This window comes from Haliea salexigens DSM 19537, from assembly GCF_000423125.1.
GTDB lineage: Bacteria > Pseudomonadota > Gammaproteobacteria > Pseudomonadales > Halieaceae > Haliea > Haliea salexigens.
In genome coordinates, this window is sequence record NZ_AUHJ01000013.1 from 1 (window position 1) to 112494 (window position 112494).

110 protein-coding genes and 1 tRNA gene (1 of these 111 only partly in view) are annotated in these 112494 nt (G+C 62.2%); 61 read left to right on the forward strand and 50 right to left on the reverse strand.

All coding sequences use genetic code 11. The features are described 5' to 3' along the window. The 3 genes from G533_RS0114310 to G533_RS0114320 all read left to right on the forward strand — a co-directional run. Window positions 1-240 (forward strand): ATP-binding protein (locus G533_RS0114310; protein WP_035528336.1); only part of this gene is annotated, 240 nt, incomplete at its 5' end. A gap of 116 nt (window positions 241-356) precedes the next feature. After that, window positions 357-686, forward strand: coding sequence for a helix-turn-helix domain-containing protein (locus G533_RS25375; protein WP_084639019.1), 330 nt, complete (start codon window positions 357-359; stop codon window positions 684-686). Beyond that, entirely contained in the window at window positions 683-1594 is a 912-nt protein-coding gene (locus tag G533_RS0114320) for a tyrosine-type recombinase/integrase (RefSeq protein WP_240472449.1), read from the forward strand. The genes G533_RS25375 and G533_RS0114320 overlap by 4 nt, the downstream gene beginning before the upstream one ends. 97 nt (window positions 1595-1691) lie before the next feature. Here the strand turns inward: G533_RS0114320 and G533_RS0114325 are convergent. The 3 genes from G533_RS0114325 to G533_RS0114335 all read right to left on the reverse strand — a co-directional run bounded on the left by G533_RS0114325 (window position 1692) and on the right by G533_RS0114335 (window position 5582). Then, window positions 1692-1767 (reverse strand) — tRNA-Phe (locus G533_RS0114325). A 51-nt stretch (window positions 1768-1818) separates the two neighbouring features. Continuing rightward, window positions 1819-3108, reverse strand: a complete 1290-nt coding sequence (locus tag G533_RS0114330; RefSeq protein WP_027950549.1) for an aminotransferase class V-fold PLP-dependent enzyme — start codon at window positions 3106-3108, stop codon at window positions 1819-1821. Between the two features lie 68 nt (window positions 3109-3176). Then, window positions 3177-5582: a TonB-dependent receptor plug domain-containing protein gene (locus G533_RS0114335; protein ID WP_027950550.1), complete on the reverse strand. Its 2406-nt coding sequence runs from the start codon at window positions 5580-5582 to the stop codon at window positions 3177-3179. A gap of 186 nt (window positions 5583-5768) precedes the next feature. On the opposite strand from G533_RS0114335, the gene G533_RS22150 reads away from it, so the two are divergent. Genes G533_RS22150 through G533_RS0114355 form a run of 4 tightly spaced genes read left to right on the forward strand, consistent with a single transcriptional unit; the run spans window position 5769 to window position 7963 of the window. Continuing rightward, on the forward strand, window positions 5769-6068 hold the full coding sequence (locus G533_RS22150; RefSeq protein WP_035528339.1) for a glycine zipper domain-containing protein: 300 nt from the start codon (window positions 5769-5771) through the stop codon (window positions 6066-6068). After that, complete coding sequence (locus tag G533_RS0114345; protein ID WP_027950551.1) at window positions 6065-6577, forward strand: hypothetical protein; 513 nt, start codon at window positions 6065-6067, stop codon at window positions 6575-6577. Before G533_RS22150 ends, G533_RS0114345 begins: the two co-directional genes overlap by 4 nt. After that, window positions 6546-6845 (forward strand): hypothetical protein, encoded by a 300-nt coding sequence (locus tag G533_RS0114350; protein ID WP_027950552.1) that lies wholly within the window; start codon window positions 6546-6548, stop codon window positions 6843-6845. Before G533_RS0114345 ends, G533_RS0114350 begins: the two co-directional genes overlap by 32 nt. After that, a complete protein-coding gene (locus G533_RS0114355) occupies window positions 6842-7963 on the forward strand; it encodes an AI-2E family transporter (RefSeq protein ID WP_027950553.1) in 1122 nt (373 codons plus the stop codon). Before G533_RS0114350 ends, G533_RS0114355 begins: the two co-directional genes overlap by 4 nt. Here the strand turns inward: G533_RS0114355 and G533_RS0114360 are convergent, their stop codons facing one another. Together G533_RS0114360 and mutY are read right to left on the reverse strand one after the other, a co-directional pair. Then, window positions 7964-8239 (reverse strand): oxidative damage protection protein, encoded by a 276-nt coding sequence (locus G533_RS0114360; RefSeq protein WP_027950554.1) that lies wholly within the window; start codon window positions 8237-8239, stop codon window positions 7964-7966. It lies immediately after the preceding gene. Window positions 8240-8254: 15 nt separating this feature from the next. Continuing rightward, a complete protein-coding gene (gene mutY, locus G533_RS0114365) occupies window positions 8255-9301 on the reverse strand; it encodes an A/G-specific adenine glycosylase (protein WP_027950555.1) in 1047 nt (348 codons plus the stop codon). 113 nt (window positions 9302-9414) lie between these two features. Between mutY and G533_RS22155 the strand changes: the two genes are divergently transcribed. After that, the gene (locus tag G533_RS22155) at window positions 9415-10281 is read left to right on the forward strand and encodes an alpha/beta hydrolase (RefSeq protein WP_084639020.1); all 867 of its coding nucleotides are present in this window, start codon (window positions 9415-9417) and stop codon (window positions 10279-10281) included. Window positions 10282-10318: 37 nt separating this feature from the next. Here the strand turns inward: G533_RS22155 and G533_RS0114375 are convergent, their stop codons facing one another. Together G533_RS0114375 and arsS are read right to left on the reverse strand one after the other, a co-directional pair. Next, a complete protein-coding gene (locus G533_RS0114375) occupies window positions 10319-12481 on the reverse strand; it encodes a dihydrolipoyl dehydrogenase family protein (RefSeq protein WP_035528344.1) in 2163 nt (720 codons plus the stop codon). A gap of 49 nt (window positions 12482-12530) precedes the next feature. Next, window positions 12531-13490, reverse strand: coding sequence for an arsenosugar biosynthesis radical SAM (seleno)protein ArsS (gene arsS / locus G533_RS0114380; RefSeq protein ID WP_027950557.1), 960 nt, complete (start codon window positions 13488-13490; stop codon window positions 12531-12533). A 276-nt stretch (window positions 13491-13766) separates the two neighbouring features. Between arsS and hisB the strand changes: the two genes are divergently transcribed. From hisB to hisF, 4 genes are read left to right on the forward strand one after another with little or no spacing between them, the layout of a single operon-like run. Further along, entirely contained in the window at window positions 13767-14360 is a 594-nt protein-coding gene (gene hisB / locus G533_RS0114385; protein ID WP_027950558.1) for an imidazoleglycerol-phosphate dehydratase HisB, read from the forward strand. Between the two features lie 5 nt (window positions 14361-14365). Further along, on the forward strand, window positions 14366-15016 hold the full coding sequence (hisH, locus tag G533_RS0114390; RefSeq protein ID WP_027950559.1) for an imidazole glycerol phosphate synthase subunit HisH: 651 nt from the start codon (window positions 14366-14368) through the stop codon (window positions 15014-15016). Then, complete coding sequence (gene hisA, locus G533_RS0114395; RefSeq protein ID WP_027950560.1) at window positions 15010-15744, forward strand: 1-(5-phosphoribosyl)-5-[(5-phosphoribosylamino)methylideneamino]imidazole-4-carboxamide isomerase; 735 nt, start codon at window positions 15010-15012, stop codon at window positions 15742-15744. Before hisH ends, hisA begins: the two co-directional genes overlap by 7 nt. A 3-nt stretch (window positions 15745-15747) precedes the next feature. Continuing rightward, window positions 15748-16521, forward strand: a complete 774-nt coding sequence (hisF, locus tag G533_RS0114400; protein WP_027950561.1) for an imidazole glycerol phosphate synthase subunit HisF — start codon at window positions 15748-15750, stop codon at window positions 16519-16521. Window positions 16522-16537: 16 nt separating this feature from the next. Here hisF and frdD read toward each other — a convergent pair whose 3' ends face one another. The 6 genes from frdD to frdA form a co-directional block, all read right to left on the reverse strand. Beyond that, window positions 16538-16882, reverse strand: a complete 345-nt coding sequence (gene frdD / locus G533_RS0114405) for a fumarate reductase subunit FrdD (RefSeq protein ID WP_027950562.1) — start codon at window positions 16880-16882, stop codon at window positions 16538-16540. Between the two features lie 2 nt (window positions 16883-16884). Beyond that, the gene (locus G533_RS0114410; RefSeq protein ID WP_027950563.1) at window positions 16885-17292 is read right to left on the reverse strand and encodes a succinate dehydrogenase/fumarate reductase transmembrane subunit; all 408 of its coding nucleotides are present in this window, start codon (window positions 17290-17292) and stop codon (window positions 16885-16887) included. Window positions 17293-17536: 244 nt separating this feature from the next. Next, window positions 17537-18661, reverse strand: coding sequence for a PepSY-associated TM helix domain-containing protein (locus tag G533_RS0114415; RefSeq protein ID WP_027950564.1), 1125 nt, complete (start codon window positions 18659-18661; stop codon window positions 17537-17539). A gap of 4 nt (window positions 18662-18665) precedes the next feature. Beyond that, entirely contained in the window at window positions 18666-20780 is a 2115-nt protein-coding gene (locus tag G533_RS0114420) for a TonB-dependent siderophore receptor (RefSeq protein ID WP_027950565.1), read from the reverse strand. Between the two features lie 149 nt (window positions 20781-20929). Then, complete coding sequence (locus G533_RS0114425) at window positions 20930-21682, reverse strand: succinate dehydrogenase/fumarate reductase iron-sulfur subunit (protein ID WP_027950566.1); 753 nt, start codon at window positions 21680-21682, stop codon at window positions 20930-20932. Continuing rightward, window positions 21679-23451 carry a fumarate reductase (quinol) flavoprotein subunit gene (frdA, locus tag G533_RS0114430; protein WP_027950567.1) on the reverse strand — a complete coding sequence of 591 codons (1773 nt, stop codon included), beginning with the start codon at window positions 23449-23451 and terminating at the stop codon, window positions 21679-21681. Before frdA ends, G533_RS0114425 begins: the two co-directional genes overlap by 4 nt. 258 nt (window positions 23452-23709) lie before the next feature. Here frdA and G533_RS0114435 point away from each other — a divergent pair, with 258 nt between their 5' ends. Further along, a complete protein-coding gene (locus G533_RS0114435) occupies window positions 23710-24477 on the forward strand; it encodes an EAL domain-containing protein (protein ID WP_027950568.1) in 768 nt (255 codons plus the stop codon). Window positions 24478-24498: 21 nt separating this feature from the next. Here the strand turns inward: G533_RS0114435 and G533_RS0114440 are convergent, their stop codons facing one another. After that, window positions 24499-26280 carry an SLC13 family permease gene (locus G533_RS0114440; RefSeq protein WP_027950569.1) on the reverse strand — a complete coding sequence of 594 codons (1782 nt, stop codon included), beginning with the start codon at window positions 26278-26280 and terminating at the stop codon, window positions 24499-24501. A gap of 528 nt (window positions 26281-26808) precedes the next feature. Between G533_RS0114440 and G533_RS0114450 the strand changes: the two genes are divergently transcribed. From G533_RS0114450 to G533_RS25380, 12 genes are all read left to right on the forward strand, one after another. Beyond that, on the forward strand, window positions 26809-27279 hold the full coding sequence (locus G533_RS0114450; RefSeq protein WP_027950571.1) for a hypothetical protein: 471 nt from the start codon (window positions 26809-26811) through the stop codon (window positions 27277-27279). A gap of 113 nt (window positions 27280-27392) precedes the next feature. Further along, window positions 27393-27761, forward strand: a complete 369-nt coding sequence (locus tag G533_RS22160) for a transposase (protein ID WP_035528349.1) — start codon at window positions 27393-27395, stop codon at window positions 27759-27761. A gap of 14 nt (window positions 27762-27775) precedes the next feature. Continuing rightward, window positions 27776-28615 (forward strand): IS3 family transposase, encoded by an 840-nt coding sequence (locus G533_RS22165; RefSeq protein ID WP_051230401.1) that lies wholly within the window; start codon window positions 27776-27778, stop codon window positions 28613-28615. Next, window positions 28596-29048: a hypothetical protein gene (locus G533_RS0114470; protein WP_144079893.1), complete on the forward strand. Its 453-nt coding sequence runs from the start codon at window positions 28596-28598 to the stop codon at window positions 29046-29048. The genes G533_RS22165 and G533_RS0114470 overlap by 20 nt, the downstream gene beginning before the upstream one ends. Window positions 29049-29142: 94 nt before the next feature. After that, window positions 29143-29463 (forward strand): hypothetical protein, encoded by a 321-nt coding sequence (locus tag G533_RS0114475; RefSeq protein ID WP_144079894.1) that lies wholly within the window; start codon window positions 29143-29145, stop codon window positions 29461-29463. Between the two features lie 80 nt (window positions 29464-29543). Further along, window positions 29544-30017 (forward strand): hypothetical protein, encoded by a 474-nt coding sequence (locus G533_RS0114480; RefSeq protein WP_144079895.1) that lies wholly within the window; start codon window positions 29544-29546, stop codon window positions 30015-30017. A 285-nt stretch (window positions 30018-30302) separates the two neighbouring features. Further along, entirely contained in the window at window positions 30303-30545 is a 243-nt protein-coding gene (locus G533_RS24565) for a hypothetical protein (protein ID WP_144079896.1), read from the forward strand. 72 nt (window positions 30546-30617) lie between these two features. Beyond that, window positions 30618-31244, forward strand: a complete 627-nt coding sequence (locus G533_RS0114485) for an FMN-binding negative transcriptional regulator (protein WP_027950577.1) — start codon at window positions 30618-30620, stop codon at window positions 31242-31244. Window positions 31245-31391: 147 nt separating this feature from the next. Further along, window positions 31392-31847, forward strand: coding sequence for a MarR family winged helix-turn-helix transcriptional regulator (locus tag G533_RS0114490; protein WP_240472450.1), 456 nt, complete (start codon window positions 31392-31394; stop codon window positions 31845-31847). A 265-nt stretch (window positions 31848-32112) separates the two neighbouring features. Further along, window positions 32113-32382, forward strand: coding sequence for a hypothetical protein (locus G533_RS0114500; protein WP_027950579.1), 270 nt, complete (start codon window positions 32113-32115; stop codon window positions 32380-32382). 10 nt (window positions 32383-32392) lie between these two features. Continuing rightward, window positions 32393-33103, forward strand: coding sequence for a pseudouridine synthase (locus G533_RS0114505; RefSeq protein WP_027950580.1), 711 nt, complete (start codon window positions 32393-32395; stop codon window positions 33101-33103). 42 nt (window positions 33104-33145) lie between these two features. Next, entirely contained in the window at window positions 33146-33385 is a 240-nt protein-coding gene (locus tag G533_RS25380; protein ID WP_084639022.1) for a cysteine-rich CWC family protein, read from the forward strand. Between the two features lie 56 nt (window positions 33386-33441). On the opposite strand, the gene G533_RS0114510 is transcribed toward G533_RS25380, so the two are convergent. The 5 genes from G533_RS0114510 to gpmI all read right to left on the reverse strand — a co-directional run bounded on the left by G533_RS0114510 (window position 33442) and on the right by gpmI (window position 39207). After that, window positions 33442-34251 carry a DUF3667 domain-containing protein gene (locus tag G533_RS0114510; protein WP_205622631.1) on the reverse strand — a complete coding sequence of 270 codons (810 nt, stop codon included), beginning with the start codon at window positions 34249-34251 and terminating at the stop codon, window positions 33442-33444. 3 nt (window positions 34252-34254) lie between these two features. Beyond that, window positions 34255-35088, reverse strand: a complete 834-nt coding sequence (locus G533_RS22170; protein WP_205622632.1) for a divergent polysaccharide deacetylase family protein — start codon at window positions 35086-35088, stop codon at window positions 34255-34257. Window positions 35089-35091: 3 nt separating this feature from the next. Beyond that, the gene (locus G533_RS22175; RefSeq protein ID WP_035528353.1) at window positions 35092-36399 is read right to left on the reverse strand and encodes a S41 family peptidase; all 1308 of its coding nucleotides are present in this window, start codon (window positions 36397-36399) and stop codon (window positions 35092-35094) included. An 86-nt stretch (window positions 36400-36485) separates the two neighbouring features. Further along, window positions 36486-37646 carry a murein hydrolase activator EnvC family protein gene (locus tag G533_RS0114525; protein WP_035528355.1) on the reverse strand — a complete coding sequence of 387 codons (1161 nt, stop codon included), beginning with the start codon at window positions 37644-37646 and terminating at the stop codon, window positions 36486-36488. A gap of 4 nt (window positions 37647-37650) precedes the next feature. Further along, window positions 37651-39207: a 2,3-bisphosphoglycerate-independent phosphoglycerate mutase gene (gene gpmI / locus G533_RS0114530; protein ID WP_027950583.1), complete on the reverse strand. Its 1557-nt coding sequence runs from the start codon at window positions 39205-39207 to the stop codon at window positions 37651-37653. 243 nt (window positions 39208-39450) lie between these two features. Here gpmI and G533_RS0114535 point away from each other — a divergent pair, with 243 nt between their 5' ends. The 3 genes from G533_RS0114535 to secB are packed head-to-tail and all read left to right on the forward strand — an operon-like array spanning window position 39451 to window position 40692. Next, on the forward strand, window positions 39451-39864 hold the full coding sequence (locus tag G533_RS0114535) for a rhodanese-like domain-containing protein (RefSeq protein ID WP_027950584.1): 414 nt from the start codon (window positions 39451-39453) through the stop codon (window positions 39862-39864). A 9-nt stretch (window positions 39865-39873) separates the two neighbouring features. Next, window positions 39874-40152 (forward strand): glutaredoxin 3, encoded by a 279-nt coding sequence (grxC, locus tag G533_RS0114540; protein ID WP_027950585.1) that lies wholly within the window; start codon window positions 39874-39876, stop codon window positions 40150-40152. Window positions 40153-40176: 24 nt separating this feature from the next. Further along, a complete protein-coding gene (gene secB, locus G533_RS0114545; RefSeq protein ID WP_027950586.1) occupies window positions 40177-40692 on the forward strand; it encodes a protein-export chaperone SecB in 516 nt (171 codons plus the stop codon). Between the two features lie 54 nt (window positions 40693-40746). Here the strand turns inward: secB and trmL are convergent, their stop codons facing one another. The 5 genes from trmL to glnA all read right to left on the reverse strand — a co-directional run bounded on the left by trmL (window position 40747) and on the right by glnA (window position 46027). Continuing rightward, entirely contained in the window at window positions 40747-41211 is a 465-nt protein-coding gene (trmL, locus tag G533_RS0114550; RefSeq protein ID WP_027950587.1) for a tRNA (uridine(34)/cytosine(34)/5-carboxymethylaminomethyluridine(34)-2'-O)-methyltransferase TrmL, read from the reverse strand. A gap of 19 nt (window positions 41212-41230) precedes the next feature. After that, complete coding sequence (gene glnG, locus G533_RS0114555; protein WP_027950588.1) at window positions 41231-42640, reverse strand: nitrogen regulation protein NR(I); 1410 nt, start codon at window positions 42638-42640, stop codon at window positions 41231-41233. Then, entirely contained in the window at window positions 42624-43691 is a 1068-nt protein-coding gene (gene glnL, locus G533_RS0114560; RefSeq protein WP_027950589.1) for a nitrogen regulation protein NR(II), read from the reverse strand. The genes glnG and glnL overlap by 17 nt, the downstream gene beginning before the upstream one ends. 255 nt (window positions 43692-43946) lie before the next feature. Further along, window positions 43947-44486 carry a DUF4124 domain-containing protein gene (locus G533_RS22180; protein ID WP_051230403.1) on the reverse strand — a complete coding sequence of 180 codons (540 nt, stop codon included), beginning with the start codon at window positions 44484-44486 and terminating at the stop codon, window positions 43947-43949. Between the two features lie 134 nt (window positions 44487-44620). After that, window positions 44621-46027, reverse strand: a complete 1407-nt coding sequence (glnA, locus tag G533_RS0114570) for a glutamate--ammonia ligase (RefSeq protein WP_027950590.1) — start codon at window positions 46025-46027, stop codon at window positions 44621-44623. Window positions 46028-46440: 413 nt separating this feature from the next. Between glnA and typA the strand changes: the two genes are divergently transcribed. Together typA and dtd are read left to right on the forward strand one after the other, a co-directional pair. Then, window positions 46441-48252: a translational GTPase TypA gene (gene typA, locus G533_RS0114575; protein WP_027950591.1), complete on the forward strand. Its 1812-nt coding sequence runs from the start codon at window positions 46441-46443 to the stop codon at window positions 48250-48252. A gap of 15 nt (window positions 48253-48267) precedes the next feature. Continuing rightward, window positions 48268-48714: a D-aminoacyl-tRNA deacylase gene (gene dtd / locus G533_RS0114580; RefSeq protein ID WP_027950592.1), complete on the forward strand. Its 447-nt coding sequence runs from the start codon at window positions 48268-48270 to the stop codon at window positions 48712-48714. Here the strand turns inward: dtd and G533_RS22185 are convergent. Next, on the reverse strand, window positions 48668-49153 hold the full coding sequence (locus G533_RS22185) for a GNAT family N-acetyltransferase (protein WP_051230406.1): 486 nt from the start codon (window positions 49151-49153) through the stop codon (window positions 48668-48670). The genes dtd and G533_RS22185 overlap by 47 nt on opposite strands. A 2-nt stretch (window positions 49154-49155) precedes the next feature. Continuing rightward, window positions 49156-49725 (reverse strand): FKBP-type peptidyl-prolyl cis-trans isomerase, encoded by a 570-nt coding sequence (locus G533_RS0114590; protein ID WP_338035407.1) that lies wholly within the window; start codon window positions 49723-49725, stop codon window positions 49156-49158. 101 nt (window positions 49726-49826) lie between these two features. On the opposite strand from G533_RS0114590, the gene G533_RS0114595 reads away from it, so the two are divergent. From G533_RS0114595 to G533_RS0114615, 5 genes are all read left to right on the forward strand, one after another. Further along, a complete protein-coding gene (locus tag G533_RS0114595) occupies window positions 49827-50666 on the forward strand; it encodes a cyclic nucleotide-binding domain-containing protein (protein WP_240472451.1) in 840 nt (279 codons plus the stop codon). Window positions 50667-50741: 75 nt separating this feature from the next. Continuing rightward, window positions 50742-52994 (forward strand): DNA topoisomerase IV subunit A, encoded by a 2253-nt coding sequence (gene parC, locus G533_RS0114600; RefSeq protein ID WP_027950595.1) that lies wholly within the window; start codon window positions 50742-50744, stop codon window positions 52992-52994. A 3-nt stretch (window positions 52995-52997) separates the two neighbouring features. Beyond that, window positions 52998-53660, forward strand: coding sequence for a TetR/AcrR family transcriptional regulator (locus G533_RS0114605; protein ID WP_027950596.1), 663 nt, complete (start codon window positions 52998-53000; stop codon window positions 53658-53660). A gap of 120 nt (window positions 53661-53780) precedes the next feature. Then, window positions 53781-55514 carry an N-acyl-D-amino-acid deacylase family protein gene (locus G533_RS0114610; protein WP_027950597.1) on the forward strand — a complete coding sequence of 578 codons (1734 nt, stop codon included), beginning with the start codon at window positions 53781-53783 and terminating at the stop codon, window positions 55512-55514. Between the two features lie 127 nt (window positions 55515-55641). Continuing rightward, window positions 55642-56373, forward strand: a complete 732-nt coding sequence (locus tag G533_RS0114615) for an SDR family NAD(P)-dependent oxidoreductase (RefSeq protein WP_027950598.1) — start codon at window positions 55642-55644, stop codon at window positions 56371-56373. A gap of 13 nt (window positions 56374-56386) precedes the next feature. Here the strand turns inward: G533_RS0114615 and G533_RS0114620 are convergent, their stop codons facing one another. Then, window positions 56387-57634 (reverse strand): hypothetical protein, encoded by a 1248-nt coding sequence (locus tag G533_RS0114620; RefSeq protein ID WP_027950599.1) that lies wholly within the window; start codon window positions 57632-57634, stop codon window positions 56387-56389. A 130-nt stretch (window positions 57635-57764) separates the two neighbouring features. Here G533_RS0114620 and serB point away from each other — a divergent pair, with 130 nt between their 5' ends. Further along, window positions 57765-59003 carry a phosphoserine phosphatase SerB gene (gene serB, locus G533_RS22190; RefSeq protein ID WP_035528359.1) on the forward strand — a complete coding sequence of 413 codons (1239 nt, stop codon included), beginning with the start codon at window positions 57765-57767 and terminating at the stop codon, window positions 59001-59003. On the opposite strand, the gene G533_RS22195 is transcribed toward serB, so the two are convergent. After that, complete coding sequence (locus G533_RS22195; RefSeq protein ID WP_144079897.1) at window positions 58983-60818, reverse strand: cyclic-di-GMP receptor FimW-related protein; 1836 nt, start codon at window positions 60816-60818, stop codon at window positions 58983-58985. The two genes, serB and G533_RS22195, sit on opposite strands and share 21 nt — an antisense overlap. A gap of 151 nt (window positions 60819-60969) precedes the next feature. On the opposite strand from G533_RS22195, the gene efp reads away from it, so the two are divergent. Beyond that, window positions 60970-61539 (forward strand): elongation factor P, encoded by a 570-nt coding sequence (gene efp, locus G533_RS0114635; RefSeq protein ID WP_027950600.1) that lies wholly within the window; start codon window positions 60970-60972, stop codon window positions 61537-61539. 21 nt (window positions 61540-61560) lie between these two features. Further along, window positions 61561-62520 (forward strand): EF-P lysine aminoacylase EpmA, encoded by a 960-nt coding sequence (epmA, locus tag G533_RS0114640; RefSeq protein WP_027950601.1) that lies wholly within the window; start codon window positions 61561-61563, stop codon window positions 62518-62520. On the opposite strand, the gene G533_RS0114645 is transcribed toward epmA, so the two are convergent. Continuing rightward, window positions 62491-62964 carry an acyl-CoA thioesterase gene (locus tag G533_RS0114645; RefSeq protein ID WP_144079898.1) on the reverse strand — a complete coding sequence of 158 codons (474 nt, stop codon included), beginning with the start codon at window positions 62962-62964 and terminating at the stop codon, window positions 62491-62493. The genes epmA and G533_RS0114645 overlap by 30 nt on opposite strands. Before the next feature lie 2 nt (window positions 62965-62966). Then, window positions 62967-64445, reverse strand: coding sequence for a Na+/H+ antiporter NhaC (gene nhaC / locus G533_RS0114650; protein WP_051230410.1), 1479 nt, complete (start codon window positions 64443-64445; stop codon window positions 62967-62969). 125 nt (window positions 64446-64570) lie between these two features. On the opposite strand from nhaC, the gene G533_RS0114655 reads away from it, so the two are divergent. Genes G533_RS0114655 through G533_RS0114665 form a run of 3 tightly spaced genes read left to right on the forward strand, consistent with a single transcriptional unit; the run spans window position 64571 to window position 69449 of the window. Continuing rightward, the gene (locus G533_RS0114655; RefSeq protein WP_027950604.1) at window positions 64571-65470 is read left to right on the forward strand and encodes a DMT family transporter; all 900 of its coding nucleotides are present in this window, start codon (window positions 64571-64573) and stop codon (window positions 65468-65470) included. Window positions 65471-65476: 6 nt separating this feature from the next. After that, window positions 65477-67159, forward strand: coding sequence for a VRR-NUC domain-containing protein (locus G533_RS0114660; protein ID WP_027950605.1), 1683 nt, complete (start codon window positions 65477-65479; stop codon window positions 67157-67159). Beyond that, window positions 67152-69449, forward strand: a complete 2298-nt coding sequence (locus G533_RS0114665) for an ATP-dependent DNA helicase (protein ID WP_027950606.1) — start codon at window positions 67152-67154, stop codon at window positions 69447-69449. The genes G533_RS0114660 and G533_RS0114665 overlap by 8 nt, the downstream gene beginning before the upstream one ends. Here G533_RS0114665 and G533_RS0114670 read toward each other — a convergent pair. Genes G533_RS0114670 through G533_RS0114680 form a run of 3 tightly spaced genes read right to left on the reverse strand, consistent with a single transcriptional unit; the run spans window position 69425 to window position 72706 of the window. Continuing rightward, window positions 69425-70693 carry a class I SAM-dependent methyltransferase gene (locus G533_RS0114670; protein WP_027950607.1) on the reverse strand — a complete coding sequence of 423 codons (1269 nt, stop codon included), beginning with the start codon at window positions 70691-70693 and terminating at the stop codon, window positions 69425-69427. The two genes, G533_RS0114665 and G533_RS0114670, sit on opposite strands and share 25 nt — an antisense overlap. A 1-nt stretch (window position 70694) precedes the next feature. Further along, on the reverse strand, window positions 70695-71450 hold the full coding sequence (locus G533_RS0114675; RefSeq protein ID WP_027950608.1) for a DUF1365 domain-containing protein: 756 nt from the start codon (window positions 71448-71450) through the stop codon (window positions 70695-70697). Continuing rightward, window positions 71447-72706, reverse strand: a complete 1260-nt coding sequence (locus tag G533_RS0114680; protein ID WP_027950609.1) for an NAD(P)/FAD-dependent oxidoreductase — start codon at window positions 72704-72706, stop codon at window positions 71447-71449. The genes G533_RS0114675 and G533_RS0114680 overlap by 4 nt, the downstream gene beginning before the upstream one ends. A gap of 200 nt (window positions 72707-72906) precedes the next feature. Between G533_RS0114680 and G533_RS0114685 the strand changes: the two genes are divergently transcribed. The 8 genes from G533_RS0114685 to G533_RS0114725 all read left to right on the forward strand — a co-directional run bounded on the left by G533_RS0114685 (window position 72907) and on the right by G533_RS0114725 (window position 79196). After that, on the forward strand, window positions 72907-73506 hold the full coding sequence (locus G533_RS0114685; protein ID WP_240472452.1) for a sigma-70 family RNA polymerase sigma factor: 600 nt from the start codon (window positions 72907-72909) through the stop codon (window positions 73504-73506). Window positions 73507-73519: 13 nt separating this feature from the next. After that, the gene (locus G533_RS0114690; RefSeq protein ID WP_027950611.1) at window positions 73520-74176 is read left to right on the forward strand and encodes a ChrR family anti-sigma-E factor; all 657 of its coding nucleotides are present in this window, start codon (window positions 73520-73522) and stop codon (window positions 74174-74176) included. A 309-nt stretch (window positions 74177-74485) separates the two neighbouring features. Beyond that, window positions 74486-75628, forward strand: a complete 1143-nt coding sequence (locus G533_RS0114695; protein ID WP_027950612.1) for a Re/Si-specific NAD(P)(+) transhydrogenase subunit alpha — start codon at window positions 74486-74488, stop codon at window positions 75626-75628. A 1-nt stretch (window position 75629) separates the two neighbouring features. After that, window positions 75630-75911 carry an NAD(P) transhydrogenase subunit alpha part 2 gene (locus G533_RS0114700; protein ID WP_027950613.1) on the forward strand — a complete coding sequence of 94 codons (282 nt, stop codon included), beginning with the start codon at window positions 75630-75632 and terminating at the stop codon, window positions 75909-75911. Between the two features lie 2 nt (window positions 75912-75913). Continuing rightward, window positions 75914-77278 (forward strand): NAD(P)(+) transhydrogenase (Re/Si-specific) subunit beta, encoded by a 1365-nt coding sequence (locus tag G533_RS0114705; RefSeq protein WP_027950614.1) that lies wholly within the window; start codon window positions 75914-75916, stop codon window positions 77276-77278. 643 nt (window positions 77279-77921) lie between these two features. Then, a complete protein-coding gene (locus G533_RS0114715) occupies window positions 77922-78383 on the forward strand; it encodes a hypothetical protein (RefSeq protein ID WP_027950616.1) in 462 nt (153 codons plus the stop codon). Between the two features lie 137 nt (window positions 78384-78520). Further along, window positions 78521-78904: a hypothetical protein gene (locus tag G533_RS0114720; protein ID WP_027950617.1), complete on the forward strand. Its 384-nt coding sequence runs from the start codon at window positions 78521-78523 to the stop codon at window positions 78902-78904. A 1-nt stretch (window position 78905) separates the two neighbouring features. Continuing rightward, window positions 78906-79196: a hypothetical protein gene (locus G533_RS0114725; protein WP_027950618.1), complete on the forward strand. Its 291-nt coding sequence runs from the start codon at window positions 78906-78908 to the stop codon at window positions 79194-79196. A gap of 495 nt (window positions 79197-79691) precedes the next feature. Here the strand turns inward: G533_RS0114725 and G533_RS0114730 are convergent, their stop codons facing one another. The 15 genes from G533_RS0114730 to G533_RS0114800 form a co-directional block, all read right to left on the reverse strand. Further along, window positions 79692-81440, reverse strand: coding sequence for an ABC transporter transmembrane domain-containing protein (locus G533_RS0114730; protein ID WP_027950619.1), 1749 nt, complete (start codon window positions 81438-81440; stop codon window positions 79692-79694). Beyond that, window positions 81440-82189, reverse strand: coding sequence for a twin-arginine translocase subunit TatC (tatC, locus tag G533_RS0114735; RefSeq protein ID WP_027950620.1), 750 nt, complete (start codon window positions 82187-82189; stop codon window positions 81440-81442). Before tatC ends, G533_RS0114730 begins: the two co-directional genes overlap by 1 nt. Continuing rightward, a complete protein-coding gene (gene tatB / locus G533_RS24050; protein WP_084639023.1) occupies window positions 82186-82584 on the reverse strand; it encodes a Sec-independent protein translocase protein TatB in 399 nt (132 codons plus the stop codon). The genes tatC and tatB overlap by 4 nt, the downstream gene beginning before the upstream one ends. Window positions 82585-82593: 9 nt before the next feature. Further along, entirely contained in the window at window positions 82594-82821 is a 228-nt protein-coding gene (gene tatA, locus G533_RS0114745) for a twin-arginine translocase TatA/TatE family subunit (RefSeq protein WP_027950621.1), read from the reverse strand. A 33-nt stretch (window positions 82822-82854) separates the two neighbouring features. Then, entirely contained in the window at window positions 82855-83175 is a 321-nt protein-coding gene (locus G533_RS0114750; RefSeq protein WP_027950622.1) for a phosphoribosyl-ATP diphosphatase, read from the reverse strand. Next, window positions 83172-83579, reverse strand: coding sequence for a phosphoribosyl-AMP cyclohydrolase (hisI, locus tag G533_RS0114755; RefSeq protein ID WP_027950623.1), 408 nt, complete (start codon window positions 83577-83579; stop codon window positions 83172-83174). Before hisI ends, G533_RS0114750 begins: the two co-directional genes overlap by 4 nt. A gap of 43 nt (window positions 83580-83622) precedes the next feature. Then, window positions 83623-85290 (reverse strand): ubiquinone biosynthesis regulatory protein kinase UbiB, encoded by a 1668-nt coding sequence (ubiB, locus tag G533_RS0114760; protein ID WP_027950624.1) that lies wholly within the window; start codon window positions 85288-85290, stop codon window positions 83623-83625. Next, window positions 85287-85931: a ubiquinone biosynthesis accessory factor UbiJ gene (locus tag G533_RS0114765; RefSeq protein WP_035528362.1), complete on the reverse strand. Its 645-nt coding sequence runs from the start codon at window positions 85929-85931 to the stop codon at window positions 85287-85289. Before G533_RS0114765 ends, ubiB begins: the two co-directional genes overlap by 4 nt. A gap of 1 nt (window position 85932) precedes the next feature. Continuing rightward, window positions 85933-86682, reverse strand: a complete 750-nt coding sequence (gene ubiE, locus G533_RS0114770) for a bifunctional demethylmenaquinone methyltransferase/2-methoxy-6-polyprenyl-1,4-benzoquinol methylase UbiE (protein ID WP_027950626.1) — start codon at window positions 86680-86682, stop codon at window positions 85933-85935. A gap of 57 nt (window positions 86683-86739) precedes the next feature. After that, entirely contained in the window at window positions 86740-87132 is a 393-nt protein-coding gene (locus G533_RS0114775; RefSeq protein ID WP_027950627.1) for a gamma-butyrobetaine hydroxylase family protein, read from the reverse strand. Between the two features lie 14 nt (window positions 87133-87146). Then, a complete protein-coding gene (hslU, locus tag G533_RS0114780; RefSeq protein WP_027950628.1) occupies window positions 87147-88475 on the reverse strand; it encodes an ATP-dependent protease ATPase subunit HslU in 1329 nt (442 codons plus the stop codon). Window positions 88476-88484: 9 nt separating this feature from the next. After that, complete coding sequence (gene hslV / locus G533_RS0114785) at window positions 88485-89024, reverse strand: ATP-dependent protease subunit HslV (protein ID WP_027950629.1); 540 nt, start codon at window positions 89022-89024, stop codon at window positions 88485-88487. 78 nt (window positions 89025-89102) lie between these two features. After that, window positions 89103-89669, reverse strand: coding sequence for an SPOR domain-containing protein (locus tag G533_RS22205; protein WP_051230412.1), 567 nt, complete (start codon window positions 89667-89669; stop codon window positions 89103-89105). Further along, window positions 89670-91355, reverse strand: coding sequence for an arginine--tRNA ligase (argS, locus tag G533_RS0114795; RefSeq protein WP_027950630.1), 1686 nt, complete (start codon window positions 91353-91355; stop codon window positions 89670-89672). A gap of 112 nt (window positions 91356-91467) precedes the next feature. Next, window positions 91468-93666, reverse strand: coding sequence for a primosomal protein N' (locus G533_RS0114800; RefSeq protein ID WP_027950631.1), 2199 nt, complete (start codon window positions 93664-93666; stop codon window positions 91468-91470). A gap of 176 nt (window positions 93667-93842) precedes the next feature. On the opposite strand from G533_RS0114800, the gene rpmE reads away from it, so the two are divergent. Further along, window positions 93843-94058, forward strand: a complete 216-nt coding sequence (gene rpmE / locus G533_RS0114805) for a 50S ribosomal protein L31 (protein ID WP_027950632.1) — start codon at window positions 93843-93845, stop codon at window positions 94056-94058. A 173-nt stretch (window positions 94059-94231) separates the two neighbouring features. Continuing rightward, window positions 94232-95485 carry a malic enzyme-like NAD(P)-binding protein gene (locus G533_RS0114810; protein WP_027950633.1) on the forward strand — a complete coding sequence of 418 codons (1254 nt, stop codon included), beginning with the start codon at window positions 94232-94234 and terminating at the stop codon, window positions 95483-95485. A gap of 48 nt (window positions 95486-95533) precedes the next feature. Here the strand turns inward: G533_RS0114810 and G533_RS0114815 are convergent, their stop codons facing one another. After that, window positions 95534-97990: a penicillin-binding protein 1A gene (locus tag G533_RS0114815; protein ID WP_027950634.1), complete on the reverse strand. Its 2457-nt coding sequence runs from the start codon at window positions 97988-97990 to the stop codon at window positions 95534-95536. Window positions 97991-98166: 176 nt separating this feature from the next. Here G533_RS0114815 and G533_RS0114820 point away from each other — a divergent pair, with 176 nt between their 5' ends. From G533_RS0114820 to hemE, 10 genes are all read left to right on the forward strand, one after another. Next, entirely contained in the window at window positions 98167-99231 is a 1065-nt protein-coding gene (locus tag G533_RS0114820; RefSeq protein ID WP_027950635.1) for a pilus assembly protein PilM, read from the forward strand. Then, window positions 99231-99797: a PilN domain-containing protein gene (locus tag G533_RS0114825; RefSeq protein ID WP_027950636.1), complete on the forward strand. Its 567-nt coding sequence runs from the start codon at window positions 99231-99233 to the stop codon at window positions 99795-99797. The genes G533_RS0114820 and G533_RS0114825 overlap by 1 nt, the downstream gene beginning before the upstream one ends. Window positions 99798-99800: 3 nt before the next feature. Beyond that, on the forward strand, window positions 99801-100415 hold the full coding sequence (locus G533_RS0114830) for a type IV pilus inner membrane component PilO (RefSeq protein WP_027950637.1): 615 nt from the start codon (window positions 99801-99803) through the stop codon (window positions 100413-100415). 1 nt (window position 100416) lies between these two features. Beyond that, a complete protein-coding gene (locus tag G533_RS0114835; protein ID WP_027950638.1) occupies window positions 100417-100950 on the forward strand; it encodes a pilus assembly protein PilP in 534 nt (177 codons plus the stop codon). A 23-nt stretch (window positions 100951-100973) separates the two neighbouring features. Further along, window positions 100974-103133: a type IV pilus secretin PilQ gene (locus tag G533_RS0114840; RefSeq protein ID WP_084639024.1), complete on the forward strand. Its 2160-nt coding sequence runs from the start codon at window positions 100974-100976 to the stop codon at window positions 103131-103133. Between the two features lie 17 nt (window positions 103134-103150). After that, window positions 103151-103672, forward strand: a complete 522-nt coding sequence (gene aroK, locus G533_RS0114845; RefSeq protein WP_084639025.1) for a shikimate kinase AroK — start codon at window positions 103151-103153, stop codon at window positions 103670-103672. 68 nt (window positions 103673-103740) lie between these two features. Continuing rightward, window positions 103741-104841: a 3-dehydroquinate synthase gene (gene aroB, locus G533_RS0114850; protein WP_027950641.1), complete on the forward strand. Its 1101-nt coding sequence runs from the start codon at window positions 103741-103743 to the stop codon at window positions 104839-104841. Between the two features lie 120 nt (window positions 104842-104961). After that, entirely contained in the window at window positions 104962-109404 is a 4443-nt protein-coding gene (gene gltB, locus G533_RS0114855) for a glutamate synthase large subunit (RefSeq protein WP_027950642.1), read from the forward strand. A 21-nt stretch (window positions 109405-109425) separates the two neighbouring features. After that, window positions 109426-110847 carry an FAD-dependent oxidoreductase gene (locus G533_RS0114860; protein WP_027950643.1) on the forward strand — a complete coding sequence of 474 codons (1422 nt, stop codon included), beginning with the start codon at window positions 109426-109428 and terminating at the stop codon, window positions 110845-110847. Between the two features lie 31 nt (window positions 110848-110878). Then, a complete protein-coding gene (hemE, locus tag G533_RS0114865) occupies window positions 110879-111949 on the forward strand; it encodes a uroporphyrinogen decarboxylase (RefSeq protein WP_027950644.1) in 1071 nt (356 codons plus the stop codon). An 8-nt stretch (window positions 111950-111957) separates the two neighbouring features. On the opposite strand, the gene cysE is transcribed toward hemE, so the two are convergent. Continuing rightward, window positions 111958-112494, reverse strand: the 3' portion of a protein-coding gene (cysE, locus tag G533_RS22210; RefSeq protein WP_051230414.1) for a serine O-acetyltransferase. Its footprint extends 306 nt past the window's final position; the window shows 537 of its 843 coding nt (coding positions 307-843); its start codon lies beyond the right edge, outside the window; its stop codon occupies window positions 111958-111960.

Below are 112494 nucleotides of genomic sequence, written 5' to 3' on the forward strand. Positions count from 1 at the left end.
AAGCTGAGCGCCGAGAACCGGCGCGACCTGCTGGAGGTACTGGAGGACCGCCACGGACGCCGCTCCACTGTCGCCACCAGTCAGTTACCCATTGAGGAATGGCATGGCGTCATCGGCGACGCGACCCTGGCGGATGCCATCCTTGATCGGCTGGTACACAACGCCTACAAGATCAATCTGAGAGGAGAGTCGATGCGAAAACGCCAGGCCAAGTTGACGAGCACCACTGCTTCCGAGTAACAATGCAAACCCCGCGTCGCTACGCTCCGATGGGTGGCAGCTTTGCTCCGGTCCGCGTGGCAGCCTTCAAATGGAATGGGTGGCAGGCTTCAGCGGTATACGCAGAGTGAGGGGGCATGCGAACGTACTCGGTCGAAGAAGCGGCGAGCTTGCTCCTGATCGCGGAGGCGACCGTGCGGCGCTTGGCGCACGCGGGTTTGCTGCGGGGCGCGAAGCCCGGGCGCCGCTGGGTGTTCAGAGAGGAGGATCTTGTCGCTTTTCTGGAATCGTCGTATGGTGGGTCCGGGCAAGCGTCCGTAAGTGGCTGTAAGGAGAAACCCTTATGGCAATTTATAGACGAGGACCGGTCTGGTGGGTCGATGTGCGGACCCCCTCGGGGCAGCGAATACGCCGCTCTGCTGGGACTGAAGACCGCGCGTCAGCGCAGGAATACCACGACCACTTGAAAGTAAGCCTGTGGCGGGCTCACCGTCTCGGTGAAAAGCCAAGACGCACCTGGCAGGAGGCTGTGGTGCGTTGGGTACAGGAGAAGGATCACAAAGCGGATCGAGACAAAGACCTGGGTAAACTGCGTTGGCTGGATGGGTATTTCGGGGGCTTGTACCTCGACGAAATCAGCCGGGACCGGGTAGACCAGGTAGGGGTGCTCAAGAAAATTGAGGCCACCCCATCCACCGCCAATCGGTACCTGGCGCTGGTTCGCGCTATTTTGCGAGCTGCCCGGGATGACTGGGAGTGGATCGACCGATGTCCGCGCGTGAAGCTCTATCCTGAACCGAAAAAGCGTGTGCGCTATTTGTCCCGTGAGGAGGCAGCATTGTTGTTGAAGGAGTTGCCGCCACATTTGGCAGCTCTGGCTGAATTCAGTTTGGCCACCGGGCTTCGGCAACGCAATGTGAGTTATCTGCGCTGGGATCAAGTGGATGTTGCACGTCGTATGGCCTGGATTCATGCAGATCAATCCAAGTCGCGTAAGGCGATTGCCGTTCCGTTGAACGATTCCGCGCTGAGCGTTTTAGAAGGTCAGCGGGGCAAACACAGTGCCTGGGTGTTTACTTATGCGGATAAGCCAGTGGATCGCACTTCCACAAAAGCGTGGAAAGCGGCGTTGGGGCGAGCGGGGATTGAGAATTTTCGCTGGCATGACCTGCGCCATACTTGGGCGTCCTGGCACGTCCAGAACGGAACGTCTCTCCAAGAGCTACAAGCATTGGGGGGCTGGTCCAGCTTTGAGATGGTATTGCGCTATGCGCATTTGGCGGCTGATCACTTGCAAGCGGCTGCGTGTCGGATCGATGGCACAATTAGGACACAATCGATTCAACACACGCCGCTGCGGTTGGTGAGAAGCTAGAACGATAATGTCAGCCAAGTGAGAATCACTCGGCGGTAACTTGTTGATGTATTTGGGATTACTGACTGGTTGACCGTGACGAAAAACGGTCGAAAGATGGTGCCCGGAGACAGAATCGAACTGCCGACACGGGGATTTTCAATCCCCTGCTCTACCAACTGAGCTATCCGGGCGTGTACTGCTATAGCGGAGGGTGCGTATTAAAACCGTAGTGGCTGCGGGAGTCAAGCAGTGGCAAGGGCCTTGAGGCCAATCAGTAGCTGGTCCAGCTCCGCAAAGCGGGTAAACACCGCCGGGGTTACGCGCACGCAGGCGCCCCCGGCCAGGCCGGTGCGGTGCACCGTGAACACACCATGACGGTCCAGCAGGCGTTGCGCGATTGCCCGATTGCCGGCGGGCGTGCGTTCACCCCGCAGGCGAAAGGCGCTAATGCCCGCGTGGTCCTCTGCGCTGTTCAGGGTCAGCACCTCCACGCCCGGTATATCCGCGGCGCGTTGCGCCCAGTAGCTGCGCAGTTCAGCCAGCCGCGCGGCTTTGTTGTCGGCACCGATCTGGCGATGGAAGGCCAGCGCGTCTGGAACACTGAGGAGCGCGGCATAATTCGACGTGCCCGTGTGGATACGCGAACGAATGTCGTCCTCCGGAACGTCCCGCTCGCCCAGGTAAGGGGCAATCGCATCCAGGCGTTCCCGGCGGATGTACATCACGCCCACGCCAATGGGCGCTCCCATCCATTTATGCAGGTTGAAGCCGATGAAGTCCGCCTGCAGGTCTGCGACGGTGAAGTCCATCTGCCCCCAGGAGTGGGCTGCATCGACGATACAGTCCACGCCCCGTTCCCGCGCCATGGCCACGATGTCGCGCACCGGAATCAGCATGCCGTGCCGGTGGCTGATGTGGGTCAGCAGCAATAGCCGCACGTTCGGGTTTGCGTCCAATGCCGCGCGATAGGTCTCGAGCAATTGCGCCTGGCTGGCGCGCTCTGGCAGGTCGATGGTGCGCAGCGCAACGCCGCGTCGCTCCTGTAGCCACGCCATGGCGGACTGCATGCTGTCGTAGTCGACATCGGCATACATGACGGCATCACCGGGTTCCAGTCGCTGGTAGCCACTGATCAGGTTCTGCAGTACCTCGGTGGCACCCCGGGCAAAGGCGATTTCATCTGGCGAGGCCCCCAGCAGTTGCGCCACTTCGGTACGAATGGCTTCCAGCTCGGGATAGAGCTCGCGCCTGCTGAAATAGGAGGCATCGCGGTTGACCTGAAAGGTGTGGCGGTTGTACGCCTCAAGCACCGGGCGAGCCATAACACCCCAGTTGCCGTTTTCCAGTTGTGCAATTTCGTCCGGGAACCAGTATTGTTCGCGTACTCGTTCCCAAAACTGGGCGTTCGCCGGCGTAGTTGGCAAGCCTGCAGTTGTTGATCCGGTCGCGCCCATTGTGAGGGCGGGTGCCGCCGCGGCAGAAAGCGCCAAAGCGCGGCGCAATAACGCTCTCCGAGCGAGATCTGTGGGCATGGTGTATTCCTGTTGTGAGGAGGTAGCTGCCAGCGCAATGCACTGGCAGCCACCTGATGTTGCCGTCTTCAGTAGGTATAGCTCAGTTTCAGGTAGTAGAGTGCGCCGTCGGTGTCATAGGGCGAATTCCGCGAGTAGATGAGCCCGCGGTTCGCCTGGAATGTCGCTTCATCCGGATAGCTGTCGAACAGGTTCTCTGCCCCCAGGGTGGCGCGCAGGCCACCGTCGAATGCGTAGCCGGCGGACAGGTCAAACACGGTTTCTTCACCGAATTCCTGATAGATATCACCCGTTGGCTGACCGCTGGAGTCAGTCCAGGGGCCGTAGTAGCGCAGCCGCGCGAGCAGGTCAAAGCCCGCTACGCGGTACTCCAGCGACACGTTGCCGGTGAGTTCGGGAAGCCCGTCCTCCAGCCGCACTACGCCAATTTCGCCGATGGTGCCGTCGGTACGTGTGACTTCCGTATCGTTGTAGTTCCAGGCGGTGCCCAGCATCAGGTTGCCGCTACCCGCCGCCATGCGGTAGCTGGCAACCAGGTCCACGCCACGGGTTTTGGTGTCAAAGGCGTTGGTGAAGAAATTCACGCCATTGATAGAGTCGGCACCGGGCACACCCTGAGCGATCAGCCCCTCACGGATCTCATCGGTAACACTGAAGGTCTGCGATTGGCCGAAACGGTCGTCGACTTCAATCTGATACACATCCAGAGACCCGCTGAAGCCGCCGTCTGTACGGAAGGTCAGTCCGGCGGTGAATGAAGTGGATTCCTCTGCCTGCAATGGCTGAGCCCCAAACACCTGCGCGATCGGATCGGTGGGAGACAGGCGCCCGTTGGTGAACAGGTTCAGTGTTTGCGTGTCCAGGCCTTGCGAGGTGCGCGTGCTCTCCAGTTGACCCGGGGTGGGTGCGCGAAAGCCCGTCGCGGCGGTGGCGCGGAAAGCGAGGCCATCGGTAAACTCGTAGCGCAACGAAAATTTACCGTCGGTGGTGTCGCCGAACTCGGAGAAGTCCTCGTAGCGCAGGGCAACCCCCAGCGTGAGTTGCTCAGTCATTGGCGCTTCCAGGTCGACGTAAACTGCATAGCTCTCCTGGTCGTAGGTGTCGGCCTGGTCGGCGCTGTAGCCCGGGAAGCCGTTGGAACCCGAGGGCAATCCGTCAACGGCGCCGGGGCCCACCTCGTAGGAAGCCAGCTCACCCGCCTCGATTTCGTAGGCTTCACGGCGGCGCTCGGCACCAAAGGCCAGGTTCGCAGGGCCGCTGAGTGCGCCGAGCTCCCAGCTGTACACGAAGTCGAGGTTCAGGTTGGTTTCGCTCTGAATCAGGGACCCCGCGTAAAACGAGGTGGGACTGGCCGGGCCGAGGGAGCCGTTGATGGTGTTACCGATGTAGTAGTCAATTGTATTGCGACCGTAGGACACGCTGCCGTCCCAGGTGAGCTGCGAGCCAGCGTCACCGCGCACCCCGGCCACGGTGGACAGGTCCTGATCTTCCTGTGAGAACTGGGGTGAGAAGCCGGCGGGAAAGATGTCGTTGAGATCAAAATCGGGAAATGCAGTAGGGCTGGGACGGTAGGCCGATGTCGATTCTGGGTTGCGCCAGTTGAAATCGCTGGTGCCTTCCCCGTCACCGTAGGTGCCGAAAGCGTAGAGTTCCGCGCTGCCGCTCAGGGCGTAGTCCCCATTCAGCGCTACGCGCAGAGCAGTGCGTTCTGGCTGTCCCCAGTTCTGAACCGGATCGGGCACCTGCAGGCCGGGATTTTCCTGCTGAAACACGATGGCGTCAGGGCGTTGACGGGAGCGCGAGGTTGGTTCGGCATCGGTGTATTCGAGGGTGCCGGTCAGTGTGCCTTTGTCGGCCAGGTTCAGGCCGGCGCGCAAGCCTACCTGCAGCTCATCGCCATCACCTTCCGAATACTGCGAACCCTGAATGTAGGAGGAGAAGCCCTCGGTATCGTCAAGAATCAGGTTGATTACGCCGGCAATCGCATCGGAGCCGTACTGGGCTGAAGCACCATCGCGCAGCACCTCAATACGTTTGATGGCAAAGCTGGGGATCTGGGCAAGGTCGGCACCCTGCGCGCCGCGAAACCCCAGCAATGCCGAACGGTGACGTCGCTTGCCATTCACCAGCACCAGGGTGTGGTCCGGTGAAAGGCCGCGGAGTGTGGCCGGGCGCACATAAATCAGGCCATCATTTAGTGGCAGACGCTGTACGTTGAAGGAGGGTGTGATGTGAGTGAGTTTGTCGACCAGCTCGCTGGATGCCACGCTGTTCAGCGCTTCTTCGGAGACGACATCTACCGGCGCCATGGCGTCGAAGGAGGTTCTGTTCTCAACCCGTGTGCCGGTCACGATCACTTCCTCGAGCAGTGCACTCGATGGTTCTGCTGTGCCCCCGGCGGTCTGTGCGTAGAGTGGAAGCGAGAATACAGAAGCAACCGCGATGGCCAGCGGTTTGCGTAAAGATGAATACATGGCGGGTCCCCAAAATAATGATGGATCAATGAATGTTCCGCCCCGTGCGAGCGGAGGAAGCAAGATGACGGCAGCAGGTTAAGGTGGCGTGTCGTTCCCGTGACATTCCGGTGAAGATGCGACTGCGCGCCGCTTGGGCTATGCTGGGGGCACGAACAAATGGATAGCGATTACGAGGGAGCTCAAATGGCAGAGTCCACAGACAAGAAAACCTCCGCGCAGCAGAAGGAGCTGGATTCCGGCAAAGAGGCGGCGATGGCCGCCTACCAGAACATGCTGGACGCCCAGCAGCATTTCCGCCAGGCCGCAGAGGCGGCGGGCCTGGATCTCAAGGAAGATGCCATGAAGCAATTGCTAAAGGGCAAAGACAAAGCCGATGAGCTCGGCCACGAAGTGGAGCGTTACGTTCACGACAAACCCCTGGCGACCATAGGCATTGCCTTCTTTGCAGGCTTGCTGGTCTCGCGGTTGCTGTCCCGGCATTGAGCCCTTTACCCGAGGAGCCTGCGCGGGAATCCGCTGCAGGCGATTACAGCCGCGCAGCTGAACCCGGCGGCGCCGCCAATGAGCAGGCCCGTGAAAGTGACACCGCCAGTGGTGGTGCCGGGCTGGAAGCTGAGTTCCGGAACTGGCAGGCACTACTGCAACAAGCTCTGGAGGCGGGCAATCAGTTTTCCCGGCTGCTGGTGCTGGAGCTGCAGTTGGCTGTCGGCGATGCCGGTCGGCTGGCTTTGGTCGTGTTGGCCGTGGTGCCGCTATTGATCTTTACCTGGCTGGGTTTAAGCGTGCTGCTGGCGTGGTGGGCCTATGCCGCATCGGAATCGGTGGCGCTGGGGCTGGTGGCGTTTACTGCGCTACAGGTCGCGGCCTTACTGCTGCTGTGGTTGGCGGCGCGGCGTTATGCCCGCAGCCTTGCACTGCCGGCGACCCGGCGCCAGTTGCGCGCCATAATGGAGACGGGCAATGGCAACAAGCCGCAAGCAGAGAGTTCGTGAGTTGCAAGCCGCGGAGAGTCGGCTGGATACGCATTGGCAGCAGTTGCAGGCCAACGGTGAGAGGCGGGTTGCCTACCTGCGGGCAGCGCACCCCGGCTGGCTGGTGGGCGGTGGTTTCCTGACCGGGTTCATCGTGGATCGGGTGTTCTCGGCCAGTGTTCGCAATCCACGTGCCTCCCGCTTGCTGCGCCACGGCGTGCGGCTCTGGCCCCTGTTGCCGCACAACATTCTGCGGGCCGTGTTTGCCGGAGGGAACCCGCTACCATGAGTGAAGCGCGTCTTCCTCCCGGCACGCTGTCACTGCGCACCCTCGCTGCACTGGCGGTGCTCTATACGGTGTATTTCGCCAAAAGCCTGCTGATGCCGGTTTTCGTGGCGTTGTTCTTTGCGCTGCTCCTGAACCCCCTGGTGAAACTGCTCAAGCGGTTTTACGTGCCCCGCACTATCTCGGCGGTGCTTATTCTGGCCCTCATTGGCGGCCCCGTGGCCTTGCTGGGCAGCCAGCTCGCGGAGCCGGCGCAGCGCTGGGCGGAAGCGATCCCGCGGCTCACCGAGAAACTCTCGAATGAGGTGGATGACCTCACCGACAAGCTTTCACCCCAGGCGGAGAAACCCCCGCAGCCGGAGGAGGGCTTCAGCTTTTTCGGCCTGTTTGGCAGTGAGAGCGACGAGGCCGAGAGCAGCGGCGGCGAGAAGGGCGAACGCGAGCCGGACCGGGTGAGCGAGCGCCTCAAACAGGGCGGCCTGGAGTTGTTGCTGGCCACCCTGGGTGCGGCACCGGTGGTAATCGCCCAGCTACTCACAACAGTCCTGCTGATTCTATTCCTGCTGATTTTCGGCTCGCGCCTGTTTGCCGCCTTTGTGGATATATTCCCCGGGATTAACGACCAGCGCGCATCTCTCGAGCTGGTGCGCACGGTACAGGTGGAGCTGTCGCGCTACATCCTCACGGTGAGCCTGATCAATGCCTGCCTGGGTCTGGCGGTGGGTGGCGTGCTCTGGGTGCTGGGTGTGCAGGACCCGATGCTCTGGGGTGTGATGGTGGGCATGTTGAACTTTGCGCCCTATGTAGGCCCGCTGCTGGGTGTCGTTCTGCTGGTTCTGGCCGGGGTGGTGCAGTACGGCCCGGTGGCCCATGCCCTGCTGCCGGCGCTGGTCTATTTCAGTATCAACCTGGTGGAAGCACAGGTGATTACCCCGCTGGTGCTGGGGCGCAACATGCGTCTGAACCCACTGGTGATCCTGGTGTGGCTGCTGGTCTGGGGCTGGCTGTGGGGGTTTGTTGGTGTGCTGCTCGCGGTGCCCCTGCTGGTGTGCCTCAAGCTGGCCTTCGGCCAGACCACCGTGCTGCGCTACTGGATGCAGCTGATCGAGACCCGCGCCTGATCAGCTGTTCGAGGGTGGCACGTAGCCTTCGGCACGGTCGTGTTCTTCCCCGGCGAAGAACTTGTCCATTTCCTCCTGCAGGTATTTGCGCGTCGCCGGGTCAATCAGGCTCAGCTGCTTTTCGTTGATCAGCATGGTCTGTTGCGCCTGCCATTCGTTCCAGGCCTGTTTCGACACGTGGTCGTAAATATCCTGGCCCTTGGGGCCGGGGTAGGGTGGTGCGTCAAGGCCTTCCAGTTCCTGCTGGTAGCGCTTGCAGAATACGGTTCTGGACATGTGTTTGCTCCGCGGTCAGAGGCTTGCCAGCAACCGGGCGACCGGTGCGGCAAGGCCGATTTCAAGGGGTTTTTTCACGTTATACCAGAGCTGGTCACTGGCTTCCATGACGGCCTCGGGTTGTAGTGCCAGCTGTACGTGCAGGGGCTGAATATCCAGATGGTAATGGCTGAAGGTGTGACGAAAGGGCGGTCCCGGCAGTGTTGCTGAGGGCTCGCGGCCGAGCCGGTCACGGCACCACGGGGCGGCGGCCTCAACCGAGTCCAGTTCAGGAAAGCACCACAGCCCTCCCCAAATGCCGCTCGCCGGGCGCTGTTGCAGGAGCACGTGGCCTTGTCGGTCACGCAGGATCAGAAATACGGTCGAGCGAACCGGCAACACCTTGCGCGGCTTCTTGCCCGGGAACTCGCCCTCAAGGCCTTGCGCATGCGCGCTGCAGCTAGCCTGCAACGGGCACTCCGCACAGCGGGGCCGGCTACGTGTGCACAGGGTGGCCCCGAGGTCCATCATGGCCTGTGTGTAGTCGGCCACGCGCTGCTGTGGCGTGTGCTGCTCGGCGAAGTCCCACAACTGGCGGTGCACGGCCGTTTGCCCGGGCCAACCGGCAACCGCGTGAAAGCGCGCCAGTACGCGCTTTACATTGCCATCCAGAATGGACGCCCGCTGCGCGAAGGCAATGGCGAGGATCGCGCCGGCGGTGGAGCGGCCGATGCCGGGCAGGCTCTGCAGCCCCTCCAGGTCGCGTGGAAAGTTGCCGGCGTGCTCGCTGCACACCTCCTGTGCCGCGCGGTGCAGGTTGCGCGCCCGCGCGTAGTACCCCAGCCCGGTCCACAGGTGGAGAACTTCGTCGATGGGTGCTGCTGCCAACGCCTGCACATCGGGGAAGCGCTGCATGAAACGCCCAAAGTACGGAATAACCGTGCGCACCTGGGTTTGCTGCAGCATGATTTCCGACACCCAAACCCGGTAGGGGCTGGTATCGTACTGCCAGGGCAGATCCTTGCGGCCGTGCTGGTCAAACCAGGTGAGCACGCGCCCGGCGAATGAAGGTGGTGTAGGCATTGGCGTAGTGTACTGCAGTTCTGCTGCCACAAAGCGTTATCACCCCGGAGAGGGCCGAATCGATTCCCGTTGCGTAAGTTGGACATGAAGAAAGCAGAAATGGATTGCAGACGATGAAGTTGCTGGTTGCCACGGTGGTCGCTGCGGCGTCACTCACGGTGGCGGGCTGTGGCGTGGTGCTGGGGCAGAAACAGCCCGCCGCCGCGATAAACACAGTCATCTACACACCGTCGGACTGGCCGGAGCCGTTGCAGGCCGACGTTTACCGGCCTCAGGGCACAGGCCCCTTCCCCGGGATGCTGCTGGTACACGGCGGCGGTTGGGAGCGGCGCAGCCGCGATGACATGACGCGCCTGGCGCGCTACTACGTGGGCAAAGGGTATGTGGTGCTGAACGCCAGCTACCGTTTTGCCCCCGAGGCAAAATACCCCGCCCAGGTTTACGACCTGCAGCAGGCCATGCACTGGCTGCACCGCGAGGCGCCGGAACTGCAGCTGGATACACAGCGTATCGCCGCATTTGGCTACTCGGCAGGTGCCCACCTGCTGAGCCTGATGGCACTGGCGGCAGGCACCGGGGACGACCTGGACAGGCCCTGGGGCGGTGCGCAGACGCGCCCGGCTGTAGTGATCGCCGGCGGTTCCCCCATGGATTTGCGCAAGTACCCCGGGGGCAACCTGGTGCCCCAATTCCTGGGTGGGCGCATCACGGAAATTCCTGAAACCTTTGTCGCCGCCTCTCCGGTGACGCGGGTGCACGCGGGTGCGCCACCCTTCTACCTGTTCCACGGCGGCGCCGATACTCTCGTGACCATCGACCACGCCGAAGAGTTTGCCAGCGCTCTGCAAGCCCACGATGTGCCGGTGGATCTGAAGCGATTGCCGGCCCGCGGTCACATTCTCACCTTCCTGACCGTGGGCAGCGCGCTGCCCGCCGCCGACGCGTTCCTGCAGCGTTACCTGCAGGATCCGGCGGGGTAGCACGCGCGACGTTGCAGGCCTCCGGGGCGCTGCACGCTCAGTCTGTGCCGCCCCGGCGCCACTGGTGGTAGCGCTGCAACCAGCGCAGGATACGCTCCGGTGCGTGGGCCTTCTTCCACGCGCCGGCGGCGTATTTGTTGGCTTCGGCCAGCGTGGGGTAGGTGTGGATGGTGCCGAGGATCTTGTTCAATCCCAAGCCGTGACGCATGGCCAGCACGAACTCCGCCAGCAGGTCGCCGCCCTGGGTGCCAACGATGGTGGCGCCCAGAATGCGGTCGCGCCCGGGCACGGTGAGCACTTTCACAAAGCCCCGGGTGGCGCTGTCGGCGATCGCGCGGTCCAGCTCGGCGAGCTCGAAGCGGGTAACCTCGTGGGGGATGCCGCGGTCGATGGCCTCCTGCTCACTCAGGCCCACGCGCGCCACCTCCGGATCGATGAAGGTGGTCCAGGGAATCACCGAATAGTCCACCTTGAAGCGCTTGAATTGCCCGAACAGCGCGTTGACGGCCGCGTACCAGGCCATGTGCGCTGCGGTGTGGGTGAACTGGTAAGGCCCGGCCACATCCCCCGCGGCATAGATATTGGGGTAGAGGGTTTCCAGATAATCGTTGGTGGTCACGGTGCGGTTGGTGGGAATACCGAGCTCCTCCAGGCCGTAGCCTGTGAGCCGCGCCTGTCGGCCCACGCAGACCAAGAGCTGGTCGAAGGGTACGGCCAGCTCGGTGCCGGCGTGTTCCACGATCAGTCGCTTTTCGCCCCCGTGCTGTTCGCAGCGCAACGCGGTATGCCCGGTGAGCACCTGCACGCCGTCCGCCGCCAGCGCCTCGCGCGCTAACTCGGCTACTTCGAGGTCTTCCTTCGGCAGGATGCGCGGGCCGCGCTCCACCTGTGTGACCTCGGCACCGAGCCGGGCGAAGGCCTGGGCCAGTTCGGAGCCAATCGGTCCGCCCCCCAGCACCACCAGGCGTTGCGGTAAGGCGTCCAGCTCGGCGAAACGCTCCCAGAGAGTGTCGCTGGTGACATATCCGGCGTCTTCCAGCCCGGGCAGGTCCGGCACCAGCGGCGCGGCACCGGCGGCAATCACGATCGAGCGGGTGGTCAGCCGCTGTGTGCCACCGTTGTTCAACGCGATGTCTACGGTCCAGGGGTCGACAATGCGGGCATAACCCTGCAGCACTTCCACGCCGAGGCCGGTGTAGCGCTCCACACTGTCGTGGGGCTCGATGGCGGCGATGATACGGTGGATACGTGCCATGATGGCGGGAAAGCTGAACTGCGGCTGAACGGCGCTGAGTCCATAGTCGTCGGCGTGGCGCATCTGGTGCGCGACTTTGGCGCTCTTGATCAGTGCCTTGCTCGGTACACAGCCGTAGTTGAGGCAGTCACCTCCCATTTTGTGCGCTTCCACCAGGGTAACTTTCGCCTTCACTGCCGCCGCGATGTAGGCGGACACCAGGCCGCCGGCGCCTGCCCCAATCACGACCAGGTTGCGGTCGAAGCGCGCCGGCCGCTGCCAGCGACGGTATACGCGGCGGCGCTGTATGGTGCCCACCAACAGTTTGGCGACCCAGGGGAAGAGGCCGAGTAACACGAATGACAGCAGCAACTGCGGCGAGAGAATGTCGCCGATACGCTCAATGCCGGCGAGTTGCGTGCCGGCGTTCACGTACACCGCAGTGCCCGCCAGCATGCCCACCTGACTGACCCAGTAGAACGTCCAGGTGCGCAGGCGGGTAAGGCCCATCACCAAGTTGATAATGAAAAAGGGGAAAACGGGCACCAGGCGCAGGGTGAACAGGTAAAACGCGCCATCGCGCTCAATGCCGCGGTCAATGGCACGCAGGCGCTCGCCGAAGCGTTGCTGCACGCTGTCGCGCAGCAGGAAGCGGGCAACCAGGAACGCCAGGGTGGCGCCGATACTGGACGCGAAGGACACCAGCAGCAGGCCGAAACCCAGACCGAACAGCGCGCCGCCGGCCAGCGTCATGATGGCAGCACCCGGCAGCGAGAGCGCCGTGACAACGACGTAAATGGCGAAATAGGCCGCCGGCACCGCCACCGGGTGTGCCGCCAGCAGGTCGGCAAACCGGGCCTGGCTGTCTTTCAACTGGTCGAGGGTCAGGTAGCTGTGCAGGCCAAGGGCAAAAAACGCCAGCACGAGGCCCAGCAGGGCCAGCACAATCAAGAGCTTTCGGTTCACCGTTGTTATCCTTGGGGGAGCCTCCGAGGGCACCCGGTTGTGGTGTAACTCAGTTCAGCGCGCCGCCGCAGCTGCTGCCCTGGCCAGCGGTGCAGCCATAGCAATGGTCGGCGGTGCGTATCTCTGCGCCGTGCACATCCTCGACCAGCAGGCTGTGCAGCTCGGGTCGGCTGCCCTGCCCGGGCAGAGGCAGCTCCAATTGCTGGTTGAAGTCGCAATCGTACAGATAGCCCTGCCAGTCCACGCTCACCAGCGAGCGACACATCACGCCATCCAGGTTGCCCGGCTGGTAGGCATCCTTCAGCAACTGCATGTAGCTCGCGAATTGTCCTTTGGAAATCAGCGTGCTGCCAAAGCGCTTTATGGGCATGTTGGCCAGCGTGAACAGCGCGTTGAATTCGATACCGAAATGCGCGCGCAGTTCCCGCTTGTAGTCCGCCTCCAGCGCCTGCTGACTGGGGGGCAGGCTGGGCCCCAGCGGGTTGTACACCAGATTCAGCGCGAGGCCGCTGCCGGGCTGGCCGTAACCCAGGGCGTTCAGCGCCTGCAGGGCGGCAATGCTCTTGTCGAACACACCGTTGCCGCGTTGCTGGTCAACGTTGGCCGGCGAATAGCAGGGCATGGAGGCCACGATGTCGACCCGGTGCTCTGCCAGGAAAGCGGCCATACTCTCGTACCCCGGCTCGCGCAGGATAGTGAGGTTGCAGCGGTCCATCACTTTCACGCCCTGGGCGGTGGCTGCGCCTACCAGGTCACGAAAACGTGGGTGCATTTCCGGTGCGCCGCCGGTGAGGTCCAGCAGCGAGATGTCGCGTGCTTGCAATACCCGTGGAATGAGGTCGATAAGGTCGTCGCTCATCATCTCGGTGCGTGTGGGCCCGGCGTTGACGTGGCAGTGCACGCAGCTCTGGTTGCACAGGTAGCCCAGGTTGACCTGCAGGGTCTGCAGGTCGCCGCGCCTGATAGCGGGGAAATCGGTGGCTTCCAGCAGGGGTAGAGTGGCGTGCATGAGCGTTCTGTCCTTTGCGGCAGTGCCCCGTGGGGTTGCGCCTGCCGTGTTTGAATGCGGTGGGTGTTACGTTGTTACGTTGCCGGGCGCGCTGCAGTTTAGCAGCTGGCGGCGAGGTTTGGCGGTTGTTCGCTGTAGATGCCAGCGGTGCGTGTGCCCGTGGCGGATAGACCGCGGTAGATAGAACGGTGAATTCGCCCCGGCTTTCTTCTATAATGGCGCGCTTTTCCGGGCACGCCCCGGTCCCATCCGCCCGTGCAGGTTCTGGAGAACAGCATGTCTGAGCGCAAGGCGAGTGTAACTCGCAACACGCTGGAAACGCAGATCACCGCGACGGTGAATCTCGACGGTTCCGGCCAGGCGAAATTCGACACCGGCATACCCTTCCTTGAGCACATGCTGGACCAGATCGCACGTCACGGCCTGATCGACCTGGACATCCATGCCAAGGGTGACCTGCACATCGATGACCACCACACGGTGGAGGACATTGGTATCACCGTCGGCCAGGCGTTTACCAAAGCGGTGGGCGACAAGAAAGGCATTGTGCGCTACGGCCACAGCTACGTGCCGCTGGATGAAGCGCTGTCCCGTGTTGTGGTGGACTTCTCGGGTCGGCCCGGGCTGGTGTATCACATCCCGTTCACCCGCGCGTCCGTGGGCGGTTTCGATGTGGACCTGTTTCAGGAATTCTTCCACGGCTTCGTCAATCACGCCCAGGTGACGCTGCATATCGACAACCTGCGCGGCGACAACACGCACCACCAGATCGAAACGGTGTTCAAGGCCTTTGGCCGCGCACTGCGTATGGCGCTGTCGGCAGACCCTGCCATGGCTGGCATGATGCCCTCCACCAAGGGTGTGCTGTAACACCCGTGAGCGGTTCAGTGGCAGTGATCGACTACGGTATGGGCAACCTGCATTCGGTGGCCAGTGCGCTGGCGCATGTGGGCGCCGAGCGGGTGGTGGTGACCCACGATGTGGAGCAGATTCGCGCGGCGGATCGCGTGGTGTTTCCGGGCGTCGGCGCCATTCGTGATTGCATGGCAGAGATACGTCGCCTGCGCTGTGACGAACTGTTGCAGGTAGCGCTTACCGAGCAACACAAGCCCGTGCTGGCCATTTGCGTGGGTATGCAGGCGCTGATGAGCCACTCGGAAGAAAACGGCGGTGTGGACTGCCTGAACGTGATCCCCGGCACGGTGCGCCATTTCGGCCACCCCCTGCACGACGCCGACGGGCAGCGCCTGAAAGTGCCGCACATGGGCTGGAGTGAGGTTCGCAAGGTAAGTGAGCACCCACTCTGGAATGGCATCCCGGATGCCACCCGCTTTTATTTCGTGCACAGTTACTACGTTACCGCCGGCGACCGTTCGCTGCTTGCCGGCAGCGTCGACTACGGCGTGTGTGCCGACGCCGCACTGGCCCGCGACAACCTCTTCGCCACCCAGTTTCACCCGGAGAAGAGCCACACCGCCGGGCTGCAACTGCTGCGCAATTTCATCAACTGGACTCCCGCATGCTGATTATCCCCGCTATCGACCTCAAGGACGGCCAGTGCGTGCGCCTGCGCCAGGGCCTGATGGAGGACAGCACGGTGTTCTCCGATGACCCGGTTGCCGTCGCTCGGCGCTGGGTAGACGCCGGCTGCCGGCGCCTGCACCTGGTGGACCTGAACGGCGCGTTTGCCGGCGAGCCGGTGAATGGCGAGGTGGTTACCGCAATCGCGGCGGCCTACCCCGGCCTGCCGATCCAGATCGGCGGCGGTATTCGCAGCCTGGACACCATCGAACACTACGTGCGTGCCGGCGTGGACTACGTGATTATCGGTACCAAAGCGGTGAAGGAGCCGGCCTTCGTTGCCGAGGCCTGCCGCGCCTTTCCCGGCAAGGTGATCGTGGGCCTGGACGCAAAAGAGGGCCTGGTGGCAACGGACGGCTGGGCGGAAGTGTCCACGGTGCTGGCAACAGACCTCGCCCGGCAGTTTGAAGCGGATGGTGTGTCCGCCATCGTCTACACCGATATCGCCCGCGACGGCATGATGCAGGGTGTGAACGTGGAAGCGACGCTGGGCATGGCCCGGGCGTCCAGTATTCCGGTCATCGCCTCTGGCGGCATCACCAATATGGACGACATTCGCGCCCTGCGGGCCGTGGCCCATGAAGGCATCTGCGGCGCCATTACCGGTCGCGCCATTTACGAGGGTACGCTGGACGTGGCTGAAGCCCAGCGCCTGTGTGACACGGCGGGCTGACGCGTGGGCCTGGCCAAACGCATCATCCCCTGCCTCGATGTCGACAACGGACGCGTGGTCAAGGGTGTCAATTTCGTGGGGATCCGCGACGCGGGTGACCCGGTGGAAATCGCCCGCCGCTACAACGAGCAGGGCGCCGATGAAATCACCTTTCTCGACATCACCGCCAGCCACGAGGGCCGCGAGACCACGGTACACACGGTAGAGCAGATTGCCGAACAGGTGTTCATCCCGCTTACGGTGGGCGGCGGCATTCGCTCGGTCGACGACATCCGCACCATGCTCAATGCGGGGGCGGACAAGGTCAGCATCAACACTGCCGCTATTCACAACCCGGAGCTGGTGCGGCAGGCATCGCAGCGTTTCGGGGCACAGTGCATTGTGGTGGCCATCGACGCCAAGCGCGTGGCCGATGTGGACGGCCAGCCGCGCTGGGAAATCTTCACCCACGGCGGGCGCAAACCCACCGGAATCGATGCGGTGGCCTGGGCGGTGAAAATGGCGGAGCTGGGGGCGGGGGAAATCCTGCTTACCAGCATGGACCGCGACGGTACCAAGAACGGCTTTGAGCTGGGTGTGACGCGGGCCATTACCGATGCCGTGGATATTCCGGTGATCGCCTCCGGTGGCGTTGGCAACCTGCAGCACCTGGTGGACGGCATTCTGCTCGGCGGCGCCGATGCGGTGCTGGCGGCGAGCATTTTCCACTTTGCGGAATACACCGTGCCCGAGGCCAAGGCCTATATGGCAGAACGGGGCATTGAAGTCCGCCGCTAGCGACGGCCTGTTCCGGCTATAGCGTGAATAGCCAGAACGCACACAACGCGCTGAGCGCGGTTGCCCCGCCGTAGAAAAATCCCCCCAGTAGCCAGCCTGGCCCGGTGATATGCAGGTCGTGCAGGCCGTGATACAGGCGATGTGCCGTGTGGTAGAGCGGCAGGGCAACCACGGCGAGCGCCGCGCAGGTGCCCAGTGGATGACGCAGGCCGGTGCTGAAGCTGACATAGAGGGCCTGCGGGTCCTGTGCCAGCGAGGGCAGCAACAGCGTGCTTACTATCAATCCGGGACCAATAAGCGCCAGCAGCATGCCACCGGCACCGAACAGTGACCAGCTGATGGGTTCGTGAGAGCGCCGCACGGCTAGTGTCCTCCCACGGGCCACAGCAGCCACAGTGTGGCGGCGATCAGGCCCAGGTTGCAGCCCAGTGCGCCGAGCTGGTGGGCACGCAGCACATGCCGTGGGGCAATGCTCAGGCGGTCGCTGTCAATGACCAGGATCTTTGGCACCAGCGCCACCCAGGTGACTGCGTGCAGCAGCGCCGCGGCCAGGGCGATGCCCTGCAGAACGAGCATCGCCGGCGTTTGTAGCCAGGCGAGCCAGGCGCTGAAGGCAACCGGCCCGCGCGCGAGCTGATAGATGCCGGCGAGCAGCAGCAGGGTGTAGAGCAACAGGGGCAGCGCGGTGGCTTCACGCAACATGTAGCGGCGGTAGGCCGGGTTATGCAGCCACCAGTCGCGTGGCTGGCGGGGTTGCCAGGGTTTGCGCATTGCCTCTACCTCGCACCAAGCGGATGGGTTGTACGCCGTGGTTGCTGTCCGACGCCTGTGCAGGCTGCCGCGGTAGTGTGCTCACGCACGCTGCCGGCAATGTGGGTGCCTTTGGTGTCGGCCAGTACAGGGACAGTAGCAGAGCCTGTGCTCCCCCGCATCTTCTTCATAGCCACTTCTTCACCGCGACTTTCTGCGTCATGCCATCGCTAATGGTGCGGAGGGATTGACTACTGATGTATTACTACGCGGGTTGTGCGGCGGTGCCCCGTCGCGTCCATTGCCGGCGCTTGCGGCTGTACCACATCGCCAGGCCGGTCAGCGGCATGGCGACCATACACAGGCCACCCAGCGCCCAGATGACTTTCGATGGCAGGCCGGCAAAGTGGCCGAAATGCAGCTTGCGGAAACTGTCGACCGCGCGCGCCAGCAGCGGCTGCTCGCGCAGATCGTAGGCCGCTGCGACCTCACCGCTGTGCGCATCGTAGCTCACGGCGGAGCCGTATTCGCTGGCCAGTATGCTCATGCCGGGCACGGCACCGAACACGGTAAAGGCCTGGCCGGGCTCGAAGGGGAACAACAGGTAGGTGGGCTCGAAGCCGCTGATCTGCTGGCGGCTGTCTGCCAGTAGCGCATCGAAATCCAGGCTGTCGTTATAGAGGCGTTCTTGCATGATGTGGTGCCCGCCTTCTGCGTGCTCCTCGGACTCCTCCAGATAGGCAACGGCATTGAAGTAGAGCCCGGTCAAACCCACCAGCAGCAGAACAGGCGAGCTCCAGATGCCGAGCAGGCGATGCAGCTGGCGCGTTACCACCATTGGCCGATGGTCCCGGCGAAAGCTGAAGAAGTGCCGCCAGAAACGCCGGTAGAGGATCAGCCCGGAGATGCCCAGGGCGCTCAGGCAAATGGCGGCCAGCAAACCCACGATCAAGCCCAGGTGTGGGGCGGACTCGAAGCGCCCGTCCAGCAGCAGCGTGTAGTGCAGGTTAAGCAGCCAGTCGGTCAGGGCGTGGTGCAGTCCCGCCGGCTGGTCCAGGAGTTCGCCGCTGTAGGGGTTCAGATGCGCCTTGAACCACTGCTCGCTGCCGCGCCGAATCAGGTACACACGGTCAGCGGTGCGGCCGTCGTCGAACAACTCCCAGCTGCCCAGCTCGTAGTCGGGCTGGGCGCGGTTGATACGCGCCATCAGCTCCTCCAGCGGCAGGCGCCGGGCTCCCTCGGGGGGCTGCACCAGCACCTGGCTCGGCAGGAGCAGGCTGTCGATTTCGAACTTGAACACCAGCAAGCTGCCGGTCAACACGATCAGCAACAGGGGCAGCAGCGCCAGCAGTGCCAGCGCGCTGTGCAGTTTGAATACCCAGCGGCGCACGGCGTTAGAAGCGCGCGTTGAGCACCGCTTCCACGCGGCGTTCGACACCCATCCAGCAGTTGCTGGCGTCATAACAGGCGCCCACGTAGGTTTCGTCGGTGAGGTTGGTGGCGCTCAGGCCCAGCTCCCAGGTGTCATCGATGGCCCAGGAAACCACCAGATCGTAGAGCGTGTAGGACGGCAGGGTGTCGGTGTTGGCCGCGTCCAGCTGGCTTTCGCCCACGTAGCGAACGCCGGCGTTGAACGCCAGCGCTGGCAACGGCTCCCAGCCCAGCCACAGTGCCGCCTGACGGTCTGCGACCCACACCGGCGTGTTGCCCACCAGCGCCGGGTTCAGGGGGTTATCGGTGACCGCAACATCCAGCCAGGTGGCGGTAGCGTCCAGCGTCCACTGCTGCCCGAGTCGGGTGTTCAGGGCCAGTTCTACCCCTTGTGACTTCACTTCGCCGTTCTGGGTGTACTGCATGAAGTCAGGGGTGTTCACCACCACATTCTGCTTGCGCAGGTCGAACCACGCGGCAGTCAGGGTGAGGTCGCGGTCTGTCGCCTGATACTTCACACCCGCTTCCAGCTGCTCCGCTGTGGTCGGCTCAAAGGCCTGGCCGGTGAGGGAATCCTGGCCGGAGGTGGGTTCAAAGGATTCGGAGTAGTTCAGGTAGGGTGCCCAGCCACCGTTCAGGTGGAGCATGGCGGCAAGGCGGCCGCTGACTTCATCCTGGTTGATCTTTGTAGTGCTGCCATAGGCAGAGCCCAGATAGTTGTTCTCGGCGACATCACTGCTCTCGTAATCGTCCCAGCGCAGGCCGGCCACCACCGTCAGCGCCTGCCAGCGAATTTCATCCTGCAGGTACACGCCCACTTGCTCTTGTTCGATACGGTGGCTTTCGGTATAGCTGTTCAAAGGCAGGCTCGCGGGGTCGAACAGGCTGTGGTTGGGTGCCGCCAGGTCAATGGCGGGCGTAGCAAAGCCCAGCGTGTCGCCGTAGCGAATGTCGGAATCCAGCTCGCGGTATTCAACGCCGAGCAGAACACGGTGGGAGGCGCCTGCAAGTTCTGTGCTCCAGGCCAGCTGGTTGTCTACCACGAAACCCTCTTGCGCTTCGTCTGTGAAGTAGGCGCTGCGGGTAAGCGTGCGGCCATCGGGTTGCAGACCGTAGTTGTAGGTGTTTTTCTGCAGGGCCTCGGCATCCGTATAGCGGAAGTTCTGCAGGAAGGACCACTGGTCGTTGAATGCGTGGTCAAGCTTGTAACCCAACAGGGTGACTTCGCGCTCCATGCCCGACCAGGCACGATCCCCGGCGAATGCATCGGCGCCCAAACGTCCGTAGTCGGCGCGATACAGCGTGCCCAGCGCCGGCAGCGGTGTCGAGGGCACCAGGGCCGGGTCGTCCTGATAATAGAGGTTGACGTTGAGGCGTGTGCGCGACGAGATGTCCCAAGTCAGGGAAGGCGCCAGCGTGCGGCGCTCCTCTTCCGTGGTGACCTGCTGTCCATCGCTTTCCCGCCACAGGGTGATGAGGCGGTAGTTGACGCTGTCACTGACGGGGCCGGTGCTATCAAGGCCTATTTCGCGCAGGTCACTGCTGCCGCTGCGCAGGCGCAACAGGGTTTGCTGTTCTCCCAGGGGTTGCTTGGCAGTCTGGTTGACCATGCCGCCGGGGGGTGCGGAGCCGTACAGTACTGAGGTGGGTCCCTTGAGTATCTCGATTGTCTCGGTGGCGAAAGCGTCCACCTGCGGAACGAGGTTCCACAGGTTGTTGTATTGCAGGGGCAGGCCATCGTAGTAGTTGTAGTAGCTGTCAAAGCCGCGGATGGTGTACTGGTCGAAGATGGTGACCGTGCCGCGATTCTCTGGCGTAACCCCGGGCACATAGCGCAGCGCCTCGTTGACGGTGTCCACCTGCCGCCGCGCCAGTAACTCGCCATCGTAGATCTCGTAGCTCATCGGTGCATCCATGGGCAGCAGGTCCGACTTGGTGCCGGTGGTGCGGTAACCTGCGCCGTAGACCACCAGCTCCTCCAATACCGGCGTGCTGTCCTCTGCTACAACAGCCGTACCCTGCCACAAGCCCAGTAGCAGCGCCCCTGTCAGCCACTGTTCGCCCGAAACCGTTTTCATTGAACCCCCTCACTGATGTCGACTGGTAAACGCCGCGGCCACTGCCACCGCAATTCGCGAATGATAGTTATTATCATTACGATTTGCAATGGTGCCGGAGGGCAGCGCTGCATCAGCGCAAGCTGGGGTTCAGGAATGTTTACCGCGGCTCAGACGTCGCCCTTGCCTCGCAAGAGGCGAAACAGGTTCACACCGTAGTTGATATCCGACGCTACCTTGCCGCGGTTGATGGCTGACGCAGGGTCGACATCCTTGGGGCAGACTTCCGAGCAGTAGCCGACGAAGGTGCAGCTCCACACACCTTCCTCGGCGTTCAGCCAAGGCATGCGTTCCTCGCGGCCTTCGTCACGGGAATCGAGGTTGTAGCGCTGGGCCAGGGTCAGCGCGGCGGGGCCCAGGAACTCGGGGTTGCGCCCGAACTGCGGGCAAGCGGCATAGCACAGCGCGCAATTGATGCACTGGCTGAAGGCGTGGTAGCGCGCCATCTGTGCCGGGGTTTGCGTGTGCGCCTCAGTGGCGGGTGCAGTACTGTGGCGTATCAGCCACGGCTTCACCGCCGCAATATGCTCGACCACACCGCTGATGTCCGCAATCAGGTCTCGCTCGACCGGCAGGTTGTCGAGCGCGCGCACCCTCACCACCCCCGCGCTCCGGTAGTCGCGCAGGAACGTCTTGCAAGACAGTTTCGGCTCCCCGTTCACCATCACGCCACAGCTGCCGCAAATCGCCATGCGGCAGGACCAGCGGTGGCTCAGGGACGGGTCGAGCTCGTCCTTGATGTAGTTGAGCGCGTCCAGCACGGACATGTCTTCCCCATAGGGCACCGTGTAGCTTTGCTCCCGGGGCTGCGTGTCCTGCTCGGGGAGGTAGCGCGTGACTACCAGTTCGAGAGTGTCGTTCACGTGCCCGCCCCCCCGGCCGCCTTGCCGCCATAGTGCCGTTCACCTGGCGCCGAGCGGGTAATGACCACGTCCTGCCAGTTGATGACGGGTGCGTCGTCATGCTGCTGCTGAGCCAGACTGTGGCGGAGGAAGTTCGCGTCGTCCCGCACCGGGAAATCCTCCGGACGCTGGTGGCTGCCGCGGGACTCCCGACGGGCGAGCGCTGCGTGGCTCATGGCTTCCGCCACGTCCAGCAGAAAGCCGAGCTCTATGGCCTGTAACCATTCCGTGTTGAAGGCGTGGCTGCGGTCGCGGAGGCCGAGTTGTTGGTAGCGCGCCTTGAGTTCGGCAATTTTCCCGGCGGTGGTGGCCATGGTCGCGGGGGTACGGAATATGCCGATGCCGGCTTCCATCGCCGCAGCCATCTCATCCCGCAGCACCGCCAGGCGCTCCGTGCCGTTTGCCGTGCGCAGGGCTTCCCGTTCGGCCGCGCGCGCCTCCGCCTGCTGGCGCAGCACGAGTGGATTCACCGCATGCCCCTGCGCGGCACGGTCGGCCGCCTGTTCTCCGGCCAGGCGCCCGAATACACTCAGCTCCGCCAGTGAATTGGACCCCAACCTGTTCGCACCATGCAGGCCGACGCTGGCACACTCGCCCACCGCATAAAGTCCGGGCAGGCAGGTGGCGGTATGACGGTCAGTTTGGATGCCACCCATGGTGTAGTGGGCCGTGGGTCGCACCGGAATCGGTTCGCGCACCGCGTCCACGTTGACGTAGGTGCGCGCGAGATCGCGAATGAACGGCAGTCGTTCCTGAATATGCTGTTCGCCGAGGTGTCGCAGGTCCAGATACACCGCGTCGCCCCGCTCGGTGGCCACGGTACGGCCGGCACGCTGTTCGTGCCAGAACGCCTGGCTGAGGCGGTCGCGCGGGCCCAGTTCCATGTGCTTGTTCTGTGGACGGCCCAGTGCGGTTTCCGGGCCCAGGCCATAATCCTGCAGGTAGCGGTAGCCATCGCGGTTGGTGAGTACGCCACCCTCACCACGCGCCGCCTCGGTAATCAGAATGCCGGAGCCAGGCAGGCCGGTGGGGTGGTATTGCACGAACTCCATGTCGCGCAGCGGCACGCCCTGACGGTAGGCCAGCGCCATGCCATCGCCGGTCACAATGCCGCCGTTGGTGTTGTAGCGGTAGACTCTAGCTGCGCCCCCGGTAGCGAGAATGACGGCGGGGGCGGCAATCAATGTCTGCTCGCCGCTGCGCATGTCGATAGCCAGCAGGCCGCCGCAGTGGCCGTCCTCCACCAGCAGGTCGGTGCAGAAATACTCGTCGCAGCGACGAATGGCCGGGTACTGGAGCGAGGTCTGGAACAGGGTGTGCAGAATATGGAAGCCGGTCTTGTCGGCGGCAAACCAGGTGCGCTCTATCTGCATGCCGCCGAAAGCGCGCACGTTGATGCTGCCGTCCGGCTTTCGGCTCCAGGGGCAGCCCCAGTGCTCCAGGCGCAGGTTTTCCTCGGTGGCGTGGCGCACGAAATAATCCACCACGTCCTGGTCGCAGAGCCAGTCACCCCCCGCGACGGTGTCGTCAAAATGTGCATCCACACTATCGTGTGGCTGAATGACGCCAGCGCAGCCGCCCTCCGCCGCCACGGTGTGGCTGCGCATCGGGTACACTTTGGAAAGCAGCAGAATATCCAGGCCGGGGTTGGCCTCCGCTGCGGCAATCGCTGCGCGCAGGCCGGCGCCCCCGCCACCCACGATCACGATGTCTGCCGTCTGCTGATTCATGGCACAGGCCCTCTTGCAGGCGCCATTGCGCGGTGTTGCGTGTGCTTGCATTCTCACCGCTCATCCTGCGGGATGCAATGCGACGAAAACCAGCAGCCAGCTCGTGGGCTGTGTTGGCGTCAGGTTCGCCAGCCTCAACGGTAGCGTCTACAATGGGAGCGTAAATCAGGGTATGAAAACGTGTTGCTGTGGGCGCAAGCCCCGGTATTCAGCTTCTTGCAGTCACCATTACCCGGAGCATCCAGCGAGGAGGCAAGCGTGGATGATATTCTCACTATCGATGATCGGCTGGCATGCGGCCAATGCTCAGGTGATGACGACCTCGGCTTCGACTTCACCATGGCCTTCCAGCCTATCGTCGACCTGCGGCAAAATACCATCTACGGTTACGAGGCGCTGGTTCGTGGTTTGAATGAAGAGTCGGCCTACTCGGTTATCGAAAAAGTGACCGAAGACAATCGCTACCTGTTCGACCAGCTGTGTCGCATCAAGGCAATTTCCCTGGCGTCGAAACTGAAGGTTGATGCCATGCTCAGCATCAACTTTCTTCCCAACGCCGTCTACAATCCAGAGCGCTGCATTCGCACCACTCTGGAGGCTGCACGCAAGTACGAGTTTCCCACCAGCCAGATCATGTTCGAATTCACGGAAGTGGAACGTGTTGAAGATGGTGACTTCATCAAACGTATCGTCGATTACTACCAGAAGCTCGGTTTTATTACTGCCATTGACGATTTCGGCGCCGGCTACGCGGGCCTGGGGTTACTGGCCGATTTCCAGACCGATCTGGTGAAGTTCGATATGGGGCTAATCCGCAATATCAGCCATGACCACGCACGGCAGTGCATTGTCAGCAACTGCATCAACCTGTGCCGGGACCTGAATATCACGCCGCTCGCCGAGGGCGTGGAGTCGCGCGACGAGATGCTGTGGCTGCGCGATGCGGGGGTGGAACTGATGCAGGGCTACTTCTTTGCCCGCCCCGGGTTTGAACGTTTGCCTGAGGTGGATTTCAGCGCCCTTTAAATGCTCACAGCTGGGGGCTCCCTATGCGGCCCCCGCCTCCAGCGGCCAGCCGAGCAACAGCACACCCAGGGTGACGGCCCCAATAAACAGGTTCATGGGCACGCCCACACGCAGAAAATCAGTGAAACGGTAACCCCCCGGGCCGTATACCATGAGGTTGGTCTGGTAGCCCAGCGGTGTGGCGAAACTGGCCGAGGCCGCCATCATGATCGCCAGTACAAAAGGCGTTGGGTCAAGCCCTGCGCTCGCGGTGATGCTGAGAGCAATAGGCAGCATGAGAATGGCAGCGGCGTTGTTGGTGATGACTTCGGTGAGCAGTGACACGGTGAAGTAGGTGAGCATCAGCAGCAGCCATGGCCTGTCGCCCCCCAGAGTGATCAACCCCTGCGCCAGTACCAACGCCGCGCCAGATTGCTCCAGAGCGGCCCCCAGCGCGAATGATGCGCCTATGGTGAGCAACACCCCCATGTCCAGGCTGCGCTCTGCCTGCTCCAGTGAGCAGCACCCGGTGAGGAGCATGAGTAGCGCGCCGATCAGTGCCGCATTGAGCATGCTGGTTAAACCGGTGCCGGCAGCCACCACCACGGCTAACAGGATAAACCAGGCGAGATAGAGGCGGTGGTGACGCGGTGGTTCAGTGGCGAGGTCGTTCACCAGAAGGAAATCGCGGCTGTGGCGCTGTCGGGTAACGAAATCCGGGCCCGCCTCCAGCAGTAGCGTATCGCCCGCCGTCAATTCGGTGCTGCCCAGGTTGCCGCGCACGCGTTCGCCATTGCGCGCCACCGCCAACACGGCGGCACCGTAGCGATCGCGAAATTGTGCATCGCGAATGGCCTGGCCCACAGCCGCGCAGTGCGGCGATACCACCACTTCCACCAGGCGCCTTTCAGTGGGGTTCTGCGATGGCTGCAGCCCGGCGGCCTGCGTGGAAGGCTCAATGCCGTTGATGCGCAGCAAATCCGCAATGGCGTCGGTGTCGCCAGCGAAGACCAGCCGGTCGCCGCCGCAAAGCATCTCTTCCGGGCCTACGGGTGAAATAATCCGCCCCTCACGCTCCACCTCAGCCAGATAGACGCGGACCAGATGTCGCAACCGCGCCTGTTCAACTGTTTTGCCCGCCAGGGGGCCGCCCACAGCGACCGCCACCTCCAGCGTGAACTCGCGAAGGTTGGCAAAGGGCGCGTCGTCCCGCTGCTCCGGCAGCCAACGGGCAAAGAACAGCCACATGAATGCCGCACCCGCCAGGGCGACGGGCAGGCCGACTGCCGTGATCGCAAACAAGGAGAAACCTTCGCTACCCGTCAGGCTGCGATACTGCCCGTTCACAACCAGATTGGTGCTGGTGCCCACCAGCGTTAGAGTGCCGCCGAGGATGGCCGCATAGCTCAGGGGAATCATCAGTTTGGACGGCGCCACACCGATACGCCGCGACCAGCTGTTCACGGCCGGGATCATGGTGGCGACGATAGGCGTGTTGTTGAGAAAAGCGCTGAGCAGCGCCACGGGTGCGAACAGCCGGAGCATTGCGCCGCGGGTGCTGGCGGGCCGGCCCAGCAGTCGCTGCACAATCAGCTCCGCTCCGCCGGAGGCCTGAATGCCGCCGGCCACCACGAACATGGCCGCGACCGTGGCGAGCCCCTCATTGGCGAACCCCGCCAATGCCTGGCTGGCATTCAGCACGCCGGTGGTAACCAGCACAGTCAGAGCAGTCAACATGACCACGTGGGGGCGCAGCCGGGTGGCAATGAGCAGGGCGAGCACCGCCCCCACCAAACCCAGTGAAAGCCAGCCCTGCCATATCATGATGTTGCCTCCGCGAAAGTTGGCTGATAGTAGTCGGGAAACCAGTGGCCGGCAAAGGAATGGTTGGCGCTTGTTCTAGCTATTTTTGTTATAAAGGAGTGGTGTGTCGGGCACAGCGACGCTCTTCGGCACTGGGCTGGTGAACACCGGTTTTTTTGCGGGCGGCACCCTGGGGGCCGTCTTGTTTGCGGCCCTGGGTTTTTATGCGCTCGCCATCCCGGCCAACATCTGCCTGTTGCTCGCCCTGTCGTGCTGCACCTATAGAGCAAGAGTTAGCTGTTAGAGCTTCGACGGTAGCCCGCAGCGCGAGGTGGCCCCGCCGCCGCAGGGCGTGTTGTGGCTGGCCCGCAGGCGTGTGGTATAACCCGCGGGAGCGAATTTGGCCGCTTATCTACGAGGGGCTGTAGGGGGGCTGTGTAAGTGATTGGTTTGTATACAAGTTTTCGGCGGCTTTGGGGGGCTGTGATGGGATTAACAGGAAGAGCGTTATACGGCATGGTCCGTATAAATCGCTGTTAGAGAGCCTTAATGAGCACAAGAGAAGTCACGGCGATCGCAATCAAAATTCTAGCCATTTGGATGGCGTTGGAAGTGTTTCTCTTTTCGCCAGTATTCTTATCGCTTTTCTTACAGCTTAAGGGCAGCGCTTCTATCACGTTTCAAGTCTTGCTTGTGCTGGTTTACTTTGCAGTTGGTCTATTGCTTGCATTTGTACTATTCCAGGCATCCAGTGCCGTCCTTCGTACTTCTGATACTCAATCATCGAACGTCTCCGTTTCCGAAGGGTTCATTCTTCAGGTCGCTGGTGCGTTTTTCATTGTCTCTGCATTTGAGGGCCTTGCTGGAGTAAGCATGACTATTGTTAAAGCGTCTTCTGCCGAGGCTCGAGAGGTGATGTATCTTGCAGCCTACTCGTCAGAACTGATTGTGGGTCTGGTAATGACAGTGAAGCGAGAAGTATTTGTTAAATTTTTTAGAGTACTGAGGGGGCGGGCATGAGGCTCTCTAACAAGTCAAGGTTGCAAGGCGCCTTCGGCGCGGGACGCCGTGATCGGCACTGATCTTGCACCACTTTAGTGGACGATTAATTTCGTCAACTAGAGGGGCCCAGCATGGGACACACCAGAAAGAGAAACTACGACCGTTACACCCTAGCCTACAAACAGCAGGCCGTTAGGTTGGCCTCTCACCCTGACGTTAAGTCTAAGGATGTGGCAGACTCTCTCGGCATCCATCCGGTCATGCTGTATCGCTGGCAGATGGAACACAGGAAAGGTGAACTGAGGGAAAATAAGTATATGAAGCCCGCAAAACCTACACCGAAGCGGCGGCCAGATAGAGCCGATCCTGCTCAGGAAAAAGAGGATCAACTTAAAGTCGCGCACAAGCGCATTCAGCAGCTGGAAAAGCAATTAGCTAATCGAGAGGATGAATTAGACCTCTTAAAAAAAGCCGAACGGTTCTTCACAAAGATAAGCTAGGTATATTCAAGCTTATTGAGAAGAACCGTGATGGAAGGAATACAGTAAAACTGTGTGATCTCTACGGCGTGTCGCCCAGTGGATTCTACGCCTGGAAGAATAGACCACAGAGTCATCACCGCCAACACGATGTAAAGCTTATGCTGGCGATTAAGGAGCTTCATCAAGGCTACAGGCGGGCCTACGGAGCGCCGAGAGTTCATAGAGCACTTCGAGAGCAGGGCTTCTCCTGCAGCGTCAGACGTATTCGTCGTCTGATGCGCGAAGTGGGCGTAAAAGCGTGCACGACCGGGCTTTATGTTTGGACTCCCGGCAAGCACGAATTCTATTCATCGGCAGGAAACCAGTTGGCTAACGCACCTGTCCCAGAGGAAGTGGGCGTTCAGTGGGCGGGAGACTTCACCTATATAAGAACGCAATCAGGTTGGCTGTATCATGCTGTCGTGCTCGATCTATATAGCCGGAAGGTTGTTGGCTGGTCTTTTAGTCGCAAACGAAATTCAGAGCTCACCAAAAGCGCACTGAGAATGGCCTTACAAAAGGGCAATCCGCAGGCAGGTTGTATCTGTCATTCAGACCAGGGAATTGAATATGCCGCGCATGAATACCGTGAGCTAGTGGAATCTGCTGGCATGACTCGCAGTATGAGCCGCAAGGGTAATCCTCTTGATAACGCAAAGGTGGAATCGTTCTTTCATAGCATGAAATCGGAGATGGTCCACCACCGGACCTTTGACAACGAGGTCGATGCTGTCGCTAGCATCATCGACTACATCATCTTTTACAACAGTGAGCGTCTACACTCCGGTTTGGGGTATAAATCACCCGAGAACTATGAAAGGCTATGCGCATGAAACTGTCCACCAAAGTGGTACAAGATCAGCACCCCAACTTGGGGCGTTAGATGTCAACGTGAAGCGTCCGGGTGGATTTACAGTTTTGAGTCTAATGTTTGGTTGGTTTTCTATCGCTGGCTTTCTAAATGCGTGGGGCGGCCTTAGTGGAGCGTTTGAGGTAATGCCGAAACCTGTCGCATTTCTCGCGCTTATATACGCCATCGCAGCTGGCGCAGCAGCGATCCAACTATGGCGATTCAGGCCATCCGCAATCATTGCTATTCGGTCTTGGATGGCTGTATGTGGGTTGTTCATTATCACACTCTCTTTTTTCTTCTGGAATATGATTCTCGGTGGGAGTATTGGCCTGTTAAGTTTTGGTGTCTTTGTTGGGGCACTGTTCTTTTTTCTGGATCGCTATGTTCAACGTAAGTTGGTTGTTGCCAACTAACCAGTTGGGGCTAGTCGCTCCCTGCGGTCGCTGGACGCCCGGCTTCGCCAGCCGCCCCAGCCCAAGGCGTTATTGAGCGCTACGAGTGGGCGTCATGCGTTGGATTAAAAAAAGTATCAAAGCTTACCTAGCTCACAAGTACTATATTCGGGCCCACGGAGAAATGCGTACTGACGCGATCTATTCGATCAACCGTGCAATAAAGCTAGAGCCTGATAAATCAAGAATTCCTGAGTATCTCGAATTGAAAGGGCAAATTCAGAAAGGTATAGGACGAGAGGATGAGAGCAGGGCTACATTTGAGGAAGCTCTGCTGTATATAAAGCAGCATCCGCAGTTTTGTAGCGGTCCCAGCTTTAAAGTTCTGTTACACCGAATCGAAAAAGAACTGGAGGCGTCGTCATTCTCTGCATAGATTTTAAGCCGCGCTCAATAACAAGGCAGGGCTACGGTCGCCGAACTTCACCCGCCGCAGCCTGCGGCGTTAAGGAGCCTATGCGAGCGTTACCCGTAATGTTGGCCTTTCTAACTCAATCTATTTTTGCTGGGGAAGTACCCGCCGAGGCCAAGATCGAGATTGAGCGACTTGATCGTCTCATCGCAGACATAGGCGGGTTCGATGACTTTACTCGCTCCGTTGCAGAGGCATTGAGTGGTGAGGGATGCGAGGTCCTAACGGCTGGGCTGAGCTCTAAGTCAAGTTATAGGTCGCCCCAAGACTTTTTGTCAACTTGCGAGCGCGGTTTAGCTGGTATCGAAGATGCTGATAATTATGAGATTGGGGGCCGTACCTACCACGTTGCGACCATGGATGGCTCGCCGACCTTTATCGCCACCGCAACAATCGAATACCCCGGCGGGGGTTGGGTCGAGAGACTGCATGTAAAGCTAGACTTGGATTCAGGTGAATATAAAATTCTGGAGCTCATTTTTATGGGTGGTGGAGTTAAGTCACATGGACGTCAATGATCGGCTCCTTAACAAGGCGGTCAACTACGCGCCTTCGGCGCCGGACGGCCTAAACGCGGCTTACGCCGCAGGCCGCCGGTTACCACAGCGTTATGCACTTGGAGTGTGCATGTGAATAATATTGATGTATTTGATCGATGTACGGCCTATATCTTTTCTGAGCTATACACGTCATTTCCCGTGCCACGGGATTTGATGTTTACTGATACGGACATCGAGATATTCGATGGGAATGACGCTGAAGTAGATGCTGATAGTAAGTTTTGAATCTACCATGCAACCATCATGTGGCTACTTTCAGCCGGCTACCTCAATGCAGATTCCATTTCTTTTGATGGGGCGCATGACGTGGTGCTATCTCCGAAGGGATTGGAAGTCCTGAAATTGCCATCATCTTTTGAACCCAATGGCCCTTCCTTTGGGGAAAAGAAAACTGAGTGCATAAAATCAGGTGCTGTAGAAGTTGCAGGGAATATTGCAAAAGGCGCAATAACTAAAGGATTGGCAATTGTTCTTTCAGGCGCATAACAAGGCCGGGCACCATCGCGCCGCAGCTTTGGGCGTTATCTAGACGATTAATTTACCGAGGAGTTCTGCCGGATGTATGTGCCAAACCACTTCAAGGAAGACGATATGGGCACGCTTCAGCAGTACATCCGTGATTACGGATTTGGCCTGCTGGTGGTTGCTGATGATAGTGGAATTGAAGCAAACCACGTTCCCTTTATTCTGAGTGCTGAAGAAGACGGCACTTTGGGGCAGCTTCAGTGCCATCTGGCTCGAAACAACCCGGTCTGGCAGCGTATGCAAGATGGGGCTCGGGTTCTTGCCGTTTTTCAGGGGCCAAATGCCTACATTTCTCCCTCGTGGTATGCAACCAAAGCTGAAACGGGACGTGTTGTTCCGACATGGAATTATCTGGCTGTACATGCAGAAGGGAGTGCTCGCATCGTCGAGGATCCGAACTGGCTGAAAAGCCATCTTCATAGCCTTACTGAACACCATGAGGCGGGCATGGAAAACCCTTGGTCTGTTGATGACGCTCCACTGGATTTCACCGAACGCTTGGTACAGTCTATCGTCGGTGTGGAAATCGAAATCGAGACCCTTACCGGTAAGCTGAAAGCAAGTCAGAACCAACCGAAAAAGAACCAGGCCGGTGTTAAGGCCGGACTCGAGGCTGGAGAAGGAGTGCACAACCGTGATATGGCGAAGTTTATCAGCTAACAAAGAGCTGTTGTCGTACGCTGAACTTCACCCGCTAGAACGGACACCTCAATCTAACGAGGAGTCTGTTGTTTACCTTCCATTGCGGTTGTTGAAATTATCATGTGCTTCACATACCCGTTGACAAGCAGGCGCCTACCTATATACTTGCAAGATCAAGTACAAGATCGGTATATAGCAATGATATCAGAGTCAAAATATGGGGCAGTCTCAATTGCCCTGTGGGCTAAAACGGCCCTTATCTCCAAGCATTTGGACAATAGCTTGGGTGCGATTCATGGCATAGGGCTCACAGAGTACATGGTATTGCGGAGCCTGATGAGGGCTCCTGATCATGTTCTGCGGCGCATAGATATTGCTGACGCGCTGGAGCGAACGGCTTCCGGTATCACCAGAATGCTGATGCCGATGGAGAAAATAGGCCTTGTGCAAAAAGAGCTCAACGAGCGGGATGCGCGAGTCAGTCTGGTAAGGATAACGCGGGCGGGAGAGGAGTTGTTTGAAAATGCCTCTGCTACCCTGAATGCCAAGTCGGAGACACTCCTCAAGAACGTTGATGGCAAAAAGCTGGATGTATTTCTGGATTTGCTCGGCGCAATTTGAGGGCTTGAGCCTTGATAAGGCGCCTGCTCACTCAGTGAGGGGACTTTCTTGAGAGGAGGCGCTCGGCGGGTCTTCGTGGTGGGCGTCAGGCGTTAGCGGCCGGAAGCAAAAGGATGCAAATAATGGAAATATCGCCTATACAGCGCTTCATCCGGTGGTTCGGTGGCTCCGAATCCGGCCTGCCGCGCTCTACGGTACTGCTGGTGTTCGAGATTGAGGATGTGGCGGGTAGCAAATTTTGAATGCAGTCAGCGGAGCGTAGCGCATGCACCATACACCTGAAGTACAGCTCCAGACACTGAAGCAGCAGCTGGCCAAGGTACAACTCATTGAGGCGCCGGGAACCATCATGTTCGGGCTGGGCCTGTATGGGAAGTTCGCCGCGAATGGCAACGCCTTCCACCCTCTGCTCAACGATCCCGGTGTGGTCAGCATGCTGCTGGGGGCCGGCGGCACGGTCATGGCCTGGGGCACTTACAAACTTGTCACCATCCTGCGTGAAATGCAGCGCGTGAAGAAGCGGCTCGCGCTATAGCGGCGGGTGCATGAAATCCTCCACTACCCGGCTCGATCGCTTCATCAGCAAGCACAGCGCCTTCTCGATGGCCGATGTGCGACTGTTGATCGCCCAGGGGCGTATTCTTCTGGACAACGTAACGGCTCGTTCCATCCATGAGCCGGTAACAAAATTCACCCGGGTGGACCTGGACGGTGTTTGTCTGCGAAATGCGGCCTCCGTGTACCTCGCGCTGCATAAACCGGCGGGGGTGGTCAGTGCGACGAAGGACAGCAAGCACCCGACAGTGCTGGATCTTCTGCAACATCCGCAGAAGGAGGAGCTGCATATTGCGGGCCGGCTCGACTTCAATACCACCGGCCTGGTGCTGCTGACCAACGACGGAAAATGGTCGCGCAGCTTAAGCTCGCCGGAAAGCCGCGTTGCCAAGGTCTATGAGGTATGTGTCGCCAAGCCGTTGACGGAACAATACATCACGGTGTTTCGCGCCGGCATATACTTTGCGCATGAGAATATCACCACGCTGCCTGCACAGCTGGAAATACTCTCCAAGTACCGGTGCAGGCTGTCGCTGGTTGAAGGCAAGTACCACCAGGTGAAGCGGATGTTCGGTTATTTTGAGAACAAGGTGCTGTCGTTGCATCGGGTATCAGTGGGGCCTGTTTCCCTCGGTAAACTGCAACCGGGAGCCTCAAGGCGCCTCACTGCGCTTGAGCTTGCGCAGACAGGTTATAAGTGAGTTCCCATAAAAATTTGGTGCTGCAATAGGTAAGGGCATGAAATGACGACGGAAAATAAGGCGGCGGGCAGTGGCGATGAAACGCTATGTCCACTTTGCGGTGAAACCAATGCCTGCGGAGTCCGTAGCGCTCAGGCTTGCTGGTGTGCGAGCGCGACCATTCCGGCAGACTTGACTGCCCTGGTGCCGGATGCGGCAAAGCAAAAAGCCTGCATTTGCCAGGCATGCGTGCGTCTTTACAGCCAGAACCCCACAGTGTTCAAGGCTCGCCGCAGGCAGTAGGGTCATGTACTTGCTGCGGTTGCGAGAGTGCGCTCTCACGAATCCGCACTGTCCTGTTACGCTGAAAATACGCTGAGGAGCGCCACGCCCACAAAGGCTGCCAGCAGCAACAGGGTATAGAGTGCAGTCGTGATCGAGAATTTCAGCAGCGTCCTGCCCCAGCGCTGCTGGTAGAAATGCTTCTGGCTGAGCAGGAGGTAGGTTGGAATCCAGCACAGAATCAGTGTGCCCAGCCATGACAGGCCAGTGCCCAGCCAGGGTATCGCCAGCAGCTTCTCCAGCGCCGTTGTTGCCAGATAAAACACCAGCATCTGCAAAATGAAGCTGTGGCTGTGCAGCGCCAGGATCAGGTGTTCGGTGTAGTAACGCCCCGATCGCAGGTAAAGCAGCTTCAACAGCAAAGCGAAGGTGGGCAACAGAATAAACATAACCTGTGGTGCCAGGCGAAAGAAACGGTTGATTGCCAGTTGCGGGTTTTCCAGCAGGCTTTGCAGTTGGGCATTCGCCGCCAGTTCCGGTGCAACCTGTGCGCGCTCTATTGTCACAATGTCTGGCGGTGTGAGCTGAGTAAACGTCAGGAAAGCAAGAATCGAGGTAAACAGATACAGTCGGAGTGGTGGTACATAAGGCACCCGATGGCCGGAAACGTAGCGTCGGCTCAGGTAACCGGGTCGAAACCAGAGGGGGAGCAGTGTGCGCCAGACTCGCGTATCCCAGTTGCTGAACTCACCGAAAAACTCAGTGATTACACCGCTGAGATTGCGAATATAGCTCTTTTTTTCCTGGCCACACTGATGACAGAAGTCCCCATGAAGGGTGGCCTGGCAGTTGTCGCAATAGCGCGGCTCTGGAATCGTCATATGCATAGTTTAGTGCCCGGCCCCCGCCAACACCTCTGACACCGTCGCCAGGTGTATGCCCTGTGACTCCAGCCCGGGCAGCACCGCCTGCAAGAAGGCGATGGTCTCCGGGTAGGGGTGCCCAATCGCCACTGCTATGCCACGCCGTCGGGCCTGCTCTACCGCATCCAGGAAGCGCTCGGCGATGGCCTCGGGCTGGGCGACGTTGTCGAGAAACACCTGCCGTGAAAGGTGCGGCAGGCCGGCTTCGGCTGCGGCGGCGGCGGCCACGGTGGCGCTGTGGGTGCGTGAATCCACGAAATAGAGCTGGCGCTCGGTGAGCTCTGTCATCAACCAGCGCATGGGTTCCGCCTGTTGGGTCAGGCCGCTGCCCATGTGGTTGTTTACCCCCTGCGCATGGGGCACGCTCGCCAGCGCCATGCCCAGCGTGTTGCGGAACTCCAATTCAGACAGTTCCGCTGTGAGGGCACCCGGGCCCAGCGCGCGCTGATCCAGTGTACTCATGGGGGCATGCAGCATGACGTCTTTGCCCGCCCGATAGGCTTCCTCCGCCAGTCGTGCCCCGTGGGGTGTATGCGGCAGCACCGCTACGCTGATGCGCCCGGGCAGCGCCACAGTCTGGCGCCCTTCCTTGAGGCGATTGCCCAGGTCGTCGATGATGATAACCAGCGTGGCCGGGTTGCCCGCCGGCAACACAAAGGCAGGTGGTGGCCCGGCAAGCGGGGCGGTGTAGGGCGCGCCAACCAGCCCGCTTGTTTCGGGTACGGCCTGCGGTGTTTCCAGCGGGCGCATACCCCAGGCTGCGAGGGGTAACAGCAGCGCCAGCAGCAGGCCCTGCCGCATGCTTCAGCCGTCGCCAGCGGCGCTCGCGGGCGCGCTGCGCAGGCCGAGGATGTTGACACCCTTGAGCAATGTGAGAGCTTCGTAAAGCTGGTTGTCGGTACCCAGCAAGCCTTCCGACTGGCGCTGGCTGCGGCGCGTTTCACCGTTGACGTTATCCAGCCGGCGTGTGAGGTCGGCCTCGGTAATCTGGTTGGAGGTGTCGTAAGCGGTAACTTGGGCGCGCTCCACGATAATGTCCGGCTCAATGCCCGCCGCCTGGATAGAGCGCCCATTGGGGGTGAAGTAGAGTGCGGTGGTCAACTTGACGGCACGCGACTCCGAGATGGGCATCACGGTTTGTACCGAACCCTTGCCGAAGCTGTCGGTGCCCATGATCACGGCGCGTTTCTGGTCCTGCAGCGCGCCGGCGACAATCTCGGATGCGCTCGCCGAGCCACCGTTGATCAGCACCACCAGCGGCGCACCATTACTGACGTCACCGGCATCGGCGGAGTAACGCATTTCGGAGTTCGCCAGTCGGCCTTCGGTGTAGACCACCAGCCCGCCATCCATAAACAACCCGGCCACATCCACGCTCGCACCCAGTACGCCACCGGGGTTGTTGCGCAGGTCCAGCACCAGGCCCTTGAGCGACGACTTGGCCATGAGCCGCTCCAGCGCAGCGCCGACATCATCGCCGGTGCCGGTCTGGAACTGGGCCACGCGAATGTAGCCGTAACCGGGCTCCAGGAAACGCTCGCGCACGCTTGCGACCTTGATGGTGTCGCGCTTCAGCGTGACGTCGAAGGGCTGGCTGGCGCCAGGGCGTCCAATCTGCAGCTCGATGGGGCTGCCCTTGGGGCCACGCATCAGCTCAATGGCTTCATTCAAGGAAAGCCCTTTAACCTGTTTGCCATCCAGTTTGAGAATCAGGTCGCCGCTCATCAGCCCGGCTTCGGCGGCGGGGGAGCCGTCGATGGGGGCGACGATTTTCACGTAGCCATCTTCCATACCGACTTCAATGCCCAGCCCGCTGAACTCGCCACTGGTGTTGCTTTGCAGGTCTTCAAACGCGTCTTCAGTCAGGTACGCGGAATGCGGGTCCAGGTTCATCAGCATGCCCTGAATGGCGTATTCCAGCAGCGTGCTGTCGTCGATTTCCTCCACGTAGCCAATGCGGATCTGGTTGAACACGTCGGCGAAGGTACGCAGTTCGTCCAATGGCAGTTCGGCATTCTGCTGTGTGTGCTGTGCCAGCGCTGCGGGCGCTCCCAGAAAGCAGGCCAGAAGCGCGTTGCGCAGCGCCACCAGGGGAGAAAACTGTGAGTGCATGGGTTACCGCCGTCGGCGTTGCGCCGTTGCCAGATGAAAGTGTGCAGTGTAACCGATTCCGGCTGAAACCGCGCAAGCGCGGGGCTTTAGCGGCACCAGGCAACCGGATCGAGGGGCTTGCCATCCTTGCGGATTTCGAAATACAGGGCCGCCCGTTCCAGGCCGCCGCTGCTGCCCACGGTGCTCACCGGTGTACCCGGTGCCACCCACTCCCCCACCTCTTTCAGCAGGCTCTGGTTGTGGGCGTAGAGGCTCATGTAGCCATCGCCGTGGTCGACGATCAGCAGCAGCCCGGAGCCGCGCAACCAGTCGGCGAACACGACGCGGCCATGGTGAATGGCACGCACCGTGCTGCCTTCGTCAGCGGTCAGGTTGATGCCCTGCCAGCGCATGCCGCCCAGGCCCCGGCTGGCGCCAAAACTGTTGTTGCGACGCGCATCCACGGGCCATGTCATGCTGCCCTTGCGGCTGGCGAAGGGCTTGTAGTCCGCCGGCAGCTCGATTTCCACGATGGCCTGCTTGATGGATTCCAGCAGTTGCTCCAGCTCCTCGCGGTCCCGCTCAAGCTGCTGTAGCTCATCGTCTTTGTTACGGATATTGGTGGCGAGCGCGGCAATGGCCTGTTCGCGCTCTGCGCGCGAGGCCAGCTGCGCCTCCTGCTGGCTTTGCAGCTCTGCCTGTTGCTCGCCCAGTTGCCGGGCCGCCGCTTCGCTGCGTGCCGCCACGGCAGCCAGCTCGGCAAGTGTGGCACGGTAAGTGACGACGAGTTCGTTGCGCGCCTGGAAAAAGTAGCGATAGTAGGCCATGGCCCGTGCCACGGTATGGGGGCTTTCCTGGTTCAGCAGTACTTTCAGCGTGCCCTGCTGGCCCATTTGCCAGGCGGCACGCAGTTCCGTGCCAATGCGCACCTGTTGGCTGTCGCGAGCCGCTTCCAGCTCGGCGCTGCGGCTGGCCAGCGAGGCCAGTTCGGCCTCGGTGTTGCGGATGGCCTCGCGGTTGTTGCCGATGGCCTGCTGTAACTCGCCCAGGCGCCGTTCCGCTTCACGCAGCTGTTTCTGTTCAGTGCTGAGCTGGTTGCGGGCGCGGTCTAACTGGTTCGTGACTGACTTTATCTGGGCCTGCAGCTCGGCGAGGCTGGCGCGCGCGGCGTCCTCTTCGCCTTCCGCCCAGACGGAGATCCCCAGCGGCGGGCTGAGCAGGCCCGCGGCCAATATCAGGCCTGCACAGTGCCGGCGCAGGCGCAGCATGGCCCTACGCCTTGCAGTCGGCCAGGCTGTGCCCGGTCATTTCTGCCGGTTGCGCAAGGTCCATGAGGCTCAGCAGGGTGGGAGCGATGTCCGCCAGGATGCCGCCGGCCGCGTCCAGTTCACAGGGCCGCTCGCCGATGTACACCAGGGGTACATGCTCAGTGGTGTGCTGGGTATGCAATTGGCCGGACTCGTAGTCGAGCATCTGCTCGCAGTTACCGTGATCGGCGGTCACCAGGGCTTGCCCTCCCGCCTCCAGCAAAGCGGCCTCCACCCGCCCCAGGCAGGTGTCCAGCGCTTCCACGGCCTTGACCGCCGCGGCAAATATGCCGGTGTGGCCCACCATGTCACCGTTGGCGTAGTTGCAGACGATGAAGTCGTAGCGGCCACTGTGGATAGCCTCCACCAGTTTGTCGGTCACTTCGGGCGCACTCATCTCGGGCTTGAGGTCGTAGGTGGCAACGTCTGGCGAAGGCACCATGATGCGTTCTTCGCCCGGGAATGTATCTTCCCGTCCGCCACTGAAAAAGAACGTGACGTGGGCGTATTTTTCGGTCTCGGCTATGCGCAGCTGGGTTTTGCCCTGCTGGGCCAGGTAGGCGCCGAGCACGTTGTCGAGGTGCTCGGGCGGAAACGCGCAGGGTGCGTCGATATCCGCGGCGTACTCGGTGGTCGTGACGAAGCCGGCGAGCTGCGGCACGTGGCCCCGCTCGAAACCGTCAAAGGCGGGGTCGGTGAAAGCGCGGGTGAGTTGGCGCGCACGGTCGGAGCGGAAGTTCATGAACAGTACGCAGTCGCCATCGCGAATCGCGGCACTGTCGTCGCCTTCTGTTGCCACGGCGGTGGGCAACACGAATTCGTCGTTCTCGTCCCGGCCATAGGCCGCCGCCAGGCCAGCCTGCGCGTTGGGCGCGCGGTGTGCGGCACTGCCAGTGGTAAGGAGTTGCCACGCCTGCTCAATGCGCTCCCAGCGGTTGTCGCGATCCATTGCATAGTAGCGCCCGACGATACTCGCCACGCGGCCACAGCCCAGCTCGTCAAGCAGCGCCTCGGCCCGAGCCAGCGACGCCTCGGCGCTGCGCGGCGGGGTATCCCGCCCGTCGAGGAAGGCGTGCAGATAAACCCGGCTGGCGCCTCGCGCGGCGGCGAGGCGCACGGCGGCGAGAATCTGGTCTTCGTGGCTGTGCACACCGCCGGGCGAAAGCAGCCCCAATACATGCACCGCGCCGCCACGGGTAACCGCGGCGTCGATGGCACTGGTGTAGGCCGGGTTGCGGTCGAAACTGCCGTCGGCAATGGCCTGGTCGATGCGGGTGATATTCTGGTAGATCACCCGGCCCGAGCCCAGGCTCATGTGGCCCACCTCGGAATTGCCCATCTGGCCCGCCGGCAGACCGACGTCCAGCCCCGAGCCCGAGACCAGCGTGTGCGGAGCATCGCGCCAGAGCCGGTCCCAGACTGGCGTGTTGGCCTGCACGATGGCGTTGTCGCGGGCCTCTTCGCGGTGGCCCCAGCCGTCGAGAATGATCAGTACGGTAGGTGTCTTGCGGGCGTTGCTCATGCTCAATCCGTGCTCCGGTGGACGCGTGTGGCCGGGGCTGGCCATTCTACCCTGTCGACGGGGGAATCGCATCGCCCCCGGCGACCCGACCCGCGCCAGGGGGCTTTCAGGGGTGGCTGGTTGCCGCCGGGCATAGCCTGTATACTTGCTGCCTTTTCTGCAGCCCGCCCGCCGGTGTTTGGTGCAACTCGCGCACGGGCCGGCGTTCGAACGTAATCTCACAGGTGAGCACGCGACACGGTTATGGCCCTGTTTATTGAATTCTTTATGCAGCAGTGGGTGCTTTTTGCCGCACTGCTGGCGGTTGTCGTCATGCTGGTGATGCACGAGGCGCGCAAGTCCGGCCCCGCACTCACCCCGCAGCAGGCCATCACGCTGGTGAACGCGGAAGAGGGCATCTTTGTCGACCTGCGCGATGCCGCGGACTTCAAGAGCGGGCACATTGTCGATGCGCTGAACATACCAGCGGCCAAGCTGCCGGCGCGCATGGACGAGCTGGGCAAGTACCGGCAGCGCCCTGTGATCCTGGTATGCAAGATGGGCCAGACTGCGGCTTCCGCGGGCAAGCAGCTCAAGGCCGCCGGGTATGAGAAGGTCTACAAGATGGGCGGCGGCATGCTGGAGTGGAGCAACCTGCAGCTGCCCACGGTCAAATAGGCACCCGCCATGACTGCGCTGGTGACGCTTTACACGACTCGCTTCTGCCCCTACTGCGTGCGTGCGCGCAGTCTGCTGACGGGCAAGGGCGTGGAATTTCTCGACATCCCGGTGGATGGCGACCGCGCCAAACGCGCCGAGATGGAGCGCCTGAGTGGGCGCCACACGGTACCGCAAGTTTGGGTCGGCGACGTACACGTCGGCGGCTGCGACGAGCTGGTGGCGCTGGAGCGCCAGGGCCGTCTCGATTCACTATTGGCCCAGGCGCAACCCGCTCCCGGCCGTTAACACAACCCGATGGAGGACGGCTCAATGGCCGATGAACAAGCACCCGCAGCAGGCGCCGCAGATGAAGCGGTACAACAGCAGTTTGTGTTGCAGCGTATTTACAACAAGGATCTGTCCTTTGAATCACCGGCCAGCCCCGGCGTGTTTCGCAAGCAGTGGCAGCCGAAGGTCAATGTCGACCTCAACACCAAGAGCGATGCCATCGACGAAAATGGCAACTATGAAGTGGTGTTGACGATTACGGTCACGGCCAAAATGGAAGAGGAAACCGCGTTTCTGGTGGAAATCCAGCAGGCGGGTATTTTCCTGATCAAGGGTTTTGACGGCGAGAACCTGCGCCGGGTGTTGGCGACCGCTGCGCCGAATATCCTGTTCCCTTACGCCCGCGAAAACATCGATTCGCTGTGTGTGAAGGGCGGCTTTCCCCCGGTCATGCTCGCTCCGGTGAACTTCGACGGCCTGTATATGCAGGCGCTGGCGCGCTCACAGGAGCAGGGTGAGGCACCGGCTGCAGGGACCGCGAGCGCCACGGAACACTAAGCAGTACGCCGGCCACGCCCTGGCGGGTGTGGCCGACCATCCCCCTCGCACCGCCTATGCCAGCCCGGGAAATCCCAGCTGGCGCAAGCCCTCGTAGCACAGAATGGCCGCCGCATTGCTCAGGTTGAGGCTGCGGCTGTCTGCGCGCATGGGTATGCGCAACACCTGTTCTGCTGGCAGCGATGCCAGCAGCGTCTGCGGCAACCCCCGGGTTTCAGGCCCCAACAGAATGGCATCGCCGGCGCGGAATTGTGCCTGGTGGTACGGTGTGGTGCCTCGCGTGCTCACCGCCAGCAGGCGCGATTGCGGCAGGCTGCTGCGCAGGGCGTCCAGGGTGGGGTGCACGCAGACGTTGGTGAACTCGCGGTAATCCAGGCCTGCGCGCCGTAGCCGGCGATCATCCAACTCGAAGCCCAGTGGCTCAATCAGGTGCAGTTGACAGCCCGTGTTGGCGCATAAACGAATGATGTTGCCGGTATTCGGTGGAATTTCCGGTTCGTACAGGACGATATTCAGCATGCGCGCAGTATGCCGTCCCTCAGTCGCTCATATCCAGATCTTTCATTTTGCGGGTGAGGGTGTTGCGGCCCCAGCCCAGCAGTTCAGCCGCATCGCGTTTGCGGCCCTGGGTCTGCGCCAGCGCCACTTCAATCATCGCCCGCTCGAACATCGGTACCGCCTGGCGCAGGATGTGGTGCTTGCCCTGCTGCAGTTCCTTGCGCGCCCATTGCCCGAGCTGCTCGTTCCACTGCGACGAGGTGCCACCGGCGACGGGTGTGGCGACTTTGCCCAGCTCCGGCGGCAGGTCGCGCAGGTGAATCTCGCGTCCTGACGCCATCACGGTCAGCCAGCGACAGGTGTTCTCCAGTTGGCGCACGTTGCCGGGCCAGGCGAGTGCGATGAGGAAACGCTCGGTGTCGGGCAGCAGAATTTTCGGCTCCCCGCCGAGCTCTTCTGCGGCCTTGCGGAAGAAGAATTTCATCAGTCGCGGTATGTCTTCCCGGCGCTCCGCCAGCCGCGGAATGTGGATGCGGATAACGTTCAGACGGTGGAACAGGTCCTCACGGAAGTCACCGCGCTGCACGCGCTCCTCAAGGTCCTGGTGGGTGGCGGCGATAATACGCACGTCCACCTTCACCGAGGTATGTCCGCCCACCCGGTAGAACTCGCCATCGGCCAGCACCCGCAGCAGGCGGGTCTGGGTCTCCGCCGGCATATCGCCAATTTCATCGAGGAACAGGGTGCCGCCATTGGCCTGCTCGAAGCGCCCTTCCCGCTTGCTGTTGGCGCCGGTGAAGGCACCCTTTTCATGGCCGAACAGCTCGGACTCCATCAGGTCCCGGGGAATGGCCGCCATGTTCAGGGCGATGAACGGACGCTGGGCCCTGGGGCTGTGGCGGTGCAGCGCGCGCGCGACCAGTTCCTTGCCGGTGCCGGATTCGCCGTTGATCAGCACGGTAATATTGCTTTGCGCCAGGCGCCCGATGGCCCGAAACACCTCCTGCATAGCCGGTGCCTCGCCGATGATTTCGGTTTCCGGCAGCGCCTCGGGCAGCGACATTTCGCCGCGTTTTTCCCGCGCCTGGGCGAGCGCGCGCTCGGTAATGGCCACCACCTCGTCAATATCAAAAGGCTTGGGCAGGTATTCGAAAGCGCCGCGCTGGTAAGAGGCAACGGCGCTTTCCAGGTCCGAGTGGGCGGTGGTGATGATGACCGGTAGCTCCGGGTGCTCGTCGTTGATGCGTGTCAGCAGGTCGAGGCCGTCGATGCCGGGCATGCGGATGTCGCTGATGATGACGTCCGGCCGCTCCGAAAGCATGCGTTCGATGAGTTGGTCGCCATCGGAAAAGCTCTCGTTGTCGATGCCGGCCTGGCTGAGCGCGCGTTCCAGCACCCAGCGAATAGAGCTGTCGTCATCCACGACCCAGACTTTAGCGTGTCTCTGCATGGCTCTGTTCCATTGGTAAATAGAGGGTAAAACGTGTGTTGCCCGGCTCGCTGGCACATTCCAGCAGGCCGCCGTGGCGGTTGACGATGGACTGGGCGATGGAGAGCCCCAGTCCGGTGCCATCGGGCCTGCCTGTCACCATGGGCACAAAAATCGCCTGCTGTATTTCGGCGGGAATGCCCGGCCCGTTGTCGATAATATCCACACGGCAGACCAGGCGGTGGCGGTGACCGCCGATAGTGAACTGGCGCTGCGACCGTGTGCGCAGGAGAATCGTGCACGCCTCCGGTGAAGCCGCCGCCTGCAAGGCATTGCGCATGATATTCAGCACCGCCTGAATGAGCTGCGCGCGGTCGACCGGCAGCGGTGGCAGGCTGGGATCGTAGTCGCGGTTGATGGTCACCGCGTTGTTCACCTCGGCTGCAATCAGGTTGCGCACATGCTCGATGATTTCGTGAATATTGACCGGCTCGATGGCCAGCCGCTGATTGGGGCCGAGCAGCCGATCGACCAGGTCGCGCAGGCGATCCGCTTCGCGGATGATGATACGTGTGTATTCGGCCAGCTCCTCGTTGGGCAGCTCCTTGGCCAGCAACTGGGCGGCACCGCGCACCCCGCCCAGCGGATTTTTGATTTCGTGCGCCAGGCCGCGAATCACCGCGCGGGTGGTTTCCTGCGCGTGCAACATGCTCTCTTCGCGGCTGATGCGCTGCAGCCGGTCGACCGGGATCAGCTCCAGCACGAGGCTGTCAGCCTGCTCCCCCTGGATGGCGGTGACAATCAGGTCGATCTGTACTTCCTGGCCGCTGTGTGTGGTCAGCAACATACCGCGGCGTGCGAGGGTCGCACGGGTGCTGCGCGCGTGCTTCAGGGTTTCCAGCAGCTCTTCAGCCTGCAGGACCAGGAGGCTGGCATGTGCGCCCATGACCCGCGTGGCCGAAGCCTCCAGCAGCACTTCGGCAGCGGAGTTGATGGCCGTCAGGCGCAGCTGCGCATCCAGGGCGATGACGCCGGTGCTGATGTGGTCCAGAATGTCGGGTTTCTGCTGCATGCCTGCCCCATGATTGACCGCCTGAGCGCGGTACGCCTGTTGGCAAAGCAAGAATGACGCCAACTTGCCTCAAGGGCTTACTTCACCCATGTGTGCGCAGTAAAATTGATGTTTCAGGGTAAGTATGCGCTCACTTCATGCGTGCTGAACGCGTGTGGCCGCGAATCTCGGCAGGGCACCGTGTCCTTCATTCTGCGCGCACGAATGAATTGCACCATTATAGTGCACGGAGGGGCGGCGTTGTCCAGCCTGAGGCTAGTTGCGGTTCTGGATGTTGTAGGGGCGCATCACCTGTACGTAGATCGAAGCGGAGCGCGCCAGTTCGGTGCCGTCGGCACCCAGACGCACCACGCTCAGCTCGTGGCCACCGCGCAGCACGTTGGTCAGGGCCCAGCGACCGCTGGCCTGGGGCTCGCCCGCGGGCGTACCATCGATCTGCAGTTGCAGCGCCTCGCCGGCGCCGAGTGGTGGTGTCGTCGTGGCTTCCACGGCGAAGTCGCCCTGCTGCCCCATGGGGATGACGGCCTGGTCCGCAGGCGAGGTGATGGTGACGTCCCGTTCAGCGGTCACCGCTGCCGCGCTGCTGCGTGCCGGCGCCGGCGGCGTGCTGCGCATCTCGGGGGCCGGCTGTGTGTTCAGGCGCTGTAATTTCACCTCTTCCCGGTTGGTGCCTTCCGCGGGGGGCTTGTCGGTGTAGACAACATTGCCCTGGGCATCGGTGGATTTGTAGATGGGCTGGCTGGCCTGCACGGTGGTTGAGAGCAGCAGTGACAATAACAGGAGGAAACGAATCATCGGCGGTGGGCCTCGCAAGCGACAACGTGAAACAACCTTAGCAGAAATTTCCCGGGCGCCCTACGCCTGATGCGCCAGCAGCAGCGCAAAAAAAAGGCCCGCACATGGCGGGCCTTGCAACAGCATTCCGTGCTTTACACGGAGTAGTACATGTCGAACTCGACCGGGTGCGTGGTCATGTTCAGGCGCTCGATGTCCGACGCCTTGAGGTCGATGTAGCCATCGATCATGTCGTCGGTAAACACGCCGCCGGCGGTCAGGAAGCTGCGGTCCTCATCGAGTGACTTCAGGGCCTCGCTGAGGCTGGAGCACACGGTGGGGATGGCCTTGCCTTCTTCGGGCGGCAGGTCGTAGAGATCCTTGTCGGCGGCATCGCCGGGGTGGATCTTGTTCTGGATGCCGTCCAGGCCGGCCATCAGCAGGGCTGCAAACGCCAGGTAGGGGTTGGCTGCCGGGTCGGGGAAACGGACTTCCACGCGCTTGCCCTTGGGGCTGGCAACGTAGGGGATACGAATTGATGCAGAGCGGTTGCGGGCCGAGTAGGCCAGCATCACAGGCGCTTCAAAGCCAGGCACGAGGCGCTTGTAGGAGTTGGTCGCCGGGTTGGTGAAAGCGTTCAGCGCCTTGGCGTGCTTGATTACGCCGCCAATGTAGTACAGCGCAGTTTCCGACAGGCCGGAGTAGCCGTCACCAGCAAAGGTGTTCACGCCGTCCTTGGAGATGGACATGTGCACGTGCATGCCGGAACCGTTGTCGCCCACAAGCGGCTTGGGCATGAAGGTCGCCGTTTTACCGTAGGCGTGTGCCACGTTGTGTACACAATACTTAAGGATCTGGACTTCGTCCGCCTTTTTTACCAGCGTGTTGAACTTGACGCCGATCTCGCACTGGCCGGCAGTGCCTACTTCGTGGTGGTGCACTTCAATGCCCAGTCCCATTTGCTCCATCGCGGTGCACATGGCTGCGCGGATGTCGTGCAACGAGTCGACTGGAGGTACGGGGAAGTAGCCGCCTTTTACGCGCGGGCGGTGACCGGTGTTGCCGTCTTCCTGATGCAGGTTGGATGACCAGGCTGCCTCGGATGAGCTGATGGCGTAGCCGGCGCCGGAAATATCCGCGTGCCACTTGATGTCGTCGAAAACGAAGAACTCGGGCTCGGGGCCGAAGAATGCGGTGTCACCGATGCCGGTAGTCTTCAGGTATTCCTGGGCGCGGTGGGCGACTGAGCGCGGGTCGCGCTCGTAGCCCTGCATGGTGCTGGGCTCGACGATGTCGCAGCGCAGGATAACGGTGGTGTCGTCGGTGAACGGGTCGAGAACGGCAGTGCTGTCGTCCGGCATCAGGATCATGTCGGATTCGTTGATGCCTTTCCAGCCGGCGATGGAGGAGCCATCGAACATCTGGCCGTCTTCAAAGAAATCATCGTCCACGGCGGTTGCGGGCAGGGTGACGTGCTGTTCCTTGCCTTTGGTGTCCGTGAAGCGCAGGTCAACCCATTTTGCTTCGCTATTCTTGATCAGGTTCAGAGTGTGCTCTGACATTGGATTTCCTCCATGGGGTGTAAAGTCGTGCCACAGTGTTCGGCGCAGTGCGTGTTCCTGGTGCGGCGGTTGCTTGCGAGCGCCCCGTCAGCGGCCAGCGAATCTTGGCAGGATTCCTTAGAGCAAAACCCATGCCAGAATTCTGAGGGGCCTAAGCCCCTGTTTTGCCGCAGTTTATCATTGCCGGCCTGGCGGTGCGCTATACCTATGCGCTATTTTGATGCACTAGTGCATTATTTTGGTGCGCTGCGTGTTGAGCCCAATCCGGCTGCGGGTGTCCGGTGCTGGTGCCCAGCACGGTATCGCCGCTGAATACCGCATTATCACCGGAAACGGATTCTGCGCTCGCTGTGGTGCTGAGGTATAATCCGCCGCCTTTTTTGCTGCCGTGTGACCGGTTTGAGGAATTCCCCTTGATTGAGAAGCTTCGCAACATCGCCATTATCGCCCACGTTGACCACGGCAAAACCACGCTCGTGGACTGCCTGCTGAATCAGTCGGGAACGCTTGATCGCCGCTCTGAAGGGGCCGAGCGCATCATGGACTCCAACGACCAGGAGCGGGAGCGCGGCATCACCATTCTGGCCAAGAACACGGCCATTCGCTGGAACGACTACCGCATCAACATCGTGGACACGCCCGGACACGCCGATTTTGGCGGCGAAGTCGAGCGCGTACTCTCCATGGTGGATTCCGTGCTGTTGCTGGTGGATGCGGTAGACGGCCCCATGCCACAAACCCGCTTTGTGACCTCCAAGGCCTTCGAGCAGGGCCTGAACCCGATTGTTGTCATCAACAAGGTGGACCGCCCCGGCGCGCGTCCTGACTGGGTGGTAGACCAGGTTTTCGACCTGTTTGACCGCCTCGGCGCCACCGACGAGCAGCTCGACTTCCCCATTGTGTTCGCCTCTGCCATTCAGGGCATCGCCGGCCTCGACCACGAGGCCATGGCGGAAGACATGCAGCCGCTGTTCGAGACCATTATCGAGAAGGTGCCCACCCCCGCGGTTGATCGCGAGGGGCCGCTGCAGCTGCAGATCAGCGCACTGGACTACAACAGCTATGTCGGCGTTATCGGCGTTGGCCGCGTAACCCGCGGCACCCTGAAGCCGAACACCCAGGTGACTGTCATCGACCGCGAAGGCAAAACCCGCAACGGTCGCGTGCTGCAGGTAATGGGCTACATGGGGCTTGAACGCGTCGAAGTGCAGTCCGTCGCGGCCGGCGACATTGTCTGTGTGACCGGTATCGAGGGGTTGAATATTTCCGACACGCTGTGCGACCCCGCCACCGTGGAGGCGCTGCCGCCGCTGACCGTGGACGAGCCCACCGTGAGCATGACGTTCCAGGTCAACGATTCACCCTTCGCCGGCCGCGAAGGCAAGTTCGTCACGACCCGCAACATCAAGGAGCGCCTGGAACGCGAACTCATCCACAACGTGGCGCTGCGGGTTGAGCCGGGCGATTCGCCGGACAAGTTCAAGGTGTCCGGGCGCGGCGAACTGCACCTCTCGGTGCTGATCGAAAGCATGCGTCGCGAGGGCTTCGAGCTGGGTGTTTCGCGCCCCGAGGTGATTCAGAAAGAAATCGATGGCGTGATGCAGGAGCCTTACGAGCAGCTGGTGATCGACTGTGAGGAACAGCACCAGGGTGCCATCATGGAAGAACTGGGCCTGCGCCGCGCCTCACTGGAAAACATGACGCCGGACGGCAAGGGCCGGATACGCCTGGAGTTCATTATCCCTGCGCGCGGCCTGATCGGTTTCCGCGGCCTGTTCCTGACCCTCACCTCTGGCAGCGGCATTCTGACCCACGTGTTTGACCACTACGGTGCGGTGAAGAACCAGGAGATCGCCAAGCGCAGCAACGGCGTGCTGGTGTCCATGGTGAAAGGCAAGACACTGGCCTACTCCCTGTTCAACCTGCAGGACCGCGGGCGCCTGTATATCGGCCCCAACGTGGAAGTGTATGAAGGGCAGATCATCGGTCTGCACAGTCGTGGCAACGACCTCACCGTGAACCCGATCAAGGGCAAGCAGTTGACCAACGTGCGTGCATCCGGAACGGATGAGGCGCTGACGCTGACCCCGCATGTGCGCCACAGCCTGGAGCAGGCCCTGGAATTCATCGAGGACGACGAGCTGGTTGAAGTCACCCCAGAGAGCATTCGCCTGCGCAAGAAACTGCTGCTGGAACACGAGCGGCGTCGTGCCGGCCGTGCCTGAGGCGCGGTCAGCGGCATGAAGGCCCTGCTGCAGCGTGTCACCACGGCCAGAGTGACCGTGGGTGAGCGCTGTGTCGGGGCAATCGGCAGCGGTTTACTGGTGTTTCTCGGGCTGGAGCAGGGCGATCAGCGTGAGACGGGGGTGCGCCTGCTGCAGCGGATACTCGACTACCGGATTTTCGCCGATGCGGACGGGCGCATGAACCGCAGCGTGACGGACGTGGGTGGAGAGGTGCTGCTGGTTTCCCAGTTTACCCTCGCTGCGGATACCGGCAAGGGCCTGCGTCCGGGCTTCTCCACCGCCATGGCGCCGGCCGAGGCCGAGGCGTTCTACGCGTGGATGCTGGCCGAGTTGCGTGCGCGTCATGCCGGCGTGGCTGCCGGTGAGTTTGGTGCCAATATGCAGGTGAGTCTGGTCAATGATGGCCCGGTGACGTTCCTGCTGGAATCTGGCCCGGCTTGAACTGCATGTGCATGTGGAAGATGCCGTCCTCCAGATACGGTTCGCCCGCGGCCACAAACCCCAGGCTGGCATAAAAGCTGCGCAGGTAGGCCTGGGCGCCGATGGCAATGCCCGCGTCCGGCCATTGGGCCAGGTTGAAATCGATGCCTCGCTGCACCAGCTCGCGGCCCAGGCCCGTGCCGCGGGCACTGGCAGGCACGGCAATTCTCCCCAGCGAACTCTCGGGGTAACTCAGACCCGGCGGCAAGCAGCGCTGATAGGCGAGCACCTGCTCGCCACTCACACAGCGCATATGCCAGCTGCCGGCATCGAGGCCGTCGAGGTCGCGGTACACGCAGGCCTGCTCGACCACGAAAATGTCCTGGCGCAGCTGCAGCACCGCGTAGAGCTCAGCCGCCGTCAGCGCCTCGAACCGGCTGTTGTGCCAGTGCCCGTTCACGCTCAGTGGTGATGCCCGCCGACGCCGTGCGCATGGCCGTGTGAGCGCTCCTCGGCGCTGGCTTCGCGCACATCGACGATCTCGATTTCAAAGCGCAGTGATTGCCCGGCAAGCGGGTGATTGGTGTCGATCTCCGCGCTGTGGCGGCCCACCTTGAGCACGGTGACGGGGTGGCGCCCGTCGCTGGTGTTGAGCTGCACGGTCATCCCCGGCCGCAGTTTGCCGTGGTACACCAGATGCTTTACTGGCACCTTCTGCTCGCGGCCCTCCCTGCGCTCGCCGTAGGCGTCTGTGGGTGCCAGCTCGATGTCTGTCTGCGCGCCGGCCTCCAACCCCTCCAGCGCGGCTTCCAGTGCCGGCAGAATGTTGTTGGCGCCGTGCAGGTAGGCGCTGGGGTCGCCGCCTCGGGAGGATTCCAGTTCTTCGCCGGCAGTGTTCTGCAGCGAATAATGAAAGGTCACAACGGTGTCTTGGCTGATTTTCACTGTGGTACGATCCGCGAGAGTAAAGGCGGCGATGTTAGCATGCCCGGCAGCCCGGGTGGCATTGTCCCCGGCGACAAATCGCTGCATTGGCGATTCTCCGGTGCCTGAATAGTTGGTAGTATGCGGGGGCTGTGCGGCGCCGGCAGACAGGGCAGGCCTGTGTGGCTGCCGAAGGCGGGCCCACGGCCTTGCGAAGACTGACGAAGAGCACGGTGATGCTGGCAAACGCTGAACTTTCTCCCGACTTTACCCACCTCAACCAGCAGTTCAAGGAACTGGTATCGGCGCTGATCGAAAGTGTCGACATCCAGCCCGTGCAGGTACAGGTGGAGGCGGTGCGCAACGGCTCGTTCCGCGGCTTCGATGCTACCCGGTTCTATCTCGTCGAGAGCGGTTCACTCACCGCCCGCTACCTCGGCCGCACGGTCTACCTGCTCGACGAGGGCGACCTCCTGCTGCCGGATATTGCTGGCACCAGCAACGCCAATATGGCGGTGGTTTACGGCAGTGAGGCCGGTGCCAGCCTCTACGCGTTTCCAGGCCTGGAGCTCATGCAAAAAGTGTTCAGTAACACGGCGGCCACCAAGGTGTGGACCCGCCTGTTGGTCACTTATGCTGGCCTCATGCTGCGTATCACGGCGGCCAATACCCCCGAATCAGGGCTGGCGACGCCTGGTTTCGAGGAATTCCAGCCGGGTGACGTGATCATTCAGCAGGGTGAGCGCGCCGACTACGTGTTCAACCTCTCTGCCGGCAGCGCCGACGTGCTCGTGGACGACGTGGTAGTGGGCCGCATCAATGAAGGGGAAATTTTCGGTGCCATGGCGGCGCTCACCCAGTCCGACCGCAGTGCCACGGTGCGCGCGCGCACCCGTTGCTCCGTCGTGAAAGTGCGCAAGGAGCAGTTCACCGACCTCATTGCCAACAACCCGGCCACCATTCACAGCCTGCTGGTGGATATGGCCAATTCGATCGTCAATCTCAACGAGCAACTGGTTGCCACACGCAACGTCCCGCACGAACGCTGAGCTCCGGCCGCCGGAGCCGCACCCATGTGCGGCGGCAGCTGTTACTCCTGAGATCATGGAAACAGGCTTTTTTGCATGTCCGACATAGTGGAAATTGACAACGATGGTATCGAGCAGGTCTCGATGCATCAGTACACGGAAAAAGCGTACCTGGACTACTCCATGTACGTCATCCTCGACCGCGCGCTGCCGCACATCGGCGACGGGCTGAAACCGGTTCAGCGGCGCATTGTCTATGCCATGAGCGAGCTGGGCCTGAAGGCCACGGCGAAGTTCAAGAAATCCGCGCGCACCGTGGGCGACGTGATCGGCAAGTTTCACCCGCACGGTGACAGCGCCGCCTACGAGGCGATGGTGCTCATGGCGCAGGACTTCAGCTACCGCTACCCCCTGGTGGATGGCCAGGGGAACTGGGGTTCGCCGGACGATCCCAAGTCCTTCGCTGCCATGCGTTACACGGAGTCGCGGCTGACTGCCTACGCTGAGGTGCTGTTGGGGGAGCTGGGCCAGGGCACGGTGGACTGGGTGCCGAACTTCGACGGCACAATGGATGAGCCCTCCGTGTTGCCGGCGCAGGTGCCCAATGTGCTGCTCAACGGCACCACCGGCATCGCGGTGGGTATGGCAACCGATATCCCGCCGCACAATCTGCGCGAGGTGGTGAGCGCCGCCGTGCACCTGCTGGAATCCCCGCGGGCCACGCTGGAGGAACTCTGCGAGTTTGTGCAGGCGCCTGATTTCCCCACGGAAGCCGAGATCATCACCCCTCGGGAAGACATTCGTGCCCTGTACGCCACAGGGCGCGGCGGCCTGCGCATGCGCGCTGTGTGGGAGCGCGAAGGCAGCGACATCATTGTGCGTGCCCTGCCCTACCAGGTATCGGGTTCCCGCGTGCTGGAGCAGATTGCGGCGCAGATGCAGGCGCGCAAGCTGCCTATGGTGGCCGACCTGCGCGATGAGTCGGACCACGAAAACCCGACGCGGTTGGTGATAGTGCCGCGCTCCAACAGGGTGGACGGTGAAGCGCTGATGAGTCACCTGTTCGCCACCACCGACCTGGAGAAAACCTACCGGGTTAACCTCAACATGATCGGCACTGACGGCCGCCCCGCAGTGAAGTCACTGGACCGCATTCTGCGCGAGTGGCTGGCCTTCCGCACGGCAACGGTCCGCCGGCGTCTGGAATACCGGCTGGAGCGCGTGCTCAAGCGCCTGCATATTCTGGAAGGCTACCTGATCGCCTACCTGAATATCGACGAAGTGATTCACATCATCCGCACCGAGGACAAGCCCAAGGTCGCATTGATGGCACGGTTTGGCCTCAGTGATCCCCAGGCCGAATCGATCCTCGAGTTGAAGCTGCGCAACCTGGCGAAGCTGGAGGAAATGAAAATCCGCGGTGAGCAGGACGAGCTGGCCGCCGAGCGTGACTCACTGCAGCTCATTCTGGGCAGCGAGGCCCGCCTGAAAACCCTGATTCGCAAAGAGCTGCAGGCGGCCGCAGAGCAGTACGGCGATGAGCGCCGCTCGCCGCTCAAGAGCCGCGACGAGGCACGTGCGTTCAGCGAGCTGGAACTGATGAGCGCCGACCCGATTACGGTGGTGCTGTCGGAAAAAGGCTGGATCCGTGCCGCCAAGGGCCACGAGGTGGAGTCGGCAAGCCTGAGCTACAAATCCGGCGACGCCTTCAAGCTCGACGCCCGCGGGCGCAGCAACCAGCCCACGGTGATACTCGACTCCACCGGCCGCGCCTACACGCTGGCTTCGCACAACCTGCCCTCGGCGCGCGGCCAGGGCGAACCCGTGACCGGCCGTATCAACCCGCCTTCCGGGGCCACTTTTGAAGGCCTGTTGCTGGCGGATGAGCAGCAGCGCTTCCTGCTGGCCAGCGATGCCGGCTACGGTTTTGTCGCCGTGTATTCCGATCTGCAAACCAAGAACCGTGCGGGCAAGGGTGTGTTGTCCCTGCCCAAGGGGGGGCGCGTACTGCAGCCTTCGCCGGTACCGGCGGAGAACGCGGGCGCCTGGGTCGCCGCATTGTCCAATGAAGGGCGCCTGCTGGTGTTCCCGCTGGCGGACCTGCCCCAGCTGGCGCGCGGCAAGGGCAACAAGATCCTGGGTATTCCCTCGGCACGCGTGCAGGCACGGGAAGAGTTCCTGGTGACCGTGCAGGTCATCAATGAAGCCCAGTCGCTGGTGATTCAGGCAGGCAAGCGCCACCTGACCCTCAAGTTCACCGAGCTGGAACATTACCGCGGTGAGCGCGGCCGGCGCGGCAACAAGCTGCCGCGCGGGTTCCAGAAGGTGGATGGGATGCGGGTGGAGTAGCCCGTGCCTGTGCAGCGTCCGGTGCCAACCCCTCGACGTCGCGGTCGCCCCGCGAAGATCAGCCGCGAGAAAGTCATCGAGGCGGTGCTGTTGCTGCTGGAGGACGCTGCGCCCGATGAAGTGAGCATGGCGGACGTCGCGGCGCAGCTCAAGGTGCCGGTCATGTCGCTGTACAACCACTACCCGAACACCAGCGAGCTGCTGCAATCGGTAGCCGACCACACCTTCGGGCTGTTTCGCATGCCTGCCCTGCGCAGTGGCGCCCCCTGGCAGGATGAGTTGCTGGCCTGGCTGCGGGCGCTGGCCCGCCACTGCCAGCGCTACCCCGTCGCACTGCGCATGATTTCCATCGAAGGCCGGGCCACTCCGGCCTACCAGCGTATCGTGACACCGCTGCTGCACGTGCTGGAGTCATTGCAGCTCGACGAGCAGCGCGCGGCCCTGTTGTTGGCCTGGGTGACCAGCCAGGCTATGGGGCTTATCTACATCGAGGACTTTGCCGAACCTGCGCGCCGGCTGGCGCCGCCCGGGCTGTCAGCGGACCAGGCCGATGCGGGCTGGCTCGCTGGCGTGGGCGCCGCACTGCCCGACATCCGGCGTGAAGCGGTGCTCGAGCTGGGCTTCCGTTCGATCATAGCGGTGTTGGAGGAAGAAGCCGGAAAATAATTATGGAAAGTATTATTAAAAATAACTAGACTGTTTGTCAGCGCGGTCGACTTTGCCTCGACAGCTCAGCGTCCGCGACCCTCCTGATTCGATAAATAAAGTAAAGAGGCGGTGACAACAATGAGCAAGACACTGATTCGCAATGGTACTGTGGTAGACGGCACGGGGGCTGCGGGGTTCGCAGCGGACGTACGCGTGCACGACGGGGTAATCGCAGAAGTGGCACCGGGCCTGACGCCCGCCGCCGATGAGACGGTTGTGGACGCCACCGGTTGCATTGTTTCCCCCGGATTTATTGAAAGCCACACTCACTTTGACGGCGCCATGTGGTGGGACGAAGAACTCGACCCCCTCCCCGGCTACGGTGTCACATCGCTGATTATGGGTAACTGTGGTTTTTCCGTCGCTCCGGTGTCCGATGACGAGGCCGCCCGGCGCGAGGTTGTCGGTATCTTCTCTTTCTTTGAAGACATCCCTGAACAGCCGTTTCTCAAATCACTGCCCTGGGACTGGCGCAGCTGGCCCGAGTATCGCGATTCCATGGTGCGCAACGTGAAGCTGCCAGCCAACTACGCGGCATTCTGCGGTCACATCGCCCTGCGTCTTGCTGTAATGGGTCTCGAGGCCTGGGACCGTGCGGCAACGCCGGCCGAAGTGGAGCAGATGTGTGCGTTGCTGGATGAGGCGTTGGCGGCCGGCGCACTGGGCATGTCCACCAACCTTTTCGACCATGACGGCCAGGACCGCCCCGTGCCCTCACTGAAGGCGGACGACCACGAATTGCAGTCATTGATGGCGGTGATCAGCCGGCACCCCGGAAGCACCTTGCAGGTGATCGTCGATACCTTCCGCAACATGACCGCGCCGGACACCATGCGCCGCATCGCCAAGCTCTCCGAAGGCATGCCGCTGCGCGTGCAGTGGGCGGGTTTGCCCACGCTGGTCTTCCAGCGCGACATGATGGGTATCCAGGCGCCGCTGGTGGAGCTGCATGAGCAGTTCAAGCGTGAGGGGCGCGACTTCTGGACGGGCTATGCCCACATCGCGGTGACATCAACCATGAGCGTGCAGAGCTCCCTGATCTTCGCACAGTCCAACGACTACGTGTGGCACGAGGTGGTCACCGCCGAGGGCGATGCCGCCAAGGAAGCTGTGCTGCGTGACCCCGACTGGCGCGCGCGAGCCCGCGAATCCTGGGACACCAAGGCGTTCGAGTTTTCGCCCTTCCCGGAAGGTCGCGCTGCGCACCTGTTGCTCATGAACTCGGACAATGGGGTGGGTCCCACGCACCTCACCCTGGGTGAATACCAGGAGCAGATTGGCGCCCCGCACCCCTCTGACGCGATGGCGGAATGGCTGCTGGCCAATGGCCTCCAATCCACCGTTACCATGCCCCCGTTCGAGTGCGATCGCGACATGGTGTTGAGCCTGATGCGCGACCCCTACTCAGTCGGCAATATCAGCGACGCCGGTGCACACGGTCAGATGCTCTGCGGTGGGGGTGAGAACGTCAAGCTGTTCACCGATTTCGTGCGTTCGGGTGACCTGACGGTGGAAGAAGCGGTCTACATCCAGACCGGCAAGCTCGCCAACCACTTCGGTTTCCATGATCGCGGTGTACTGCAGGCTGGCAAGCGCGCCGACCTCACGGTTTTCAACCTCGATGAGGTGCAGGAACGCGAAATGAAGCGGGTATACGACGTGCCTGACGGCAAAGGCGGCTTCACCTGGCGCTGGAGCCGCGATGCGGCGCCGATGCGCATGACCATGGTCAACGGTGAAGTCACGTTCGACGGACAACAGAGCACGCCGGCCCGGCCCGGCGAAATGCTGGCGCCCAGCGTCGCCGCGTAATCTCCCGCGGGCGGCGGGTGCGCGCAGTCTGCCCCCGCCATTTTTCGTTCGCCATCACCTGAACGGGGGGTCACAGCGGCCCCTCGTCCCGCTATTCTGAGATATCAGCTTCCGGAGAGCACAGCCAATGCAACGATTTAGCGGCAAGACCGTCATCATCACCGGCGCCGCCCAGGGGATGGGCGCCAATCACGTACGCCGTTTTGTGGCTGAAGGCGCCAACGTTCTGCTTACCGACGTGCAGGATGACGCCGGTGCGGCACTGGCTGCCGAATTAGGCCCACAGGCATCCTTTGTGCACCAGGATGTGTCCAGCGAGGCCGACTGGGATGCCGTAGTCGCCGCAGCGACTGAGCAGTTTGGCCGCATTGATGTGCTGGTGAATAATGCTGCCCTGTATTTCTCCTGCCCGGTGGACGAGGTGGAGCCAGAGCGGGTGCGCAGGCTTCTCGACGTGAATGTTTTCGGCAGCTGGTTGGGGATCAGCAAGGTGGCAGTGGTGATGAAGGCGCAGGGCACGGGCGGTGCCATCGTCAACCTGTCATCCCTGGCCGGCATCCGCGGCATTCCCACGCTAGCCATTTACGGTGCCTCCAAGGCCGCGATACGGGGCCTCACCCAGGCCGCCGCCCATGACCTGGGGCCAGCCGGCATTCGGGTCAATGCGGTGCTGCCAGGCGCCGTGGCGGATACGGGGATGTTTTCGGGTGGCACACCGGAGCAGATGCAGGCGATTCCGCTGCAGCGTCCCGCGAGCCTGGACGAGATATCCACGCTGGTGCTGTTTCTGGCATCGGACGACGCCAGCTACATCACGGGTGCGGATCACACTATCGACGGTGGGCGCAGCCTCTGGTGAGGGGCGAGCCGGGTTAGAGTGGGTTGCCCAGGCGCTTGAGCGTCAGCCGCAGCTGCCGCTCAAGCAGGTCGTCGTAAGGGTTCAGAAATTCTTCCAGAATGGCATAGTCGCTGAGTTCGCTGGGGCGTTGCTCCAGCCGGCTGCTGACGTCGATGTCCTCACACGCGCCAGGTGAGAGCATGACCTGCGGTGGCTTGCTGGCGCACAGGGTCTGCAGCTCGTCGAGGGTAGACTGGATATACAGCCCCGGGTAAATGTCGGTCTCATCACCTCGCCCCAGTTCGCTCTGGCCGACCGCCATGGCCATCCCCAGCGACAGGCTCATTTTCTTCTCCACGGCCTTGCTGACGTTGCGCACCAGCCACGCGCAGCAGGCCGCCCTGAAGGTCGCGCTGCCGCCGTTGCTGCTGCCGCTGAAAAAAACCGCCAAACCGAATTGCCGCACGACCTGCAAGTGGCCGCCATAAAAACCCGCGGCGGCATAGACAATCTGGTGCAGGCGGTCGGTGTAGCGGTGCAGGGACGCCTCGTCCAGCGTATCGATGTAGTCAGCCAGGCTGATCAGGTGCAGGTAGAGCACGGCGGTGTCGCGATAGTTGGCGGGGTTTGACCCCGTGCCGGTGCGTGCTCGCAGCAGGTCCATGGGCAGGGCGTTGATGTGGTGCTGCAATTGCAGCAGTTCGTTGGCGGGCAGTGCTGTTTTGCTGTTTTCCTCCAGTGCAATACTCCGTGCCTGCCGTTGCAGGCGACTGGCAAGCAAGGCCAGCGCCGCCTTGCGGGTGAACGCATAGACAATGAGACTGAGCACAATGGAGAGCCCGAACAGGCTCAGCAGAAAGCGTATACGGGCGGTTTCCGCCACCGCCGTGCTCAGCGTGATGACCACTTCTCCGGCCACATCGGGGCCGATCAGGACGGGCGCTCGATAGTCCGCGAGGAATTCGCCGTCGATCTCCCCGGCCTCACCGAGTGCCCGCCCTTCCACATCAAAAATGGCAACCTTGCCGGCGGAGGAGGACTCGACAAACCGATGCAGCGAGGCGGCCACATTGAGCAGGTCGCCGGTTTCCAACGCAACGCCGATCCGTCGGGAAATTTGCTGCGCCAGCGCATCGCCGAATTCCGCCTGCTGTACTTTCTGCATGTGGCGGCTGGAGGTGGCCGCCAGGGCAACCAGCGCCAGGCTGATGAGCAGGCAACCCAGCCCGGCGATCAGTGCCAATTGATGGCTGAGGCTTGCGTCGCGGAATCGATTGCTCACGCGCTGTGGCTTCCCTGTCGGTAAAGTGGCGAGTATAAACCAAGCCTGCGGTTGCTGCGCGCAGCGGTTTCGCCGCACACGGTGCAGGGTTAGAATACTGCGCTCTGCAGCCAGCCGGACCCGCCAACTCGTGAACGATATCGTCCTGATTACCCTCTCCGGTGCGGATAAGCCGGGCATTACCGCCGGGGTCTCCGGGTTGCTCGCCGAGTACGCGGTGAATGTGCTGGATATCGGGCAGGCGGTCATTCACGCCACGCTCTCCATGGGGCTGCTGCTGGAAATTCCCACGGGCGCGGCGCGCAAGGATATCGAGAGCGCGTTGCAGGCGTTCGCGGCCAGCCAGCAACTGCAGCTGCGCTGGGAGCAGGTTGCGGCGGACAGCTACGGTGACTGGGTGGCGGCACAGGGCCGTGCCCGCTATATCACCACACTGCTGGCACGGAAAATCACGGCTGACCAGTTGGCGCGTGTGAGTGCGGTTTTTTCGCGCCACGGCTTGGGTATCGATGGTATTTCACGGTTGTCCGGGCGTATTCCGCTGGGTGAACTCCCGCCGTTGAGCAAGGCCTGCGTAGAGTTTTCACTACGCGGCAGCGTGCCCGATGTGGCCGCGTTCCGGCGTGAGTTGCTGGAAGTGGCCAGCGCGCTGGAGGTGGACCTCGCCTTCCAGGAAGACAACATGTACCGCCGCAACCGGCGCCTCGTTGCCTTTGACATGGACTCCACCTTGATTGAGGCCGAGGTGATCGACGAACTGGCACGCCTGGCGGGTGTTGGCGAGCAGGTCAGTGCAATTACCGAGCGCGCAATGCGAGGCGAGCTGGATTTCGCAGCCAGCTTTCGCGAACGGGTCGCCCTGCTCAAGGGCCTGCCCGAATCTGCGCTTGAAGAGGTTGCCGCGAACCTGCGCATTACCGAAGGGGCGCGTCATCTCATCGCTACCCTGCGCGCGCTGGGCTACAAGACGGCGATACTCTCGGGTGGCTTTACCTACTTTGCCCACTGGTTGCAGCAGCAGCTCGGCATCGACTACGTGCACGCCAATGAACTGGATATTGCGCAGGGTGTGGTCACCGGTAACGTCAGCGGTGTGATCGTTGATGGTGAGCGCAAGGCCGCATTGCTACGCCAGCTGGCGATGCGAGAGGGCATCGACCTGCAGCAGGTCATCGCTGTGGGTGACGGCGCCAACGACCTGCCCATGCTGAGTATCGCGGGGCTGGGCATTGCTTTTCGCGCCAAGCCGCTGGTGCAGCAGTCAGCGGAGCAGTCCATATCCACCCTGGGCCTGGATGCGATCCTCTATCTGTTGGGCATTTCCGACCGTTACCAGCCCGCCGCGGTGTCAGATATCCGACCAGATTGAGTGGAAAGGCGAGGCTGGCAAGCCGCGCGCTTCTTTCACTTCCTCGGCCTGGCCTGCCGCCGCCTCCCGGAATTCGAACTGGCTGTAGGCACCCGTGGCAGCCACCAGGCGCTGCAGGCGCACGTTGCGTGTGGCTCCGTGGTGCAGCAGCGTCAGCCCCTGGCCTTCGCGGAAACCACTGCGCGGTGTAATCAATGTGGGGGGTTGGGCTACCAGCTTGATTTCCGGCAGCAGCAACACGCGAATGGGCTCGGACAATCCGCTCTCGGCGTGTATTCGTGCGCCCCAGGGCTCCGCCGCCGGGCTCAACAGCTCCACTCCGACCAGCGTGCTCTTGCCTTCCAGCTGGCTCACCCAGCGAATGGTCGCCAGAACCCAGTTGGGGTGGTCATCCTCGCGCACGCAGATCAGGTCACCACTGCGTATGATGCCAGGCGGGCTTTCCTCCCAGGCCAGGCAGTAGCCGCCAGGGCTGGCGTTGATGGATTTGATGCTGTACTCGCGAAAACGCTCGGCATCCGCCATGGGTGCGTTGTCGTCTTCTCTCAGCAATCGCGCGCGGGTGCCGGGGTCCACGGCAATGTCGCCGCCCGCTTCGGGTGCGTCCGGCTGAGCCTGTTCCTCGCCACTGAAAATATCGTCCGGCGCGGCCTCCACCCACGGATCGCGACGTTTCTGTGCAACCAGGAATGGGTTGCCGGCAACGCGCTCGCCGGGCGGTGGCTGGTAGCCCTTGCCATGCAGTACCTCGGCGAAGTTCTGCCTGCCGGCGGAGAAGTAGTGGGCGTTGCTGAGTCCGAGTGTCACGTGCAGCTTCTGCTGCACCGGCGTGCGGTGGAAGTTGCGCATGCTGACCGAGGACAGGGCCTCAATCATGTGCAGCAGAATATGGTGGTGCAGCCGGACGTCCTTGTCGAACACCACATCGCGGCGCCCGTTTTCTTCCGACTCTGCCGCGATCGCGCGCAAGTGCACTACCAGCGCACTGGTATCCAGCAGGCGCATGCCGGCGGGTTGGTCGGCAAAACGCGGGCTTTTGGCGTAGGTGGGCGGCTGGTCGGCGTCAATATCGACGGCGAACAGGGCCTCTTCGTCCTCGCTGGTTTCCGCTTCCCCGCCCCATTCGAGCAGGCAGCGGAACATGGCGATCAGGTCGCCCTGGCGCACCTGGTTGGGCTTGCAGCAGGAGAGCAGCAGCGGGCGCAACCAGGTGGCCTGCACGGTGGTGATGCCCTCGTGGCCATCATCGACGCGCAGACGTGTGAGGTGCTGCCGCTCCGCCAGGTGATACAGTTGGTGCAGCGTCTGCCAGGCGCGGTTCTCACCGGGCTGGTAGAGCAGGAAATGCTGGAAAATCTTTCCCGCCGTGAGGTCAATGGCACGCTGCAGTGCCTCGCACATCAGCCTCGCCGGGTTCACGCCGACCAGGGTGTCGCGGTCGCGCAGTGCGTGCACGGCAACCAACGTGTAGGCCGTGCTGGCGATCCCCAGCAGCTGATCCGAGAGTTCCGCCAGCTGGCGCGGCTCGTCCGGCATGACCAGGGGCTGGTTGATGACCTTGCGCGAGAGGCTGGCGACGGCTACGTTCATATTGGGCCGAATTGCTTCGAGCACGGCGTAGCGCTCGGCGGCCGGCAGCACAACCCGGTTCAGTTCCCCGAGGATGATGACGAGCGTCTGGGCAACTTCGCGCGCGCTGGTCACCGGGAGCCCGGAGGCCCATTCGGCGGCATCGGCCCCGGTCAGCGGGAAATGGCTGAATGTGGTCAGATCCTGGCGCGGAATCCGCAGTTTTACGGGTGCCTTGTCAGTCACGGTCATGGCCTCCCATCACACCCTACCCTGTTCGTTAGCAAGCGCCACCAAGAGTAGCCCATCCGGGCAGGTAATCGCCACTGCAATATCGCCGGGAGCTGCAGGGTACGGTATCATTGCCGGCAAATTTTTCAGTAGTGTGATACCTGTTATGGCGAACTTTTCCACCAATGAATTCCGGCCAGGCCTCAAGGTCATGCTGGATGGCGACCCCTGCAGCATTCTCGAAAACGAGTTTGTGAAACCCGGCAAAGGCCAGGCCTTCAACCGGGTGCGCATGCGTAACCTGAAAACAGGCCGGGTCTGGGAGCGCACGTTCAAGTCGGGCGAAAGTCTGGAAGGCGCTGACGTCATGGACCGGACCATGGAATACCTCTACACCGATGGTGAGTTCTGGTACTTCATGGAGCCCGACACCTTCGAGCAGCACCAGGCTGATGCCAAGGCAGTGGGTGATGCCTACCTCTGGCTGAAGGAGCAGGACGGCTGCGAGGTCACACTCTACAACGGTACGCCGCTGTCAGTGGCACCGGCCAACTTCGTCGAGTTGGAGATTGTGGAAACCGATCCGGGCCTCAAGGGTGATACGGCGCAAGGCGGCAGCAAACCGGCCAAGCTGAGCACCGGGGCTGTGGTCAAGGTGCCGCTGTTTGTCACCACGGGCGAAGTGATTCGGGTGGATACCCGCACCGGTGAGTATCAGAACCGGGTCAGCAAGTAGGCTACGTCCCCGGCGCAGCGGATGAGTGACTGGCGGCCCGGTGCAGCGCTTGCGCAACTGCGCCAGCGCGCGCAGCTGCTGGCGCAGATTCGCGCTTTCTTTGCCGCTCGCGGCGTGCTCGAAGTCGAGACGCCCCTTCTTTGCTCCCGCGGCATTACCGACCCCGCCATTGAGCCGCTGCTGGTGGAGCACGGGCAATCGCTGACCGACGCCCCGCGGTTTCTGCAAACCTCGCCCGAATACGCCATGAAGCGCCTGCTGGCGGCAGGCAGTGGCCCCATCTACCAGATCTGCAAGGCGTTTCGCGACGGTGAAGCCGGGCGCCGCCACAACCCCGAGTTCACCTTGCTGGAGTGGTATCGCCCGGGCATGGATCATCACGCGCTTATGGCGGAGGTGGCGGCACTGGTGTGCAGCTGCCTGGGTGAGCGGCCCTGGCAGGCGTTCACCTACCGGGAGCTGTTCCAGCGCTGCCTGCAGCTTGACCCGTTTACCGCCGATGTCGCTGCGCTGCAGCGCACAGCGCGCCAGCTGACCGACCCGGGCACCCTGGCCGGCGGGCGCGACCTGTGGCTGGACCTGTTGCTGACGCACGGTGTTGAGCCTTGGCTGGCGGGGCAGGGCCTGTGCTTTGTCTATGACTACCCGGCCAGTCAGGCCGCCCTCGCCCGGTTGGCGCAGCGCGATGGTCAGGTGGTGGGCGAGCGGTTCGAGCTGTATATCGACGGTGTGGAGGTGGCCAATGGTTACCACGAGCTGGACGATGCGGTGGAGCAACGCGCCCGCTTCGAGGCGGACAATCGACAGCGCGCAGCGGCCAGCCAGCCCGAACGGCCGCTGGATGAGGCTTTACTGGCGGCGCTGGCGGCGGGCTTACCCGCGGTGAGCGGTGTTGCACTGGGGTTGGATCGGTTGCTGCTCCTGGCCAGCGGGGAAACCGATATACGGCGTCTACTGGCCTTTTCCTGGGAGCGATGCTGAGGGCGCCGTGAGCACTGCCGGGCCGTAGCCGTCGATGAATTCTGCCGGCATGCGTCGGGGCCGTCCGCTGCTGATCTCGATACAGGCAAAGCGCATCATGCCGCGCAACAGGGTGGCGCCATCCGCCGGGCGCTGGATCTGGAAGCGGCGTTCCATGGTCAGGCGTCGATCCCAACTGACGATCCAGGTACCGGCAATCAGCTCATCACCTTCGCGCGAGGCCTGCAGGTAGTCGTATTCACTGTGGGTGATGGCCATGGCGCGGTCCAGCCGGCGATAGCTGTCCAGGTCCAGCCCCAGATGCACGGAGTGGGCCCAGGCCACCTGCTCGCACCACTTCACGTACACCGTGTTATTGGTGTGTTGCAGGCCGTCGATATCCGCAGGCGCCACCTGTGTTGCCAGGGTGAAGGGCTGCGGATGATCCCACACCAGCTCCGCCATGCTCACGCGCTTTGGCCCGCCGCGAGGGAGGCGTCGGCCTCCAGTGGCTTCTGGGCGAAGTGGAAGAAGGCGTACCCGATGGCCAGCAACGGGCACAGCAGGTTGAAAAAGGCAAAGGGCGCATAACTCAGGGTGGCCACGCCGAGTGTGGCCGACATGTAAGCGCCGCAGGTATTCCAGGGGATGAGGGCCGAGGTGAGTGTGGCGGAATCTTCCAGGGTGCGCGACAGGTTCAGCCGCGACAGACCGCGACGTGCGTACTCATCGCGAAACATGCGCCCCGGCAGGGCAACGGAAATGAACTGGTCGGCAGCCAGCACGTTGGTGGCGACACAGGTGCCGACCGTCGCCCCCACCAGCCCCGCCGCGCTGTGCACACGCTGCAGGATCTTGCGCAACAAGTGGTCGAGGATGCCGGTGCGCTCCAGTGCGCCGCCAAAGGCCAGTGCACAGATAATCAGCCACACCGTGTTGAGCATGCTGCTCATGCCGCCCTTGCTCAGCAGGTCGTCGAGAAAACTGTTGCCGCTGTTGGCGACATAGCCGTCGAACAGGCTGATCCACACACCTTGCAGCAGCAGCGCGGCCTGGTTGAGTTCAGCGCTGTTGCCGGCCAGCTCGCGCACGGCCTGGGGCTGGAACAGCACCGCGAACACGGCGCCCACCAGCGCGCTGATGACAATGGAAGGAAACGCGGGGAAGCGCTTGTAGATTAGCCCCAGCATGAGGATCAACGGCAACAGCAGATGCCAGCCGATAGCGAATTCCTGTGACAGGCTTGTTTGCAGGGCCGCGATTTCCTCGGGGGTTGCGGCCTCGCCGCCCCCGATCAGCAGAAAGCCCAGCAACGCCAGGGTAAATCCGGGCACCGTGGTCCAGAGCATGTGGCGGATATGGTCGAACAGGTCGACGCCGGTGGCGGCGGCAGCGAGGTTGGTGGTGTCCGACATGGGGGAGAGCTTGTCGCCGAAGTAGGCGCCGGACACAATGGCGCCGGCGGTGATGGCCGGTGACAGACCGAAGCTGCCGGCGATACCCATGAGCCCGATGCCGAGGGTGCCGGCAACGGTCCAGGAGCTGCCGATGCTCACCGCCACAATGGCACAGATAGCGGCGCTGGCGGCATAGAATACCGATGGATTGAGTATCTCGACGCCATAGTAGATCATGGCGGGCACGGTGCCAGAGAGTATCCAGGTGCCGATCAGCATACCCACCGACAGCAGGATCAGCGTGGGCCCCAGGCCCACGGAAATGCCGTGGATAATGCCTTCCTGGGTGGCGTGCCAGGTGAGCCCGATGCGCTTGCCTACCAGGGCTGCGACGCAGGCGGCCAGCAGCAGCGCAATCTGGTTGGCGCCGTAGGACGAGTCCGAGCCGAACAGGTAGACCGAAGCGGCCAGCAGCACGGTCAGGAATACCACCGGGGTCAGCGCAAGGCCGGTGGTCAGCGGACGGTAGTGAGGCGTCTGGTCACTCAAGAGAGGTTCTCGCGTTGTTGCGGCGGGGACTGAATCGGCATCTTCAGGGCTGAAGAATGCCTTAAACTACAGCCCGGGTACAGCATGGGCGATGTCGGGAGAGGGAGACGAACAATGGCGGCACTGTGGTAACGAATGATCGCAAGGCCTTGTATCTGGGTTTGAGCGCGGTGCTTTTGTGGTCTACTGCGGCCACGGCCTTCAAGCTTGCGCTGCGCGATCTGGACGTATTCCAGCTGGTTGCCTGGTCGGTTTCCGCGTCCGCGCTCGCGCTGCTGGCAATCGTCTGCTGGCAGGGCCGGCAGCGCCAGCTGTGGAGCTCCCTGCGTCAGCGCCCCGGCTATTTTCTGCTGTTGGCGGCAATCAATCCGCTGCTCTACTATCTGGTTCTGCTGCACGCCTACGCGCTGCTGCCTGCGCAGCAGGCCCAGACCATCAACTACACCTGGGCCATCACGCTGGCGTTACTGGCGGTGCCGCTGCTGGGGCAGCGGCTGGGACGCCGCGACCTGCTCGCGGTGGCGCTGGGTTACAGCGGTGTGGTGATTATCGCGACGCAGGGGCAGCCCTTTGCCATGCAGTTCAGCAGTTTGCCCGGCGTGGGCCTGGCGTTGGGGAGTACGCTGGTGTGGGCACTGTACTGGATTCTCAATACGCGCAACCAGGGCGATCCGCTGGTCAGCCTGTGCCTGAATTTTCTTCTGGCTACACCTGCGGCATGGCTGGTGTGCAGCCTGTTTTCAACGCTCTCCACCGGTGGCACAAGCGGCCTGCTGGCCGCGTTGTATGTCGGCCTGTTCGAGATGGGCATCACCTTTGCGCTCTGGTCCAGTGCGCTGCGCCTCACCAGTTCGGTGGCGCGTATCGGCAATCTGATTTTTCTTTCGCCGCTGTTCTCGCTGGTGTTTATTGCCACTGTGCTGGACGAGGCGATTCACCCGGCCACGCTGGTTGGCCTGGCGTTGATTATCCCCGGGGTTCTGTTGCAGCAGACGGGCGGGCCGAAAGCGCCCCGCGAGGCCTAGCCGCCGATGTCCGCGCCTGAACCCCCGGTGCTCGCACCGCGCTATTACCGGGACAACTTCCAGCGCCTGTGTGACACCGTTGAAGCGCTCTATGACGACCTGCTGAGTCCGGCGGAGCGTGCGTGGCTGGCACAGTGGCGCAATGCCTCCGAGCCGGCGCAGTGCCTTTACGTGCGGCTGGTTTCCCGTGTCGGCCCCTGGTTTCGCGTGGCGAAGCTCTCCTACCCTGAAATCGGCGCAATCGAACCATTGCTGGCTGAGCTGCAGGTGCTGGATCTGCTGCTCGCGCCCGAGGAGGCGAGCGACGCGTCACTGGACGTGCAGGATCTGGGCCGCCTGTTTACCCTCCCCGAGTGGCGGCGCGCTTTCCAGGAGTGCCTGTCTGCGCTCGCACAGCGCAGCAAGGCGCAGTGGATCGCAGAAGTAGAGGCCCTCAATTTGCCCGTGTGCGCACTGCTGGACGCGCTGTGCACGGCAGCTGATGACCGCCTTGTGGCACCGTTGGGGGTGGAGTCGGTGGCCCTGTTCCAGCTGTTGTTTTTCGGCAACCGACGGCAGAGCCTCACTGACTTTGTGCTCAGTGATCTGGGTATCGCCCGCTACTACCCTTACTCGCTCACCCGGCAGCAGCGTCGTTTTTCCTGTCGCGAAGCGGTGGATGAGTACCAGCAGCTGGGCGAGCTGGCGGATTTGCATTGGCTGCTGGAGGACGCAGGAGACGCTGACGGTTTCAACCTGCTGGCGGAACAGTTGCTGCGTGCCCCGCCCCGGCATGCGCCCAGCGAACGCCGCTACTGGATGCTGTGCAACCGCTTGGGCCGCAATCTGGAGCGGCGCGGCGAGTGGGCGTTGGCAGCACAGCTCTATCAGCGCAGCCAGCTGCACCCGGCGCGCGAACGCTATGTGCGCGTGCTGGAGCAGCGCGAACAGTGGCAGGCCGCCCAGGCCGCCTGCACAGAGCTGTTGGCCAGTCCCTGGTGCGAGGAGGAGCGCGATGCGGCGCAGCGCATTCTGCCGCGCTTGCAGCGCAAGCTCGGTGTTGCAGCGGCGCCGCGGCGACGCCGGACAGTGCCGATGGTGGACCTGCAGCTGCCACGAACGGAGGCGCGGGTGGAGGTCGCTGTGGCCGAGCACCTCGCAGAGGAATGGGTGTCGGTGCACTACGTCGAGAACAGCCTGTTCAACAGTCTGTTTGGCCTGGCCTTCTGGGAACAGATTTTTGCACCGGTGCCCGGCGCTTTTCACAACCCCTTCCAGGCGGTGCCTGCCGATATGTATCAAACGGCGTTTCGCGCCCGCCGGGAAACCGCGCTCGGTACCCGCCTGCAGGAACTGGCAGCCGGGGATCTCGAGGCAGAGCTGCAGGCTGCCCTGGCGCGCTTTTCCGGTTACCAGTGTCGTTGGGTCAGCTGGTCGCTGTTGACGACAGACCTGCTTGCCCGCGTGCTGGCCTGCGTGCCCGCCGACCACTTGCTGGCCGTGTGGGAGCGCATGTTGTTTGACCCGGGTGAAAACCGGCGCGGCTTCCCCGACCTGATCGCCCTGGGTGAACGGCCCGGCGACTACAGCCTGATTGAGGTCAAGGGCCCTGGTGACCAGCTGCAGCACAGTCAGCGCCGCTGGTTGCAGTTTTTCGGCGAGCAGGGAATACCGGCAAGGGTGGCGCGGGTGGCCTGGGCCGATGACTGAGCAGCGGGTGAGCGTGCGTGAGCTGGCGCTGTTCTGCCACCGCAGCGGCGATATCGATCATCGTTTCACGCCGTCTCCCACCGGTCAGCAGGGTATTGAAGGGCACCAGCGAATCTATCGCCGGCGCCCGGCAAGCTACCGCGCCGAATTCCCCGTGCAGTGTGTCTGGGAAGGGGATGCCGGGCTGCCGGCGCTGCGGGTCACAGGCCGCGCAGACGGCTACGACCACAGCCAGGCCCTGGTGGAGGAAATCAAGACCTGCCGCGTTGATCCGGCACGTATTCCGGCCTCGGTGACGCAGCTGCACCTGGCCCAGGGACGGCTCTATGCAGCGCTGATAGCGGCCAGCGAAAACTTGCCGGCGCTGGCCGTGCAACTGACCTGGTTGCAGCTCGATACCGACGAGGAATACCCGCTGCGCCAGGACTACAGCCGCGCGGAACTGGATGCGTTCCTGCACGCCACGCTGCGGCGCTATAGCGAGTGGCTGGCACAGGTGCAGCGCCGTTTGCAGCGGCGCGATGTCAGCCTCTCGACGCTCCCCTTTCCTCATGCACAGTTCAGGGCCGGACAGCGTGAGCTATCCGAGCGGGTCTACAAGTGCATTCATCAGGCGGGCCAGCTGTTGCTGGAAGCCCCTACCGGCATTGGCAAGACTGCCGCGGTGCTCTACCCCGCATTGAAGGCGCTGGGTACCGGGCGTCATGACAGGGTGGTATTTGCCACCACACGCGTCAGCGGGCGACGCGCGGCGGAGCAGGCCATGACGCGGTTTGTGGAGAAAGGCTATGGCGGCAACGCACTCAGTCTCACGGCCAAAGAGCAGGCCTGCCTGGCGCCGGGCAAGGCCTGTCACGCAGATGATTGCCCCTATGCCCGCGGCTACTATGATCGCCTGCCGGCGGCGTTGGATGAAGCGCTTGCAGCGCCCCTGCTGGACCGCGAAGGGCTGGCGGATATTGCCGGGCGGCACGCGGTGTGCCCCTATCAGTTGAGCCTGGACCTGGTGCCCTGGGTAGACGTGATTGTGGCGGACGTACACCACATCTTCAGCCCCACCGCGAACCTGGCAGAGCACCTGACGGCTAGCGGCGGGCGCTGGACCGTTTTGTTGGACGAGGCCCACGGCCTGCCCGATCGCGCCCGGGGCATGTACGGCGCCGAATTGCCGAAGGCGCTGGTGATGTTCGCCCGTCGTGAGGCCCCTGCGGCCACACGGCGTGTGCTGGAGCGGCTCAACCGCCAGCTACTGGCCCTGTTGAAGTTTGACTGGTCAACGCCCGATGGACACTGGCTGGATGCGGTGCCCGAGCCACTGGCCAGGGCGCTGGCCGAGTGCGTTGAAGCCGTCAACGCCGAGCAGGCGCTGGATGCCTTTGTGCTGCAGTCGCGGCCCGCTCTGCGCGATGTCTACTTCCTGGCGCTGCAGTGGCAGCGCCTGCTGGAGTGCTGGGGCAGTGAATTTCGTCTGGAGCTGGAGCGTGGCACCGGCCCCCAGGGCCTGCTGTTGCGGGTGCATTGCCTGGAACCCTCACGACTGCTGGCCCTGCGCCATCAGGCGATGCACGCTCTGGTGGCGTTTTCCGCCACTCTGAGCCCGCAACGGTGGGCGCTGGATACCCTGGGGCTGCAGGCGGGGGCAGTTGCCTGGTGCACGCCCTCGCCGTTCAGCCGCGACCAGTTGCAGGTGCAAATTGCTACGCATGTGGATACCCGTCTGCAGCAGCGCGAGGCGAGCTTGCCGGTGCTGGCTGCGCTGTTGCGTCAATGGCTGCTCAGCGAGCCGGGTAACTGCCTGCTCTATTTTCCGTCGTATCGCTACCTGGAGGCTTGCATGCAGCTCATGCTGATGCAGGGTTGGCCGGACGGGCGCCAGCGCTGGGTGCAGGGCCGCGCCGGGCAGGGCGGCGCAGAGCTGCTGCCGCTGCTGCAGCAGGCACGGGATGTGGCGGCTTTCTGTGTGCTGGGTGGCGCCTTCGGCGAAGGCATCGACTTGCCGGGCGATGAACTGCACAGCGTGGTGGTGGTGGGTGTCGGCCTGCCGCAGCTGAGCCCGGGTAACGAGCAGCTGCGCCAGTTATACGGCAGTCGCTATGGCAGTGGCTTCGCCTACGCCTACCAGTACCCTGCGGTGCAGAAGATCAGCCAGGCCCTGGGCCGCGTGGTGCGCACCAGCACCGACCGCGGCAAGGCACTGCTGGTGGACACCCGCTACGCCGATCCGGGTTGGCGTCAGCTGCTGCCGCCCTGGTGGGAGTATCGGGATTACCCGACTGCGGGTGGTCGGTAGCCGGGCTTGGCAAAGGCGAGCTGCACGGTGCCGATAATGCGCTCCCGGAATCCCCCTTCGCAGTAACAAAGATAAAACTCCCACATGCGGATAAACTGGTCATCGAAGCCCTGGCGGCGCACGGTGTCGAGTTGCGCCATGAAGCGCTCGCGCCAGGCGGCGAGGGTGCGCGCGTAGTCCAGCGTGATATCGCGCAGGTGTACCATCTGCATATCGGTGTCGCGCGCCAGGTGCTGGGCAATCACCGCCAGCGACGGCAGGCAGCCCCCCGGGAAAATGAAGCGCTTGATGAAGTCTACGGTGTCGCGCGCCTGCTGATAACGCTGGTCGCTGATGGTAATGGCCTGGATCACCATTTTGCCGTGTGGCTTCAACAGTTCGCTGCAGCGCGCGAAATACGTGCCGTAGAACTGGTGCCCCACCGCTTCAATCATCTCGATGGAAACCAGCTTGTCGAACTGCCCTGTAAGGGTGCGGTAGTCCTCACAGAGGACGGTAACCCGGTCGCCCAGGCCAAGCTCGGCAACGCGCTCACAGGTGGCCGTGTACTGTTCCGCGGAGATGGTGGTGGTAGTGACCCGGCAGCCGTAGCGCTGTGCGGCGTGAATGGCCATGCCGCCCCAGCCAGTACCGATTTCCAGCAGGTGATCGTCGGGCTCAAGCTCCAGCTGCCGGCAAATCTCATCGAGTTTGGCCAGCGATGCGGTCTCCAGCGAGGAATCCGCATCGGGAAAGATGGCCGCCGAATACATCATGGTCGGGTCAAGGAACAGGCGGAAGAAGTCGTTGCCCAGATCGTAGTGGGCGGCAATGTTGCGGCGCGAACCGGAATGGGTGTTGCGGTTCATGCCGTGGGCCAGCTTCAGGCCCAGACGTACCAGCCAGGACTGGCCGCCCTCCATGGCCTCCATGGTCAGCATGTTGGCGCTGAACAGGCGCGTCACGGTGGTCAGGTCGGGCGTGGACCAGTCACCCTCGATGTAGGCCTCGCCCGAGCCGATGGTGCCGCCGGACAGCAGCTTGCCGTACACAGCGGGGTTGTGCACCGTCACTTCCGCGTGCGGTTCCCCGTCATGCTGAGAATTGCCAACGCGGAATGTCTCGCCGCCATCGTGCAGGGTGAGGCTGCCAACCGTGAAGTTGCCGAGTACGCGCAGCAGCAGCTTGCGCGCCAGCTGATGGTTGGACCAGCGCTTGCCGGCCTTGGTTTGCAGCCGCACCTGGCTGACACTCATGTCGTTCATATTACGCTCCAGACGTTCTCGAACCGGGGTGGTCGTGCACGGGCACCCCTTTGATAAACAGGCGCAGGGCCTGCCAGTAAATACCCAGGGCCACCTTGAGTGTCATCACTGGATAGCTCCAAAGAATGCGGTTCAGGTTGCGGCCATTCATGGGGCGGGCACGCAAACTCAGGCTGGCATCGAAAATGCGGCCTTCTGCCGTCTCCGTGGCCAGGTGGATGGCCAGGCGCTCCCCGGGGATGTTGCTGCGCCATACATAGCGCATGTCCATGGGGTTGAAGGGCGACACATGCAGCGCCTTGTCAAATTCCTGCTCCAGCCAGCTTCCCGCGTCCGGGCCCTGAAGCACGTAGCTGTGGCGCTCGTCCCACGGCGTGTTGGTGACCTCTGCTACCAGGTATTCAAGCCGGCTCTCATCCTCATTGAAACAGTAGTAGCAGGCGATCGGGTTGATCTGGTAACCGAAGTAGCGCAGGTTGGCGAGCAGGTAAATGGGCCCGCTGTGCTCGGCGCCGGTTTCTTCACGAATGCGGCGGCGCACCTCTTCTGCAAGCGGCAGCGCGGGATCACCCAGAAAGTCACTGCGCAGGAAGCGGGCCGGCGCCCAGCGTGTGCTGGACCACAGCCAGCGCCCGGCAAACAGCTGCGGCAACTCGTCCAGGCATATCCAGGGCATGAATACGCGGTAACTGAAGGCGTGCGCGCGCGGCGAGAAACGCCGGTGGCGCAGCGTGCCTTGGTATAGCCGGGACTTCACGCGGCGGCCTTGACCGCCTGGTTGATGCCGTCCGCCACGCGCAGCGCGCTCACCACGCCGTCTTCGTGGAAGCCGTTGTGCCAGTAGGCGCCACAGTACCAGGTGTTGCGCGAGCCATTGATATCCTGCCAGCGCTGCTGGGCCTTGATGCCCTCGAGGGAGAACACCGGGTGAGCGTAGTTGAAAGTGCCCAGTACGCGGTTGGGGTTGATGGAGGCCGTGTCGTTGAGGGTCACGCAGAAAGTTTCCGGTGCATTCAGGCCCTGCAGGATGTTCATGTTGTAGGTGACCACCGCGCGGCCGGAGTCCACCCCGAGGCGGTAGTTCCAGCTCGACCAGGTTTTGCGGTTCCGGGGCAGCAGACGCACATCAGTATGCAGCACCACCTCATTGTTCTGGTAGGGCAATGCGCCGAGAATCGCGCGCTCATCCTGCGAGGCATCCGCCAGCATATTCAAGGCCTGGTCGGAGTGTGTGGCAATCACGACCTGGTCAAAACGGAAGCTGCGGCCGTCGCGCAGGGACAGGTCAACGCCGCGTGGGTCACGATTGATGTGGGTCACCGTGCTGGCCGTGTGTATACGGTCTTCGAAGCGCTGGCAGAGCGGCCGCAGGTATTCGCGCGACCCACCTTCTACCACGCGCCACTGAGGCCGATTATTGACCGAGAGCAGGCCGTGGTTGCGGAAAAAGCGCAGAAAAAACTCCAGCGGGAAGTCGGTGACACTGGCACAGTCTGACGACCAGATCGCCGACGCCATGGGTACCAGATAGTGGCTGCTGAATGCGGTACCGTAGCGCTTGCGTTCGAGGTAGTGCCCGAGCGTTTCCCCTGCCTGCAACAAGCCCCCGTCCAGGTCGGCTACCGCCTCGCGGTTGAAGCGCAGGATGTCGCGCACCATGCCGAGGAAGCGCGGGGAGGCGAGGTTGCGACGTTGGGCGAACAGGGTGTTGATGCTGCTGCCGGAGTACTCCAGGCCGCTTTCGATATCGTTCACGCTGAAGCCCATTTCCGTGGGCCTGCTGCTCACTCCCAGCTCATCCAGCAGGGCAATGAAATTGGGGTAGGTCCAGTCGTTATAGACAATAAAGCCCGTGTCGACCGCATAGCGGCGGGTGCCGAGTTTGACGTCGACAGTGGCCGTGTGTCCGCCGATTTGTGTGCCCGCCTCAAAGACCGTCACGCGATGCTGGCGGCTTAGATAGTGGGCACAGGACAAGCCGGAAATGCCCGAACCGATAACTGCGATATCCAATGGTGTGATTCCTCCCGGCAAGGTGGCAGCAGTCTGCTGGGCGACTGCAAGCTCATGTGCCTGATTGTTTACCTGATGGCCAGATTACGCCGGCATGCTGTCGCTGGATCATAGTACTTATTTATAGGGTCATTTGATCCGCTTATCCGGCGGGGGCGTATACTCGCCTGAACACAGTCAAAAAAAACGCGGGTGCAGTGGTGGAGAAAAGGAACGACAGTGCTTCAGACGGCTGGCAAGGCCCTACTGGGCGGCGTACCGACGAGTGGAGCGAATGCCTCACGCAAATCGCTGCGACCGGTGACAGAGCGGCGTTTACGCGTTTCTTTCGGCACTTCGCACCGTTGATCAAGGCTTTCGCGTTGTCGGGGTCAAGCCTCTCAGCGGCGCACGCGGACGAGTTGGTGCAGGAAGTGATGCTCAAGGCCTGGCAGAAAGCGTCAGCGTTCAACCCGGAGAAGGCCGCTGCCAGCACCTGGGTGTACACGATAGCGCGCAATTGCCGGACGGACATGTTCCGCCGCCTGCAGAAGTTCGACACGCCATTGGCGGCCGATGACTTCATGCCGGACCAGGAGCCGAGCGAGCCGTTTGCCATGCTGCAAAGCCGGCGCAGCCGGGACACCATTCACGCGTTGATGGGTACGCTGCCTCCGGATCAGGCACAGATACTCGCCAAGGTGTACATGGAAGGGAAGTCGCATGCCGAGGCAGCGGCTGAGTTGGATCTCCCGCTGGGAACCGTGAAGTCACGGGTGCGGCTGGCGATCCAGAAATTGCAAATTCAGATAGACAGGTAAGCAACAGATTATCATGGCCAAGTTTCATCCCAGAGTTGACCTACTGACCGAGTACGTGGCGGGCATTCTGCCACTGGCGCAGTCTGCCTGTATTTCGGCACACCTCAATTACTGCCCGCAGTGCCAGCAGCAGAGCGCCCGCCTGCAGGATCTGGGTGCCGTATTGTTCGATAGCCTCACGCCGGTGCCGGTCGGTGATGCACTGCTCAATACGGTGCTCGCGCGGCTGGACGAGGAGCCGCCGCTCAGCTACCGGCGCGCGCAGGACCCGGCTGTGGGACGCTTGCCCGCGCTGCTGCAGCGCCTGATGAAGGGTGACTTTTCTGAGCTGTCCTGGAACAAGATCACCTCGTCGCTGCGCATCAGCTACCTGAAAACCGGCGACCCGGGTTACGAGTTTGCGCTGTACCACATCAAGGCCGGTGGCAAGATTCCCGAGCACACCCACCGCGGCTCTGAAATGACGCTGGTGCTGCAGGGGGGGTTCTCTGACGCCGCTGGCAGCTACCACGAGGGCGATTTCCTGTTCCGCGAGGCCAGCGATACTCACGCTCCCACGGCGCTGCAGTCCGAGGACTGCATTTGCCTGGCGGTGCTGGATGCCCCCCTGCGCTTCACCAGCTGGAAATACCGCTGGATGAACCCGTTCCTGCAGCTGCGCGCAGGCTGATTCGACGGCCCCCTCCCGGGGGCTTTTTTTTGTCTGCCTTCACCTATTTGCGGGATGGTGGAAGCCGCAGGCCATGGGATACTCAGGCATTGAGTCGGCCAATGCCGATCCCGCAACTATTTGTCATGTGAATATTAGGCATAATTCCTTGACCGGGGTCTGTGTGCTACAGTCCCGTGCCGAAAAACAGGGAGAGCCGGATTCAGGGGTTACCGCAGGTTACAAAATAAAGCGCCAGACCCTGCTGTTCCGGCCACGACAACGACAGAAATCTCAACCGACACGCTTGAAAACGGGGTAGGAAGAACTATGCGCATCGCAATTCCGAGGGAGACGCATCCGGGCGAAAACCGGGTGCCGGTCACACCGGAGACGGCCAAGAAACTCTGCCGTCTCGGTGCTGACCTGGTCATTGAAAGTGGGATGGGCGTTGGGTCCGGATTTACTGACGAAGAATACGTCGAAGCTGGCGCCACAGTCGGTGCCGACCGCGAGGCCCTGTTTCGCGAAGCGGATATGCTGCTGCGCCTGCGCAAGCCGGAAAAAGCCGATATCGCCCTGATGAAGAAGGGTTGTATCCACATCAGCTACCTCGATCCCTTCAACGAGCACGACTTGGTGCGCACCCTGCAGCAGCAGGGTGTGACCGCGATCAGCATGGAAATGATCCCGCGCACCACGCGCAGCCAGAAAATGGACGCCCTGAGCTCTCAGGCCAACCTGGCAGGCTATGTGATGGTGATGCAGGCCGCTACCCACCTGCCGCGTATCTTCCCGATGATGATGACGCCGGCCGGCACACTCAAGCCCGCCAAGGTGTTCATCATCGGCGCGGGCGTCGCCGGCCTGCAGGCCATTGCTACCGCCAAGCGCCTGGGCGCGCGAGTCACCGCCTTTGATACCCGCCCGGTCGTTGCCGAGCAGGTGCAATCGCTGGGTGCCACCTTCCTCGACATCGACCTGGGGCAAACCGGCGAGACCTCTGGTGGCTACGCTACCGAACTGACGCCGGAACAGATCCAGAAGCAGCGCGATGCACAAAAAGAAACCATTGCCGAGTCCGATGTGGTTATCACCACAGCGCAGGTGTTTGGCCGCAAGCCCCCGGTGATCGTGACCAAAGACATGGTGGAAGGCATGAAGCCCGGCTCCGTGATTGTGGACATGGCCGCTGAAACCGGCGGCAACGTGGAAGGCTCGGTGCCCAATGAAGTGGTCACCGTGAACGGCGTGACCATCATTGGCAAGGGCAACCTGCCCAACGAAGTGTGCCGCGACGCCAGCCACATGTATGCCAGCAACCTGTTCAACCTCGTTGATGACGCCTGGGATAAGGAAAGCAACGCGTTCAAGATCGACTTCGAACACGACATCCTGCCCGGCTGCATCATCACGCACGGTGGTGAAGTCACAAACGAAACCATCAAGAACATCCTGGAGGGGGGCAACTGATATGGAAGCCGTATTCCTGACCTTTATTTTGATGTTGTCCATTTTTCTGGGCTTCGAACTGATCAACAAGGTACCGGCAACGCTGCACACGCCGCTGATGTCCGGTGCCAATGCCATTTCCGGCATTACTGTGGTGGGCGCCATCAGCCTGGCGGGTACCGGCCAGCACGATATCGCCCAGTGGCTGGGTGCAGCCGCTGTCGCCCTGGCGACAATCAACGTGGTGGGTGGTTACATGGTGACCGACCGCATGCTGGCAATGTTCAAGAAGAGGGGTAAATAACCATGGGTGCAACCGGATTGGCCATTCAATTGGCGTTTGTTGTCGCGGCGGCCCTGTTTATTTTCGGCCTCAAGCTGCTCGGCTCCGCCGCAACGGCGCGCAAGGGTAACCTGCTGTCCGCTGTGGGCATGCTGCTGGCCATTGTCGCGGCCCTCATCGATCAGGGCATTGTCGAATTCCAGTGGATACTGGTGGGCATGGTCATCGGCGGCGTGATTGGTGCTGCTACTGCACGCCTGGTGCAAATGACGTCCATGCCGGAAATGGTGGCGCTGTTCAATGGCTTTGGCGGTATGGCCAGCCTGTTGGTCGGCGCCGCGGCGCTGGGTGCCGGCGACAGCAACACCTTTATACTGGTGACCATCGTGCTGTCCATCCTGATCGGTGGCCTCACCTTCACCGGCTCGCTGGTGGCCTACGGCAAACTGAGCGAGAAGATCGGCAGTGGCGCAGTTACCTTCAGCGGTCAGCAGGTCGTCAACAGCTTGCTGGTGCTGGCCATCCTCGCCAGCGCGGTTATGTTCTGCCTGGAGCCCGCTAACAGCATGTGGCTCTACGCCATCATCGCCCTGTCGCTATTGTTCGGCATCATGGCGGTGATTCCCATTGGCGGCGCCGACATGCCGGTGGTGATCTCGCTGCTGAACTCCTATTCAGGCCTCGCGGCCTGTGCGGCGGGTTTCGCCATCAACAACAACATCCTGATTGTTGCCGGCTCCCTGGTAGGCGCCTCCGGTATCATCCTCACGCAAATCATGTGCAAGGCGATGAACCGTTCCCTGAGCAACGTGTTGTTCAGTGGCTTTGGCAGCGTCAGCAGCGCCGAGACCGTGGTGGAGGGCGAAATCAAACCCATCTCCGTGGAAGACGCGTTCTACGTATTGGAAGCGGCCACCAGTGTGGCGATCGTACCCGGCTACGGTATGGCGGTTGCCCAGGCCCAGCACGTGGTCAAGGAGCTGTGTGAGCTGCTCGAAGAAAACGGCTGCGAAGTGAATTTCGGTATCCACCCGGTCGCGGGCCGTATGCCGGGGCACATGAACGTGCTGCTGGCGGAAGCGGACGTACCCTACGACCAGCTGCTGGAAATGGACGAGATCAACCCGCGCATGGAAACCGTGGATGTGGCGATCGTGATTGGTGCCAACGACGTAGTGAACCCCGCTGCCCGTGAAGTGGAGTCCAGCCCCATCTACGGCATGCCGGTCATCAACGTGGACAAGGCGCGCACCGTGTTCGTGCTCAAGCGGTCCATGGCGTCCGGTTTTGCCGGCATCGAGAATCCGCTGTTCTACAAGGAAAACACCCGCATGCTGTTCGGCGATGCCAAGGAAAGCATTGGCGGCCTGATCCGCGAGTTCAGCTAAGCCCTTCTCGCCCTGCGGGTGCCTGCGCGCCCGCGGGGTGTCGTCGCCTCCCACCCCCGCTGGTGTTGTAGGCGAATGTTCCAGCGTTCTTTTTGCATCTAGAGCCGGGTAGGACGCGGTCCGCCCTTGCAAAGTCCGAAGCACTGCTTCGCGCTTACTATGGTCGTTGCTAGAAAGCAAACACGGCTATCTTGTCCCAACAAACCCCAATTGTGATCTAGTCTCTGCTGTTCAGCGGAGAGTACTTGGGGTTTTGGATAATCTTGGTTAGGCACCCTCGATCGAGGCTTTTAATGTGTGAGGAGAGCGCTATGAAACGCCTTTTCGGAAATCCAGCTTTAATGATCCTCCTCTCACTGGCCCTGTGGATTGGCATTGCGGAGTTTCTCGATCACGCTCCTCTCCAGTTTGTTTTGACAGTCATTCTGATAGTGATTTTCTCGTCGCTTCTGCTTACATCACGCTGTCCCAGGTGTGGCGATACATACGGAAGCACTATGATGAATTACGTCGTGACGCAAAACTGCTGTAAAAAGTGTGCAAGGTCGGGGCACTCGAAGAACTGAATAGTCAAAGCGGCAAGAGTTAGCTAACACAGCCTTTGAGAGCGTGCAGCTGGGTTCCGTTCCCTTTGAACATTTTCATGATTGGCGAGGTACTGTTGCGAGTGATTTTTTCGAAGACGATACTAGCCTTGTTAGTTGTTGTGATCGCTGGCTGCAACCAGAAGTTCGAAGATATAAGCTCTTCTCCAGAGTTTCGCAGCATGATCGGCACCAAGTACGTTGTGAAGAAGGCACTTTTGATTCACGGGGTCACACCGGACATAGGGCAAGAGCACGTTCAATATTTCGCAATCACACGGACTCCAGGCATGGGTGGTCCCGAAGTTCTTTCTTCTGAGCCCCTCGTTGTTGGCTCAGTTGTATTGGTAACCAAAGTAGAGCGTTGCTCCAATTGCCTTTTTGGATCGCCAATTCACATAGTAGTTGAGTTGATCGCGGGTACTTTGTCGCCTCAAGTGCCGGTGCGGATCTATCAATTGCGAAGCATAAAAGAGAACGGCGACGTTTTTTTAACAAGTGAGTATTTTGAGCGAATCTGAGGCTTTTCATTGAGCGCGCTTACGCAAGTAATAATCTTGATCTGCGGACAATGCAGTAGGCACTCAGATTCCTCTTGCCGTCCCACACCTTTGCCTACGATGCCAATGGTAACCTCGGTACGCGGGACGGCACCCCCATGATCACCTGTTCCAGCTTGAACAAACCCGTCTCGATCACCACGGCCTCCGTGAACTATGGCTTTGACAACGGCCCCGACGGGGCTCGCTACCGCAAGGTGCATAATGGACAGACCACGCACTACGTGGGTAAAAACTTCGAGGCCATCAATACCGGCGGGCTGGGATTCGATACACACCGGCACTACGTCCGCGCCAACGGACGCGTGATCATGATCCTGGAAGATGTGAACGGGCGGTTACACACCGCTACGTGCACACGGACCACCTGGATGAAGTGGGGATTACACATCCTCGGCAGTCACCTCCCGACTGTTAGCAGACTTAGTGGAAACGTCGGTTTCATGGGCGGGATGGCAACTCTTGATACAGGATCCGAATGAGATGAGCCCAGATCAGAAGAACGTTTGGTGGGCTTGGGTCTTCCGAGCCCTGTGGTTTCTTTACACTCTCCTGCTTATTGCTACTGGCTATTTTAATAATACGTCACTTGGAAAAATTATCTTTAGCATATTTATGGGAACTGGCGGATGGGCAGGGGTATATTGGTTTATCGTGAAAGAAGACTTCGTCTTTATTTCCCAGACCTTGAAGCATGAAGAGCATAAACTCTTGCGTATAGTGGTCTTGTGCTTTTTTTTAGTTGCGCTTCACCAGATCCCTACCGGCGTTTAATACAAGTTCACAAAGCAGTTACTAGTTATAGTTTGGTGGTATAAATTGGAAAGTAAAGAAGGTCATCTGTACGACCTGATAGTGACTCCGAATTACCGCAAGGTGTACGGCTGGCTTTTATTTACGGGCGCTGCGTTAATAGGCGTGGGTGTTGTGTTTGCTGTGTTGGCAGGGAGGCCAGTGAATTTTCCGCTTATGGTAAGTACCTTCGCCTATGTGTGCTTCATGTTTTTTCGGGTGTACCGATCCAGATCTCATGGCCCTACTCGAGATCGCCTCAAGTCGGCCACTCCAGAACAGGCGTGGAGTGTAATGGTCGGCGGCTATCTCTGGGCACTTCCGGCCTTCGTAGCGCTGGTGTTAATTTACCACTGCTCCGCGAGAGCACTTTACTGACTGTGACGCCAATTCGTAAGCTTCCCCGTCAAGTGGACAGTTATATGCTGAGTAACCCGCTGAGGCCGAGTCTCATTGTAGTGGCTCAAAGCTTCCGGATCACTGCTCCCGAAACTGCAAACTCGCCAGCCGCGCATACAGCGGTGAGTCGTTCAGCAGGCTGTCGTGCGTTCCTGTGGCCACCAACTGCCCCTTGTCCAGCACGGCGATGCGGTCTGCGTGGCGTATGGTGGACAGACGGTGGGCGATGATCACCGTGGTGCGGTTGCGCATGAGTTCTTCCAGGGCGAGCTGCACCTGGTGCTCGCTCTCGCTATCCAGGGCGCTGGTGGCCTCGTCCAGCAATAGCACGCGGGGGTTTGCCAGGATGGCGCGCGCCAGGGCGATGCGCTGCCGCTGGCCGCCGGACAGGCGCACGCCCTGCTCGCCCAGTTCGCTGTCATAGCCGTTGGGCAGGCGCTGGATGAACTCATGGGCGTGGGCGGCCCTGGCTGCGGCCACCACCTCCTCCGCGCTGGCGGCGGGCATGCCGTAGGCAATGTTGTAGCGCACGGTGCCGGTGAACAGCGCCGGCTGTTGCGGCACCAGGGCCATTTGCTGGCGCAGGGTTTCCAGGCGCATGTCGCGCAGATCCACGCCGTCGAACAGCACGGCGCCGCTCTGCGGGTCGTAAAAGCGCAACAGCAGCTGGAACACCGTGGATTTGCCGCCGCCGGAGGGACCAACCAGTGCCAGGCTTTTGCCCTCCTCAATCTTGAGTGACAGGCCCTTCAGCGCCGGATCTGCCGGGCGCGCGGGATAGGCGAAGGTGACATCGCACAAGCTCAGGCTCGCGCGCCGGGGCACGGAGCTGCTGCTGCCATCAACGATGTCACTGTGGGTATGTAGCAGTTCAAGCAGGCGCTCGGACGCACCGGCGGCGCGCTGCAGTTCGCCCCAGACTTCCGAGATAGTGGCGAAGCCGGAGCCGACCATGAGTGCATAAAACACGAACGCACCCAGCTCACCCCCGCTCATCTCACCGGTGATGACCGATTGGCCGCCGCTCCAGAGCATGGCGGCCATACCGCCAAACAGCAGCAGGATGGCGGCGCCTACCAGTAGCGCCCGCTGGCGAATGCGCCGGCGGGCGATGGCAAAGGCGCGCTCCACTTCCACGCCGAAGGCGGCGCTTTCGCGGCTCTCACTGGTGTAGCTCTGCACGGTGCGAATGTGCTGGATGATTTCGCCGGCGTAGCTGCCCACGTTGGCAATGCTGTCCTGGCTCTGGGTGGACAGGCGCCGCACGCGTCGGCCGAAAAACAGGATGGGCAACAGCACCAATGGCACCGCCACTGTGATAATGAGGCTCAGCTGGATATTGGTGATGAACATCAGCACCAGGCCGCCGATCAGCGTGAGGCCGCTGCGCAGTGCCATGCTCAGGGAGGAGCCGATGATGGTCTGCAGCAGCGTGGTGTCGGTGGTGAGACGCGACATGATCTCGCCGCTGCGGTTGGTTTCGAAATACCCGGGGTCCAGGTGGATGATGTTGTCAAAGACCGCGTTGCGGATATCAGCGCTCACGCGTTCGCCCAGCCAGGACACAAAATAGAAGCGGGCGAAGGTGCCCACCGCCATGGCCGCGGCAATGACCAGTATGACGCCGATGGCATTGGCGAGGTCCCCCCGGGTGCCGCCGCTGAAGCCCTCGTCGATCAGCAACTGGATGCCACGACCCAGGAACAGGGTGGCGCCTGCGGTGAAGACAAGTGCCGTACCCGCCGCCAGTAGCCGCCCGCGGTAGGGCAGCAGGAAACGCAGTATGGCCAGCAGCGGCGACAGGCTGCGGCCGGACTTTGCGGCCATTACTCCGCGTCCGCGGCAGCGCGGCGCCGTTTGATGATGCGCCCGAACACGATGCCGAGTTCAAACAGGCACCACATGGGCACCGCCAGCAAGGCCTGGGAGATCACATCCGGCGGGGTGAGCAGCATGCCGAAGACAAAGCAGCCGACGATGACATAGGGCCGTTTGCGTGCGAGGTCCTCGGGGGTGGTGATGCCCGCCGAGATCATGATGACGACGGCGATGGGAATCTCGAAGGAAATACCGAAGGCAAAAAACAGCTTGAGCACAAAGTTCAGGTAGCTGTTGATGTCGGTCATGATGGCGATATCTTCCGGGCCCACGCTGGTAAAGAAGCCGAACACCAGCGGAAACACGACGTAATAGGCAAACGCCGCGCCGGCGTAGAACAGCAGTACGCTGGACGCCAGCAGCGGAACCGCCAGGCGTTTTTCATGCCGGTACATGCCGGGCGCGATAAAACTCCAGGCCTGGTACAGCACGTAGGGTATGGCGATGAAAATGGCGGCGACCAGGGTGAGCTTGAATGGCGTGAGGAAGGGTGACGCCACGTCTGTGGCGATCATGGAGGTACCTTCGGGCAGCAGCGCGCGCAGCGGCTCGGAGACGAAACTGTAGATCTCGTTGGCGAACGGAAACAGCCCGATGAACACGATAAGCACGGCGAGCAATGCGCGCAACAGGCGATCGCGCAGCTCGGTCAGGTGCGCTACCAGGGGCAGCGGCTGGTCCTCGGTCTCGTCGTTCATTTCTCCGGAGGTTCCTGTGCGCCGCTCGTGGTCTCGCCATCGCGGGCCGTCCCGACGCTCGCTGAGTCAGGGCTCGCCTGTTCAGAGCTCGCCTGGCCGGGGCTTGCGGTGGAGGCGGGCCCGGTTGCCCTGCTACCTCCGGTGGCTGTCTTGAAGGAATCACCGGCCTGCTGCGCGTCGCGTTTCAGGTCGCTGCCGGTTTTGCGCAGTTCCTGCATGACGGCATCGTTGTGCAGTTCCTGCTCTACCTCGCTGCGGATCTGGTTGAAGCCGCGACGAATCTGCGCCACCCAGGCGCTAACTGTACGGATCGTCGAGGGCAGCCGTTCCGGCCCTATCACCAGCAAGCCCACCACGCCAATCAGTAGCAGCTCGGCGAAACCGATATCAAACATGGTGCTGTATCACGGTTTGCTGTTGTCGCTCCGCGCGTCACCGGCACTTTCTTCTGCGGCGTCCTTGTTTTCGGCGTCCTGTTTGCCGCTGTCTTCGTCCTGAATGCTCTTGCGGAAGCCCTTCACCGCGCTGCCCAGGTCACTGCCCAGCGTGCGCAAGCGCTTGGTGCCGAACAACATGATGACAATGGCGAGAATGATCAACAATTGCCAGATACTGATGCCACCGATACCCATGTGTGTCTCCGTCGTGTGATAGTGATGTCGCGGTCAACCGCGGGAAGCTTTCTCGTCCAGCCCGGACACGCCGAAACGTGTTGCCAGGCACTCCAGCACCGCCCCGGAATCCAGCTCCAGGTGAGAGAGCATGACCAGGGTATGAAACCAGAGGTCAGCCACTTCCCCGACCAGTTCCTGCCGGTCCTCGCCTGCATCCTTGGCGGCGATGATTACCTCGGTAGCCTCTTCCCCAACTTTCTCCAGGATCTTGTTCAAACCCCGGTGGTGCAGGCTGGCCACGTAGGAACTTTCCGGGCTTGCCGTACGGCGCGCCGCGAGTATCGCGTCCAATTGTTGCAGAACATCGTTCACGGTGTGTTTCCGTACATGGATTCGGGGGATTTTAGCACCGGGTCGGTAACCTCCCAGTTGTCACCGCTCCAGCGCCGGTAAAAGCAGTGGCGGCGGCCGGTGTGGCAGGCAACGCCGCCCAGTTGCTCGACGCGCAGCAACACGGTGTCGCCGTCGCAGTCCAGGCGCAGTTCGCGCAGCAGCTGCACATTTCCGGAGCTTTCGCCCTTGCTCCACAGGGCCTGACGCGAGCGCGACCAGTACACGGCACGGCCTGTCTCCGCGGTGCGCTGCAGCGCTTCCGCATTCATCCAGGCAAGCATCAGCACATCGCCGTTGGCGGCATCCTGAGCGACCGCGGGCACCAGGCCCTGATCGTTCCAGCGCACGGCCTGCAGCAGGGTTGCGGTGTTTTCAGATGTCATCGTTTCCATAGGCCGGCATTATGGCACACCGGCCAGAGCCCGCCTATTCACCCCGGTTGCAGGTGGGCCAGAGCAGCACCAGGGCGGCGCCCAGCAGCAACCAGCTGGCGACGGGCGCAGCGGCGATGAAGGCCCAGCCGCCAGGCACCGCGAGTACCAGCCCGCCAGCGGCAAGTGCCGCCGCGGCAGCGCGGCGGCGTGCAACCCGCTGGCGCTGCGCGCTTTGCGCGGCCAACAAACGCTGATGCTGCTTCTGCTGTTGGCGGGACGGGCCGGGCGCTGTGTGTTTGCGCTGCAAATTATCGAGCACGGCGTCCGGCACCTGCGGCAGCTGCTCCAACCAGGAGGGCACATGCCGTTGCAGGCGTCGCAGCACCGACTGCGGGGAGTAGCGCTCCTGTACCCAGCGCTCAAGGAAAGGCTGCGCGGTATCCCAGAGGTTGAGTTGGGGATACAACTGACGCCCCAGGCCCTCTATGTTCAGCAGGGTTTTCTGCAGCAGTACCAGGGCGGGCTGCACTTCCATGTCGAAGCGGCGCGCGGTGCTGAACAGGTAGATCAGCAGCTGGCCAAAGGAGATGTCGCTGATCGGCCGTTCGAACACTGGCTCGCAGACAGCGCGCATGGCCGACTCGAAATCCTGCACCCGCGTGCCCGGCGGTACCCAGCCGCACTCGACGTGCAGCTCCGCCACCGCGCGATAGTCGCGCTGGAATACGGCCAGCAGGTTGCGCGCCAGGTAATACTGGTCGGCATCGCTTAAGCTGCCAACAATGGCGCAGTCCACCGCAATGTAGCGCGGGTTGGCCGGATCCGTTGCATTGACGAAAATATTGCCCGGATGCATATCGGCATGGAAAAAGTTATCCCGAAACACTTGGGTAAAGAAGATTTCCACACCGCGCTCGGCAAGTAGCTTCAGGTCGGTGCCTCGCGCCTCCAGCGCCGCCATGTCGGTGACCGGGATGCCGCTGATCCGCTCGGCGACCATCACATTGCTGCGGGTGTAGTCCCAGTGCACCTGGGGTACATACACCAGATCGCTGCCTTCGAAGTTGCGCCGCAGCTGCGAGGCGTTGGCGGCCTCGCGGCGCAAATCCAGCTCGTCGAGGATGGTCAGCTCGTAATCGGCAACCACTTCCACCGGGCGCAGCCGACGGCCGTCCGGTAAATAGCGCTGTACCAGTCGCGCCAGGGTGTACAGCAGGGCGAGATCCTGACGGATAACTGGCTCGATGTCGGGCCGCAGCACCTTCACCACCACCTCTTCCCCGCTGTGCAGCGTGGCGCCGTGCACCTGTGCCACCGACGCCGAGGCAATGGGCATGGCCTCGAAGCCTGCGAACAGGGTGTTGACCGGCTCACCCAGCGCGGACTCGATAATCTCCGCGGCGAGTGTTTCGTCGAAGGGGGGCACTTTGTCCTGCAGTCGTGCCAGTTCATCGGCGATATCGGCGGGCAGCAGGTCGTGGCGAGTGGATAAGAGCTGGCCGAACTTGATAAATACCGGGCCCAGCTCCTCCAGTGCCCGGCGCAGGCGCTCGCCGCGACTCATGCCGGGATGACTGTTGCGCCAGGGCGACAGGCGCAGCAACAGGCGACCGGTCGCCGGCAGGCTCTCGGCGGCAACAAATTCCTGCAGCCGATAGCGGCCGGCAACACGCAGGATAAGCAACAGCCGCCGGCTGCGTGAGAACAGCCCGGAGGTCACGCGCGCGCGCCCTGCATGCGTTTGCGCAACCGCTCCAGCCGCGATTGCAGCCGTTCCACGCGCTGTTGCAGGGCTTGCAGGTCGCTGTAGAAGTCTTCAACTTCCAGACGTGGCGGTGTCAGGCGCGCCTCTTCGTGGATAAATTCTTCGAGTTGCCGCAGCAGGCTGCTGGAGGCGGCGCTGCCGGCGCTGAAGCCGGCGCGCAGGAACTCCGCGAGCTGGTGCCCCGCCACGTCCCCCAGCACGTTCACCAGAGGTGCCTCCCAGTCCAGGTCCAGACGCCCGATGATGCCCTGCAACTCGATCAGTGGGGCACTGTCGCCCTGCAGGGCGAGGTTGCCGTTGATCAGGGTGGCCGCCGGGTCGCTGGCACCGGCGAGTTCGGCAAAGTCTGCGGCGGCGCCGCGTACCCGCGTGGTCACGGGGCCGTCGTGGAAGCCCAGCAGGCGGGTGCGTTCTACGCCCGGTTGCAGGTAGACATTGATCGCCGGAGAGGTGCATTCGATGGCGAAGGTGCATCCTGCCAGGCGGCCCAGCTGCTGCTGCCCCGCCGTGTCCAGTGCCAGGGCGCGGTTGAGTGCCTCTTCCAGGGCAGCCAGTGCCGCCGTGGTCAGCGTTGGGTCAAGGCCGGCGGCCGCCATGTCAGGCCTTGAAACCCCGGTGCAATGCAACTACGCCACCGGTGAGGTTGTGGTATTCGCAATTGACGAAGCCGGCGTCTTCCAGCATGCCGAGCAGGGTTTCCTGATCCGGGTGCATGCGAATGGACTCGGCCAGGTACTGGTAGCTTTCGCTGTCCCCTGCCACCAGCTTGCCCATGAAAGGCAGCATGCGGAAGGAGTAGCTGTCGTAGGCTTTTTCCAGCAGCGGGTTGGCGGGCTTGGAAAACTCGAGCACCAGCAGCCGTCCGCCGGGCTTGAGTACGCGCAGCATGGAGCGCAGCGCGAGATCCTTGTCGGTGACGTTGCGCAGGCCAAAGGCGATGCTGACGCAGTCGAAGCTGTCGTCTGGAAAAGGCAGGTACTGCGCATCGGCCTGCACGAATTCAAGGTTGCCCTGGTAGCCGTGGTCCAGCAGTTTGTCGCGGCCCACGTTGAGCATGGATTCGTTGATGTCTGCCAACACCACGCGGCCTGTGGGGCCGACGATGTCGGCAAATTTTGCCGCCAGGTCGCCGGTGCCACCGGCGATATCCAGCACCGACTGACCGGCTCGCACGGCACTCAGTTCAATGGTGAAGCGCTTCCATATCCGGTGGATGCCGCCGGACATGAGGTCGTTCATCAGGTCGTAACGCCCCGCCACCGAGTGGAAAACATTGGCCACCAGGCCGGCCTTGGCGTCTTCCTCGACTTCCCGGTAACCGAAATGGGTGGTGCGTTTATCGCTCATGCGGCCTCCGCCGTCATACAACAGGGCGGTTATTGTAGCGCGATGTTGCCCCTGCGGTCAGGGTTGGAACTGGATGACCTGCACCTGGGGGTCGCGGGTGGCACCGGCGGCGGACATGCGGTCGAGATAGTCCTGCCACAGCGCTTCGCGGCGGCTGCACAGGTCGTGAAGATAGTCCCAGGAATAGAGCCCGGTATCGTGGCCGTCGTCGAACACCAGCTGCAGGGCGTAGTGGCCTACGGGCCGAATGTCGGTAATGGCCACATGCATCTTGCCGGTCTGCAGTATCTCCTGCCCCGGGCCGTGGCCCTTCACCTCGGCAGAGGGGGAATACACCCGCAGGTATTCACAGGGCAGGCGGTAGCGAGCGCTCTCGCTGTAAACCAGCTCCAGCTCCCGTGACTTGCGGTGCAGGTGAATATCGATGGGGCGTGGTGCGCGGTCGGTCATGGTGGTACCTCAACCTAGAGAATGAAGCGCGACAGATCTTCGTCTTCACTCAGGGCCTGCAGCTGGCTGTTGACGTAGTCGGCATCGATAGACAGCGGCTGCTGCTGCAACCCGGCATCGGCAGCGCCAAAGGACGCCTGTTCCAGCAGGCGCTCCATCACGGTATGCAGGCGGCGAGCGCCGATATTCTCGGTTTTCTCATTCACCTGCCAGGCAGTTTCGGCAATGCGTCGCAGGCCGTCCGGCGTGAATGCGACTTGCAGGCCTTCGGTGGCCAGCAGTGCCTGATACTGCTCGGTCAGTGAGGCGTCCGGTTCGGTGAGGATGCGCTCGAAGTCGCTGGCGGTGAGCGATTCCAGCTCCACGCGAATTGGCAGGCGGCCCTGCAGTTCGGGAATCAGGTCGGAGGGCTTGGCCAGATGAAACGCGCCCGAGGCAATGAACAGGATGTGGTCGGTCTTGATGGTGCCGTGCTTGGTGCTAACCGTGGAGCCTTCAATCAGCGGCAGCAGGTCGCGCTGTACACCTTCCCGGGAGACGTCAGCGCCCGCGGTCTCGCCGCGCTTGGCCACTTTGTCGAGCTCGTCGATGAACACAATACCGTTCTGCTCCGCTTCGCGGATGGCGCGCTGCTTCAGGTCTTCCTCGTTCACCAGCTTGGCCGCTTCCTCGTCAGTCAGGGCTTTCAGGGCGGCTTTTACCGGCATGCGCCGGGTTTTGCTCTGCTGGCGCGACAGGTTGGAGAACATGCTCTGCAGTTGGTTGGTCATTTCCTCCATCCCTGGGGGGGCCATGATCTCCACGCCCGCGCCGCCACTGGCCAGGTCGACCTCCACTTCCTTGTCGTCGAGGTCGCCTTCGCGCAGCTTCTTGCGCAGCAACTGCCGCGTGCTGGCGCCGTTGTTGCTGTCTGTGCCTTCGCCGCGCGCCGGCGGCAGCAGTATATCCAGCAGCCGGTCTTCGGCCGCTTCTTCCGCGCGGAACCGCACGCGCTGCATTTCCTGCTCGCGGTACAGCTTCACGGCCACGTCGGCGAGGTCACGAATAATCGATTCCACGTCGCGGCCCACATAGCCCACCTCGGTGAACTTGGTGGCTTCCACTTTGACAAACGGTGCGTTGGCCAGCTTCGCCAATCGCCGGGCAATCTCGGTTTTACCCACGCCGGTAGGGCCGATCATGAGGATGTTCTTGGGCGTGATTTCCGCCCGCAGTGCCTCGGGCAGTTGCATGCGCCGCCAGCGGTTGCGCAGCGCGATGGCAACAGCGCGCTTGGCGTCCTGCTGGCCGATAATGTGCTTGTCCAGCTCGTGGACAATCTCTCGGGGCGTCATGTTGGACATGCGGAAGGCCTAATAGTCGAGTTGTTCGATGGTTTGGTTGTGGTTGGTGTAAATGCAGATGTCGCCGGCGATATTCAGGCCCTTTTCCACGATGCTGCGGGCATCGAGTTCGGTGTTGTCGAGCAGGGCGCGCGCGGCGGATTGTGCAAAGGGGCCACCGGAGCCGATGGCGATGAGGTTGTCCTCGGGCTCGATGACATCGCCGTTGCCGGTGATGACCAGCGAGGTTTCCTTGTCGGCGACTGCCAGCAGGGCTTCCAGGCGGCGCAGGGAGCGCTCGGTGCGCCAGGCCTTGGCCAGTTCCACGGCGGCCCGCACCAAGTGACCCTGGTGTTTGTCCAGTTGCGCTTCAAACAGCTCGAACAGGGTGAAGGCATCTGCCGTGCCACCGGCGAAGCCCGCCAGCACCTTGTTCTTGTGCAGCCGGCGCACCTTGCGCGCGTTGCCCTTCATGACGGTGTTGCCCAGCGACACCTGCCCGTCGCCACCAATGACAACGCTGTTGCCACGGCGCACTGAGAGGATGGTTGTACCTCGATACTGTTCCACGATAAGTCTCCTGTTGCTCCAGATATGGGGAGCCGTGGCGGGAATTCAAGCACGCGCCGCACGCGGGCGGCGCGGATGTCAGGGCCGGCCGCGCTTCAGCAGCAGGGTGTCGATGTTCTGCGCGGCGGTCAATCCGCGAGCGCGGCTCATCTGGGCGTGGGTGGTATACGGCCCGAGATAGACCCGGAACCAGCGCCCGTTGTCGCCGGTGGACTCTTCCACGTTGGGTTCCAGCCCCAATAACAGCAGCTCGGCCCGGCGCCGGTCGGCGTCCTCGCGCTGCCGGAAAGAGCCCGCCTGCAGCACGTAGTTCTCGGCGGGGGGCGGAGCGACATCGGGTTGTTGCGCCACCTCGGCGGGTTCTACTTCCACGTCGATCGTCTGCTCCGGCAGCATGGTGTAGAAATCGAAGCGGGGTTTCGGTGGCGCTTCCGCGACGGCGGCTTCCTGGGGCTCGCGCGCCGGTTGCGTGCCTGGCGGCAGCGTGCCGAGATAGAGCAGCAGGCTGAGAAAAACCCCGGTGCCAACACCGGCGCCGAACCAGCGCCAGGGGCTCGCTGCGCCGTTGTTATCCTTGCGCCGGGCCGCCTGCGGTTTGCGGCGTGCGCCGCTGCGCGTGCCCCGACCACCGGCATCGCGCGCCACTTACATGGCCTCCGGCGCGTTCACGCCCAGCAGGCCGAGGCCGTTGGCCACAACCTGGCGCACCGCTTCACTCAAGGCAATACGGGCATCGCGTAGCTCAGTATCATCGACCAGCAGTTTGTGCGCGTTGTAAAAGCTGTGGAATTCGGCGGCCAGTTCGCGCAGGTAGTTTGCCACTGTGTGCGGCTCGCTGGCGGTGGCCGCGGCTTCCACCACCTCCGGATACTGGTCGAGCCGCTTGAGCAGCGCCTTCTCCTGCTCTTCCTGCAGCCGCGCCAGTGCGGCCAGGCCGCGCTCGGTATCCCAGTCCCAGCCGTTTTCCGCCAGTTTGGCGCGTACGGAGCAGGCGCGCGCGTGGGCGTACTGAATGTAGTAGACCGGGTTGTCGTTGCTTTGTGACAGAGCCAGGTCGATGTCGAAGGTGAGCTGGGAACTCGGGGCCCGGGCCACCAGGAAATAGCGCGTGGCGTCACAACCTACCTCGTCAATCAGGTCGCGCAGGGTGACATAACTGCCCGCGCGCTTGGACAGCTTCACTTCGCTGCCATCGCGCATCACAGTTACCATCTGGTGCAGCACGTAGTCCGGCCAGCCTTGGGGGATGTCTGCCTGCAGGGCCTGCAGGCCGGCTCGCACCCGCGTTACCGTACTGTGGTGATCGGCGCCCTGTTCGTTGATCACGCGCTCAAAACCGCGTTGCCACTTGTTGAGGTGGTAGGCCACGTCCGGCAGGAAGTAGGTGTAACCGCCCTCCCGCTTGCGCATCACCCGGTCCTTATCGTCGCCGAAAGCCGTGGTGCGCAGCCAAAGGGCCCCGTCCTCTTCATAGGTATGGCCATTGGCGATCAGCTGCGCCACGGTGGCTTCAACCTCGCCTGACTCATACAGGGACGACTCCAGGAAGTAGCGATCAAAATTCACTGCAAAGGCTTTCAGGTCGAGGTCCTGCTCGCGGCGCAGGTAGGCCACGGCGAAGTCGCGGATGGCATCGAGATCATTCGGGTCGCCCTTGCCGTCGACGTGGCGATCCCTGGCGTCGATCTGCTCGCCCGCCAGGTAGGCCGCGGCCACATCGGCGATATAGTCGCCGCGGTAGCCGTCCTCCGGCCACTGGGCATCGTCCGGCCCCAGGCCACGGCAGCGCGCCTGTACTGACAGCGCCAGGTTACTGATCTGTGCGCCGGCATCGTTGTAGTAGAACTCGCTCGCCACCGACCAGCCGGTAGCGGCCAGCAGGCGACAGATACTGTCGCCCACGGCAGCGCCGCGGCCGTGGCCGACATGCAGTGGCCCGGTGGGGTTGGCGGACACGAACTCGACCTGCACGCGGCGGCCCGCACCGGTATCGCTGTGGCCAAAGCGCTCGCCCTCGGCCAGCACGCGCTGCACCACCGCGCGGCTGCGCTCGCCGGACAGGAAGAAGTTGATGAAGCCCGGCCCTGCAACCTCGGTACGGGTGATCAGCGATGACGCTGGCAGCGCATGGCAGATCATGTCCGCGAGATCGCGGGGCTTGTAGCCCGCACCTTTGGCCAGGGTGAGTGCCACGTTGCTCGCCAGGTCGCCGTGGCTGGCGTCCCGGGTGCGCTCGATGACGATGGTCGGCCGCGTTGCCTCTGGAAGCCGGCCTTCGGCGACCAATGCATCCAGCGCCTGCTGGATCAGCTGTGACAATTGTTCCTTCATTTCCTGGGGGGCTCTACCTGCATTTTCTGGATTGGGTGGGTGCTGGCGTGCCTGAACGGCAGCGTGCCATTATCGCCGCAAATGCCCGCCCATGGCCAGCGCGAGGCGGCGATCAACCCAGGTCCAGCGGGTCGACATCGATGGACCAGTTGAGCCCCTGGCGGGCGGGGTGCTGCTCGGCGCAATGTACCAGCAGCCTGGCCAGCTGCTGCGCCCGGCGCACATCCGGCGCCATGGCCAGCAGTTGGTTGCGGAATTTGTTGGCCCGTCGCTGCAAGGGGGATGGCAGTGGGCCGATCAGTCGGCAACCCGGCGGCAGCCCGGGTTCTGCTTGCTGGCGCACGGCGCCGAGGAACTGTTCGCCCGTTTCCGTCGCCGGGCTGTCGGTGCGCAGTAAAATGAGGCGCCCGTGGGGCGGCATGCCGTGTTCCTGGCGCACCTGCAGCAGGCGCCGCGCCTGTTCTGCGTAGCTCTCGGTGAGCATCGCCTGCATCAAGGGGTGGTCCGGATAGTGGGTTTGCACCAGCACCTGGCCGGCATCACCGGCGCGGCCCGAGCGCCCCGCCACCTGTGTCAGCAGCTGGGCCATGCGCTCCTCGCCGCGAAAGTCGGCACTGAACAGCAGTGCATCGGCGTCGATAACCGCCACCAGGTTCACGCCGGGAAAGTGGTGCCCCTTGGTCAGCATCTGGGTGCCGAGAAGAATGCACGGGGCACCCTGCTGCACTTTTGCCACCAGCGCCTGCATGGCACCCTTGCCCTGCATGGAGTCGCTATCGACGCGGTGAATGGGCCAGGCCCCGAAGGTGCTGCGCAATACATCTTCGGTCTGTTCGGTGCCCAGACCATTGGTGAGCAGGCGCGTACTGTGGCAGGCCGGGCAGGCCTGTGGCAGGCGCACGTTGGCCGAGCAGTGATGGCAGCGCAGCCGGCGCTGGCGGCGGTGCACGGTCATGCGGGTGTCGCAGGCCGTGCACTGGGCAATCCAGCCACAGTCGTGACATTGCAGTGCGGGGGCATAACCGCGCCGGTTGAGGAACAGCAGTACCTGCTGCCCCGCTTGCAGAGTGCTTGCAATGGCGTCGCGCAGGGCCTCGGAGAGCCCACCCTGAAGCGCCTCGCGGCGGACATCAATGGCGCGTAGCGCGGGCAGCTCACCGGCACCCGCGCGGCGCGTCAGGCGGTGGTGCCCGTAACGACCCTGCAGGGCGTTATGAAGGGTTTCCAGGGCCGGTGTGGCACTGCCAAGCACAACCGTTGCGCCCTCCAGTTGCCCCCGTTTGACGGCGAGGTCACGCGCCGAGTAGCGGAACCCGTCCTGCTGCTTGAAGGAGCCGTCGTGCTCTTCGTCGACAATGATCAGGCCCGGCCGCAACAGGCTGCTGAAAATGGCCGACCGTGTGCCCACTACAATCGATGCGGCACCCGTGCGCGCCGCCTCCCAGGCGGCGTAGCGCTCAGTGTCGTTGAGGCCCGAGTGCAGCACAGCGATGCCGCTGCCAAACCGCTCGGTGAAGCGCGCCAGAGTTTGCGGTGTGAGGCCGATTTCGGGTATGAGCACCAGCGCCTGCTGGCCCTTGGCAAGGCAGTGGGCGATCAGCTGCAGGTAAACTTCCGTTTTACCGCTACCGGTAATGCCCTCCAGCAGGTTGCAGTGGAACTGACCGTAGTGCGCCAGTATGCCCTGCAGGGCCTGTGCCTGTTCGGCGTTCAGCGCAAGACCGGGCTGGGGCGTGGTGAGGGCGTGTCCGGGCGCCAGCAGGCAGCGCTCGGCGAGCCCCTTCTGTTCCAGCTGGCGCAGGATGCCGGCGCTGATGCCCTTGGCGCGCAGGGTGCTGGTGGCGAGTTCATCGGCGTCTTGCAGCAGGGCCAGCGCCTCGGCCTGCCGCGGTGAACGCTGTAGTGCGCCCCCGGGCAGTCCTTTGCCGCGCTGGCTTAGCCGCCAACCGGGCTGCCCCGGTGGCTGATGGCTCTGCGCCTGGCGCAGGCCGGGCGGGAAGGCGGCTTCCAGCACCTCCCCCAGGGGGTGCTGGTAGTAATCCGCGGCCCAGCGGCAAAGCTGCAGAACCCACGGCGATAGCAGGGGTGCATCGTCTACGACAGCCTGAGCTGCGCGCAGGGACGTCGCGGGCACTGCCGATTCGGCGGCGATCTCAATCAGCCAGCCCTGGAGCTGGCGGCGACCGAAGTCCACCTTGACCCGCACACCCGGTTGCAAACCCTCCAGGGCCTCCGCCGTCAGCTCCGCGGGGGGCAGGTAATCGAACAGCGAGCGCAGTGGACAGGAAATGGCCAGGCGAAGAACGGACATCGCGCCTCTCAGCGTAGTGCGGGTGGGAATGAGCCGCGCATAATAGCGCAACCGCGGGGCTTGCGCCGGCCGCTGTGTCTGGTACTATGCGCGCCTATTTTTTCGCGTTACCTCCACAAGTCCGGTGCGGTGCCCGACAGGCTCGGGTGGCGGTGCCAATCAACAGGAGCAACACCATGAAAGCAGAAATTCATCCGAAGTACGAGGCGGTTACCGCCACTTGCAGCTGCGGCAATGTGGTTGCCACGCGCTCCACCCGTTGTGAAGATTTTCACATCGACGTGTGCTCGCAGTGCCACCCCTTCTTCACCGGCAAGCAGAAAGTACTCGACAGCGGCGGCCGGGTCGACCGTTTCAAGAAGCGTTTTGGCGCTCGCGGCGCTTCGCGCTGAGCGGCGTCTGTGGGCTGCTTCGGCAGTCTGCGAACAGGGCCGGGCACCGCGAGGTTCCCGGCTTTTTTGTGCCCGATAGAAACGACTAAAATGCCTGCGCTTGTGGCTGCCAGCGCTTTTCTATATTCTCTGGCGTCCCTCCCGCAAGCGCAGTGATCAGCGGATTTCCAACTATGAGCAAAGACTTCAGACAGGCGGCCCTCGACTATCACGCGGAGCCGGTTCCCGGAAAAATCAGCATGGAGCTGACCAAGCCTGCGGAAACCCAGGCCGAGCTGGCGCTGGCCTACAGTCCGGGTGTGGCCGAGCCCTGCCGTGAAATCGCCGCCGATGCCGATGCCGCCTACCTGTACACGGGCAAGGGCAATCTGGTTGCCGTGATCAGCAACGGTACCGCGGTGCTCGGCCTGGGCAACCTGGGTGCTTTGGCGAGCAAGCCGGTGATGGAGGGCAAGGCGCTGTTGTTCAAGCGGTTTGCCGGCATCAACTCGGTGGATATCGAGGTGAATACGGAGGACAGCGACAGCTTCATCGAAACCGTTGCCAATATTGCCGACACCTTTGGCGGTATCAATCTCGAAGACATCAAGGCGCCGGAATGCTTCGAGATCGAAGCGGAACTGGCGCGGCGCTGCGCCATTCCCATTTTCCACGATGACCAACACGGCACTGCCATTGTGACCGCCGCCGGCATGATCAACGCGCTCGAGATTCAGGGCAAGCGGCTGGAAGACGCCGTGATCACCTGCCTGGGCGCGGGCGCGGCGGCCATCGCCTGCATGCGCCTGCTTCTGAGCATGGGCGCGAAGCAGGAAAACATTTATATGCTCGATCGCCGGGGCGTGATCTACGCCGGTCGCGAAGGCGTTAACAGTTACAAGCAGGAGTTCGTCAACAACACCGACAAACGCAGCCTGAGTGATGCCGTGCGCGGCGCCGATGTGTTTGTGGGCCTGTCGGGCGCGGACCTGCTCAGCGCCGATATGCTGTTGTCCATGGCGGATCGCCCCATAGTGTTTGCCTGCTCCAACCCGGACCCGGAGATCCGCCCGGAGCTTGCGCACAGCGTGCGCGATGATCTGATCATGGCTACCGGGCGCTCTGACTACCCCAACCAGGTGAACAACGTGCTCGGCTTTCCGTTCATCTTCCGCGGGGCGCTGGATGTGCGCGCGAGTGCCATCAATGAGGCGATGAAGATTGCCGCCGTCAAGGCGCTCAGTGAGCTGGCGCGCGAGCCGGTGCCTGCGTCGGTGCTCAAGGCCTGCGGTGAAACGGAATTGAGCTTTGGTCCCCGCTACATCATTCCCAAGCCGGTCGACCCGCGCTTGCTGCAACACATAGCCCCGGCGGTTGCCCGTGCGGCGGTCGACAGCGGCGTGGCCCGCGTGCCCTACCCTGAGAATTACGCGCCAGGCGGCGTGTAGGCCAGGCACACTCCTCCGCGCCGGCGGCTAGCGTGGCCGGCGCCCCGGCTAGAAAATATCCCTGACCAGATCCTCTGTGGTGCCGCGCAGGCCGGCGTCGCCTGCGCCCCCGCTCGGTGCGGGCACACGGTCTTCCCGGAAATATTCGAAAATAGCGTTCTGTTGTCCCGGCCGTGCCAGCAGGCCGGTATCCGGGTCGATGCGCACATGCACTACGCCCGGCGGCAGGGGTGGCTGAACATCCGGACTGTCGCGCAGGGCTCCGCGCATATAGTCGATCCAGATGGGCAGTGCCGCCGTGCCACCAAACTCGCGCCGCCCCAGTGGCGTGTAGTTGTCAAAGCCCACCCAGGCGGTGGTGACCACGTCGCGGTTGTACCCCGAGAACCAGGCGTCCATCGGCCCGTTGGTGGTGCCGGTTTTCCCGGCGAGGTCATCACGTCCCAGGGTGAGAGCGCGCCGCCCGGTACCGCGTTTGATGACGTCCTTCAGGATGCTGGTGAGGATGAAATTGCTGCGTTCGTCCATCACCCGCTCGGCGCGCGGGGGCGTGGTGCTGTCCGCCTCCGTTGCGCCAGCGAGGATTTCCTCCATGCGCAGTTCCCGTTCCGGTGCGGCGCCCTCCAGGCTGCGCGCTGGTGGGCAATCGCGGCACACGGTGGGCGGCGCGGCGGCGAACACCACGTTGCCGTCGGTATCCTCAATGCGCTCGATCAGGAAGGGCTGCACTGCGTAGCCGCCATTGGCGAGCACCGCGTAGGCCGTCGCGAGTTGCAGTGGCGACATGACGTGGGTGCCCAGTGCCAGCGACAGATCCGGCGCGAACTCGCTGGTATCGAAACCGAAGCGCTCCACGTGGCGAATCAGTGCTGGCACGCCAATCTGCTGTAGCAGGCGGATGGAGACGAGGTTACGCGACTGGGTTAAAGCCCAGCGCAAACGCGTGGGGCCGTAGAAGCGGCCGCCATCGTTTTCCGGGCGCCAGATATCTTCCAGCGAGGTGTCTTCCAGGACCACGGGCGCGTCGTTGATGATGCTGGCGGCGGTGAATCCCGCCTCCAGGGCAGCGGAGTAGACAAAGGGTTTAAAGCTGGAACCGGGCTGGCGTCGCGCCTGGGTGGCACGGTTGAATTTGCTGCTCTCGAAGCCGAGACCGCCGACGATGCTGACGATGGCGCCGTTGTCGGGGTTCAGTGACACCAGTGCTGCCTGCGCGGCTGGCACCTGGCTCAGATGCCAGCGTGCGTCGTCTTTGCGCTGTACGCGGATAAGGTCTCCTGCGCTCACCACATCGGCGATGCTGGATGGCGCGCGCCCCATGGAGTTCTCGGTGAGATAGGGGCTGGCCTGACGCAGGCCGTCATCCCAGAGCAGCTCGCCCGAGGTGCCGTCACTGAACAGCAGGTCAACCCGGTCCTCACGCAAGCGGGTGACAATTGCCGGCGTCAGACCCGCTACCACCGGCGTGTCTGCCAGCGCGGCAAGCCAGGCGGCCGTGGCCCGGCCATCTGCCTGCCCTGCGTCTGTCGGGGGCGGCAGCTGACGCTCCGGTCCGCGGTAGCCGTGGCGTCGGTCGTAGGTCATGAGTCCGTTGACCACGGTTTGCTGGGCGAGCTGCTGCAGTTCGCTGTTGATGGTGGTGTAGACGTGATAACCGTCGGTGTAGGCCGACATGCCGTACCGTTCGAGCATTTCCTGGCGTGCCATTTCGGCGGCGTAGTGCGCGGCGAAGCTCAGCTGCGCGCCGTGGTGTTGGGCGCTGGCAGGCTCCTGCACGGCGGCGGCCCAGTGCTCCTGCTGGATATAGCCCAGCGACAGCATGCGCCCCAGAATCCAGTCGCGGCGCTCCTTGCTGGCCTGGGGGCCGCTGATCGGGTTGTTGCGCGAGGGTGCCTTGGGAATGCCGGCCAACATGGCGTGTTGCGCCAGGGTCAGCTCGCCGATGCCGGTGCCGTAGTACACTTGCGACGCGGCCTCAAAGCCGTAGGCGCGGTGGCCGAGGAATACCCGGTTGAAGTACAGCTCGAAAATTTCTTCCTTCTCCAGCGCGCGCTCGATTTTGATGGCCAGGAGAATCTCATTGAACTTGCGGGTAAAGGTGCGCTCCAGGCTGAGAAAGTAGTTGCGCGCCACCTGCATGGTCAGGGTGCTGCCGCCGGAGCCTTTCTCTCCGGTCAGTGCCAGCTCCGACACCGCACGCATCAATCCGGCGAGGTCGACGCCGCGGTGAGTGAAGAAACGGTCGTCTTCCGCGGCCAGCAGCGCCTGTACGAATTGCGGCGGAATATCCTCAAAACGCAGTGGATTCCGCTTCTGCTCGCCAAACTGTCCAATCAGGTGGCCATCGCGTGTATAGACCTGCATCGGGGTCTGCAGGCGGACGTCGCGCAGGGTCTCTACATCGGGCAGGCCGGGGTCGAGGTATAGATAGACGCCCGCAAGCAGCCAGCTCAAGCCCAGCAGGCCCAGCACGGAAGAGCGCAATAAAAAGCGGAGGAAACCCATTTATTCCTTTACAAAGCAGTGACTTGTATTACTGTAGTTGGGAGGGGGCTTGGCAACATTTGGTAATTATAAGCGTATTTTCGCTTTTGATTGCAGTATTGATTATGCTATATCTACAAATTAATGTAGTAGTGTATAAAAACAAGCTAAGTCAGTGATACGCATAGGAAAACGAATTGCTTGGCATTCTAGGGAAGAAAAAGTCGGTGTCGGTGTTGGGGCTGGATATCAGCTCCACAACGGTCAAGCTGCTGGAGCTTAGCCAGTCCGGGGGGCGCTATCGAGTAGAAAGCTACTCGGTCAGTTCGCTCCCGGTGGACGCGGTCATCGAGAAAAACGTGAACGATATCGAGGGCGTGACCAACGCCGTTCGAGCTGTCGTTGCGCAATCTCGCACCAAGCTCAAGGCGGTGGCGGCAGCGGTGGCCGGTTCTTCGGTGATCACCAAGATCATCGACATGCCGTCTGGTCTCAACGAGGACGACATGGAAACCCAGCTTACGCTGGAGGCGGACCAGTACATTCCGTACCCGCTGGATGAAGTGGCCATCGACTTCGAAATCCAGGGTGCTTCGCCGGAACGCGCCAATCACGTTGAGGTGCTGCTCGCGGCCTGTCGGCGTGAAACGATCGATTCCCGGGTGGATGCCATTGAAGGCGCCGATCTTACGGCGCGCATCATGGATGTCGAGGCCTACGCCATGGAGCGAGCCTATGGCCTGATCCGGCGCCAGCTCAACCTGGAACTGGAGAGCATGGTGGCGATTGTGGATATCGGCGCCACCATGACGACGCTCAGCGTGCTGAACAACGGCCAAACCATCTATACCCGCGAGCAGCTGTTCGGTGGCAAACAGCTGACCGACGAGATCATGCGCCGCTATGGCCTGCCTCTGGAAGAGGCCGGCCTGGCCAAGAAGCAGGGCGGCCTGCCCGATGACTACGAGCCGGAAGTGTTGACGCCGTTCAAGGAAGCTGTGGTGCAGCAGGTGGCACGTTCGCTGCAGTTCTTCTTCTCCTCCAGCCAGTTCAATGACGTTGACTACATCATCCTCGCAGGCGGCGTGTCCTCCATGGACGGCCTGGTCGACCTGGTGCAGAAAAAGCTGGGTACGCCGACGGCCGTTGCCAATCCGTTTGCCGAAATGACGATTTCTTCCCGGGTCAACGCGGTTGCCCTGAGCAGCGACGCCCCCGCGATGATGATCGCCTGTGGCCTCGCCTTGCGGAGCTTTGACTGATGGCGCAAATCAATCTCCTCCCCTGGCGTGAGGAACGCAGGGCGGAGCGAAAGAAAGAGTTTCTCGTCCTGCTGGGCATGATCGGCCTGCTGGGCGTGGGCGTGGTGATTCTCGGCGACCGCATCGTCAACAGCCAGATTGACCACCAGAAAGCCCGCAATGAGTACCTGACGGAAAATATCCGTGTGCTCGACCGCCAGGTTGACGAGATCCGCGAGCTGGAGCGTCGTCGCAACCAGTTGATCGACCGGATGCGTGTCATCCAGGAGTTGCAGGGCAATCGGCCAATCATTGTGCGCGTGATGGACCAATTGGTGCGCACACTGCCTGACGGCGTCTTCTACACCAGCCTGCAGAGCAGCAACAACGAGATCGTTTTGATCGGGGTGGCGGAATCCAACAACCGGGTGTCCAGCCTGATGCGGCGCCTCGATTCGTCCGACTGGCTGCAGCAGCCCAACCTCGATTCGGTGCGCGCGGCAACCCAGTATGGCGATCAGGCCGCGACATTCAATCTCAAGGTGAAGGTGCAGTTGCCCGAATCCGATAACGGCGCGGGAGGTTAAGGCATGGCATTCGAAGATACCCTGCGCAGTCTCCGCGAGTTTGATGTCAACGACATCGATTTCGACAATATCGGCTCCTGGCCCACTGCGGTCAAGGCGGTGCTCTGCGTGCTGCTGCTGGTGGTGGTTGTCGCGGGCGGTTACTACTACCACATCAAGGATTTGCAGTTGACCCTGGGCAACGTGCAGGCCGAGGAAGAACGCCTGCGGCAGGACTATGAGAAAAAGGCTTTCCAGGCTGCCAACCTTGAGGCCTACAAGGCGCAGATGGTGGAAATGGAAGAGTCCTTTGGTGCGTTGGTCAGCCAGCTGCCGAGCGACACCGAAGTGCCCGGCCTGCTGGAAGACATCACCAACAAGGGCCTTATGAACGGCCTGGAAATCAACAGCATTGCACTGCAGCCGGAACAGGCACGCGAGTTCTATGTCGAGCTGCCGATTGCCATCACGGCTACAGGTTCCTACCACGACCTGGGGGCCTTCATCAGCGGCATGGCGGGCCTGCCGCGGATTGTGACGCTGCACGATTTTTCGATCTCGGCGCCGGCGGGTAACAGCAACGCGCTCAACATGAGCATTACTGCCAAGACCTATCGCTACAAGGATGGAGAGGGCTAGCATGAGCACGGAGTGGCGCCTGACCGCAGTCGCGGTATCTGCAGCCCTGCTGCTGACAGCCTGCGGAACGGATAGTTTCAGTGACCTCGACGCCTTTATGGCGGAGAAGCGTGCGCGGCCGGGCGGCATCATCGCGCCGATCCCGACCTTCCAGGCTTACGAGGCGTTTGCCTACAGTGCCACTGCACTGCGCAGCCCCTTCGATCGGCCTGTAGAGGTGCGTGACATCACGCAAATGCAGGCCATCAGCGCGATCAAGCCCGATGAAAAGCGGGCTCGCGAGTTCCTCGAGCAGTACACCTTCGACTCGCTGACGATGGTGGGTTCGCTGGAGCGCGGAGGTACACAGTGGTCCCTTATCCGGGACCCGGATGGAGGGGTGCACCGCGTGCGCCTGGGTAATTACCTGGGTCGTAACCACGGTCGGATCGTCGAGATGACGGATACCTTCGTAGCGGTGGTAGAGATCGTCAGTGACGGTACCGCAGACGGGTGGGTGGAGCGTCCGCGGACAATCGATCTAAGCGGCATCTGACGCAGGGGCCATTGGTGACAGCCATGTTGAAAAATACAGCAAATTTGGGGAATAGTGCCGTGAAAGAGGGATCTTGCAGACGGAGTTTTGCACTGCAACGGCTGGCAGCATTACTGGTTTTCAGCCTCCTCGGTCAGGCCGTGCTGGCCGCGCCGGCAGTGACGGATATCGAGTTCGCTTCGCGCCCTGGCAGCAAGATCGAGGTGCGGCTGGATTTCGATGAAACGCCGCCTCCCATGGAGGCCTATACCATCGAGAAGCCGGCGCGTATCGCCATCGACTTCCCGGGTACACGCAGTGCCCTGCCGCAGAAAAGCTATTCCCTGCCCTATGGCAACGCCACTGGCGTGGTTGTGCTGGAGTCGGGCGACCGTACGCGTCTGGTATTGAACCTGGTCAAACTGGTGCCCTACGAAACCCGCGTTGAAGGCAATAGCCTGTTCCTGGTGGTGGGCCAGGAAAGCAGCGGTGATTATGTCAAGCCGTCCAGCGATCCCAACGCTCTCACCGCCCGCGTAGAACAGGTCGCGCGCGAGCGCTCATCAATCAACGACCTGCAGTTCCAGCGCGCCGGCGGTGGCGAAGCGCGCCTGACCCTTGAGCTCAGCAACCCGTCGGTGGATGTCAACGTGTTCAGTGAGCGCGGCGATATCCGCGTGCAGTTCCTCGACACCAGCGTGCCGGAACACCTGATGCGCCGCTTTGATGTTACGGATTTCGCCACGCCGGTGACCAGCGTCGACGTCAACAGTGCAGAGCGCGGCGCTACCTTAACCCTGAAAACCACGGGTGAGTTCGATTACCTCGCCTACCAGACCGATAACCAGTACGTTATTGCGGTCAAGCCCCTTACCAAGAAAGAACTGGAAGAGCGCCGCGACGAGTTCACGTATGTCGGAGAGCGTATCTCGCTGAACTTCCAGGACATTGAAGTGCGCGCTGTACTGCAGTTGATTGCCGACTTTACCGAGCTCAACCTCGTGGCGAGCGACACGGTATCCGGCCGCATTACTCTGCGCCTGCAGAACGTGCCCTGGGATCAGGCGCTGGAGCTGGTGCTGCGCACCAAAGGCCTGGACAAGCGTCAGGTGGGGAACGTATTGATGGTGGCACCGGCGGCGGAGATCGCCGAACGTGAGCGCCAGCAAATCGAAGCCAACAAGCAGATTGCCGAACTGGCGCCGCTGCAGAGCGAGTTCATTCGCATTCGCTATGCGAGTGCGGCGAGTGTGGTGAGCCTGTTTGAAGCGGGTTCGGAAGACGGCGGTACGCTGATCTCCCCGCGTGGCTCGGTGATTGTGGAGCCCCGCACCAATTCCCTGATCGTGACGGAAACCGCTTCCAAACTGGCGGAAATCCGCGACCTTATCGACCTCGTGGACATTCCGATCCGCCAGGTAATGATTGAGGCGCGTATTGTTATCGCCCAGTCCGACCTGGAACAGGAGTTGGGCATCGAATGGGGCGGCGGCTTTGTCGACTCGGACGTGAACGGCAATGCAGTGTCGATCTCCGGCGACACCGCCAACGTGGCGGCGATCAATCAGTCGGTCATTGATGGCACGGCCAGCAGCGTCAATTTCCCCGGCGCCCTGATGGTCGACCTGGGTGTTGCCTCCAAGGCGGGTGGTTTCGCCATTGGGTTCACCAGTGAGGATCTGTTTCTGACCGCCGAGTTGTCGGCTCTGGAAGCGGCAGGCAATGGCGAGGTGGTGTCCCAGCCGAAGGTGATTACCGGCGACAAGCAAAAGGCGATCATCAAGTCAGGTTCCGAAATTCCCTATCAGGAAGGCTCGCTCAGCGGCCAGAACACCACCTCCTTCAAGGAAGCGGTGCTGCAGCTCGACGTGACGCCGAACATCACTCCCGATGATCGTATCCTGCTCGACCTGATCATCACCCAGGATTCACTGGGCGACCTGGTACCGAGTGGTCAGGGCGGCTTTATTCCCTCCATTGATACCACCGAGCTGACCACACAGGTGCTGGTGGGCAACGGCGAAACGGTCGTGCTGGGCGGTGTGTTCCGCACCGAAGACATCGAGTCGGTGACCAAAGTGCCGTTCTTTGGCGATATTCCCTACGTGGGCCGCCTGTTCCGCAATGAGTCCAACTCCAAGACCAAGACGGAAACGCTGATCTTCATCACCCCGCGTATTCTCGCCGACAGTCTGCTGGACTAGGGCGCGCTTCACGTCTCATGCCGGATTTGCACCGCGTCTTTCTGGTCGGCCCCATGGGGGCCGGCAAAAGCACCATCGGCAAGTACCTCGCACGCCAGCTGGGTCTGGCGTTTGCGGACACGGACACCGAAATCGAGCATCGCACCGGCGCGGATATCCCCTGGATCTTCGACGTAGAGGGTGAGTCCGGTTTCCGCGACCGCGAGCAGCAGGTGGTGGAGGAAATGACGCAGATGGACGACATCGTCCTGGCCACCGGCGGCGGCGTTATCATTCGGCCGGAAAACCGGGATGCCTTGGGCAAGCGCGGTTTCGTGATCTATCTGCACGCCACAGTCGAAGAGCAGACCCGTCGCACGCGCAACGACCGCAAGCGTCCCCTGTTGCAGACCGGCAACCCGGCCACCGTGCTGCGCGAGCTGTTTGCGGTACGCGACCCCCTGTATCGCGAAATTGCCGACTATGTCATTGATACTGACGGTTGCAGCCCGCGCACCGTCGCCCAGCGCCTGATGGAGGCGCTCTCCCCCGAGCACTAAAGACAGGGCGGGGATCGCAAGGCTAGAATAGCGGTTCTTTGCTCTGGAGTTCCCCCGTGTCTGTCATCATGCATACCGTCCATGTCGATCTGGCTGAGCGCAGCTATCCGGTCTACATCGGCCGCGACTTGTTTGCCGACCCACAGCTGCTGCTCGGGCACTTGCGCGGGCGCGAGGTGGCTATCGTCAGCAATGTCACGGTGGCGCCACTGTATGTGCAGCGCTTGCGTGCGGCCCTGGGCGAGGGTCGCCGCATCACGGAGATCATCCTGCCTGACGGCGAACAGCACAAGACACTGGCAACCTTCGAGCACATTCTGGAACGCCTGCTGGCGGATCGCCACAGCCGCAGCACCACCCTCATTGCCCTGGGCGGTGGGGTGGTGGGTGATATCACGGGCTTCGCGGCAGCCTGCTACCAGCGTGGCGTCGAGTTCATTCAGGTGCCGACAACACTGCTCGCCCAGGTGGATTCTTCCGTGGGCGGCAAGACGGCCGTCAATCACCCGCTGGGCAAGAACATGATCGGCGCTTTCCACCAGCCGCGTGCCGTCCTGATTGACACCAACAGTCTGCATACGCTGCCCCTGCGCGAACTGTCCGCGGGGCTCGCGGAGGTGATAAAATACGGCCTGATCTGCGACGCGGAGTTCTACGCCTGGTTGCTGCAGGCGATGCCGCGGCTGCTCGCCCGTGATGACAGCACACTGGCGGAGGCCATAGAGCGAAGCTGCGCGCTGAAGGCCAGTGTGGTCGCGGCCGATGAGCGTGAGGGCGGGGTGCGCGCAATACTGAACCTCGGGCATACCTTCGGCCACGCCATTGAAACCGCGCAGGGTTATGGCAATTGGCTGCACGGGGAGGCGGTGGCGGTGGGCATGCTGCTGGCGCTGCGCCTGTCGGTCGCCCGTGGCTGGGTGGCCGCGGAAGAAGTGGCACGGCTGGAGTCCTTGCTGCGCGCCGCGCAGCTGCCACTGGATGTGCCTGCGGGCATGTCCCCGGCCATGTTCATCGACCTTATGGGGCGCGACAAGAAAGTCGTGGACGGCCAGTTGCGCCTGGTGCTGCTGCGTTCCATCGGCGAGGCCTGCATTGTGGCCGATGTGAAAACGCAGGAGCTTGAGGACTTGCTGGCTGCCGCCGCAGCCCGCGCGGAGAGCGCCTGTTAGGGCGGTTTGTTCCACGCTGCCCAACTGTGTAAAATGACCTCCCCCTTTCGCCCGAGTGCTGCCGAGGCACGGGGCGTGTCGGTGTAACCGTTTGTTTTCATTACCTATTCTGGACACAGTATGAGTGCAGGCTTGTTTAGCCCTGAAGAATTCCGCGACAACTGTGGCTTCGGCCTGATCGTCCACAGTGCGGGCGATGCCAGCCACCGTCTGTTGCAGACCGCCATCGAGTCGCTGACATGCATGACGCACCGCGGCGGTATTGCGGCGGACGGCAAAACCGGTGACGGCTGTGGCCTGTTGTTGCAGATGCCCGTGCCTTTCATGCGCACCCTGGCGCGCGAGGCCTTTGGCGCAGAGCTGGACGAGCCTTTTGGTGTCGGGCAGATATTCCTCAATCTGGATGAAGCCCGCGCTTCCGCCGCACGCGCCGCCATGGAGCAGGCGCTTGTCGATCAGGGGTTGACGGTTGTCGGCTGGCGCGAAGTACCCACGGACAGCAGCGTGTGTGGCGAAATCGCCCTGGCCACCCTGCCGCGCATTGAACAGATCTTCTTCAGCGCGCCTGGCCTCACAGCGGATGAGCTGTCCACCCGCCTGTTTGTGGCGCGGCGCAAAGCCGAGATGGCCAACGAGAGCGACCCCGATTTCTACATCTGCAGCCTCTCGGGGCGTGTGATCGCCTACAAGGGCCTGGTGATGCCGGTGGACCTGCCGCGCTTCTACCACGACCTGGACGATGAGCGCCTGGAAACCGCGATCTGCGTGTTCCACCAGCGTTTCTCCACCAACACCATGCCCCGCTGGCCGCTGGCGCAACCTTTCCGCCTGTTGGCTCACAACGGCGAGATCAACACCATCGACGGCAACCGCAACTGGGCCGAGGCGCGAACTGCCCTCTTCCAGACCGACCGCTTGCCCAATATCAGTGATATTGCGCCGCTGGTGAACCGCACCGGCTCCGATTCCTCCAGCCTCGACAACATGCTCGACGTGCTGCTGACCGGCGGTGTGGATATGCCGCGTGCCCTGCGCATGCTGATTCCCCCGGCGTGGCAGAACATGGAGGACATGGACCCGGACCTGCGTGCCTTCTACGAATACCACTCCATGCACATGGAGCCCTGGGACGGCCCCGCCGGCATCGTGCTCACCGACGGGCGCTACGCTGTCTGCCTGCTGGACCGGAATGGCCTGCGCCCGGCGCGCTGGGTCAAGACCAAGGATGGCTTCATCACCCTGGCATCCGAAGTGGGCACCCACGGCTACCGCAGCGAGGACGTGATCGCCAAGGGGCGTGTCGGCCCCGGCCAGATTCTCATGGTGGATACCCAAACCGGCGAGATGCTGCACACCGCGGATATCGACAACCGCTTGAAGAGCCGTCATCCCTATAAGCGCTGGCTGAAGGAAAACTCCTACCATGTAGAGGGAACCTTTGGCGGTGAGCAGGCGCCCGGTATTGAGCCAGACATGCTCATGCCCTACCAGAAGATGTTCCAAGTGACGTTTGAGGAGCGCGACCAGGTGTTGCGCCCGCTGGCGGAGTCTGGCAATGAAGCGGTGGGCTCCATGGGCGACGATACGCCCATGGCCGTGCTCTCGCGCCATGAACGGCCCCTGTACGACTTCTTCCGGCAGAAGTTTGCCCAGGTGACGAACCCCGCGATCGATCCGTTGCGCGAGGCCATCGTGATGTCGCTGGAAACCGATCTCGGCGCAGAAAAGAACGTGTTCCACGAGGGTCCGGAACACGCCGACCGCGTGATCTTGAGCTCGCCGGTCCTGTCCCAGGGCAAGTTCAATACGCTGCTGACAATGAATCGGCCCGGCTTCGAAGTGTGCGACATCGATGGCACCTACGACCCCGCCGAGATGGATTTGCAGCAGGCGCTGGCCCGGCTTGTGGATACCGCGGAACAGGCGGTGCGCAAGGGCGCCACCATTCTGATTATCTCCGACCGCTCGATCGCGCGTGAGCGCCTGCCGATTCACAGCCTGATGGCGACCGGCGCCGTGCACCACCACCTCATTGGCCAGGGCCTGCGCTGTGATGCGAACCTGGTGATTGAAACCGCGAGTGCCCGTGACTCCCATCAGGTGGCGTGTCTGCTCGGGTTTGGCGCAACGGCCATCTATCCCTATCTCGCCTACAGCGTGCTCGAGGATCTGATCCGCGATGGTGAACTGCTGGGCGAACCGAGCACCTGCTACAAGAACTACCGCAAGGGCATCAACAAGGGTCTGCTCAAGATCATGTCCAAAATGGGCATTTCCGCGGTCAGCTCCTACCGCGGCGCGCAGTTGTTCGAGGCCGTTGGGCTCGCGCGTGAAGTGGTGGATACCGCCTTCTGCGGCGTGGCCTCGCGCATAGAAGGCGCCGGCTTCGCGGAACTGGAAGGTGACCAGCAACGTCTGGCAAAAGTGGCCTGGAACCCGCGCAAGCCGCTGCAACAGGGCGGCCTGCTGAAGTATGTGCACGGGCAGGAATACCACGCCTTCAACCCCGATGTGGTCACTACCCTGCAACAGGCGGTCGCCACGGGGGACTACGCGATCTATCAACGCTACGCCGAGCTGGTCAACTCACGCCCGGTGGCAACCATTCGCGACCTGCTGCAACCGGTGCTGGCGGCTACACCGCTGGGGCTCGATGATGTCGAGCCCATCACGGCCATTTTACCGCGCTTCGATTCCGCCGGCATGTCGCTGGGGGCACTGAGCCCTGAAGCGCACGAGGCGCTGGCTGCGGCGATGAACCGGCTGGGTGCGCGTTCCAACTCGGGCGAAGGCGGTGAAGACCCCGCCCGCTACGGCACTGAGCGCAGCTCGAAGATCAAGCAGATCGCCTCGGGCCGTTTTGGCGTTACCCCGCATTACCTGGTGAACGCCGAGGTACTGCAGATCAAGGTGGCGCAGGGCGCCAAGCCCGGTGAAGGCGGGCAGCTGCCCGGCGGTAAAGTGAACGAGCTGATTGCACGCCTGCGCTATTCGGTGCCGGGCGTGACGCTCATTTCTCCCCCGCCGCACCACGATATCTATTCGATCGAGGATCTGGCGCAGCTGATTTTTGACCTCAAGCAGGTTAACCCGAAGGCGCTGGTGTCGGTGAAGCTGGTGTCCGAGCCGGGTGTGGGGACCATCGCGGCGGGCGTTGCCAAGGCCTATGCGGACCTGATCACCATCAGTGGCTACGATGGCGGTACCGCTGCCAGCCCACTCACCTCCATCCGCTATGCCGGTTCGCCCTGGGAGCTTGGCCTGGCCGAGGTGCAGCAGACCCTGCGCGGCAATGGGCTGCGCGGTGTCATTCGTCTGCAGACCGACGGCGGCCTGAAAACCGGGCTGGATGTGGTCAAGGCGGCGATACTGGGAGCCGAGAGCTTCGGTTTCGGCACGGGCCCCATGGTGGCGCTGGGGTGTAAATACCTGCGCATCTGTCACCTCAACAACTGTGCTACCGGTGTTGCCACGCAGAACGAAAAGCTGCGCCAAGACCACTTCAACGGCACCATAGAAATGGTCACCCATTTCTTCACTTTCATCGCCATGGAAACGCGCGAGTGGCTGGCGCGCCTGGGTGTGCCATCCCTGGAGGCCCTGATCGGGCGTACCGACCTGCTGGAACGGCTGCCCGGCGATACGCCGAAGCAGGCGCGCCTGAACCTGGGCCCCATACTGCACAAGGATGGCAGCTCCGAGGGGCTGCCCGAGTACTGCCAGGTGGTTGCCAACTACCCGTTCGACCGCGCGGAGAAAGCCGAGGCCATGGTGGCTGCGGCCCTGCCCGCGATCGAATCACGCAGCGGCGGCGAGTATGAATTTGCCCTGACCAACTGCGACCGCTCCATCGGCGCGCGGCTTTCGGGTGAAATTGCCCAGCGCTACGGCAACAACGGCATGGAAGATGCTCCGATTGTGCTGCGTCTGACCGGCACGGCCGGGCAGAGTTTTGGCGTGTGGAACGCGGGCGGCTTGCACATGTATCTGGAGGGTGACTGCAACGACTATGTGGGCAAGGGCATGGCCGGCGGCAAGCTGGTGGTCTACCCCGCACGCGATGCCAATTTTCGTTCTCAGGACACGGTGATTATCGGCAACACCTGTCTCTACGGCGCCACCGGTGGCAGGCTGTATGCCGCTGGCATCGCCGGCGAGCGTTTTGCCGTGCGCAACAGCGGCGCACAGGCGGTTGTGGAAGGAGCGGGCGACCACTGTTGCGAATACATGACAGGCGGCACGGTGACCGTGCTGGGCCCTACGGGCGTGAACTTCGGTGCCGGCATGACGGGTGGTTTTGCCTACGTGCTGGACCAGGACCGCTCCTTTATCGACAAGTACAACAGTGAACTGGTGGATATCCACCGGGTCAATTCCGAGTACATGGAGCCTTACCGCAATCACCTGCGCACCACGATACGTGAGTTCGCGCAGGAAACCGGGTCGGCCTGGGGTGCGGAATTGCTGGATAACTTTGAGGATTACGTGGGCAAGTTCTGGCTGGTCAAGCCAAAGGCGGCGGATTTCAACCAGCTGCTTTCACGTCTGCGTAACACCGACTAGGCGCCGGGAGGCGAAAGCGTTATGAGCAAGCGTTTGTCGAATGACTTCCAGTTTATCGACGTGGGCCGCACGGACCCGAACAAGAAAAGCGTGGAGACACGCAAGACAGAGTACGTCGAGATCTATGAATCCTTCACGGCGGACCGTGCGGCCGAGCAGTCGCACCGGTGTCTGGAGTGCGGCAACCCCTACTGCGAATGGAAGTGTCCGGTACACAACTTCATCCCCAACTGGCTCAAGCTGGTCAGTGAGGGCAACCTGTTCGAGGCGGCGGAACTCAGCCACCAGACCAACACGCTGCCTGAGGTGTGTGGGCGCGTGTGCCCACAGGATCGGCTCTGCGAGGGCGCCTGCACGCTGAACGATGGCTACGGAGCGGTGACTATCGGCTCCTCCGAGAAATACATCACCGACACGGCGCTCGCCATGGGCTGGCGCCCGGACATGTCCAAGGTGGTGCCCACTGGCAAGAAAGTGGCGATCATCGGTGCGGGCCCTGCGGGCCTGGGCTGTGCTGACGTGCTGACCCGTGCCGGCGTCACGCCCGTGGTGTTTGACCGCTACCCGGAAATCGGTGGCCTGCTGACCTTCGGTATTCCGGAGTTCAAGCTGGAGAAAGACGTGATGGTGCGCCGTCGCGAGGTGTTCGAGGGCATGGGTATCGAGTTCCGGTTGAACACCGAGGTGGGCCGCGACATCAGTGTGGCTGAGCTGATGGAAGAGTACGACGCTGTATTCCTCGGTATGGGTACCTACAAGGCGATGCAGGGCCGCTTCCCGGGCGAAAACCTGCCCGGCGTACACAAGGCGCTGCCCTACCTGATCGGCAACGTGAATCACAACCGGGGCTATGAGCAGGATCCGGCGGACTACGTGAACCTCAAGGGCAAGCGCGTGGTGGTGCTCGGCGGCGGCGACACCGCCATGGATTGTGTGCGTACGGCCGTGCGCCAGCAGGCGGAGCACGTGATTTGCGCCTACCGTCGTGACGAAGTGAACATGCCAGGTTCCCGCAAGGAAGTGGCCAATGCCCGCGAAGAAGGTGTGGAGTTCCTGTTCAATCGCCAGCCGGTCGAGATTGTCGAGTATTTCGGCCGCGCCTGCGGTGTCAAGATGGTGCAAACCGAGCTCGGCGAGCCGGATGCCGGTGGCCGCCGTCGGCCTCAGCCTGTGCCCGGCAGCGAGAAAGTGCTGGAAGCGGATGCGGTCATCATTGCTTTTGGCTTCCAGCCCGATCCGCCCGCCTGGCTGCGCGAGCTGGGTGTACAGGTCAATGAATGGGAGGGCGTGGTGGCCCCGGAGGAGCAGGAGTACCGCTTCCAGACCACCAACCCCAAGGTATTTGCCGGTGGTGACATGGTGCGCGGTTCCGATCTGGTGGTTACCGCTATCTGGGAAGGACGTCAGGCCGCCGAGGGCATTCTGGATTTTCTCGAGGTCTGAACCTGGCCGCTAATCTGCACACGGAGACCCTGTGACCGAACTGAAGAACGACCGCTTCCTGCGCGCCCTGCAACGCCAGCCCGTCGACCGCACCCCGGTGTGGATGATGCGCCAGGCCGGGCGCTATCTCCCTGAGTACCGCGCCACCCGCGAACAGGCGGGCTCCTTTCTTGACCTGTGCAAGAACGCCGAACTGGCCTGTGAGGTCACCCTGCAGCCGCTGCGTCGCTACCCGATGGATGCGGCAATTCTGTTCAGCGACATTCTCACCGTGCCCGACGCGCTGGGCCTGGGCCTCTACTTCGAAGAAGGCGAAGGCCCCAAGTTCCGCAAGACGGTGCGTAGCGAAGCGGACCTCGCCGGGCTCAAGGCGATCAAGGCGGCGGATGACCTGGGCTATGTCATGAATGCGGTGCGCACCATTCGCCGTGAGCTGAACGGCAGCGTGCCGCTGATCGGCTTTTCCGGCAGCCCCTGGACGCTGGCGACCTACATGGTGGAGGGCGGCTCCTCCAAGGATTTCGCCCGGGTGAAGGCCATGGCCTATGACCAGCCTGAACTCATGCACCAGTTGCTGGCGCTGCTGGCCGATGCAGTGGCCGATTACCTGACCGAGCAAGTGCATGCCGGCGCCCAGGCGCTGCAGATATTCGACACCTGGGGTGGTTCCCTGAGTGCTGCCGGCTACAAGGAATTTTCACTGAAGTACATGCAGCGCGTTATCAGCCGCCTGCCTACCGAGGCCGATGGGCGCAAAGTGCCGGTGATCCTCTTCACCAAGGGGGGTGGCCAGTGGCTGCCCGCCATCGCCGATGCCGGCGCGCAGGCGGTGGGAATCGACTGGACCACGGACATCGGCGCAGCGCGCGCGCAGGTGGGTGATCGGGTTGCCCTGCAGGGCAATATGGACCCCTCCATGCTATATGCCTCGCCAGCGCGTATCCGCGAGGAGGTGGCGAGCATACTGTCGGGTTATGGCCACGGCCCCGGCCATGTGTTCAACCTGGGTCACGGCATCACGCCGGGTGTGAACCCGGATCACGTCACTGCCTTTGTGGATGCGGTGCAGGAGTTCTCGCCCCAGTACCACCACAACGACTGAGGGCGGCGTCAGCGCTGGCGTTGCGCCTGTGCTGCGTCTTCGCAGGCGATTTCCTGCTCGGGGTCGCAGCAGAAGCTGTGATCCATCTCCAGCGCGGGTGACTGTGATGCCGGCTTGCCCACCACTTTGGCCGGCACGCCCGCCACGGTGGTATGCGGCGGCACTTCGTCCAACACCACGCTGCCGGCTCCCACTTTGGCCCCGTCGCCGACCCGGATATTGCCCAGAATTTTCGCCCCGGCACTGATCAGCACACCGTTGCCGATTTTCGGATGCCGGTCACCGTGTTCCTTGCCCGTGCCCCCCAGCGTGACCGACTGCAGAATCGACACGTCGTCGCCGACCACCGCGGTCTCTCCAATCACCAGGCCGGTGGCGTGGTCGAGCATGATGCCTTTGCCGAGTGTGGCGGCCGGGTGAATGTCCACCGCAAATTCCACTGCCACCCGGTTCTGGAAAAACAGCGCCAGGGAGTGGCGCCCGCGCTGCCATAACCAGTGGCCCACGCGGTGGGTTTGCAGGGCGTGAAAGCCTTTGAAGTACAG

What these genes read in the sequence shown, in the direction of transcription:
- G533_RS25375 (WP_084639019.1), top strand. Translation starts at nt 357, where the DNA reads ATGCGAACGTACTCGGTCGAAGAAGCGGCGAGCTTGCTCCTGATCGCG.
- G533_RS0114330 (WP_027950549.1), bottom strand. Translation starts at nt 3,108, where the DNA reads ATGCCCACAGATCTCGCTCGGAGAGCGTTATTGCGCCGCGCTTTGGCG.
- G533_RS0114335 (WP_027950550.1), bottom strand. Translation starts at nt 5,582, where the DNA reads ATGTATTCATCTTTACGCAAACCGCTGGCCATCGCGGTTGCTTCTGTA.
- G533_RS22150 (WP_035528339.1), top strand. Translation starts at nt 5,769, where the DNA reads ATGGCAGAGTCCACAGACAAGAAAACCTCCGCGCAGCAGAAGGAGCTG.
- G533_RS0114350 (WP_027950552.1), top strand. Translation starts at nt 6,546, where the DNA reads ATGGCAACAAGCCGCAAGCAGAGAGTTCGTGAGTTGCAAGCCGCGGAG.
- G533_RS0114355 (WP_027950553.1), top strand. Translation starts at nt 6,842, where the DNA reads ATGAGTGAAGCGCGTCTTCCTCCCGGCACGCTGTCACTGCGCACCCTC.
- G533_RS0114360 (WP_027950554.1), bottom strand. Translation starts at nt 8,239, where the DNA reads ATGTCCAGAACCGTATTCTGCAAGCGCTACCAGCAGGAACTGGAAGGC.
- mutY (WP_027950555.1), bottom strand. Translation starts at nt 9,301, where the DNA reads ATGCCTACACCACCTTCATTCGCCGGGCGCGTGCTCACCTGGTTTGAC.
- G533_RS22155 (WP_084639020.1), top strand. Translation starts at nt 9,415, where the DNA reads ATGAAGTTGCTGGTTGCCACGGTGGTCGCTGCGGCGTCACTCACGGTG.
- arsS (WP_027950557.1), bottom strand. Translation starts at nt 13,490, where the DNA reads ATGCACGCCACTCTACCCCTGCTGGAAGCCACCGATTTCCCCGCTATC.
- hisB (WP_027950558.1), top strand. Translation starts at nt 13,767, where the DNA reads ATGTCTGAGCGCAAGGCGAGTGTAACTCGCAACACGCTGGAAACGCAG.
- hisA (WP_027950560.1), top strand. Translation starts at nt 15,010, where the DNA reads ATGCTGATTATCCCCGCTATCGACCTCAAGGACGGCCAGTGCGTGCGC.
- G533_RS0114410 (WP_027950563.1), bottom strand. Translation starts at nt 17,292, where the DNA reads ATGCGCAAACCCTGGCAACCCCGCCAGCCACGCGACTGGTGGCTGCAT.
- G533_RS0114420 (WP_027950565.1), bottom strand. Translation starts at nt 20,780, where the DNA reads ATGAAAACGGTTTCGGGCGAACAGTGGCTGACAGGGGCGCTGCTACTG.
- frdA (WP_027950567.1), bottom strand. Translation starts at nt 23,451, where the DNA reads ATGAATCAGCAGACGGCAGACATCGTGATCGTGGGTGGCGGGGGCGCC.
- G533_RS0114440 (WP_027950569.1), bottom strand. Translation starts at nt 26,280, where the DNA reads ATGATATGGCAGGGCTGGCTTTCACTGGGTTTGGTGGGGGCGGTGCTC.
- G533_RS0114450 (WP_027950571.1), top strand. Translation starts at nt 26,809, where the DNA reads ATGAGCACAAGAGAAGTCACGGCGATCGCAATCAAAATTCTAGCCATT.
- G533_RS22160 (WP_035528349.1), top strand. Translation starts at nt 27,393, where the DNA reads ATGGGACACACCAGAAAGAGAAACTACGACCGTTACACCCTAGCCTAC.
- G533_RS0114470 (WP_144079893.1), top strand. Translation starts at nt 28,596, where the DNA reads ATGAAAGGCTATGCGCATGAAACTGTCCACCAAAGTGGTACAAGATCA.
- G533_RS0114475 (WP_144079894.1), top strand. Translation starts at nt 29,143, where the DNA reads ATGCGTTGGATTAAAAAAAGTATCAAAGCTTACCTAGCTCACAAGTAC.
- G533_RS0114480 (WP_144079895.1), top strand. Translation starts at nt 29,544, where the DNA reads ATGCGAGCGTTACCCGTAATGTTGGCCTTTCTAACTCAATCTATTTTT.
- G533_RS24565 (WP_144079896.1), top strand. Translation starts at nt 30,303, where the DNA reads ATGTGGCTACTTTCAGCCGGCTACCTCAATGCAGATTCCATTTCTTTT.
- G533_RS0114485 (WP_027950577.1), top strand. Translation starts at nt 30,618, where the DNA reads ATGTATGTGCCAAACCACTTCAAGGAAGACGATATGGGCACGCTTCAG.
- G533_RS0114500 (WP_027950579.1), top strand. Translation starts at nt 32,113, where the DNA reads ATGCACCATACACCTGAAGTACAGCTCCAGACACTGAAGCAGCAGCTG.
- G533_RS0114505 (WP_027950580.1), top strand. Translation starts at nt 32,393, where the DNA reads ATGAAATCCTCCACTACCCGGCTCGATCGCTTCATCAGCAAGCACAGC.
- G533_RS25380 (WP_084639022.1), top strand. Translation starts at nt 33,146, where the DNA reads ATGACGACGGAAAATAAGGCGGCGGGCAGTGGCGATGAAACGCTATGT.
- G533_RS0114510 (WP_205622631.1), bottom strand. Translation starts at nt 34,251, where the DNA reads ATGCATATGACGATTCCAGAGCCGCGCTATTGCGACAACTGCCAGGCC.
- G533_RS22170 (WP_205622632.1), bottom strand. Translation starts at nt 35,088, where the DNA reads ATGCGGCAGGGCCTGCTGCTGGCGCTGCTGTTACCCCTCGCAGCCTGG.
- G533_RS22175 (WP_035528353.1), bottom strand. Translation starts at nt 36,399, where the DNA reads ATGCACTCACAGTTTTCTCCCCTGGTGGCGCTGCGCAACGCGCTTCTG.
- G533_RS0114525 (WP_035528355.1), bottom strand. Translation starts at nt 37,646, where the DNA reads ATGCTGCGCCTGCGCCGGCACTGTGCAGGCCTGATATTGGCCGCGGGC.
- gpmI (WP_027950583.1), bottom strand. Translation starts at nt 39,207, where the DNA reads ATGAGCAACGCCCGCAAGACACCTACCGTACTGATCATTCTCGACGGC.
- G533_RS0114535 (WP_027950584.1), top strand. Translation starts at nt 39,451, where the DNA reads ATGGCCCTGTTTATTGAATTCTTTATGCAGCAGTGGGTGCTTTTTGCC.
- grxC (WP_027950585.1), top strand. Translation starts at nt 39,874, where the DNA reads ATGACTGCGCTGGTGACGCTTTACACGACTCGCTTCTGCCCCTACTGC.
- secB (WP_027950586.1), top strand. Translation starts at nt 40,177, where the DNA reads ATGGCCGATGAACAAGCACCCGCAGCAGGCGCCGCAGATGAAGCGGTA.
- trmL (WP_027950587.1), bottom strand. Translation starts at nt 41,211, where the DNA reads ATGCTGAATATCGTCCTGTACGAACCGGAAATTCCACCGAATACCGGC.
- glnG (WP_027950588.1), bottom strand. Translation starts at nt 42,640, where the DNA reads ATGCAGAGACACGCTAAAGTCTGGGTCGTGGATGACGACAGCTCTATT.
- glnL (WP_027950589.1), bottom strand. Translation starts at nt 43,691, where the DNA reads ATGCAGCAGAAACCCGACATTCTGGACCACATCAGCACCGGCGTCATC.
- G533_RS22180 (WP_051230403.1), bottom strand. Translation starts at nt 44,486, where the DNA reads ATGATTCGTTTCCTCCTGTTATTGTCACTGCTGCTCTCAACCACCGTG.
- glnA (WP_027950590.1), bottom strand. Translation starts at nt 46,027, where the DNA reads ATGTCAGAGCACACTCTGAACCTGATCAAGAATAGCGAAGCAAAATGG.
- dtd (WP_027950592.1), top strand. Translation starts at nt 48,268, where the DNA reads ATGAAGGCCCTGCTGCAGCGTGTCACCACGGCCAGAGTGACCGTGGGT.
- G533_RS0114590 (WP_338035407.1), bottom strand. Translation starts at nt 49,725, where the DNA reads ATGCAGCGATTTGTCGCCGGGGACAATGCCACCCGGGCTGCCGGGCAT.
- parC (WP_027950595.1), top strand. Translation starts at nt 50,742, where the DNA reads ATGTCCGACATAGTGGAAATTGACAACGATGGTATCGAGCAGGTCTCG.
- G533_RS0114610 (WP_027950597.1), top strand. Translation starts at nt 53,781, where the DNA reads ATGAGCAAGACACTGATTCGCAATGGTACTGTGGTAGACGGCACGGGG.
- G533_RS0114615 (WP_027950598.1), top strand. Translation starts at nt 55,642, where the DNA reads ATGCAACGATTTAGCGGCAAGACCGTCATCATCACCGGCGCCGCCCAG.
- efp (WP_027950600.1), top strand. Translation starts at nt 60,970, where the DNA reads ATGGCGAACTTTTCCACCAATGAATTCCGGCCAGGCCTCAAGGTCATG.
- epmA (WP_027950601.1), top strand. Translation starts at nt 61,561, where the DNA reads ATGAGTGACTGGCGGCCCGGTGCAGCGCTTGCGCAACTGCGCCAGCGC.
- G533_RS0114645 (WP_144079898.1), bottom strand. Translation starts at nt 62,964, where the DNA reads ATGGCGGAGCTGGTGTGGGATCATCCGCAGCCCTTCACCCTGGCAACA.
- G533_RS0114660 (WP_027950605.1), top strand. Translation starts at nt 65,477, where the DNA reads ATGTCCGCGCCTGAACCCCCGGTGCTCGCACCGCGCTATTACCGGGAC.
- G533_RS0114665 (WP_027950606.1), top strand. Translation starts at nt 67,152, where the DNA reads ATGACTGAGCAGCGGGTGAGCGTGCGTGAGCTGGCGCTGTTCTGCCAC.
- G533_RS0114670 (WP_027950607.1), bottom strand. Translation starts at nt 70,693, where the DNA reads ATGAACGACATGAGTGTCAGCCAGGTGCGGCTGCAAACCAAGGCCGGC.
- G533_RS0114690 (WP_027950611.1), top strand. Translation starts at nt 73,520, where the DNA reads ATGGCCAAGTTTCATCCCAGAGTTGACCTACTGACCGAGTACGTGGCG.
- G533_RS0114695 (WP_027950612.1), top strand. Translation starts at nt 74,486, where the DNA reads ATGCGCATCGCAATTCCGAGGGAGACGCATCCGGGCGAAAACCGGGTG.
- G533_RS0114700 (WP_027950613.1), top strand. Translation starts at nt 75,630, where the DNA reads ATGGAAGCCGTATTCCTGACCTTTATTTTGATGTTGTCCATTTTTCTG.
- G533_RS0114705 (WP_027950614.1), top strand. Translation starts at nt 75,914, where the DNA reads ATGGGTGCAACCGGATTGGCCATTCAATTGGCGTTTGTTGTCGCGGCG.
- G533_RS0114715 (WP_027950616.1), top strand. Translation starts at nt 77,922, where the DNA reads ATGATTGGCGAGGTACTGTTGCGAGTGATTTTTTCGAAGACGATACTA.
- G533_RS0114720 (WP_027950617.1), top strand. Translation starts at nt 78,521, where the DNA reads ATGATCACCTGTTCCAGCTTGAACAAACCCGTCTCGATCACCACGGCC.
- G533_RS0114725 (WP_027950618.1), top strand. Translation starts at nt 78,906, where the DNA reads ATGAGCCCAGATCAGAAGAACGTTTGGTGGGCTTGGGTCTTCCGAGCC.
- G533_RS0114730 (WP_027950619.1), bottom strand. Translation starts at nt 81,440, where the DNA reads ATGGCCGCAAAGTCCGGCCGCAGCCTGTCGCCGCTGCTGGCCATACTG.
- tatC (WP_027950620.1), bottom strand. Translation starts at nt 82,189, where the DNA reads ATGAACGACGAGACCGAGGACCAGCCGCTGCCCCTGGTAGCGCACCTG.
- tatB (WP_084639023.1), bottom strand. Translation starts at nt 82,584, where the DNA reads ATGTTTGATATCGGTTTCGCCGAGCTGCTACTGATTGGCGTGGTGGGC.
- tatA (WP_027950621.1), bottom strand. Translation starts at nt 82,821, where the DNA reads ATGGGTATCGGTGGCATCAGTATCTGGCAATTGTTGATCATTCTCGCC.
- hisI (WP_027950623.1), bottom strand. Translation starts at nt 83,579, where the DNA reads ATGACATCTGAAAACACCGCAACCCTGCTGCAGGCCGTGCGCTGGAAC.
- G533_RS0114765 (WP_035528362.1), bottom strand. Translation starts at nt 85,931, where the DNA reads ATGGCGGCCGCCGGCCTTGACCCAACGCTGACCACGGCGGCACTGGCT.
- ubiE (WP_027950626.1), bottom strand. Translation starts at nt 86,682, where the DNA reads ATGAGCGATAAACGCACCACCCATTTCGGTTACCGGGAAGTCGAGGAA.
- G533_RS0114775 (WP_027950627.1), bottom strand. Translation starts at nt 87,132, where the DNA reads ATGACCGACCGCGCACCACGCCCCATCGATATTCACCTGCACCGCAAG.
- hslU (WP_027950628.1), bottom strand. Translation starts at nt 88,475, where the DNA reads ATGTCCAACATGACGCCCCGAGAGATTGTCCACGAGCTGGACAAGCAC.
- argS (WP_027950630.1), bottom strand. Translation starts at nt 91,355, where the DNA reads ATGAAGGAACAATTGTCACAGCTGATCCAGCAGGCGCTGGATGCATTG.
- G533_RS0114800 (WP_027950631.1), bottom strand. Translation starts at nt 93,666, where the DNA reads ATGTCCGTTCTTCGCCTGGCCATTTCCTGTCCACTGCGCTCGCTGTTC.
- rpmE (WP_027950632.1), top strand. Translation starts at nt 93,843, where the DNA reads ATGAAAGCAGAAATTCATCCGAAGTACGAGGCGGTTACCGCCACTTGC.
- G533_RS0114810 (WP_027950633.1), top strand. Translation starts at nt 94,232, where the DNA reads ATGAGCAAAGACTTCAGACAGGCGGCCCTCGACTATCACGCGGAGCCG.
- G533_RS0114815 (WP_027950634.1), bottom strand. Translation starts at nt 97,990, where the DNA reads ATGGGTTTCCTCCGCTTTTTATTGCGCTCTTCCGTGCTGGGCCTGCTG.
- G533_RS0114825 (WP_027950636.1), top strand. Translation starts at nt 99,231, where the DNA reads ATGGCGCAAATCAATCTCCTCCCCTGGCGTGAGGAACGCAGGGCGGAG.
- G533_RS0114830 (WP_027950637.1), top strand. Translation starts at nt 99,801, where the DNA reads ATGGCATTCGAAGATACCCTGCGCAGTCTCCGCGAGTTTGATGTCAAC.
- G533_RS0114835 (WP_027950638.1), top strand. Translation starts at nt 100,417, where the DNA reads ATGAGCACGGAGTGGCGCCTGACCGCAGTCGCGGTATCTGCAGCCCTG.
- G533_RS0114840 (WP_084639024.1), top strand. Translation starts at nt 100,974, where the DNA reads ATGTTGAAAAATACAGCAAATTTGGGGAATAGTGCCGTGAAAGAGGGA.
- aroK (WP_084639025.1), top strand. Translation starts at nt 103,151, where the DNA reads ATGCCGGATTTGCACCGCGTCTTTCTGGTCGGCCCCATGGGGGCCGGC.
- aroB (WP_027950641.1), top strand. Translation starts at nt 103,741, where the DNA reads ATGCATACCGTCCATGTCGATCTGGCTGAGCGCAGCTATCCGGTCTAC.
- gltB (WP_027950642.1), top strand. Translation starts at nt 104,962, where the DNA reads ATGAGTGCAGGCTTGTTTAGCCCTGAAGAATTCCGCGACAACTGTGGC.
- G533_RS0114860 (WP_027950643.1), top strand. Translation starts at nt 109,426, where the DNA reads ATGAGCAAGCGTTTGTCGAATGACTTCCAGTTTATCGACGTGGGCCGC.